The 115,343-nt window shown below is 69.1% G+C and carries 98 protein-coding genes, 1 pseudogene and 1 riboswitch (2 of these 100 only partly in view); of the genes and pseudogenes, 43 read left to right on the top strand and 56 right to left on the bottom strand.

The window, feature by feature from the left end:
• On the top strand, positions 1–256 hold the final stretch of the coding sequence (locus tag ACX1D0_RS13990; protein ID WP_459018609.1) for an ATP-binding cassette domain-containing protein. It extends 2,072 nt beyond the left edge of the window; the window shows 256 of its 2,328 coding nt (coding positions 2,073–2,328); its start codon lies off the left edge, out of view; the stop codon is at positions 254–256.
• Between the two features lie 550 nt (positions 257–806).
• On the top strand, positions 807–1,262 hold the full coding sequence (locus tag ACX1D0_RS13985; RefSeq protein WP_459018608.1) for a hypothetical protein: 456 nt from the start codon (positions 807–809) through the stop codon (positions 1,260–1,262).
• 107 nt (positions 1,263–1,369) lie between these two features.
• On the opposite strand, the gene ACX1D0_RS13980 is transcribed toward ACX1D0_RS13985, so the two are convergent.
• On the bottom strand, positions 1,370–2,395 hold the full coding sequence (locus tag ACX1D0_RS13980; RefSeq protein ID WP_459018607.1) for a Gfo/Idh/MocA family protein: 1,026 nt from the start codon (positions 2,393–2,395) through the stop codon (positions 1,370–1,372).
• A 105-nt stretch (positions 2,396–2,500) separates the two neighbouring features.
• Here ACX1D0_RS13980 and ACX1D0_RS13975 point away from each other — a divergent pair, with 105 nt between their 5' ends.
• Positions 2,501–3,532, top strand: a complete 1,032-nt coding sequence (locus ACX1D0_RS13975; RefSeq protein ID WP_459018606.1) for a hypothetical protein — start codon at positions 2,501–2,503, stop codon at positions 3,530–3,532.
• On the opposite strand, the gene ACX1D0_RS13970 is transcribed toward ACX1D0_RS13975, so the two are convergent.
• The 10 genes and pseudogenes from ACX1D0_RS13970 to ACX1D0_RS13925 all read right to left on the bottom strand — a co-directional run bounded on the left by ACX1D0_RS13970 (position 3,520) and on the right by ACX1D0_RS13925 (position 10,211).
• Positions 3,520–4,419 (bottom strand): oxygenase MpaB family protein, encoded by a 900-nt coding sequence (locus ACX1D0_RS13970; protein ID WP_459018605.1) that lies wholly within the window; start codon positions 4,417–4,419, stop codon positions 3,520–3,522. The genes ACX1D0_RS13975 and ACX1D0_RS13970 overlap by 13 nt on opposite strands.
• A 196-nt stretch (positions 4,420–4,615) precedes the next feature.
• Positions 4,616–4,801, bottom strand: a complete 186-nt coding sequence (locus ACX1D0_RS13965) for a hypothetical protein (protein ID WP_459018604.1) — start codon at positions 4,799–4,801, stop codon at positions 4,616–4,618.
• Between the two features lie 87 nt (positions 4,802–4,888).
• Positions 4,889–5,335, bottom strand: a complete 447-nt coding sequence (gene rplI / locus ACX1D0_RS13960) for a 50S ribosomal protein L9 (protein WP_459018603.1) — start codon at positions 5,333–5,335, stop codon at positions 4,889–4,891.
• A 17-nt stretch (positions 5,336–5,352) separates the two neighbouring features.
• On the bottom strand, positions 5,353–5,592 hold the full coding sequence (rpsR, locus tag ACX1D0_RS13955; protein ID WP_182781363.1) for a 30S ribosomal protein S18: 240 nt from the start codon (positions 5,590–5,592) through the stop codon (positions 5,353–5,355).
• 96 nt (positions 5,593–5,688) lie between these two features.
• Positions 5,689–6,240, bottom strand: coding sequence for a single-stranded DNA-binding protein (locus ACX1D0_RS13950; protein WP_459018602.1), 552 nt, complete (start codon positions 6,238–6,240; stop codon positions 5,689–5,691).
• A 152-nt stretch (positions 6,241–6,392) separates the two neighbouring features.
• A complete protein-coding gene (gene rpsF, locus ACX1D0_RS13945) occupies positions 6,393–6,680 on the bottom strand; it encodes a 30S ribosomal protein S6 (RefSeq protein ID WP_459018601.1) in 288 nt (95 codons plus the stop codon).
• Between the two features lie 157 nt (positions 6,681–6,837).
• Complete coding sequence (locus tag ACX1D0_RS13940) at positions 6,838–7,578, bottom strand: SGNH/GDSL hydrolase family protein (RefSeq protein ID WP_459018600.1); 741 nt, start codon at positions 7,576–7,578, stop codon at positions 6,838–6,840.
• A gap of 10 nt (positions 7,579–7,588) precedes the next feature.
• Positions 7,589–7,966, bottom strand: a complete 378-nt coding sequence (locus ACX1D0_RS13935) for a rhodanese-like domain-containing protein (protein ID WP_459018599.1) — start codon at positions 7,964–7,966, stop codon at positions 7,589–7,591.
• 58 nt (positions 7,967–8,024) lie between these two features.
• Entirely contained in the window at positions 8,025–8,354 is a 330-nt protein-coding gene (locus ACX1D0_RS13930; RefSeq protein ID WP_459018598.1) for a hypothetical protein, read from the bottom strand.
• A pseudogene (locus ACX1D0_RS13925) lies at positions 8,351–10,211 on the bottom strand (AMP-dependent synthetase/ligase). Before ACX1D0_RS13925 ends, ACX1D0_RS13930 begins: the two are co-directional and overlap by 4 nt.
• 32 nt (positions 10,212–10,243) lie before the next feature.
• Between ACX1D0_RS13925 and ACX1D0_RS13920 the strand changes: the two are divergent.
• From ACX1D0_RS13920 to mnhG, 7 genes are all read left to right on the top strand, one after another.
• A complete protein-coding gene (locus tag ACX1D0_RS13920) occupies positions 10,244–11,041 on the top strand; it encodes a deoxyribonuclease IV (RefSeq protein WP_459018597.1) in 798 nt (265 codons plus the stop codon).
• A gap of 161 nt (positions 11,042–11,202) precedes the next feature.
• Entirely contained in the window at positions 11,203–14,223 is a 3,021-nt protein-coding gene (locus ACX1D0_RS13915; protein WP_459018596.1) for a Na+/H+ antiporter subunit A, read from the top strand.
• Positions 14,220–14,648, top strand: a complete 429-nt coding sequence (locus tag ACX1D0_RS13910; RefSeq protein WP_459018595.1) for a Na(+)/H(+) antiporter subunit C — start codon at positions 14,220–14,222, stop codon at positions 14,646–14,648. The genes ACX1D0_RS13915 and ACX1D0_RS13910 overlap by 4 nt, the downstream gene beginning before the upstream one ends.
• Positions 14,645–16,198, top strand: coding sequence for a Na+/H+ antiporter subunit D (locus ACX1D0_RS13905; RefSeq protein WP_459018594.1), 1,554 nt, complete (start codon positions 14,645–14,647; stop codon positions 16,196–16,198). Before ACX1D0_RS13910 ends, ACX1D0_RS13905 begins: the two co-directional genes overlap by 4 nt.
• On the top strand, positions 16,195–16,788 hold the full coding sequence (locus ACX1D0_RS13900) for a Na+/H+ antiporter subunit E (RefSeq protein ID WP_459018593.1): 594 nt from the start codon (positions 16,195–16,197) through the stop codon (positions 16,786–16,788). The genes ACX1D0_RS13905 and ACX1D0_RS13900 overlap by 4 nt, the downstream gene beginning before the upstream one ends.
• A 1-nt stretch (position 16,789) precedes the next feature.
• Positions 16,790–17,113, top strand: a complete 324-nt coding sequence (locus tag ACX1D0_RS13895) for a monovalent cation/H+ antiporter complex subunit F (protein WP_459018592.1) — start codon at positions 16,790–16,792, stop codon at positions 17,111–17,113.
• Positions 17,110–17,484, top strand: coding sequence for a monovalent cation/H(+) antiporter subunit G (mnhG, locus tag ACX1D0_RS13890; RefSeq protein WP_459018591.1), 375 nt, complete (start codon positions 17,110–17,112; stop codon positions 17,482–17,484). The genes ACX1D0_RS13895 and mnhG overlap by 4 nt, the downstream gene beginning before the upstream one ends.
• A gap of 2 nt (positions 17,485–17,486) precedes the next feature.
• On the opposite strand, the gene ACX1D0_RS13885 is transcribed toward mnhG, so the two are convergent.
• On the bottom strand, positions 17,487–18,557 hold the full coding sequence (locus tag ACX1D0_RS13885) for an LLM class flavin-dependent oxidoreductase (RefSeq protein ID WP_459018590.1): 1,071 nt from the start codon (positions 18,555–18,557) through the stop codon (positions 17,487–17,489).
• 130 nt (positions 18,558–18,687) lie between these two features.
• Between ACX1D0_RS13885 and ACX1D0_RS13880 the strand changes: the two genes are divergently transcribed.
• The 9 genes from ACX1D0_RS13880 to ACX1D0_RS13840 all read left to right on the top strand — a co-directional run bounded on the left by ACX1D0_RS13880 (position 18,688) and on the right by ACX1D0_RS13840 (position 31,299).
• Complete coding sequence (locus ACX1D0_RS13880; RefSeq protein WP_459018589.1) at positions 18,688–21,774, top strand: S8 family peptidase; 3,087 nt, start codon at positions 18,688–18,690, stop codon at positions 21,772–21,774.
• Between the two features lie 139 nt (positions 21,775–21,913).
• Positions 21,914–23,971, top strand: coding sequence for a phosphate acetyltransferase (pta, locus tag ACX1D0_RS13875; protein WP_459018588.1), 2,058 nt, complete (start codon positions 21,914–21,916; stop codon positions 23,969–23,971).
• A gap of 15 nt (positions 23,972–23,986) precedes the next feature.
• The gene (locus ACX1D0_RS13870; protein ID WP_459018587.1) at positions 23,987–25,174 is read left to right on the top strand and encodes an acetate kinase; all 1,188 of its coding nucleotides are present in this window, start codon (positions 23,987–23,989) and stop codon (positions 25,172–25,174) included.
• A 166-nt stretch (positions 25,175–25,340) separates the two neighbouring features.
• Complete coding sequence (locus ACX1D0_RS13865) at positions 25,341–26,117, top strand: SDR family NAD(P)-dependent oxidoreductase (RefSeq protein WP_459018586.1); 777 nt, start codon at positions 25,341–25,343, stop codon at positions 26,115–26,117.
• Position 26,118: 1 nt separating this feature from the next.
• A complete protein-coding gene (locus tag ACX1D0_RS13860; protein ID WP_459018585.1) occupies positions 26,119–26,919 on the top strand; it encodes a lysophospholipid acyltransferase family protein in 801 nt (266 codons plus the stop codon).
• Positions 26,916–28,622, top strand: a complete 1,707-nt coding sequence (locus ACX1D0_RS13855) for an FAD-binding oxidoreductase (protein ID WP_459018584.1) — start codon at positions 26,916–26,918, stop codon at positions 28,620–28,622. Before ACX1D0_RS13860 ends, ACX1D0_RS13855 begins: the two co-directional genes overlap by 4 nt.
• A 92-nt stretch (positions 28,623–28,714) precedes the next feature.
• On the top strand, positions 28,715–29,485 hold the full coding sequence (yaaA, locus tag ACX1D0_RS13850; protein ID WP_459018583.1) for a peroxide stress protein YaaA: 771 nt from the start codon (positions 28,715–28,717) through the stop codon (positions 29,483–29,485).
• Positions 29,486–29,626: 141 nt separating this feature from the next.
• On the top strand, positions 29,627–31,180 hold the full coding sequence (locus ACX1D0_RS13845; protein WP_459018582.1) for a sodium-dependent transporter: 1,554 nt from the start codon (positions 29,627–29,629) through the stop codon (positions 31,178–31,180).
• A complete protein-coding gene (locus tag ACX1D0_RS13840; protein WP_459018581.1) occupies positions 31,177–31,299 on the top strand; it encodes a methionine/alanine import family NSS transporter small subunit in 123 nt (40 codons plus the stop codon). The genes ACX1D0_RS13845 and ACX1D0_RS13840 overlap by 4 nt, the downstream gene beginning before the upstream one ends.
• A 67-nt stretch (positions 31,300–31,366) precedes the next feature.
• Here the strand turns inward: ACX1D0_RS13840 and ACX1D0_RS13835 are convergent, their stop codons facing one another.
• From ACX1D0_RS13835 to ACX1D0_RS13815, 5 genes are all read right to left on the bottom strand, one after another.
• A complete protein-coding gene (locus ACX1D0_RS13835) occupies positions 31,367–32,020 on the bottom strand; it encodes a hypothetical protein (protein ID WP_459018580.1) in 654 nt (217 codons plus the stop codon).
• Positions 32,021–32,118: 98 nt separating this feature from the next.
• Entirely contained in the window at positions 32,119–33,108 is a 990-nt protein-coding gene (locus ACX1D0_RS13830) for a nucleoside hydrolase (RefSeq protein ID WP_459018579.1), read from the bottom strand.
• Positions 33,109–33,241: 133 nt separating this feature from the next.
• Positions 33,242–34,177, bottom strand: coding sequence for a transketolase family protein (locus ACX1D0_RS13825; protein ID WP_459018578.1), 936 nt, complete (start codon positions 34,175–34,177; stop codon positions 33,242–33,244).
• Entirely contained in the window at positions 34,174–35,061 is an 888-nt protein-coding gene (locus tag ACX1D0_RS13820) for a transketolase (RefSeq protein WP_459018577.1), read from the bottom strand. Before ACX1D0_RS13820 ends, ACX1D0_RS13825 begins: the two co-directional genes overlap by 4 nt.
• Positions 35,058–36,047, bottom strand: coding sequence for a TIM barrel protein (locus ACX1D0_RS13815; protein WP_459018576.1), 990 nt, complete (start codon positions 36,045–36,047; stop codon positions 35,058–35,060). Before ACX1D0_RS13815 ends, ACX1D0_RS13820 begins: the two co-directional genes overlap by 4 nt.
• A gap of 43 nt (positions 36,048–36,090) precedes the next feature.
• On the opposite strand from ACX1D0_RS13815, the gene ACX1D0_RS13810 reads away from it, so the two are divergent.
• The 5 genes from ACX1D0_RS13810 to rbsD all read left to right on the top strand — a co-directional run bounded on the left by ACX1D0_RS13810 (position 36,091) and on the right by rbsD (position 40,145).
• On the top strand, positions 36,091–36,510 hold the full coding sequence (locus tag ACX1D0_RS13810) for a PfkB family carbohydrate kinase (RefSeq protein ID WP_459018575.1): 420 nt from the start codon (positions 36,091–36,093) through the stop codon (positions 36,508–36,510).
• 164 nt (positions 36,511–36,674) lie between these two features.
• Positions 36,675–37,457 carry an IclR family transcriptional regulator gene (locus ACX1D0_RS13805; RefSeq protein ID WP_459018574.1) on the top strand — a complete coding sequence of 261 codons (783 nt, stop codon included), beginning with the start codon at positions 36,675–36,677 and terminating at the stop codon, positions 37,455–37,457.
• 95 nt (positions 37,458–37,552) lie between these two features.
• Positions 37,553–37,708 (top strand): hypothetical protein, encoded by a 156-nt coding sequence (locus tag ACX1D0_RS13800; protein WP_459018573.1) that lies wholly within the window; start codon positions 37,553–37,555, stop codon positions 37,706–37,708.
• Positions 37,709–38,862: 1,154 nt separating this feature from the next.
• A complete protein-coding gene (locus tag ACX1D0_RS13795; protein ID WP_459018572.1) occupies positions 38,863–39,762 on the top strand; it encodes a ribokinase in 900 nt (299 codons plus the stop codon).
• Positions 39,759–40,145 carry a D-ribose pyranase gene (rbsD, locus tag ACX1D0_RS13790; RefSeq protein ID WP_459018571.1) on the top strand — a complete coding sequence of 129 codons (387 nt, stop codon included), beginning with the start codon at positions 39,759–39,761 and terminating at the stop codon, positions 40,143–40,145. The genes ACX1D0_RS13795 and rbsD overlap by 4 nt, the downstream gene beginning before the upstream one ends.
• Positions 40,146–40,225: 80 nt before the next feature.
• Here rbsD and ACX1D0_RS13785 read toward each other — a convergent pair whose 3' ends face one another.
• From ACX1D0_RS13785 to ACX1D0_RS13730, 12 genes are all read right to left on the bottom strand, one after another.
• The gene (locus ACX1D0_RS13785; RefSeq protein ID WP_459018570.1) at positions 40,226–41,227 is read right to left on the bottom strand and encodes a sugar-binding transcriptional regulator; all 1,002 of its coding nucleotides are present in this window, start codon (positions 41,225–41,227) and stop codon (positions 40,226–40,228) included.
• Between the two features lie 5 nt (positions 41,228–41,232).
• Entirely contained in the window at positions 41,233–42,630 is a 1,398-nt protein-coding gene (locus ACX1D0_RS13780; RefSeq protein WP_459018569.1) for an FGGY-family carbohydrate kinase, read from the bottom strand.
• Positions 42,631–42,724: 94 nt separating this feature from the next.
• Positions 42,725–43,738: a D-ribose ABC transporter substrate-binding protein gene (locus ACX1D0_RS13775; RefSeq protein WP_459018568.1), complete on the bottom strand. Its 1,014-nt coding sequence runs from the start codon at positions 43,736–43,738 to the stop codon at positions 42,725–42,727.
• 63 nt (positions 43,739–43,801) lie between these two features.
• A complete protein-coding gene (locus ACX1D0_RS13770) occupies positions 43,802–44,929 on the bottom strand; it encodes an ABC transporter permease (protein ID WP_459018567.1) in 1,128 nt (375 codons plus the stop codon).
• Entirely contained in the window at positions 44,926–46,497 is a 1,572-nt protein-coding gene (locus ACX1D0_RS13765) for a sugar ABC transporter ATP-binding protein (RefSeq protein WP_459018566.1), read from the bottom strand. The genes ACX1D0_RS13770 and ACX1D0_RS13765 overlap by 4 nt, the downstream gene beginning before the upstream one ends.
• Positions 46,494–47,153, bottom strand: coding sequence for a DUF2291 family protein (locus tag ACX1D0_RS13760; RefSeq protein WP_459018565.1), 660 nt, complete (start codon positions 47,151–47,153; stop codon positions 46,494–46,496). Before ACX1D0_RS13760 ends, ACX1D0_RS13765 begins: the two co-directional genes overlap by 4 nt.
• 209 nt (positions 47,154–47,362) lie before the next feature.
• The gene (locus ACX1D0_RS13755; protein ID WP_459018564.1) at positions 47,363–48,850 is read right to left on the bottom strand and encodes a glycoside hydrolase family 43 protein; all 1,488 of its coding nucleotides are present in this window, start codon (positions 48,848–48,850) and stop codon (positions 47,363–47,365) included.
• Entirely contained in the window at positions 48,847–51,255 is a 2,409-nt protein-coding gene (locus ACX1D0_RS13750) for a glycoside hydrolase family 3 protein (RefSeq protein WP_459018563.1), read from the bottom strand. Before ACX1D0_RS13750 ends, ACX1D0_RS13755 begins: the two co-directional genes overlap by 4 nt.
• An 82-nt stretch (positions 51,256–51,337) precedes the next feature.
• Entirely contained in the window at positions 51,338–52,213 is an 876-nt protein-coding gene (locus ACX1D0_RS13745; protein WP_459018562.1) for an ATP-binding cassette domain-containing protein, read from the bottom strand.
• On the bottom strand, positions 52,210–54,006 hold the full coding sequence (locus tag ACX1D0_RS13740) for a dipeptide/oligopeptide/nickel ABC transporter permease/ATP-binding protein (RefSeq protein WP_459018561.1): 1,797 nt from the start codon (positions 54,004–54,006) through the stop codon (positions 52,210–52,212). Before ACX1D0_RS13740 ends, ACX1D0_RS13745 begins: the two co-directional genes overlap by 4 nt.
• Positions 54,003–54,944, bottom strand: coding sequence for an ABC transporter permease (locus ACX1D0_RS13735; RefSeq protein WP_459018560.1), 942 nt, complete (start codon positions 54,942–54,944; stop codon positions 54,003–54,005). Before ACX1D0_RS13735 ends, ACX1D0_RS13740 begins: the two co-directional genes overlap by 4 nt.
• A 15-nt stretch (positions 54,945–54,959) precedes the next feature.
• Positions 54,960–56,519, bottom strand: a complete 1,560-nt coding sequence (locus ACX1D0_RS13730; RefSeq protein ID WP_459018559.1) for an ABC transporter substrate-binding protein — start codon at positions 56,517–56,519, stop codon at positions 54,960–54,962.
• 138 nt (positions 56,520–56,657) lie between these two features.
• Here ACX1D0_RS13730 and ACX1D0_RS13725 point away from each other — a divergent pair, with 138 nt between their 5' ends.
• Complete coding sequence (locus tag ACX1D0_RS13725; RefSeq protein WP_459018558.1) at positions 56,658–57,317, top strand: TetR/AcrR family transcriptional regulator; 660 nt, start codon at positions 56,658–56,660, stop codon at positions 57,315–57,317.
• On the opposite strand, the gene ACX1D0_RS13720 is transcribed toward ACX1D0_RS13725, so the two are convergent.
• The 3 genes from ACX1D0_RS13720 to ACX1D0_RS13710 form a co-directional block, all read right to left on the bottom strand.
• A complete protein-coding gene (locus tag ACX1D0_RS13720; protein WP_459018557.1) occupies positions 57,271–57,675 on the bottom strand; it encodes a DUF222 domain-containing protein in 405 nt (134 codons plus the stop codon). The genes ACX1D0_RS13725 and ACX1D0_RS13720 overlap by 47 nt on opposite strands.
• A 192-nt stretch (positions 57,676–57,867) precedes the next feature.
• Entirely contained in the window at positions 57,868–60,516 is a 2,649-nt protein-coding gene (gene ppdK / locus ACX1D0_RS13715; RefSeq protein ID WP_459018556.1) for a pyruvate, phosphate dikinase, read from the bottom strand.
• A gap of 112 nt (positions 60,517–60,628) precedes the next feature.
• Positions 60,629–61,516 (bottom strand): pyruvate, water dikinase regulatory protein, encoded by an 888-nt coding sequence (locus ACX1D0_RS13710; RefSeq protein ID WP_459018555.1) that lies wholly within the window; start codon positions 61,514–61,516, stop codon positions 60,629–60,631.
• 129 nt (positions 61,517–61,645) lie between these two features.
• Here ACX1D0_RS13710 and ACX1D0_RS13705 point away from each other — a divergent pair, with 129 nt between their 5' ends.
• The 3 genes from ACX1D0_RS13705 (at position 61,646) to ACX1D0_RS13695 (ending at position 65,343) form a co-directional block, all read left to right on the top strand.
• Positions 61,646–62,044, top strand: coding sequence for an SRPBCC family protein (locus tag ACX1D0_RS13705; protein WP_459018554.1), 399 nt, complete (start codon positions 61,646–61,648; stop codon positions 62,042–62,044).
• A 268-nt stretch (positions 62,045–62,312) separates the two neighbouring features.
• Entirely contained in the window at positions 62,313–64,841 is a 2,529-nt protein-coding gene (locus ACX1D0_RS13700) for a sodium-translocating pyrophosphatase (RefSeq protein WP_459020457.1), read from the top strand.
• Positions 64,842–64,944: 103 nt separating this feature from the next.
• Positions 64,945–65,343, top strand: a complete 399-nt coding sequence (locus tag ACX1D0_RS13695; RefSeq protein ID WP_459018553.1) for a VOC family protein — start codon at positions 64,945–64,947, stop codon at positions 65,341–65,343.
• Positions 65,344–65,437: 94 nt separating this feature from the next.
• Here the strand turns inward: ACX1D0_RS13695 and ACX1D0_RS13690 are convergent, their stop codons facing one another.
• Entirely contained in the window at positions 65,438–65,809 is a 372-nt protein-coding gene (locus tag ACX1D0_RS13690; protein WP_459020456.1) for an FKBP-type peptidyl-prolyl cis-trans isomerase, read from the bottom strand.
• Positions 65,810–65,872: 63 nt separating this feature from the next.
• Here ACX1D0_RS13690 and ACX1D0_RS13685 point away from each other — a divergent pair, with 63 nt between their 5' ends.
• Both ACX1D0_RS13685 and ACX1D0_RS13680 read left to right on the top strand, forming a co-directional pair.
• Entirely contained in the window at positions 65,873–67,000 is a 1,128-nt protein-coding gene (locus ACX1D0_RS13685) for a lipid II:glycine glycyltransferase FemX (protein ID WP_459018552.1), read from the top strand.
• A 2-nt stretch (positions 67,001–67,002) separates the two neighbouring features.
• A complete protein-coding gene (locus ACX1D0_RS13680) occupies positions 67,003–68,028 on the top strand; it encodes an alanine racemase (protein WP_459018551.1) in 1,026 nt (341 codons plus the stop codon).
• Here ACX1D0_RS13680 and ACX1D0_RS13675 read toward each other — a convergent pair.
• The 6 genes from ACX1D0_RS13675 to ACX1D0_RS13650 all read right to left on the bottom strand — a co-directional run bounded on the left by ACX1D0_RS13675 (position 68,025) and on the right by ACX1D0_RS13650 (position 74,368).
• The gene (locus tag ACX1D0_RS13675; RefSeq protein ID WP_459018550.1) at positions 68,025–69,386 is read right to left on the bottom strand and encodes a glycosyltransferase family protein; all 1,362 of its coding nucleotides are present in this window, start codon (positions 69,384–69,386) and stop codon (positions 68,025–68,027) included. The genes ACX1D0_RS13680 and ACX1D0_RS13675 overlap by 4 nt on opposite strands.
• Positions 69,387–69,432: 46 nt before the next feature.
• Positions 69,433–71,718: a transglycosylase domain-containing protein gene (locus ACX1D0_RS13670; RefSeq protein ID WP_459018549.1), complete on the bottom strand. Its 2,286-nt coding sequence runs from the start codon at positions 71,716–71,718 to the stop codon at positions 69,433–69,435.
• An 89-nt stretch (positions 71,719–71,807) separates the two neighbouring features.
• Positions 71,808–72,215 (bottom strand): hypothetical protein, encoded by a 408-nt coding sequence (locus ACX1D0_RS13665; RefSeq protein ID WP_459018548.1) that lies wholly within the window; start codon positions 72,213–72,215, stop codon positions 71,808–71,810.
• A gap of 99 nt (positions 72,216–72,314) precedes the next feature.
• Positions 72,315–72,761: a hypothetical protein gene (locus ACX1D0_RS13660; RefSeq protein ID WP_459018547.1), complete on the bottom strand. Its 447-nt coding sequence runs from the start codon at positions 72,759–72,761 to the stop codon at positions 72,315–72,317.
• A gap of 226 nt (positions 72,762–72,987) precedes the next feature.
• Complete coding sequence (locus tag ACX1D0_RS13655) at positions 72,988–73,860, bottom strand: mechanosensitive ion channel family protein (RefSeq protein ID WP_459018546.1); 873 nt, start codon at positions 73,858–73,860, stop codon at positions 72,988–72,990.
• Between the two features lie 64 nt (positions 73,861–73,924).
• Entirely contained in the window at positions 73,925–74,368 is a 444-nt protein-coding gene (locus tag ACX1D0_RS13650; protein WP_459018545.1) for a CHRD domain-containing protein, read from the bottom strand.
• Between the two features lie 124 nt (positions 74,369–74,492).
• On the opposite strand from ACX1D0_RS13650, the gene ACX1D0_RS13645 reads away from it, so the two are divergent.
• The 3 genes from ACX1D0_RS13645 to murJ are packed head-to-tail and all read left to right on the top strand — an operon-like array spanning position 74,493 to position 81,632.
• Positions 74,493–75,971 carry a CCA tRNA nucleotidyltransferase gene (locus ACX1D0_RS13645; RefSeq protein ID WP_459020455.1) on the top strand — a complete coding sequence of 493 codons (1,479 nt, stop codon included), beginning with the start codon at positions 74,493–74,495 and terminating at the stop codon, positions 75,969–75,971.
• Between the two features lie 40 nt (positions 75,972–76,011).
• Positions 76,012–77,892, top strand: coding sequence for a DUF6049 family protein (locus ACX1D0_RS13640; protein WP_459020454.1), 1,881 nt, complete (start codon positions 76,012–76,014; stop codon positions 77,890–77,892).
• Complete coding sequence (gene murJ / locus ACX1D0_RS13635; protein ID WP_459018544.1) at positions 77,889–81,632, top strand: murein biosynthesis integral membrane protein MurJ; 3,744 nt, start codon at positions 77,889–77,891, stop codon at positions 81,630–81,632. Before ACX1D0_RS13640 ends, murJ begins: the two co-directional genes overlap by 4 nt.
• On the opposite strand, the gene ACX1D0_RS13630 is transcribed toward murJ, so the two are convergent.
• The 5 genes from ACX1D0_RS13630 to ACX1D0_RS13610 form a co-directional block, all read right to left on the bottom strand.
• On the bottom strand, positions 81,619–83,793 hold the full coding sequence (locus ACX1D0_RS13630; RefSeq protein ID WP_459018543.1) for an ATP-dependent DNA ligase: 2,175 nt from the start codon (positions 83,791–83,793) through the stop codon (positions 81,619–81,621). The genes murJ and ACX1D0_RS13630 overlap by 14 nt on opposite strands.
• 146 nt (positions 83,794–83,939) lie before the next feature.
• On the bottom strand, positions 83,940–85,460 hold the full coding sequence (glpK, locus tag ACX1D0_RS13625) for a glycerol kinase GlpK (RefSeq protein WP_459018542.1): 1,521 nt from the start codon (positions 85,458–85,460) through the stop codon (positions 83,940–83,942).
• Positions 85,461–85,483: 23 nt separating this feature from the next.
• Positions 85,484–86,257 carry an MIP/aquaporin family protein gene (locus ACX1D0_RS13620; protein ID WP_459018541.1) on the bottom strand — a complete coding sequence of 258 codons (774 nt, stop codon included), beginning with the start codon at positions 86,255–86,257 and terminating at the stop codon, positions 85,484–85,486.
• A gap of 475 nt (positions 86,258–86,732) precedes the next feature.
• The gene (locus ACX1D0_RS13615; RefSeq protein WP_459018540.1) at positions 86,733–89,222 is read right to left on the bottom strand and encodes a YhgE/Pip domain-containing protein; all 2,490 of its coding nucleotides are present in this window, start codon (positions 89,220–89,222) and stop codon (positions 86,733–86,735) included.
• On the bottom strand, positions 89,219–91,876 hold the full coding sequence (locus tag ACX1D0_RS13610) for an MMPL family transporter (RefSeq protein ID WP_459018539.1): 2,658 nt from the start codon (positions 91,874–91,876) through the stop codon (positions 89,219–89,221). The genes ACX1D0_RS13615 and ACX1D0_RS13610 overlap by 4 nt, the downstream gene beginning before the upstream one ends.
• Positions 91,877–91,984: 108 nt before the next feature.
• Here ACX1D0_RS13610 and ACX1D0_RS13605 point away from each other — a divergent pair, with 108 nt between their 5' ends.
• The 3 genes from ACX1D0_RS13605 to galE all read left to right on the top strand — a co-directional run bounded on the left by ACX1D0_RS13605 (position 91,985) and on the right by galE (position 94,428).
• A complete protein-coding gene (locus tag ACX1D0_RS13605) occupies positions 91,985–92,575 on the top strand; it encodes a TetR/AcrR family transcriptional regulator (protein WP_459018538.1) in 591 nt (196 codons plus the stop codon).
• Positions 92,572–93,195 carry an MBL fold metallo-hydrolase gene (locus tag ACX1D0_RS13600; RefSeq protein ID WP_459018537.1) on the top strand — a complete coding sequence of 208 codons (624 nt, stop codon included), beginning with the start codon at positions 92,572–92,574 and terminating at the stop codon, positions 93,193–93,195. Before ACX1D0_RS13605 ends, ACX1D0_RS13600 begins: the two co-directional genes overlap by 4 nt.
• 243 nt (positions 93,196–93,438) lie before the next feature.
• A complete protein-coding gene (galE, locus tag ACX1D0_RS13595; protein WP_459018536.1) occupies positions 93,439–94,428 on the top strand; it encodes a UDP-glucose 4-epimerase GalE in 990 nt (329 codons plus the stop codon).
• A gap of 70 nt (positions 94,429–94,498) precedes the next feature.
• Here galE and ACX1D0_RS13590 read toward each other — a convergent pair whose 3' ends face one another.
• The 3 genes from ACX1D0_RS13590 to ACX1D0_RS13580 all read right to left on the bottom strand — a co-directional run bounded on the left by ACX1D0_RS13590 (position 94,499) and on the right by ACX1D0_RS13580 (position 97,296).
• A complete protein-coding gene (locus ACX1D0_RS13590; protein ID WP_459018535.1) occupies positions 94,499–94,624 on the bottom strand; it encodes a DLW-39 family protein in 126 nt (41 codons plus the stop codon).
• A gap of 143 nt (positions 94,625–94,767) precedes the next feature.
• The gene (locus tag ACX1D0_RS13585) at positions 94,768–96,093 is read right to left on the bottom strand and encodes an MFS transporter (RefSeq protein ID WP_459018534.1); all 1,326 of its coding nucleotides are present in this window, start codon (positions 96,091–96,093) and stop codon (positions 94,768–94,770) included.
• A gap of 12 nt (positions 96,094–96,105) precedes the next feature.
• On the bottom strand, positions 96,106–97,296 hold the full coding sequence (locus tag ACX1D0_RS13580) for a TerC family protein (RefSeq protein WP_459018533.1): 1,191 nt from the start codon (positions 97,294–97,296) through the stop codon (positions 96,106–96,108).
• A gap of 166 nt (positions 97,297–97,462) precedes the next feature.
• Between ACX1D0_RS13580 and ACX1D0_RS13575 the strand changes: the two genes are divergently transcribed.
• From ACX1D0_RS13575 to ACX1D0_RS13555, 5 genes are all read left to right on the top strand, one after another.
• The gene (locus ACX1D0_RS13575) at positions 97,463–99,370 is read left to right on the top strand and encodes a penicillin-binding transpeptidase domain-containing protein (protein WP_459018532.1); all 1,908 of its coding nucleotides are present in this window, start codon (positions 97,463–97,465) and stop codon (positions 99,368–99,370) included.
• A 52-nt stretch (positions 99,371–99,422) separates the two neighbouring features.
• Positions 99,423–100,970, top strand: coding sequence for a choice-of-anchor I family protein (locus ACX1D0_RS13570; protein WP_459018531.1), 1,548 nt, complete (start codon positions 99,423–99,425; stop codon positions 100,968–100,970).
• 128 nt (positions 100,971–101,098) lie between these two features.
• Positions 101,099–101,159, bottom strand: a riboswitch (guanidine-III (ykkC-III) riboswitch).
• A 151-nt stretch (positions 101,160–101,310) separates the two neighbouring features.
• Positions 101,311–102,162, top strand: coding sequence for a DUF559 domain-containing protein (locus ACX1D0_RS13565; protein ID WP_459018530.1), 852 nt, complete (start codon positions 101,311–101,313; stop codon positions 102,160–102,162).
• A gap of 125 nt (positions 102,163–102,287) precedes the next feature.
• Positions 102,288–103,328: an LLM class flavin-dependent oxidoreductase gene (locus ACX1D0_RS13560; protein WP_459018529.1), complete on the top strand. Its 1,041-nt coding sequence runs from the start codon at positions 102,288–102,290 to the stop codon at positions 103,326–103,328.
• 25 nt (positions 103,329–103,353) lie between these two features.
• Positions 103,354–105,018 carry a DUF885 domain-containing protein gene (locus ACX1D0_RS13555; RefSeq protein WP_459018528.1) on the top strand — a complete coding sequence of 555 codons (1,665 nt, stop codon included), beginning with the start codon at positions 103,354–103,356 and terminating at the stop codon, positions 105,016–105,018.
• Here the strand turns inward: ACX1D0_RS13555 and ACX1D0_RS13550 are convergent.
• The 5 genes from ACX1D0_RS13550 to ACX1D0_RS13530 all read right to left on the bottom strand — a co-directional run bounded on the left by ACX1D0_RS13550 (position 105,009) and on the right by ACX1D0_RS13530 (position 109,362).
• Positions 105,009–105,761: an extensin family protein gene (locus ACX1D0_RS13550; protein WP_459018527.1), complete on the bottom strand. Its 753-nt coding sequence runs from the start codon at positions 105,759–105,761 to the stop codon at positions 105,009–105,011. The two genes, ACX1D0_RS13555 and ACX1D0_RS13550, sit on opposite strands and share 10 nt — an antisense overlap.
• Positions 105,762–105,867: 106 nt before the next feature.
• Positions 105,868–106,353 (bottom strand): flavodoxin domain-containing protein, encoded by a 486-nt coding sequence (locus ACX1D0_RS13545; protein ID WP_459018526.1) that lies wholly within the window; start codon positions 106,351–106,353, stop codon positions 105,868–105,870.
• Positions 106,354–106,467: 114 nt separating this feature from the next.
• On the bottom strand, positions 106,468–107,070 hold the full coding sequence (locus tag ACX1D0_RS13540; protein WP_459018525.1) for a DsbA family protein: 603 nt from the start codon (positions 107,068–107,070) through the stop codon (positions 106,468–106,470).
• 35 nt (positions 107,071–107,105) lie between these two features.
• Positions 107,106–108,338 (bottom strand): dicarboxylate/amino acid:cation symporter, encoded by a 1,233-nt coding sequence (locus ACX1D0_RS13535; RefSeq protein WP_459018524.1) that lies wholly within the window; start codon positions 108,336–108,338, stop codon positions 107,106–107,108.
• Between the two features lie 79 nt (positions 108,339–108,417).
• A complete protein-coding gene (locus ACX1D0_RS13530; protein WP_459018523.1) occupies positions 108,418–109,362 on the bottom strand; it encodes a Sir2 family NAD-dependent protein deacetylase in 945 nt (314 codons plus the stop codon).
• A gap of 170 nt (positions 109,363–109,532) precedes the next feature.
• Here ACX1D0_RS13530 and ACX1D0_RS13525 point away from each other — a divergent pair, with 170 nt between their 5' ends.
• Entirely contained in the window at positions 109,533–110,465 is a 933-nt protein-coding gene (locus ACX1D0_RS13525; protein WP_459018522.1) for a DUF808 domain-containing protein, read from the top strand.
• Complete coding sequence (locus ACX1D0_RS13520; protein WP_459018521.1) at positions 110,449–111,531, top strand: Gfo/Idh/MocA family protein; 1,083 nt, start codon at positions 110,449–110,451, stop codon at positions 111,529–111,531. The genes ACX1D0_RS13525 and ACX1D0_RS13520 overlap by 17 nt, the downstream gene beginning before the upstream one ends.
• 10 nt (positions 111,532–111,541) lie before the next feature.
• Here ACX1D0_RS13520 and ACX1D0_RS13515 read toward each other — a convergent pair whose 3' ends face one another.
• The 4 genes from ACX1D0_RS13515 to ACX1D0_RS13500 form a co-directional block, all read right to left on the bottom strand.
• Positions 111,542–113,149 (bottom strand): carbohydrate-binding domain-containing protein, encoded by a 1,608-nt coding sequence (locus ACX1D0_RS13515; RefSeq protein WP_459018520.1) that lies wholly within the window; start codon positions 113,147–113,149, stop codon positions 111,542–111,544.
• Between the two features lie 35 nt (positions 113,150–113,184).
• Positions 113,185–113,952 carry a polyphosphate polymerase domain-containing protein gene (locus tag ACX1D0_RS13510; RefSeq protein ID WP_459018519.1) on the bottom strand — a complete coding sequence of 256 codons (768 nt, stop codon included), beginning with the start codon at positions 113,950–113,952 and terminating at the stop codon, positions 113,185–113,187.
• Positions 113,949–114,533: a DUF4956 domain-containing protein gene (locus tag ACX1D0_RS13505; RefSeq protein ID WP_459018518.1), complete on the bottom strand. Its 585-nt coding sequence runs from the start codon at positions 114,531–114,533 to the stop codon at positions 113,949–113,951. Before ACX1D0_RS13505 ends, ACX1D0_RS13510 begins: the two co-directional genes overlap by 4 nt.
• A 108-nt stretch (positions 114,534–114,641) precedes the next feature.
• Positions 114,642–115,343: the 3' portion of an FAD-binding oxidoreductase gene (locus ACX1D0_RS13500; RefSeq protein WP_459018517.1), read on the bottom strand. Its footprint extends 669 nt past the window's final position; only the last 702 of its 1,371 coding nucleotides appear in the window; its start codon lies beyond the right edge, outside the window; the stop codon is at positions 114,642–114,644.

The following is a 115,343-nucleotide window of genomic DNA, read 5'->3' as shown; positions in this document are numbered from 1 at the left end:
GCCCACCACCGGCCTGCACCTGGCCGACGTCGCCCACCTGCTCGCCCTGTTGGACCGCCTGGTGGAGTCGGGCAAGTCCGTCATCGTGATCGAGCATCATCAGGCTGTGATGGCACACGCGGACTGGATCATCGACCTCGGCCCCGGCGCCGGTCACGACGGCGGACGGATCGTGTTCGAGGGCACGCCCTCGGAGCTGGTGGCCGGAAGGTCCACCCTGACGGGTCAGCACCTGGCGGCCTACGTCAGCGCCTGAGACACGCGCCGGTGGACCCAATTTGGGCTACCGCGCCACGTCTGCGCGCTCCTCGCAGGGCGATACACATCACGCCGAGAATAACCATTGCCCTTTGGTCAGACTCTACGTAGCGTGAATTCTGCGGTCGGCACCGGAATCCCGCCGGTCGATTCGCAAGGTTTCCGTCACGGACGCGGCGGCCCACAGGGGGCCGGCGTTCTGCATCATGGTCCGGACACGTCACGGCACGACGACTGAGCCGGATTCCACATGAGCACAGTCACCTCGGGGGGTGTGGCCGTGATCTGCTCGCCAGCGCGTGCCTCGCCTGTCATCCGTGCTCACCGGCGGGTGCGCAGTCCACCGCGCCTCCGCGCCGCGTCCCGTCCCTGAGTGTCCGCGCCGCGGCCTCCCATCGCGGGTCGCACACCTGCGATCCGACCCCAATCCGCCCGACCGTCGGCTGCTGTCCCGTGCCGACGCGCTCCCGGTCGCCCACGGATCCATGGGTGCCTGCCGGGCCAGCCCTGGCATGGGCACCCGCAACGGCATCCACCGAGGAATCCTCATGTCCCACAAGTCCCTCATCCGACTCATCTCCGTTCTGATCGTCGCGCTGGTCACGTCGTTCGGCTTCACCACGACGGCGCACGCGGGCCCGCACTACGTGAAGGGGCCCACCGCTTCGGTGGACGGCAACAGCCTGGTGATCACCTTCAAGGCCTCCGGCCTCGGCAACACCGTCACCAGCGCGGACTTCTCGCTCACCGGCACCGTGACGGTGACCGCCCAGTGCTTCACCAAGAGCGGCAATCCGGTCCAGGGCGTCCCGAAGACCGAGACGAACAACGTGAACACGACCCTAACGTTCCCCGTCCGCAACGGCCAGGTCACTGGGATGTTCGTCGTCGCGCCCCTCAGCACGCTCAAGTGCACCGGCAAGCAGGTGGTGCGCATCCTTGAGGTGAGCTACAACCTGGTCCTGAGCGGCGACAACCTTCCTGACGTCTACCTCAGCGCCTGAACTCGTGCTGCAGGCGCCGGGCGATTCCGAAAGCCCGGCCGTGCCGTTTCGGCGAATCCGACCCGTGGGACCAAGCCGCGGGTCGATCGCTGCCCACACCCGTCAGTTCAGCCGATGTCGACGGAGCGGCCCTCGACGGCGCTCTGCCGGGCAGCGTCCAGCACCTCCAGGGTTCGGATCGCGTCGGCTCCCGTGACCGGCATGGGGCCGTCACCGGCCGCGGCACGCGCGAACTGCGAGTAGAAGTCCTGGTAGGCGCCCCGCTCCGACGGCATCCGGCGCTCGCCCGCCGCGGTGCGCAGCACGCCCCACCGTTCCTCGGTCTCGTATCCCCACCGCTGCCCCTCATCGACGGGGCGGCGGCCGGCGAACACTGCCTGCGCCTGCACGTCGCTCATCTGGGACTCGTAGCTGCCTTCGCTTCCGTACACCCGAAGTTCCCGCGCCACGAGGTGGTTCGCCTTGCTGGCGCGCATCGTCGAGCTGACCCCCGACGCGTGCCGCAGCACCACGGAGAAGCCGGCGTCCGTGCGGCCCTCGGGCAGGTCGACCCAGTCGAGGTGCGCGTACACCTGACGCACCGGGCCGAAGAGCCACAGCAGTTGGTCCGCCAGGTGCGTGCCCAGGTCCCGCAGGAGCCCGCCTGACGGTCCTGGATCGAGCGTGCCCGGTTCGTCCAGGTCGAAGCGTGACTCCACCCGCCACGGCGCGCCGACTGCCCCGCGGTCGAGGACGGCCTTCAGCGTCCGGATGTCTGTATCCCAGCGCCGGTTGTGGAACACGGCCAGCGGGGACCCCAGGCGCTCGACCTCGGCGACGAGATCCCGGGCGTCCTGCGCCGACGGCGCGAACGGCTTGTCCGCCACGATCGCCACGCCCCGGCGGGCGGCCTCCAGGACCAGCTCACGACGGGTCTCGGGCGGGGTGGTGATGGTGACGGCGTCGACGCCTGAGTCGAGGAGCGCTGTCAGGGAGTCGAGGACCGGGACCCCTGGCAGGTCCGCCGCCGCCTCGGCTCGGCGCGTCGCCGACCGCGTCACGACTCCGGCCAGCTCGACCCCGTCCGCGGCCTGGATGAAAGGCGCGTGGAAGATCCTGCCGCCCATGCCGTAGCCGACCACACCGATCTTCATGGTCGAAGTATGCCCGGCACCGACAGGTCCGGGCGGCCACGATCCGGGTGCCCCGGCGTGTCCGCGGTCGCAGGCCCCGCCGGCACCGGAGGTTAGGCTACAAACATGAGACTGCACGCGACGCGGCCGGCTCTGCTGCTGGCCTTTGCTTTCCTCACCCCCGCCTGCGCGCCGGCACCGCAGGCTCCGGCACCCGAGCCCACCCCCACCTTCATCACGGCCCCGACAGGGGCTCCGGCACCCGAGCCCACCCCCACCTTCATCACGGCCCCGACAGGGGCTCCGTCGTCCGCCGCCGCCACCACCGCCCCGGCGCCGTCGCCGGCCCCCTCGATCGCCGTGTGGGCTCCGACTGCGACCGCACCTCACGGCAAACCGGACATCGCGCTGCCGCCTCCCAGCTTCCCGATGCTCCCCTATGCCGTCTTCGACCCGGACGGCGACCAGCCCGTCCTGGATTTCAGCCAGTACAGCGAGGCTGAGGTGGAGATCTACCTGCGGTTCAATGCCCTGGCGATCCCGGCCAACACCTGCACCGGGATGGCCGAGGAGTACGCGGACCCCACGGGGTTGCTGGCCGACGCCGATCGCTACGCGAATTGTCTGTTCGATTCGTGGCGGCCTTTCGCGCAGGCGCATTCGATGGATCTGCCTCGGATCGTGGTCTCGCACTGCGCAGTGTCGCCGGAGGTCGCGGAATGTGGACCGCCAGAGTCGCAGGCCTTCGCCGCCATGGCGGTCGACAATCGTGTCATCCTGTCCGTCTATTTCGGCGGAAGTGCCGACGCCGCCAGCCAGATGATCGCGCACGAGATCGGTCACGTGCTCCAGTTCCTCATTGCGGCTCCGGGCACCGTGGCCGGGCCGCAACTCGGTGCCTTCGAGCCCAGCGGGGTGGGAGACCGGCTTCTGCGGCGCATGGAACTGCAGGCCGAATGCCTGGGCACCGCCATGTTCCTGGCCGGCCATCCCCGGACGATGGAGCAGCTGGTCGATGTGGGGATCGTCGGGTCCTCCGACGAACGGCACTGGGACTTGGAGTCATCGCGGTTCTGGACCGCCCAGGCGTCGACGGGACAGGTGGGCGAGTGCAACGCCTGGGTGGCCGATCCCTCGCTGGTCGCCTATCGCGAGTGAGTAGAGGGCTCGTCGCCCGACGCTTCAGCACGGCGGCTCTCCGGGGTCAGCGCCCAGCGCACCACCGCCGTCGCCACCCTGCCCAGCGGGAGGCCGATGAGGACGTCGAACCACCGCCCGGTCGGCAGCCCCAGTTCCTTGCGTGCCCACCTGGGAAGGGTCGCGATCGCGCCCGCCGCGAGCATCCAGTAGCCGGGTCTGGCCACCCACGGCACGGGCGGCTCCTTGAGCAGGAACCGGACCGTGTCGAGCGCGGCGGGCGAGGCCCGCAGCTCAGGGCGGTACGCGTCCAGGGCCGAGAGAAGCTCCCCCTCGGTGAGGGGAAGGTCGACGGCGCCCAGCAGTGTCCCCACCGGCGCGGCCTCCGCGACGTACTCGTCGGCCTCCTCCTGAGTGAGCCGGCGGTCCCCGAAGTGCTGGAAGCTGGTGAGGAAGCTCTGCGTCTCGGCGATGTGGACCCACGCCAGCAGGTGCGGGTCCGACGCGTGGTAAGGCGTGCCGTCGTCGGTCCTGCCGCGGACACGTTCGTGGACGGCCTTCACCCGTTCGATGAGCGCGAGCGCCGACGGGATGGGGCCGTAGGTGGTCATGGCAATGAACTCCGAGGTCCGCTGGAGCCTCCCCCACGGATCCGAGCGGTAGCCCGAATGCCCAGCCACGCCGGCCATCGCCGCGGGGTGCAGGGCCTGCAGCAGGAGCGCCCGGATCCCACCGACGTACATGGCGGCATCGCCGTTGACGTGCCAGATGACGTCGTCGGGGCTGTGCCAGCGCTCGCCGTCGCCCCCCCAGATGAGGTGTGCCTTGGCGTCGGCATCATCGCCGGCGACTCGGCTGCGCAGGGTCCTCCCGATAAGGACGCGGAGGCGTTCGACGGGGTTGCGCATGCTTCCGAGGATACGTGGCAGCTCGGCTGGTCGCGTCAGCCGTCGACGGCGCGCTGCAACTCGGCCTTCGTCATCGTCGAGCGGCCCTTGACGCCCTTGGCCTTGGCCTCGTTGTAGAGCTGCGCCTTGGTGCGGCCACCTGGACCCTTCGTTACGCGGAAGGGGGCGGCGGACCAGCCCCGCGGAGGCGGCGGTTCTAGTGATGCTGCTGGCGGGCGCCGATCCGCTCGTCATCGACGGGCTCGGTGCGTTCGCCCAGTTCGATCCACGAACTGTCGCAGCCGGGGCACCGGTAGACCGGGGCCCCCTCCACGCGCTCGCCCGTCTCGACGGTGCCGCAGGCGTCCTGACAGGGCCAGGTGGTGAGGAAGCGAGCGCTCATCGCTCCAGCCTAGGGCCTCACCACGCTGGCCCCGAAACAGGCAAGAGCCCCGGCCGAGACCGGGGCTCTTGCTGGTAGTGCCTCAGATCACTGAGCGACGACCTCGAAAGGAACGTACGCGGTGACAGCCTGGTGCAGCTTGACGGCCGCAGTGTGCGTGCCTACCGACTTCACCGGCTTGGCGAACGACACGGAACGCTTGTCGATCGTGGGGCCACCGGCCTTCTTGACGGCGACGGCCACGTCGCTGGCGGTGATCGAGCCGAACAGGTGACCCTGGTCAGACACGCGGGCGCCGACCGAGACGGTCAGGCCCTCGAGCTGGGTGCGGAGTTCCTGGGCGTGCTCGACGCCGCGAACCTCGCGCGCGTCACGCGAACGCTTGATGCCGTCGATCTGCTTCTCCGTGCCCCGGGTCCAGCGAATGGCCTTGCCCTGGGTGAGGAGGAAGTTACGGCCGTAGCCGTCCTTCACGTCGACGATGTCTCCGGCGATGCCGAGCTTGTCGACGGTGCTGGTCAGAATGAGCTTCATGTTCTCTCTCCTCCGAATCAGCGCGCGGTCGACGCGTAGGGCAGCAGGGCCACCTCGCGCGCGTTCTTGACGGCGATGGCAACCTTGCGCTGGTCCTGGACCGACAGCCCGGTGACGCGACGCGCACGGATCTTCCCGCGCTCAGAAATGAACTTCTTGAGCAGGTTGACGTCCTTGTAATCGACGTTGGCGACCCGCGTCTTCTTGACTGGCAGGATCTTCTTCTTGTTCACAGGCTTGCGCTGTGGACCGGCCATTGTGGTGCTCTCCTTAACTCTCGGGCGTGCCGCCCGTGAAAGCCCGTCTCTCGACGGAATGTGCCAGCTAGCCCATGGGGGCTAGTTAAGCGTGGATCAGAACGGGGGCTCTTCAGGCTGCGGCTGCGCCCACGGGTCGTTTCCGCCGCGGTTGCCGCCCGGTGCGCTGGTGCTGGACCATGGGTCGGACTGCTGTCCGCCTCCACCGCCCTGGCCGCCAGCGGCCTGGCCACTGTTCTGGTTTCCCTGATTGCCCTGCCAGTTTCCGCCACCGCCGCCGCCACCCGGGGTTCGGGTGACCTTGGCCGTCGCGTAACGGAGGGCCGGACCGACTTCGTCGACATCGACCTCGAACACGGTTCGCTTCTCACCCTCGCGGGTTTCGTAGCTGCGTGACTTCAACCGCCCCGAGACGATGACGCGGGATCCCTTGGTGAGGGACTCGGCCACGTTCTCGGCGTATTGGCGCCACACCGAGCAGTTGAGGAACATGGCGTCGCCGTCCTTCCACTCGTTCGTCTGACGATCGAACGTGCGGGGGGTCGACGCGACCGTGAAGTTCGCGACAGCGGCCCCGTTGGGCGTGAAGCGAAGCTCAGGATCAGCAGTGAGATTGCCGATGATGGTGATAGGGGTTTCGCCTGCCATGTTGTTTCTGTGCCTTCCGATTCCGGACTTGGATAGCTTCTACGTCACCTTACGACGCAGCTCCGACAGGAACCGCCCCTCAGGTGTGACTGGCTCCACTCTCGGCCTAATGCCTCAGGATTTGCCGGTCTTCCGCAGCAGCTGTGGATAACTCAGTCCTCGCGACGCAACACCTTGGTGCGCACGATCTTCTCGTCGATGGTCATAAGACGATCCATCTCGGACACGACCGCCGGCTCTGCAGTGACATGCAGCACGGCGTAGATCGCTTCGGACTTCTTGTTGATGTCGTAAGCGAGACGACGACGACCCCAGTGGTCGGTGTTGTCGACGGTGCCACCACCCTTGGTGATGACCTCGAGATGCTTCTCGACGAGCGCGGGAACCTGGCGGTCATCAACTTCGGAATCGATGAGAACCATGATTTCGTACTTACGCATGCTCAGCCCCACCTCCTTCGGACTAACGGCCGCGGGGACGTCCCGCAGCAGGAGGGCATGGCTGACCGAGGTCAGCCGAGGGCCTAGGTTACCCGTCGCCGCGTCGCGGGGGAAATCCCCCCCCGGGACGCGTTGAGCCGATGCCTCGACGGCCCCGTCAGTCGACGCGGAGCCGGTCCAGGCGGCCGCTCGCGACGATGGTGCCCCAGAACGTCTCGGCCCAGCCCTCGTAGCCCTGGTCATTGGGGTGGAAGAAGTCCCCTGCCGTGTAGCGGTGGTAACGGAGAATGCCCGTCTCCCGCGACACGCGGTGCAGCGGCACCAGGTGATGACCGTGCCGCTCGGTCAGTGCGGCGGCCAGGACGGACATCCGCTGCGACTGCCGCCCGAGGCCGGGCACCATGAACCAGGGCACGTCCGCCACGAAACTGCCGGGCGGCAACGCGGCGAGGATCCGGTCCAGGCTGGCCTCGAACGTGGCCGCGTTGTGGCCCGGATAGACCACGTCGTTGCCGCCGATGTCCAGCGTCACGAGATCCGGCTCGAACCCCAGCGAGGACAGTTGAGGGAGTTGGTCGCGCACGACGTCGTCGCTCGTCGCCCCGGAGACCGAGAGGTTCCGGACCAGGACGTCGCGCCCCGTGGCCATCTGCAGCCGCTCGGCGATCCTCGGGACGTAGCCGCGCGACACCGCCGACGCTCCGACGCCCTGGGCGGCGGAGTCACCCAGGGCGAGGTAGCGCAACTCTCCCCCGCCGGCCGCGGGCAGCCGCTCCCAGTGGGCGGCGTAGTCGTCGATATGCCGGTTGATGGTCCGGCGGCCCTCGAGCCACCGTGTGGCGAGCGCCGACGCCGCCGCGCCGGCCACCATCCCCCCCACGAACGGCACCCCCCACATGGCCGTCACCTCAGCGCCGGCGACGGTACGGCCCCGGGAGCACCGGGTTGCCGTCCTTCGCCCAGGCGCGCAGCCCTCCTGCCAGCGATTCCGCCAGGAGCCCCTTGGAACGGAGTTCCGCGGCCGCGATGGAGGACCTCAGGCCGTTGTCGCACATCACGATGACCGCGCCGTCGCGCTCCGCCAGCGGATCGTCGCCGTGAATGGCGTCGAGCGGGTTCTCGTGCAGGTCCTTCGGATCCACGGGCCGAGCCCCCGGCGCATGGCCCGCCTCGTACTCCATCGGTGTCCGCACGTCGATGAGGACGGCACCCTTGCTCAACGCCATCAGCGTCTCGTCGACGGTGAGGCCGGGCGATCGTTTTCCCAGGAAGTCAAGCAGTCCCATGGCGGCAATAGTGCTCCCTCGCCGCGCCTCCGCCAAGTCGCCAGGTCGCGAACCACGGTCAGAGGATCCCGACCAGGAACAGCCCCACCACGCCCACCACGGCGCTGAGCCCCAACCCGAGCAGGACGTACCCCGCCCACTTCCGGCGGGCCCACCGGACCGTGAGCACGGGCAGCATGAGCGCCGCGACGGCCACGACGAGGGCCGGGACCCGCACCGGCCACCCCGGCCCACTGACGGCGAAGTCAACGCCGGCGGAGTCGTCCGCGGGCAGCACGGCTGTCGCTGTCAGCGCGACAATGCCCGGCCCACCCATCAGCAGCGCCAGCGCCCCGAGGCCCAAGGCCCCGGGCCACGTGGCCCACCGGACGCGACGCTGCCTGCTCACCGCTCCTTGAGCCGCTCCCTGCGCGCGTACATCTCGTCGACGAGGGCCTTGAACCTGGCCTCGACGGCACGGCGGCGCACCTTCAGCGTGGGCGTCAGCAGTCCGTTGTCCATCGTGAACTCCTCGTGGAGCACCGTGGTCTCCTTCGGCCGCTCCTGGCTGGGCAGCTTCGCCGTGATCTCGTCGACCCTCTTCTTGAGCTCCTCGAGCAGCTCGTTGCTGGCCAACCAGTCGTGCACCTCACCCGGCCAGGCACGCGCCTTGGCCAGCGCCTCGACCTGCGGCAGGGACGGCTTCACCAGCAGGGTGACGAAGGGGCGGTTGTCGCCCAGGAGGACGGCGTGTTCGAACAGCGGATCCGCCAGGATCAGGCCCTCGATGGGCTGCGGCGCCACGTTCTTCCCGCCGAGCGTCACGATGATGTCCTTGAGCCGGTCGGTGATGGTCAGGAAACCCTCGTTGTCCACGTAGCCGACGTCTCCGGTCCGCAGCCAACCGTCGTCGATGGTCTCCGCCGTGGCCACCGGGTCATTCCAGTAGCCCAGCATCACGTTGGGCCCCCTGTAGAGGATCTCGCCGAGCTCCCCGATCCTGAGCTCACCGCCCGGCAGCACCTTGCCGACAGTCCCGAGCTTGAAATCGTCCGGCGCGTTGAACGTGATCAGCGGCGACGCCTCGGTGAGCCCGTAGCCGGGCATGATGGGCAGGCCGACGGCGGCGAAGAACTCCTCGATCTCCGGCCGCAGCGGAGCCCCGCCGCAGGCCAGCACCTTCTTGCGCCCGCCCAGGGCCGCCCGGACGTTGCTCAGCACCAGCTTGTCCGCCAGCCCCAGCTGGGAGCGCAGCAGCGCGCTCGGCCGCCTGCCGGAGCGGTAGGCGTACTGGTTGTGGCGGCCCACCTTGAGCGCCCACGTGAAGATCTGCCGCTTCACCGCCGACGACTGCACCTTGGCGTGCGCCGTCGCGTACACCGTCTCGAACAGCTTCGGCACGCTCACCATCATGGTGGGTTCGGCGAGCACCATCTGCTCGGCCACCGTGCGCGCGTTCTCGACGTAGGTGTTCATGGAGCCGTGCAGCAGGACCACGTAGGTCCATGCCCGCTCCAGGGCGTGCGAGAGCGGGAGGAAGCTCAGGGAGTGGTCCTCCGGCGTGATGTGGAAGAAGCGGTCCAGCGCGTCGCTCTGCGTGACGAACGCGCTGTGCTGCAGCATCACCCCCTTCGGATTGCCCGTGGTGCCCGAGGTGTAGATGATCGATGCCAGGTCCTCCCCCGTCGCCTCCGCGAACCGCGCCTCGATGGCCGCGCGGTCCGGCTCGGCGAGGAAGTCCTGGTAGCTGGTCACGCGCTCCGGCATGCCCGGATACGGCTGGAGGATGACGATCCGCCCCAGGTCGGGCAGCTCGTCGGCCACGCTGAGCACCCGCTCGCACTCGCTCTGGTTGCCGACGAACATGACCGTGAGCCCGGAATCGGCCGCGATGTGGCTGATCTGCTCGGGTGTGGAGGTGGCGTACAGCGGCACCGGCACGGCGCGAACGGTGGCGGCTCCGAAGTCGATCTCGGACCACTCCGGACGGTTGGCCAGGAAGATGCCCACCCGGCCGCCCGTCTCCACGCCGAGGTTCAGCAAGCCCTGGGCGACGCGGTCGATCCGGTCCGCGAACTGGGCGTAGGTCTGGGTCACCCATCGGTCTCCTTCGCGGATCCGGGTCGCGGTGCGCGTCGCGTGCTGCGCGACGACCTCGCGGAGGCGGGTGACGACGTGATTGGTCTGCGGCATGGTGGCTCCCGTGGACGGCCTGTTCACCACAGGCTACCCACGCCGAACCCGGCGCACGGGTGCTGGCGACCATCTTCTCCCAGCACCGCGGATAGGGTTGGCGGCATGACTCTGCGAACGGGTGCCCACGTCGACTCCACGGACCCGCTGGCCGAAGCAGCCGCGCTCGGCATCGACGTCGTCCAGATCTTCCTGGGAGACCCGCAGAGCTGGAGGAAGCCGAGCACCCTCGTCGACGGTGGCTCCCCGGCGCTGAAGGCGGCCGCGGAGGCGGCGGGGGTCGGGATCGTCGTGCACGCCCCCTACGCCCTCAACGTGGCCTCCACGAACAACCGCATCCGGATCCCGTCGCGCAAGCTGCTGCAGCAGACGCTGACCGAGGCGGCCGCCGTCGGTGCCCTGGGCGTGGTGGTGCACGGCGGCCACGTCACCGCCGACGAGGACCCCGTCGTGGGCTTCACCAACTGGCGCAAGTGCGTCGACGGGCTGGACATGGAGGTACCGATCTTCATCGAGAACACGGCCGGGGGCGGCAACGCGATGGCGCGGCACCTGGAGGCCATCGACCGGTTGTGGGACGCGATCTCCGGCTCCCCGAACGCGGACCGGGTCGGCTTCTGCCTGGACACGTGCCACGCGCACGCCGGCGGGCTGGAGCTCGACGGGCTCCTCGGCCGGGTCACCGCCATCACGGGCCGCGTGGACGTGGTGCACTGCAACGACTCCCGCGACGAGGTGGGCAGCGGCGCGGACCGCCACGCCAACCTCGGTCGGGGACTCGTCGACGGCGACGCCCTCGCCGCACTGGTCCGCGCGGCGGACACCGTCACCATCCTCGAAACCCCTGGCGGTGTCCCTGAGCGGGCGGCCGACCTGACCTGGCTGCACGACCGTCTCTCGTAGGGGGCTCCCCTCTCCACTGCGTGGGAGATCTGGCGGCGTAGTCGCCATCAGATCCGCCCTCTTACGGCTGACGCGGGACGCGTCCCGGTCTTGAACGGTCGATAGACTGACCGCGCCACCACGAACCGACCGACCATGAACCGACCGACGGGAGTTCTGGCGTGCTTCTCGCCCTGATCGCCGCCCACGCGGTGCTCGGCGCGCTCACTCCACTCCTGGTCCGCTGGTTCGGCGCCCGCGCGTTCTTCGTTCTCGCGCTCGGCCCCCTGGCCGCAGCGGCGTGGCTGACATCCTTGGCCCCCGCCGTCGTGAGCGGTGGCGAGTATCTCGAGTCCTACCAGTGGATCCCCCTGCTGGGTGTGGACCTCTCGCTGCGCATCGGGCTGCTGCAGTGGGTCCTCGCCATGATCGTCACGTGGATCGGCGCCCTTGTCCTGCTCTACAGCCGCTGGTACTTCGACGGCATGACGGGGGCGCGGTCCGCCTCCATCCTCACGCTGTTCGCGGGCACGATGCTGGGCCTGGTCACGGCGGACAACCTCGTGGTGCTCTACATCTTCTGGGAGCTGACCACGATCTTCTCCTACCTCCTCATCGCGCACGACCCCACCCGTCGCGCCAACCGCGGCGCCGCGCAGACTGCGCTGATCGTCACCACCACGGGCGGCCTGGCGATGCTGGTGGGCATCGTCGCGGTCTGGCAGACCTCCGGCACCCTGTCGCTCCAGGAGATCCTCTCCGACCCGCCGACGGGGACGCTGGCCACCGTCGGCGCGCTGCTGATGCTGGTGGGGGCCATCAGCAAGTCGGCGCTCGTCCCGTTCCACTTCTGGCTCCCGGGCGCGATGGCCGCCCCCACGCCCATCTCCGCCTACCTCCACGCCGCGGCGATGGTCAAGGCCGGCGTCTACCTCGTCGCGGCCCTGGCGCCGGCGTTCGCGGACGTGCCCTGGTGGCGACCCACCGTCATGGTCCTGGGCACCACGACCATGATCCTGGGCGGCTGGCGGGCACTGCGGCAGACGGACCTCAAGCTGCTGCTCGCCTACGGCACGGTGAGCCAGCTCGGTTTCATGGTGCTGCTGGTGGGCCTGGGGACGGAGGCAGCCGCGTTGGCCGGCCTGGGCATGGTCGTCGCGCACGCCCTGTTCAAGTCCACCCTCTTCATGTGCGTGGGCATCATCGACCACTCAGCAGGTACCAGGGATCTGCGCGAGCTCAGCGGTGTCGGCTACCGCGTGCCGTGGCTGGCCGCGCTCGGCGGACTTGCCGTGTTGTCGATGGCCGGGATCCCGCCGCTGATGGGCTTCCTGACCAAGGAGGCCGCCTTCGAGTCCATCGAGTACCTCGTCTCGGGCGACGTCGAGTCCGTCACGCCGCTGGCCGCCGCCGCGCTCGCCGCGGCCCTGGTCTTCGGGTCTGCGCTCACCGCCGCGTACTCCCTGCGCTGGTGGTGGGGCGCGTTCGCGTCGAAGGACGGGGCCCCGGCGCTGTCCTGGCACCGGCCGGCGTTCGGCATCGTCGCGGTGCCGATGCTGCTGGGGGTGTTGTCGTTGGTGGGCGGGTTCCTCGGCCCCGAGCTGACGGACCTGCTGGACCCGTATGCCCGCACCGTCGCCACGGGCAAGGCCAGCCACGGTTTCGCGCTGTGGCACGGCTTCACGTGGCCCCTCATCATGTCCACCGTCGCGCTCGGTGCGGGTGTCGCGCTGTTCGTGTTCCGGCGGCGCATCGCGAGGATCCAGGCCACCTTCCCCCGGACCCGGTCCGCTGAGGAGATCTATCACCGCTCGTTGCTCAGCCTGGACCGCGTGGCCGTCGAGGTGACCGCCCGGTCCCAGCGGGGGTCGCTGTCGATCTATCTGGGCACCATCCTCGTGACCCTCGTGGTGCTGGCCACCTACGCCCTGCTGCGGATCCGCCACTGGCCGCAGTTCCGGGCGTTCGACCACTGGCCACAGGTGCTCGTCGCCGTCGTGATCGTCACCGCGGCGGTCCTGGCCGCCGGGTCGCGCGGCCGGATCCGTGCCGTCCTGCTCGTCGGAGTCACCGGATACGGCCTGGCGCTGCTGTTCGCCATGGCCGGCGCGCCGGACCTGGCGCTCACGCAGGTCCTGGTCGAGACCCTGACGTTGGTGGTGTTCGTGCTGGTGGTGCGCAAGCTCCCGCGGTACTTCACCAACCGCCCGCTCAGCTCGACGCGGTGGTGGCGCATCCTCGTGGCCGCCGCCGTCGGCACGACGGTGACGCTGGTGTCGCTCGTCGCCGTGGGCGCCCGAGTGGCCGACCCGGTCTCGGACGCCTGGTACGAGGCCGCCTACGAGATCGGCTACGGGCGCAACATCGTCAACGTGGCGCTGGTGGACACCCGCGCCTGGGACACGCTCGGCGAGATCGCGGTGCTGGTCATCGCCGCCACGGGCGTCGCATCCCTGATCTTCCTGCGCTCCAGGGTGTCGGCGGTCAAGCGCACCGAGGCCGCATTCGAGGACCGCGAGGACGCCCCCGTCGCGGACAGCGCCCCGGGCGTGTGGCTGCGTGCCGGGCAGACCCTCTCCCCCCTGGTTCGGTCCCTGGTGTTCGAGGTCATCACCCGCCTGCTGTTCGGCGTGATGATCATCGTGTCCATCTACCTGCTGCTGGCCGGCCACAATTCGCCCGGCGGCGGGTTCGCGGGCGGCATGGTGGCCGGGATGGCGTTGATGATCCGCTACCTCGCCGCAGGGCGCCACGAGCTCGACGAGGCGGCTCCGTTCGACGCCGGCCGCCTGCTGGGCGGCGGCCTCCTCCTGGTACTGGGAGCCGCCGTCGTGCCGGTGTTCTTCGGCGGCAAGGTGCTGGAGAGCTACCACTACTACTGGAACGTCCCCGGGCCCGATGCGCTGTCCACGCCCTGGGGCGTGTTGCCGCTTCTCGGCGAGGTGCACCTCGTGTCCTCGACGGTGTTCGACCTCGGCGTCTACCTCGTGGTGGTGGGCATGCTGCTCGACGTGGCCCGAAGCCTCGGCTCCGGCATCGACCAGCACGCCAGCGACGAGCTGGCCCCCATGCCCCTCCCGGACTCCACCATCGCGCTCCCCGCGCGCCACGCCGGCACCTCGAGGGACCGCGGGCGCGCCAACGCCCACGACGACGCCCCCCGCCCCACCCGTCGGACCAGGCCCGGGCAGGAGCTGCGATGACCGCCAACCTCGTCCTCGCCATCACCGCCGGGTTGCTCGTCGCGGCCGGGGTCTATCTGCTGCTCGAGCGTTCCCTGACGCGCATCCTTCTGGGGGTGCTGATGGCCAGCAACGGCGTGAACCTGCTGTTCATCGTCTCGGCCGGACGGCCGGGGGCAGCGCCCATCGTCGGCCTGGCCGACGCGGACCGGACGTCGGATCCCCTACCGCAGGCCATGGTGTTGACGGCCATCGTGATCACCATGGCGGTGGCGGCGTTCGTGCTCACGATGGCGTACCGCAGCTTCCAGCTGCACGGGCACGACGAGGTGGCCGACGACGTCGAGGACGCCCGGATCCGCCGGCTCGCCGAGGCCGACGTGGCCTCGGAGTCCTACGAGGACACCACCTTCTCCGACACCGGCGAGGACGTGGTCAGCGAATGATGGCCACCCTGCTCCCCGTTCCGGTGCTGCTGGCGATCTTCGGCGCCGCCGTCGCTCTCGCCCTGCCACGCCGCCCAGGGCTGCAGCGCCTCGTCTCCGTGCTGAGCCTGACGGGCATCGTCGTGGTGGCGGCCGTGCTGATCTGGCAGACGCACCAGGTGGGGCCCGTGGCACTGTGGCTGGCGAACTGGCCCGAGCCACTGGGCATCGCCCTCGTGGCGGACCGGTTGAGCGCGCTGATGCTGTTCGTGGCCTCAGTGGTGGCCCTGTGCGTCCTCCTGTTCGCCACCGGGCAGGACAGCGACGAGGTGCGCCGCGAGACGCCGGTGTCGATCTTCCACCCCACCTTCCTGCTGCTGATGGCGGGCGTCTCGAACGCGTTCCTTGCCGGGGACCTGTTCAACCTGTTCGTAGGCTTCGAGATCCTGTTGTTCGCCTCCTACGTGCTGCTCACCCTCGGCGGCACCGGTGATCGGATCCGGGCGGGCACCACCTATGTCATCGTCTCGCTGGTCAGCTCGTCACTGTTCCTCATCTCGATCTCCGCGGTGTACGCGGCCACCGGCACCGTCAACCTGGCCCATCTGGCGGTGCGGCTGCGCGACATCAGCGAGCCCGTCCAGCTGCTGCTCGAGGTGCTGCTGATCGTCACGTTCGCCATCAAGGCCGCGATGTTCCCCCTGTCCGCGTGGCTGCCCGACTCCTACCCCACCGCCCCCGCCCCCGTCACCGCCGTGTTCGCCGGGTTGCTGACGAAGGTGGGTGTCTACGCGATCATCCGCACCGAGACCCTGCTGTTCCCCACCTCCCCGGTCAACGACGTGCTGATGGTGGCGTCGCTGCTCACCATGGTGATCGGCATCCTGGGCGCGATCGCGCAGGTGGAGATCAAGCGGATGCTGTCGTTCACGTTGATCAGCCACATCGGCTACATGGTCTTCGGCATCTCACTGGGCAGCCAGGCCGGCATGGCGGCCACCATCTTCTACACCGCCCACCACATCACCATCCAGGCCACGCTGTTCCTGGTCACCGGGCTGATCGAGCGTCGCGGCGGCACGTCGTCGCTGGACGGGTTGGGAGGGCTGCTCAAGGTGGCCCCGCTGTTGGCGGTGCTGTTCTTCCTCCCCGCCATGAACCTCGCCGGGGTTCCGCCCTTCTCCGGCTTCATCGGCAAGCTCGGCCTGCTGCAGGCCGGCGCCGCCCAGGGCACGGCGCTGGCCTGGGCCGTGGTCGCGGCCGGCGTGACCACCAGCCTGCTGACGCTGATCGCCATGGCGAAGGTGTGGAACCGGGCGTTCTGGGGCGTGACGGCGGCCGAGGAGCGCCGCGCCGAGGCGGAGCGGCTCAACGAGGACATCGACGACCTCGTCGACGACGACACCAGGCCCATGCCGCCTCTCCAGGTTGGCGCCACCATGGCGCTGGTGGTCTTCGGCCTGGCGCTGAGCGTGTTCGCCGGCCCGCTGTACGAGTACACGCACGCCGCGGCCGCGGCCCTGCGCGACGGCTCCTACGTACGCGCCGTCCTTCCGGAGGGGTTGCGATGATGATGAAGTCCCCCATCCCCTGGAGGCAGCGGCTCCGCTTCCGGCCGCTGTCGGTCTTCGGCATGGCCGCCGTGTGGGTGCTCATGTGGGGCAGCGTCGCACCGCTGATCCTGATCTCCGGCGCGGCCCTCGGTTGGGTGATCGGCGTCGCCTTCCCACTCCCCCCGATCTTCTGGCAGGGCAGGTTCCGCCCCCTGGGGTTCACCTCGCTCACCTGGCACCTCCTGGCCGACCTGGTGGTCTCGTCGCTGCGGCTGGTCCGGCTCGCCTTCGAGAAGGAGGTCAACCTGCACGCCGGCATCGTGCGCGTCGACCTCCACACCGACGACGACCTCTACCAGGTGCAGGTGGCCGAGATCCTCTCGCTGGTGCCCGGGACGGTGGTGGTGGAGGTGGTCCGCGAGCCGCGACGGCTCTACGTGCACGCGCTCGAGCTCGTCGACGACGCATCGCTGGAACGGGTGCAGCGGATGACCACGGCCGTCGAATCACGGGTGGTGCGCTCGTTCGGCTCGGACCAGGAGATCGCCGCGTTCGACCGGTCCTGCCTCGCCAGCCCCCTGGCCCGGACCCCGCAGATGGAGGAATGACGTGATCAGCATCGTCACCGACGTGATCCTGAGTCTCGCCGCCGTGGTGTTGGCCGTGTCCGCGCTCATCGGTGCCAACCGCATCGCGGAGGGCCCCACCCAGCTGGACCGTTCGGTCGCGGCGGACCTGATCGTGGCCGTCATGGTGGCCTCGCTCGGGTTGTGGACCGTCTGGTCGGACAGCTCCACAGAGGTCCTCATCCTGGTGCTGCTGTCCATGCTGGGGTTCACCAGCGCCGTGTCGGTGGCCCGGATGGTCGCGGACCGGATGGCCACCCGACGTCAGTACAGCGCCAGCCACCGGGCCCGGAAGGAGACACCGTGATCCACGAGATCTTCGACCTCATGGCCGCCCTCCTGGTGCTGGCAGGGTCGCTGCTGTGCTTCGCGGCCGCGGTGTCGCTCGTGCGGTTCCCCGACGTGATGGGCAAGATGCACGCCATCACCAAACCCCAGGTGCTCGGGCTGATCACCGTGACTCTCGGCATCGCGCTGAGCCTGCGAACCTGGTGGGCGGCCGGCCTGTGCCTGGCCGTCATTGTGTTCCAGGTGCTCACGGCCCCCGTGGCGGCGAGCCTGGTGGCGAGGGGCGCCTACCGGGCTGGGCTGATCAAGGACGAGCTGCTGCTGGTGGACCACCTCACCGAGGACCTCGAGCGGGCGGGCTACACCCGTCCGCCCGAGAGCAGACGCTGAACTCAGCCCAGCAGCGCGTCGGCCAACAACTCCAGGCCGCGCAGCTTGGCGGGCCACGCGTCGGCCGGGTCCTCGGGCCGGGCGCCGGCCACCAGGTGCACCATGACCTCGTCCACCCCGAACTCGTCGGCGGTGGCCAGCAGCCGGCCGCGGACCCGCGCCACGTCGCCCACGGCCCACGAGGCCACCGCGGGGGCGACCACAGCCCTCAGGTCGTCGGTGAGCAGGCTGCGGGCCTCGTCGCCCACGCGGGGTTGCGGGTCCATGCTGCCGCGGGTGGTCAGTGAGGCCATCAGGTACTGGTGCGGCTCGGCGAGCTCCCAGGCCTCGTCGGCGGTCTCGGCCACGCTGACGTTGACGCTGACGAACGTGCGCGGGACCTCCCCGTGCGCTCCGGGCCGGAAACCGCCGCGGTACAGATCCAGCGCGCGCTGCGTGCCGCTGCCCGAGAAATGATGGGCGAACACATAGGGCAGGCCCAGCGCCGCGGCCATCTCTGCGGAGTAGTCGCTGGAGCCCAGCAGCCACACCTGAGGCGCATGCTCCATGACCGGGGTGGCGCGCAGCGAGTAGGTCTGCCCGTGCCGGAGGCGCACCTCCGCGCCCTGCGGCGTGAGGAGTGCGAGGATGTCGGCCACGTTCTGCGGGAACTCCTGCACCGGATCGACGGGACGGCCCGACGCGTCGACGAGGTGGCCGCCGCCGAGGTGCCCGCGGATGGCCGCCGACGTGATCGGGTCCGTCCCCGGCGCGCGGCCGATGCCGAGGTCGATCCGGTCCCCGAAGGCGGCGGACAGCAGGGCGAACTGTTCGGCCACGGCGAGCGGCGCGTGATTGGGCAGCATCACCCCACCGGAGCCCAGCCGGATCCGCGACGTGCCCTGCCCGAGGTACATGAGCTCGACGGCGGGTGACGTCGACGCCACAGCGGACGCGTTGTGGTGCTCGGCCACCCAGTAGCGGGTGTAGCCGAGGCGGTCCGCCGCGTCGATGAGGGCCTTGCTCCCCCGCAGCGCCTGAGCGGTGCTCTGGCCGCGGCGGACGGGGATGAGATCAAGAACGGAGAGGCGCATGACGGCGAGCCTAGGCGCGCCCCCGCACACCTCAACCACTACTTGAGCGGCATGTGCACAAACCATTGACTCCCGAGAGCGCGCTCAATAGTGTGGCGGGCAGTATCCCCCCTAGTGATCGGCAGAACATATGAAGCGAGCCGGCGCCGTAGCCCTCTCCGCTCTCCTGGCCATGACCGCGCCCGTCGCGGCCCACGCGGAACAGGCCCAGGATCCACTCGACCGCTTCGAACGCACCGACGGCGGCCGCATCTCCTCCAGCTTCGTGCCGGCGTCGGCCGACGGCGCCGCGAAGGTGACGGTCATGGTGGAGATGCAGACCGAGCCGGTGGCCGTCGTCGACGCCACCAACCGGGGGCAGCTCACCCGGACGCAGAAGGACTCGCTCAAGGCCGCCCGCAAGGCGGAACAGGACTCGCTCAAGCCCGCCATCGAGAGGCTCGGCGGGCAGGTGACCTCCCAGGTGCAGTCCGCGTACAACGGCATCAAGGTGAGGCTGGCCCGCAAGGACGTCGCGACGCTGGAGGGTCTCCCCGGCGTCAAGGCGGTGCACAGCGTGCAGGTCTACGAGCCCACCAACGCCACGTCGGTGCCGTACCTCGGCGTGGACCAGGTGTGGGAGGACAACGGCTTCACCGGCGAGGGCGTCAAGGTCGCGATCATCGACACCGGCATCGATTACACGCACGCCACCTTCGGCGGCCCGGGCACCAAGAAGGCGTTCTCCATCGCCTCGAAGTCCTCCGCAGGAACCGCGAACTACAAATTGTTCGGCCCCAAGGCCCCCCGGGTCAAGGGCGGCTGGGACTTCGTGGGCGACAACTACGACGCCAACGACGACAAGCCCGTCCTCAAGCCCGACAAGAACCCGCTGGACTGCCAGGGGCACGGCACCCACGTCGCCGGCACCACCGGCGGCGGCGGCGTCACTGCCGAGGGCAAGGCCTACACCGGCCCCTACGACTCCACCACCTCCGGGACGGACTTCCTCGTCGGCCCCGGCGTGGCGCCCCAGGTGGACCTCTACGCGCTGCGCGTCTTCGGCTGCGAGGGTTCCACCGACGTCACCGTCGAGGCCATCGACTGGGCCGTCGACAACGACATGGACGTCATCAACATGTCGCTCGGCGCCAGCTACGGCAGCAACGACGACCCCACCGCTGTCGCGTCCTCCAACGCGGCCGCCGCGGGCATCGTCGTGGTGGCCTCGGCAGGCAACTCCGGCCACAACCCCTACCTGACCGGATCACCGGGTGCGGCCGACGGCGTGATCAGCGTCGCCGCCAGCGACTCCACCGAGAGCTTCCCCGGCGCCACCCTCACCATCGGCGGTGACACGGAGGTGGAGGCGATCAATGCCAACGACGCCCCGCTCCCCGGCGATGACTTCGAGATCGTCGTCCTGAAGGACGATGCGGCGACGAAGGACTACAACGAGTCCCTGGGCTGCAGGCCCGAGGACTTCGTCGCGGCGCTCGCAGGGTCGACGGGCACCGGCCCCCAGGTCGCCGTGTCGTTCCGCGGCACCTGCGCTCGGGTGGCGCGCGCCATCCACGGGCAGGCCGCCGGCTTCGAGGCCGTGGTCATGGTCAACTCGGATGACTCGCTTCCGCCGTTCGAGGGCCCCATCACGGAAAACCCGGACGACGGCACGCCCGCGAACGTGACCATCCCCTTCCTCGGCGTCCGGAAGGCCGACGGCGCCAAGCTCGTGGACGGCGAGACGCTCACGATGGCCCCCAAGACCCTGGCCAACCCCGGTTACGAGCGCTACGCCTCCTTCACCTCCGGTGGCCCGCGTTCGAACGACTCGGCCCTGAAGCCCACCGTCACCGCTCCGGGTGTGTCCATCGCCTCCGCGGCCGTGGGTTCAGGCACCGGCTTCGCCATCATGTCCGGCACCTCGATGGCGGCACCGCATGTCGCGGGTGTCGCGGCGCTGGGCGTGCAGGCCCATCCGGACTGGACCGGTCAGGACGTCTCCGCGGCCCTCGTCACCACGGCCAGGCCGGCTGAGATCCTGAACTACCGCGTGACGACCGGCGGCGGTCTGGTGGACGCCAAGGCTTTGGTGGAGGCCGACGTGTTCGCCTACGGAGACGCCGTCGTCGACGGCGACGCACCTTACCGCGAGTCCACGCTGAGCTTCGGGTTCGCCGAGCTGGCCAGGGACTTCACCGCCACCAGGACGGTCACCGTGGTGAACACGGGAACCACTGAGCGCACCTACTCAGTGGCGTATCAGCCGTCGGCTCAGTCGCTGTCCGCGACCGTCACATTCGACCACTCCTCGATCACCGTGCCGGCCGGTGGACGCGCCACGGTCGATGTGACCCTCGACGTCAAGGCCGCCGCCATTCCGTCGAGCCTGACCGGCAGCGGCCAGCACAAGTTCCGCGAGGTGTCGGGCAATGTGGTGCTGACCAGCGACGACGACACCCTCACGGTCGGCACGCTGCTGGTGCCCCGGCCGTCGACGAACGTCACGGCAGAGCTCAAGCCCAGCCTCAAGGCCCCGAACACCTCCGCGAACGTGGTCCTGACCAATGCGGACGCTGTGATCGCGGGCGATGCCGACTTCTACACCTGGGGGCTCGAGGACGCCGATGACCAGGAGGTCCAGGGCGGGTTCGACCTGCAGGCCGCCGGCGTCCAGTCCTTCCCCTTGGAGGGCAACGACACGCTGCTCGTGTTCGCCGTGTCGACACACGACCGGTTCAGCAACGCCGCAAGCATCGAGTTCGACGTCCTGCTGGACACGAACGGCGACGGCATGGATGACATCGCCGTGTTCAGCTACGACTCCGGGGCGATCCGGGCGGGCGCCCACAACGGTGTGAACGAGGTCTTCGTCTACAACTTCACGACCAGCGCGCTCTCCGCCGCCGGCTTCTACGCCGGCTCACCGACCGACTCCAGCACGGTGCTGCTGCCGGTCAGGGCGGCCGCTCTCGGCCTCAAGGGGGCGTTCCGATACAGCGTGGCGTCCTTCTACGGTGACGCCGACTGGGACCAGTTCGCGGGCAGGGCGACGTACGACCCCGCCAAGAAGGCACTCACCGACGGCTCCTACACAGGGGTCGCACCGGACGCGACGGTCTCCGTTCCCGTCACACTCGACCGGGGAGTCTTCTCCTCGCACAAGCCGAAGGGCTTCATGGTGGTGTCCTACGACAACCCGGCCGGCAGCGAGGCCCTGTTGGTCCCCGTGAAGTAGTCCGGCCATGACCCACGAGGGGGTCCGTTCCATGAGGGCGCGGGCCCCCTCGTCGCATCCCCGTGAGCCGATGCCCAGGTCTGACCAGCGGCAGGGGACAGGACCGACGTCCCCGCGAAAGGGCGATAAGGTGGGCTTCGTGACGAAAAGCGTTTACATTGCCTCATCGGAGCGGCAGGTCAGTAAGTCGTCGATCGCCCTCGGCCTCATCGACCTGTTCGCGCGCCAGGTGCGCTCCATCGGCGTCTTCCGTCCACTCGTGCACTCCACGGAGTCGGACGCGGTCACCGAAGCCCTCCTCTCGCAGAAGGGCGTCTCCGGCACGTTCGACGACGCCGTCGGCGTCACCTACGCGGAGTACGCGGCCAACACCGGCGAGGCGATCGACACCATCGTGGCGAAGTACAGCGCGCTGGCCCGGACCCACGACGCCGTCGTGGTGCTCGGCTCGGACTACGAGGACATCGAAACCCCCTCCGAGCTGGGGCACAACGCCCTCATCGCCGCCAACCTCAACGCCCCCGTGCTCTACGTGTGCAAGGCCCTCGGCCGCACCGTCGAACAGGTGGCGCGAGCCGCCGAGTCCGCCATCGAGGCGTACGAGGCCAAGCACAACACGGTCATCGCCATCATGGTCACCCACGCGGAGGCGGCGGATGCCGAGGCCCTCCGCGAGGCGATGCGCGCCGTCCGCGATGTGGCCATCTCGGTGCTGCCTGAGGATCCGGTGCTCACCGCGCCGCTCGTGGGCGCCCAGTTCGACGCCGTCGACGCCACCCAGTGGCTGGGCAAGCCGGAGTTCCGTGCGCTCGAGTCACTGCACACGCTCGTCGCCGGTATGACGCTGCCGAACCTGTTGCCCCGTTTGAAGCGCGAGGCCACCGTCATCCTCCCCGCGGACCGGCTGGACCTGCTGCCCGGCCTGGTGATGGCGCACCGCTCGCCGGACTACGGTCCTCTCGCGGCGCTCATCCTCACCGGCGGGTTCGAGGTGCCGGAATCGGTGTCGAAGCTGTTCGCCGATTCGGAGATCGATCTGCCCATCGCCGTCACCAAGGGCGACACGTTCCCCACCGCCGTGCGGCTGCAGAGCGTGCAGGGCACCTCCACCAGCTCGCCGCGGAAGATCGAGGTCTCGCGCGCCCTGTTCTCACGCCATGTCGACGAGGCGGCGCTCCTGGCCGCCATCGACCTTCCGCGCACCGAGATCCGCACTCCCACCATGTTCGAGCACCAGATCATGCAGATGGCGCGCGCCCAGAAGCAGCGCATCGTGTTGCCCGAATCCGCAGACGACAGGGTCCTCACCGCGGCCGCCGTCGTGCTGCAACGCTCCGTGGCCGACATCATCCTCCTGGGCGACTCGGCGAAGATCAGCCGCCGCGCCTCCGAGCTCGGCCTCAACCTGGCCGAGGCCGCCGTCGTCAATCCGGATGATCCGGAGCTGGTGGAGAAGTTCGCCGAGGAGTACGCCCGCCTGCGCGCCCACAAGGGCGTCAGCATCGAGAAGGCCCGCGAGACGCTCAAGGACCTCTCCTACTTCGCCACCATGATGGTCCACTTCGGGATGGCCGACGGCATGGTCTCCGGCGCCATCAACACCACCGCCAACACCATCCGCCCGTCGCTGGAGTTCATCAAGACGGAGCCGGGCGTCGCGGTGGTCTCGGGCTCGTTCCTCATGTGCATGAGCGACCGTGTGCTCGTCTACGCGGACTGCGCCGTCAACCCGGACCCCACCGCGGACCAGTTGGCCGACATCGCCATCTCGTCGGCCAAGACCGCGGAGAGCTTCGGCATCGAGCCGCGCGTGGCGATGCTGTCGTACTCCACGGGAGACTCCGGCTCCGGCGCGGAAGTGGACAAGGTCCGCGAGGCCACCCGCCTGGTCCGCGAGCGGGCGCCCCACATCAAGGTGGAGGGCCCCATCCAGTTCGACGCGGCCGTCGACGAGGTGGTGGCGAAGAAGAAGATGCCGAACTCGGAGGTGGCCGGCCGCGCCACCGTGTTCATCTTCCCGGACCTCAACACCGGCAACAACACCTACAAGGCAGTGCAGCGCACCTCCGGCGCCGTCGCCATCGGCCCCATGCTCCAGGGGCTGCGCAAGCCCGTCAACGACCTGTCCCGCGGCGCGCTCGTCGACGACATCGTCTCCACCATCACCATCACAGCCATCCAGGCCCAAGCGGTCTGACCCAGAAAGGGCGTCATGTCCCAGCCGATCCTCCTGCTCAACTGCGGCTCGTCGTCCATCAAGTACCAGCTCCTGGATCCCGACGTCGGAGCGCCGCAGGCCCTCGGCATCGTGCAACGCATCGGGCAGCCGGTGTCCACCATCACGCACGAGGTCGGCGAGGCCGAGTACCACGACGAGCGGCCGTTCGCGAACCACACGGAGGCCGTCGCGGCCGTCGTGGCCATGTTCCGGGCCCACGGACCAGACCTGGCCGACGTGACGGCCGTGGGCCATCGCGTCGTGCACGGCGGCTCGAAGCTCGTGCACTCCACCCTCATCGACGACAACGTCGTGGCCCAGCTCGAGGAGCTGTCCGGCCTCGCGCCGCTGCACAACCCCCCGGCCGTCGCGGGCATCCGTGCCGCCCAGGAGGTCCTGCCGGACGTCCCCCACGTGGCCATCTTCGACACCGCGTTCTTCTCCACCCTCCCGGCCGCGGCCTACACCTACGCCATCGACTACGACACGGCGACGCGCTTCGGCGTGCGGAAGTACGGCTTCCACGGCACCTCACACAGCTTCGTGTCCAAGGAGGCCGCCACCTTCATGGGCCGCCCCATCGCGGAGACCAGGATCATCGTGTGCCACCTCGGCAACGGGGCGTCGATCTCCGCCGTCGACGGCGGCATCGCGGTGGACACCTCCATGGGGCTCACGCCGCTGCAGGGCCTCGTGATGGGCACGCGCTCCGGGGACGTGGATCCCGGTCTCCACACCTACCTCGCGCGCAACGGCATGACCCACGAGGAGATCGACGACCTCCTCAACAAGCGCTCCGGCATGGGCGGCATGTGCGGCTACACCGACATGCGCGACGTCGCGGCCCAGATCGAGGCCGGCGACGAGCGCTCCCGGCTCGCGCTGGACGTCTACGTCCACCGGCTCATCAGCTACATCGGGTCCTACATGGCGGTCCTCGGCGGGTGTGACGCCCTGGTGTTCACCGCCGGTGTGGGCGAGAACGCGGCTCACGTGCGCCGCCTCGTCGTCGACCGCCTAGCGGGGCTCGGGTTCGAGCTCGACGTGCAGGCCAACCTGGTGCGGTCCCGCGAGCCCCGCGAGATATCCACACCGGCATCGGCGGTCCGCGTGCTCGTCGTGCCGACCAACGAGGAGTTGGCGATGGCCCGCGAGACGGTCGCTGTGATCGCCTCGGCCTGAGGCCGCGCGCACCCCATGACGACGCCCCCAGCCATGCGCCGGGGGCGTCGTCGTTGTGACAGCACTACAAACGCCGGAGGTGTGGGCTGTGGAAACACCACTAACGGGGCTGCGTAGCCGCCGTCGACATCGCGGCGACCTCCTCCGGTGGCGTACCTTAATACCCATGGCTTCAGCACTGATCACGGGTGGAACCTCAGGCATCGGACTCGCGTTCGCGCGTGAACTCGCCGGCCGCGGAACCAACCTGATCCTCGTGGCCCGGGACGCCGACCGACTGGAGGCCGTCGCGGCGGAACTGCGGGCAGAGCACCGGGTGGAGGTGGAGGTCATCACGGCGGATCTGGCCGTCCGCGAGGACGTGCTCCGCGTGGCGGACCGTGTCGAGGATCCCGCCCGCCCCGTCGACATGCTGATCAACAACGCCGGGTTCGGCCTGCACACCACGCTGCTGGACAAGAACGACATCGACCTGCACGCCAAGGCCCTCGACGTGATGTGCCTGGCGGTGCTGATCCTCGGGGGCGCCGCTGCGCGCGCCATGCGGTCGCGTGGGCACGGGCGGATCATCAACGTGTCGTCCACGGCAGGCACCATCTTCACCGGCAACTACTCCGCCGTGAAGGCCTGGTGCACCACCTACTCGCAGGCCCTGGCGCTGGAGCTGACCGGCACCGGCGTGACCTCCACCGCACTGTGCCCTGGATGGGTGCGCACCGAGTTCCACGAGCGCGCCGGCATCAAGGCCAGTTCGCTGCCCAGCATCGTCTGGATCGACGCCGACACCCTGGTGCGGGGCGCCCTCAAGGACGCCGAGAAGGGGCGTTTCGTCTCCGTGCCCACCCTCATGTGGAAGATCGCCAACGCCCTGGCCGTGCACGGGCCGCGTTCCCTCACGCGCTGGTTCTCGCGCAAGCTGAGTGCGTCGCGGAAGAGGCACTGAGGTGGCCAAGGACCTCGACCCGAACACCAGGTACACCTCGCGGATCCAGGCCACGACGCGGCAGACCGCCCAGATACTGCTGCTCAAGCCCGCACTGCTGCGCCTGCTCCGGATCCACGTGCACGGCGTGGCCAACATGGACGGACTGGAGGGCGCGTTCGTCGTCTTCGGCAACCACTCCTCCCACCTCGACGCCCCACTGATCCTGAGCTCCATGCCGGCGCGCCTGTCCAAGTTCGTCGCCACCGGCGCCGCGGGTGACTTCTTCTTCGACAACTGGGTCAAGGCCGCCTCGATGTCGCTCTTCATGAACGCCTTTGCCATCGACCGCGGCAAGGGGGGCAAGGGCAAGCGCGGCATGTCGGCGCAGCTGCTCGACGAGGGCGTGCCCATCCTGCTGTTCCCCGAGGGCACACGCTCCCGCACGGGCGCCATGGCGCCCTTCCTCCCCGGTGTGGCATCGCTGTGCATCTCGCGCGGCGTCCCAGCGCTGCCTGTCGCCCTCGTCGGAGCGTACGACGCGTGGCCGTCCCGGCAGAAGCACCTGCCGAAGGGCCGGCCAGAGGTCCACATCGTGTTCGGACGCCCCATGGCTGCGTACCCCGGGGAGATCGCGCACGAGTTCAACGAGCGGATGCGCCGCCAGGTGCTGGAACTCCACGACACCACCGCGCGCGCCTACGGCAGGAAAACCCTCGCCGAGTACGCGCGGACCGAGGCCATCGAACTGGCCCAGAAGACCCAGATAGCCGCCTTGGTTGAAGACGCCAAGGAACAGGCAGATAAGCAGGAGGATCGATGATCGAGGGCGTCAAGCAGCAGAAGTGGTGGGGCTGGGGCGAAGAGGGCAAGGCATACCACCACGAGGACAAGCCCAAGTTCGCGCCGTTCGTGAAGAGGCTGGTGGGCGTGGACATCACAGCCCCCACGGAGCCCATTCCGCCGTTCTCCTCGCTCGAGGTTCCCGCCACCCGGCTGAGCGACTCCCTCCGGTCCGAGCTCGTCGCGATCCTCGGGGAGCGGTACGTCCAGACCGACGACGAGACCCGCGTCGTGCACGCCTTCGGCAAGGGGGTCCGTGACCTCATGCGCGTCCGTGCGGGCAAGCTGGAGCGGGTGCCGGACGTGGTGCTCTATCCGGGCACCCAGCGCGAGGTGGAGCGCCTCGTCGACGCGGTGGTCGCGGCAGACGGCGTCGTCATCCCCTTCGGCGGCGGCTCCAATATCGTCGCGGCGCTGGAGGCGGAGCCGGGCGAGCACCGTCAGGTGGTCTCGGTCAACCTCGGCCGGATGCGCAAGGTGCTGGAGATCGACGAGATCTCCGGGCTCGCCCACATCGAAGCCGGCGTGTTCGGCCCGGACATGGAGGACCAGCTCAAGGCCCGCGGCTGGACCATGGGCCACCACCCCGATTCGTTCGTGTGGTCCACCCTCGGCGGCTGGATCGCCACGCGGTCCTCAGGCATGCAGTCGGACAAGTACGGCGACATCGCCGACATCTGCCGCGGACTCACCATGGTGATGCCCGGCCAGGTCCTCACGCTGCGCCCGCTGCCCTCCACGTCATCGGGCCCGAGCGTTCGGGAGATGGTGCTCGGCTCCGAAGGCCGCCTCGGCATCATCACCTCGGCGTGGGTCAACGTGCACCGCATCCCGGAGATCCGCGAGCTGCAGGCCTACTTCTTCCCCACCTACGAGGACGGGCTGCGCGCCTGCCAGGAGATCGTGGAGTCCGACGCGGCGGTCATGATGGCGCGGGTGTCGGACGCGTTGGAGACGCAATACATCATGGCCAACGGCAAGAAGTCGAGCCGGCTCGGGTCGCTGAGCAGCAAGGCCATCCAGAAGATCATGCTCCAGAAGGGCTGGGACCTCGAGCAGATCGCCATGAGCTTCGTCGGCTTCGAGGGCTCTACCACGCACGTCAGGTACGAGAAGGGTCTCGTGGGCAAGATCGTGCGCAAGCACGGCGGCATGGGCGTGGGCAAGGGCCCGGGCTCGCTGTACGACCAGAAGAAGTACGACACCCCCTACATCCGCGACTTCATGCTGGACAGGGGGCTGGTGGCGGACGTCTCGGAGACGACGACGCCGTGGAAGTACGTCGAGCAGATCCACACCAACACGGTGGCCGCGTTCTACCGCGCGATGGACGAGATCGGCGTCCGGGGGGTGGTGTTCTGCCACCTGAGCCACTCGTACCACTCGGGTGCGTGCCAGTACTTCACGTTCGCGATCGCCGACAAGTCGGACAAGGCGATGGCCACCTACGATCACGCCAAGCGCGTCCTGCAGCAGTCGTTCATGGACAACCACGGCACCGTCTCGCACCATCACGGCGTGGGAGAGGAGCACAGCCCCTGGATGGACCAGGACATCTCCCCCGCCGGTGTGTCCATCCAACGGGCACTGTTCGACGGCGTGGACCCCGGCCGGAACCTCAACCCGGGCAAGATCATCCACGACGGCCGGCCCGGCATCTCGAGCAACTCCCAGGACGCCTGACACCCCGCAACCTCAGGCCCCCGGCGCGGCCCGACGGCTGTTGAGCTCGTCGACAAGGTGCTCCGGGGGCGCCCGCGACTACACTCGACGCCATGCTCACTGTGCTGTCACCGGCGAAGTCCCTGGATTTCGACACCCCGTTGCCCACGCGGAAGCACTCGGAGCCGCGCCTCCTCGACGACGCGGCTGACCTCATCGGCGTCATGCGGCAGAAGTCTCCGGCGGACATCGCGGCGCTCATGCACATCTCCGACGACCTGGCGCACCTCAACGCCACCAGGTACGTCGACTTCCAGCGCGAGCACACCACCCGGACGTCGCGGCCCGCGCTGCTCGCCTTCAACGGCGACGTCTACCAGGGCCTGGCCGCCAAGACCTTCGGCGAGCGGGACTTCACCGAGGCGCAGAAGAGCCTCCGCATCCTCTCCGGGCTCTACGGTCTGCTGCGCCCCCTCGACCTCGTCCAACCCCACCGCCTCGAGATGGGCACCCGGCTGCAGACCGAGCGGGGCCGCTCGCTGTACGACTGGTGGGGCGGCCAGGTCACGGACCTGCTGCGCCGGGACCTCGGCGAGTCCCCCGGCGCCCAGGTGCTCGTCAACCTGGCCTCGCAGGAGTACTTCGGTGTCGTCGACGCGGAGCGCCTCGGTGCCCGCGTGATCAGCCCCCGGTTCGAGGACAGGGACCCGCACGGTGAGCCGCGGGTGGTCAGCTTCCACGCCAAGCGCGCCCGCGGCACCATGGCCGCCTGGCTCGTCCGCGGCAGGGTGCGCACCCCGGGCCGGCTCGTCGACTTCGACGGTGACGGCTACGCCTACGACGAGGCGCGCTCCACGAAGGACCATCCGGTCTTCGTCCGCTGAGCGTGCGCAGAGCGGTGAGCGGACTATAGCCCTGCCGCACGCGCACGACACGGTGGCCCAAATGCCCGCCCGCCCGTTGCCGAGGGCACGTGTGGACTACGCTACGCGGGTCAGTTCCCCCACTCCCTGAAGGGAGGGCACATGTCCGAACCCACCCTCGTGAAACGTGAAGTGTTCAGTTCGCGCAATGTCTTCATCCTGGCCGCGATCGGCTCCGCCGTCGGCCTCGGCAACATCTGGCGATTTCCGTACGTGGCCTACACCAACGGCGGCGGCGCCTTCGTCATCCCCTACCTGGTCGCACTGCTGAGCGCCGGCATCCCGCTGCTGTTCTTCGACTACGCGCTCGGCCACCGCTACCGCTCCGCGCCCCCGCTGGCGCTGCGCCGCGCCGGCAAGAAGTGGACGGAGGCGTTGGGCTGGTGGCAGGTGCTCGTGTGCTTCGTCATCGCTGTGTACTACGCCGCGATCCTCGCGTGGGCGGCCATGTACTTCTTCTTCAGCTTCACCGAGGCCTGGGGCGACGACCCGGCCGGCTTCCTCATGGGCGAGTTCCTGCAGGTGGCCGAGACGCCGGGGGTGAGCTTCGACTTCGTGCCGCAGATCGCGATCCCGATGGCCGTGGTCTGGATCCTCACGATCGGCGTCATCGCGCTGGGCGTCAAGCGTGGCATCGCCCGCGCCAACGTCATCATGATCCCGCTCCTGCTGGTCATGTTCCTGGTGCTGGTCATCCAGGCCGTCACCCTGCCGGGTGCCATGGACGGGCTCAACGCCTTCTTCACGCCCAACTGGGAGGCGCTCCTGGAGCCTGGCGTGTGGGCCGCTGCCTACGGCCAGATCTTCTTCTCGCTCTCGGTGGGCTTCGGCATCATGATCACCTATTCGTCGTACCTGCGCCGCCGCACCAACCTGGCCGGGTCCGGCCTCGTCGTGGCGTTCGCGAACTCCGGCTTCGAACTGCTCGCCGGCATCGGCGTGTTCTCCGCGCTCGGCTTCCTCATGCAGGCCACGGGCCAGCCCATGGAGGACGTCGCCGCCGGCGGCATCGGCCTGGCGTTCATCGCGTTCCCGAGCATCGTGTCGTCGACGGGCATCGGCCCCATCCTGGGCGCCCTGTTCTTCGCCTCGTTGGTGTTCGCCGGCTTCACGTCGATGATCTCGATCGTCGAGGTGGTCGTGGCGGCCATCCAGGACAAGCTGGACCTCGGCCGGGTGCAGGCCACCCTGGCCGTCGGGGTGCCGATGGCGCTGGTGTCCATGCTGCTCCTGCCCACCACCACGGGCCTGTACTTCCTGGACATCACCGATGAGTTCATCAACAAGTTCGGCATCCTCATGGGCGCCTTCGCGATGGTGGTCGCCATCGCCTGGGTGTTGCGGAGGCTTCCGCTGCTGCAGCGCCATGTGGACCGCGTCTCGAGCGTCAGGTTCGGCAAGGTGTGGCTGGTTCTCATCGGCGTCGTGGTGCCGGTGGTGCTGGGCTACATCCTCATCAACGAGGTGGTCACGAAGCTGACGACCCCCTACGGTGGCTACCCGCTGGGCATGCTGGCCGTCTTCGGCTGGGGCATGGCGGCGCTGCTCATCGTGGCCGCGGTGGCCCTGGCCTTCACCCCGTGGAGGCGTTCCACCATCACCCATGTCGACGAGGACGCGCTCGACACCAAGTACGAGGAGATCATGGCAAAATGACCACCACCGCACTGATCATGATGATCGTCGCCATGCTGACGCTGTGGGGCGGGCTCGCCGCCTCCCTGGTGCACCTCCTCCGCTCGCCTGAGGTTGTCGTCGACGAGGGCGACGACTGAGCGGACCAACCGACGCAGAGGGCGGGGCGACCACTGGTCTCCCCGCCCTCTGCGCGCGTTGGGACTTTCAGTACATCGTGGCCGCGAAACCGAAGAGGAGGACGAACCAGAGGACGATCAGCACCACGGAGACGATCTGGATGATGCCCAGGATCTTGCCGATCAGGTAGCCGATCTTCAACTGGCCCTCCCACTGGTACGGGGCGCCCGCGTCGATCTGCCTCTTGATCTGTCCCCCCATGTACCAGGCGACGAACGGCACGACGGGCACGAAGAAACCGAGGATGCCCAGCACCAGGATGGTGGTGGCGCTGGGGTGCTCCGGCTGGCCGTAACCGTAGCCCGGCTGTCCGTACGGTTGTCCGTAGCCGACCGCGCCGTAGGGCTGGGGTGCGGGCTGGCCGTACGGCTCCTGACCGTAGGCGTTCCCGTACGGGTTCTGCTGCTGGCCGTACTCCGCACCGTAGGGCGACGGCTGCGCATAGCCGGTGCCGGTGCCGGTGCCGAAGCCGCCGTCGCGCGGCAGCTCACCGTAGCTGGGCTGCGCGTAGGCATCGTGGGCGCTCTGCGGGTACGTGGGCATGCGTTCGGTCTGACCATAGGTGGGCTCCGGCTCGTAGCCCGGCTGGCCCTGGCTCGGCTGGGTGTACGGATCCGGCGTGCCCTGGTAGTTGGGTGGCGGTTGGGACTCGGGCGGACGGAATCCGGGCTGGTCGGACATGATGCTCCTTGACGACGGTCTCTACTGCTCGATTGTCGACGATGGCGAGGTCACACGCCAGCCCTGCGGGTCCCGATCTGGCGGGCCACACCACCGCGTCAGTCGGATCCGGACGCCCGCCACGCCTCGAATTCCGTCAGGCACGCCACCAGGTCCTCGACGATCAGCCGCATGTCGGCCGTCGAGAAGACGCGGATGTCGCGGCCACCGAACCCGGTGGGGTAACCGTCGTCGCCCAACTGGACGGCGGGGCGGGTCTGGAACTGTGACGACGCCGGGGTGGTCTCGAACACGGTCTGCAGGGAGGTCAGGCTCACCAGGGGGCTGTCGCCGATGACGTAGGTCGCCCGGCGGACGCCGAAGATCTCGGAGACCCACCGCTCGGCGCGACGGAGCTCGTCGTAGAGGAACTGACCGAGGCGCCCGACGGGACGGATCCGCGTGCGGAGTTCCGCGTCGCTGATCAGGCACTGGCGGTACACGTCGCGCGGCACCTGCCACAGCTCGACCTCCGACGCGAACAGCGCCTGGGCGGCCGGGATGTCGATGCTCAGGTTGTACTCCACCGGGTTGCCGGGGACAGGTTCGGTGGTGTCCGGGTACTCCGGTCCGCCGATCCACACCACCGTGAGCCGTGACGCGATGCCCGGCTCGGCGACCAGCGCGCTGGCCACGTCCGTGAGCCCCCCACCGCACACCACGAACAGGGGCCGAGGGTCCTCGCGGCCCGCCTCGCGGATGATGAGGTCCACCCCGTCGCTCGTCACGGGCGTGCCGGGGTCGGGCATCGACACCTCGGACCCGGTGACCAGCCGGCCGTCGAGATCCAGGTCCATGACCGCAGCCATCCGCTCCACGTCCAGCCGCGCCTGCAGTGCGGTTTCCTTGGCGTCCGTGAAGGGATCCATCGGGCGCAGGTGGGAGGCGACGATGCCGACGATCTCCGCCCCCGGGTTGAGGATGTGGTGGGCGAGCTGCATGAAGTCGTCGGGATCCCCGGCGAAGTCGTTGTCGACGATCACGCGAATCGCCGGGGGTTCGGGGCTCAGGTCATCGAGCCAGGGGTATGTTCCGATCTTCCACGTCATGGTGGTCCTCACTGGTGTGTCTGTGTGTCAGGGCAGGAGTGCGGCGGCGGGATGGGACGGTCGACGCCCACCGGGGCGGGGACTCACCCAGTGGGCTCAGACGATCCCCCGACGATGAATCCCCGCATGGCTGCTACCTGCGAAGGCTGGCGGCAGTCCGCGCGATGCCTTCGGGATTGATGCCGAAGTGGTCCAGGATCCACTCAGCGGATCCGGTGGGGGCGAAGGTGTCGGGCAGGCCCAGCATCGCGACGCGCACGGGGTGGTTCCGCGCGACCGTCTCGGCGACGGCGCCGCCGAGACCGCCGCTGGCGAGACCCTCCTCGACCGTGACGATGCCACCGGTCTCCCTGGCCGCGGCAATGATCGCATCCTCGTCGAGCGGCTTGACGGACGCGACGGACAGGACCCGGGCCTGGATGCCCTGTGCGGCCAGCAGTTCGGCCGCAGCGAGAGCCCGATGGAGCACGGTGCCGTTGGCGGCGATCGTGACGTCTGACCCCTCACGCAGGACGACAGCCTTGCCGGGGGCGAAGGTGTAGTCGTCGGGATGGACGGCGGGCACCTTCATGCGGGAGACCCGGATGTAGACCGGGCCGTCGTGGCGGTAGGCCCAGCGAATTGCCTGCTCGGTCTCGATCGGGTCCGCCGGGACCAGCACGGTCATATGCGGCAGAACCCTCATCCACGCGACATCCTCGATGGAGTGGTGCGTGGCGCCGAGTGCGCCGTACGCGACGCCCGGGCTCTGGGCGCACAGCACGACGTGCCGCCGGCTGTAGGCGAGATCGGCCTTGATCTGTTCGGTCGCGCGGGCGCTCAGGAAGCACCCGGCCCCGGACACGAACGGCACCTTGCCGCCGTTCTCCAGGCCGGCGGCCGTTCCGACCATGTCCTGCTCAGCGATGCCGACGTTGATCATCTGAGCCGGCAGTTCCTTCTTGAACGTGTCCAGCTTCGAGGAGCCGACGGAGTCGTTGACGACGACGATCACGTTGCGGTCGTTCCTGGCGAGCTCGAGGAGTGTGCTCGAGTAGGCCTCGCGGCAATCGTAGGTCTGCGTGCTCACTTGGCTGCCTCCAGTTCGGCCAGGATGCCGTCGATCTCGGCCTCGGTGGGCACGTGGTGGTGCCAGGCGACGTTGTCGCTCATGAAGGAGATCGGATGACCCTTGTGGGAGTGGGAAATGATGAAGGTCGGCTTGCCAGGCTCAGGGGCCTGCCCGAACGCGTCGAGGATCTCGTCGAAGTTGTGCGCGTCCATCTCCCGGACCGTGAACCCGAACGCGCGGAGCTTGTCGGCCAGCGGTTCGAGGTCCATGGTGTCGGCGACCGTGGCGCCCTGCTGGAGGTGGTTGCGGTCCACGACCGCGACGAGGTTCTCCAACTTGTAGTGCGACGCCGTCATCATGGCCTCCCAGTTGGAGCCCTCCTGCAACTCGCCGTCGCCCAGCAGCACCACCGTGCGACGGGGAGAGCCGTCGAGCTTCGCGGCCAGCGCGGTCCCCACCGCGATCGGTAACCCGTGCCCCAGCGGCCCGGTGTTGGCCTCGATCCCGGGGATGTAGTTGCGGTTCGGGTGACCGTTGAGCCGGGACTCCGGGTCCATGAACGTCATCAGCTCATCGACGGGGAAGTACCCCGCCAGCGCCATCGCGATGTACAACGCGCCGGCGGTGTGCCCCTTGGACAACACCAGGCGGTCCCGCTCCGGCGCGAGCGGCTCCGTCGGGTCCAGGTTCAGCTCGTGCAGCATGAGGGTGACCAGCACGTCCGCGATCGAGAAGTCGCCGCCGATGTGCCCGTTGCCCGAATGGGCGATCATGATCGGGTCCCTGCGCCGCAGTTCGTACGCCGCGGCCTTCAGGTGCGCGACGACGTCCTCACGGGCGGCGTCCTTCGCGATCCGTCCGAGCACTGGCGTGGCGAAGTCCCACTTGCTCCTGTCACTCACAGATCGACCGCCATCGACTTCAGCAGCGCGTTCTGGATGATCCGCTGCGCACCGAGCGCGTCCTGCTTGGCCTGAGCCGCGGCCAGCCCCTCCTCGTCGAGCGTCTCAAGGGCGCGGTGAATGGCCTTCAAAAATCGGATGGACAGCTGGGCGTTCTCGACGGCGTCCTCACGGAACGGGAACTGGTCCAGGTTCCACACGCCCTCCCAGTTGTTGACCTTGAGGACGTGGAAGAACTCGAAGATCTCGACCATGTGGATGGACCCGACCATCATGTCGTCGTCCCAGCCGCGGTAGTTGTCGTTGACGTCCATTCCCCACAGTAGGCCGTGGTCGATGAGCATCTGAGCGGCCTCGGCCGGCGGCTCGCCGCCGAACATCGCGTGGCCGAAGTCGAGTAGGACGCCGACGTTGTCCACCCCCATCTGCTGGATGCCGAGGATGGTCTTGGGCGCGGAGCTCCAGAACATGTGGGTCCTGGGCTCGCGGGGCTTGTACTCGATGACGAACTTCAGATCCGGGTGCCCGGAGGCCAGCTCACGCATGCCCTCGACCGCCAGGCGGTTCAGCTCGCGGTAGTCGACCTGGAACGGGTAGTCGAAGCCGTCCTGGCCCGGCCAGATCTTCACGTACTTCGCGCCGAGCTCACGCACCGCGTCGGCCGCGCCGTTCATGATCGCCATCGCCGAGGCGCGTTTCGCGGGATCGGGGTTGGTGAACGCGCCCTTGCAGTGCTCACGGAGGTAGATGTCCGGCGTGAGGCCGATGGCCTTGATGCCGTGCTCTCCCAGCTTGGCCTTCACGTCGGCGACGGACACCCCGGGCGAGAAGGGGAAGTTCAGGTCGACCCACGTGATGTCGCCGACCTGCGCGGCCAGGTCGATCTGGTCGAGCGTGCCGCGCGGTTCGCCATAGCCGTCCGTGGCGTACCGGTCGACGTAGGTGGCGAAGTTCCAGAGGCCTGCTCCGAACTCGGGTGTCGTCATGTTGCGTCTCCTTCGATGAGGTCCCGGCGGGCGTTCCGCCAATATGCATATTCATTCATTCCTGAGTTTACATTCAAGTATACGCCAGGGCCCATCCATGTCAACGCTTAGGTCGGCGCTCGCCTCGGTAAGGGCGCCAATCAGGCCGGGGCCGCACTCGCGCGCGCCGACAACCATGCTCGGCGCCGTCGGCTCCGACGAATCCCGGCACACGGCGCTGCGACTACTGAACGAGGCGGGGGTTGACATCAAACACGTCCTTAAGCCGCCAGACCCCACCGGTCTCGCCGTGGTGTCGGTGTCGAGCGACGGCGAGAACACGGTCGTGGTGGTGTCGGGGCAAGCGCGCAGGTGTCCGTGCAGCACGTGGAACAGTGGGCTGCGCTCATCAGGGACGCCGACATCGCCGTTTCCCAGGGAGACATTCCGGCCGAGGCCAACGCGGCGGTGGCGACCCGAGTGATGTCAGCGCGAAGTTGCGCTGAACGCAACGCTCTGGAAACTGTGCGACGGGGAGGGTGCCGCGTTGCATTGTGCGCAACGCATCCACGTGTTCCGGTTGTGCGGACGCTTCGCGATGTCTAGCCTCGAGTCATCGGAACAAGGGGCCTTGGAGGGAGGTTGGAGGTGAGTCAGCAGGGCATCGAACGCAGCGGCCTTGAGCGCGGCCTGCGTGTCATCCGTCTTCTCATCGAGTTGGAGAGTGACCCCGCCCTGCAACACCGTGGCCTTTCTGTTCAGCAGGTCTCCTACGAGCTTGGGGTCCACAAGAGCACTGCCTCGCGCATCCTGCGGACGCTCGCCCAGGAAGGATTCGCCGTCGCGCCCGCGCGTTCCCGGCGAGGCTACCGGCTCGGGCCGGCGCTGCGTTCACGGTTCGGCCTCACCACCGCCCAGCGGCGTTTTCGCCATCTCGCTTCGCCGTTCCTGCAGGAACTCGTCGGCCTGACCGGGGAATGCGCACACGGGGCGGTGGCCGCGGACGGCGAGGCTCTGGTCGTGGACGCCATCGAGACGGCCCAGTCGCTGCGTGTCGTGCTGGAGAAGGGCCGGTTGCTGCCCCTCCACTCCACGTCGGTCGGCAAGTGCCTGCTCGCCTGGGAGCTGGCCCCGCTACCCGTCCAGCTACCCGCCCGCACCGGTCACACCATCACCGATCCAGACCTGCTTCGAGATCACCTGGCGACGGTCCGCTCTCTCGGCTACGCCGTCGACAGCGAGGAGAACCACACCGGGGGCTGCGGGATCTCGGCGCCGGTGTTCGAAGGTCAGGACGGACCGCCGGTGGGTTGTATCGGGATAGGCGGCCCCGTCCAACGCATCAACCCAGCAACCATCGAGGACCTGGCAAGGCAAGTCACCCTCGTGGCGAACCAACTCACCCAGGCGATCGTCGACACCCCCGCCTGATCGCCGCCCCACACGTCCCCGGTTGCCTCCGGGGCAGCAAGACCACCCACAACCCGGCCTGGCCCCGCCATGCCCGCACATCGGAGGAACACATCATGAAGGACTCACCATTCGCCGCCGTCAACGCCCAGGCCGCCGCTGCCGTCATCGCAGTCTTCCTGGTCTTTGCCGTGCTGTTCGGCAACCCCGACGCCACGCCCGTGACCGGCCAGGGCACCGTGGAAGTCTCCCAACAGCAGAGCCTCGGGTAACACCGGAAGAGGTACCAGACGATCACAACCCCCGGATCCATCCTGCGTGAAACAGGGTGCGGGGCCGACGTCGGCGGCCCCCCGCCCCGCCTGCAGAACGATGCCCCTCCCCGGCCTGACGAGTCCCGACGCGCCCCGTCGCCAGCGGAGGGCGGCGGGAGTCCCGAACCGCATGCCCCCGACGCGACTCGCAGCGCGCGTCCGAGTTGACCCCCGACTGGGTCAAGAAGGACCTGTACCCCCTTCTGCAAGGCCCGATTCGAGCCGCGGGGCTTACCCTCCTCCACGACAGCGGCATCGCGATCCCTCTAGGGAACACAAGAGACGAGTTCATCAACGGATCAAACACCGCTCGCGAGTGGCTTCAACCGTCAAGCGGCGGTCTAGACGACGCCGCTTGACCTGTTTCCCGGACCCACGGGCTCGCGTGGCAGCTCTGCCCCCCGCGCGGCAGTTTCGGGCGTTCAGGCGGTTCGTGACCCGACAGTGTCAGCCCGTTCGTTGTGGGGACATGTCCCGTCGAGCTAGAGGGCCGCTCCACCTCAGACGCGGGATCCAACCCGAGCCTCCAGCGCGGAGACGGTCCCCCAGTGCCGCCCCCCACGCTCAACCCGGTCCTAGGCCACCACCACTACCGGCACTCCTCCGCGGACAAGGCCACCGCCCACCTCCAGGTGATGAACCTTCCAGACGCGGAAACGCGCCCCCAGTGGCACCCCGTGCTCCACCCGCTGAGCGTGGACTCCCGCACTGGCGTCCCACCACCGCGGACACCCTCGATGACAGCGGCCGTCACCACCGCGGCGCCGATGCAGAACCCGACGACTTATCCGTCCGCGCGGCGGCATGACCGTGACGTCAGCGATGGGTCTTGATGACATTCGATGGCGCAGCGTGGGCCGGTGGATCTTGAGAGGCGCCTGTCGCCGGTGACCAGGGGCGCTTGGAGTGCTACGGAGAGGGCAACGTAGGCGGCGTCGTAGATAGTGAGGTTGTCACGCAGTTCCCCAGCGGGCGGCCCGGCCCGCTTCCCCGAAGGAACGTGTTGAGGCGCGGGGGGGACCACTAGGCTCTCCAGAGCGAGTGATCTCTCGAATCGCCGCCACAGGGTCGCGGGACCTGCGATCACTGACGAGAAATGGGGCTTGAGGAGCATGAACGTTGTTGTCGTCGGTTCGCTCAACGTCGACCTTCACCTGCGGCTGGCCCGACACCCGATCCCGGGGGAAACGCTCCTGGCCGAGGGTGGCAACCTCTCCCCCGGCGGCAAGGGCGCCAACCAGGCCTGCGCCGCCGCCTTGGCCGGTGCGCAAACGACACTGTTGGGGGCGGTGGGCTCCGACGACTCCCGCCACACAGCGCTCCGCCTCCTGAGCGAGGCCGGGGTCGACCTCAGCCACATCGTCGGCGTGGACGGGCCTACTGGCCTCGCCGTGGTTTCAGTCTCCGCCGACGGGGAGAACACCGTGGTCGTGGTGTCTGGAGCCAATGCCCAGGTTGATCCGGCGATGATCCGGCGATGGGCGCCGCTCATCGCAGAGGCCGGCCTGGTGGTTTCCCAGGGCGAGATCTCGGCCGACGCATTGCGTGCGGTCTCGGATGTGGTGTCCGGGCGTTGGCTCCTCAACCTTGCCCCCGTCATCGAACTCGACCCAGCGGTCATCCGTCGAGCCGACCCGTTGGTGGTCAACGAACACGAAGCAGAAGCTGTCCTGGCTCAGCTGGGCGGATCCTACACAGGCGGGCCCCAGGACCTGGTTCTGGCTCTCCGCGCACAGGGAGTGGCCTCGGTCGTGCTGACGCTGGGCGCCCAAGGTGCGCTCATAGCCGGCAAGGAGGGCGTCGACCGCATCACCAGTCCCCGTGTCGATGCGGTCGACACAGTTGGCGCGGGGGACGCATTCACCGGCGCCCTCGCAGCACGCCTGGCCGAGGGCGCCGGGCTGGTTGAGGCCGCGCGCTACGCCGCACGGTTCGCCGCCTACTCAGTTCAGTTCGAGGGCGCCCAGTCCTCCTATCCCCGCCCAGATACCCAACTCCCGGAGATCCCATGAAACGTGCCGGCCTGCTCAACCCCGACCTGGCCTCGGCAATTGCGAGGCTCGGCCACACGGACACCTTCGTCATCGCCGACTGCGGACTGCCCATCCCGGGCGGCGTCCGCGTGATCGACCTGAGCCTGGTCTTCGGGATCCCGCGGTTCGCCGACGTGCTCGGAGCGGTTCTCTCCGAGGTGGTGGTGGAAGGTGCTGTCGCCGCCGAGGAAGCGCGGGCCGGCGAGGTGGGGGCGCTCCTCGCGAGCACCCTGGAGGTCGATGTCGAGTGGGTACCGCACGAGGAGCTCAAGCGGCTGGTGCGGGAGGCGTCATTCGTGATCCGCACCGGCGAGTGCACCCCGTACGCCAACCTGATACTGCGCTCAGGGGTTCCCTTCTAGACGACCCCGGGGAATTGGGAACGCGCTGACGTCGCACCCGTTCACCTCCCGTCGGGAGACCGGCGGCTCAGCCCTACTGCCTAGCCGGGCGTTGATCCGGAGGAGATCAGCGCCCGCGCCGTATTGACGTCGGTGATCAGCACATCGCACCAACCACCGAGGAGCGCCCCGCGGATCGCCGCGAACTTGCTGTGCCCCCCGGCCACGCCTATCCGGCGGGGGATCTTCTTCAGGGTCGCGGCATCGATCCCGAGGGTCCTGTCGTGCAGGTCGTTGTCGACTTGTTGGCCGGCAGCGTCGTAGAAGTTCAGGCACACGTCCCCCACAGCTCCCTGAGCGCTGAGGCCGGCGAGATCCGTGGCGGAGAGGGTGTTGCCGGATGAGACGAGCAGAGGCGAGGGCTGCACGTTTCCGATCCCCACGAGAGCCATCGTCAGATGGGCCCACGAGTCACGGACCGCAGCGATATGCGGGTCCGCCATCAGTGAGTCCCGGACCTGGGGGGAGGACACGACTCCAGGGGCCGGGAAGTAGTTCACCTCACCGCCCGTCACCTGCGCCAGTCGTTCGGCCAGGCGGGTTGCCGACACCTGCGCCCGGGGGTCACCGACACCTCCCAGGAGCTGCACGATCGACTTCGCCGAGCGGGTGGTCCGAGGCGACATCGCGTCGACGACTGCCAAGAGCGAAGTGGACCATGAACTCAACCCCACGCGGTCCGTCGGCAGCATCGTCGACTCGAGGTATCGGGCACCTGCCGCACCGAGCGCGGACAGCAGTCCCGACTCGTCGTCGTCGACACCGGTGACCACGACGTCACGGAGACCGTACGTGTCGCGGACGCGTTCCTCCACCTCGGTGAAGGAGCCGGGAGGGTCCACAACGACCGTACGAACCACTCCCACCTGCGTTGCCTCCTTCAGGAGGCGCGAGACCCGCGACTGGCTCATATTGAGCCGGGTGGCGATTTCGGGCTGGCGTAGCCCTCCCTCGTGATAGAGGCGGGCCACCTTCACGATGAGTTGAAGGCGATCGTTCTGCAGCAGTGACGGAGCCACGACGCCGTCGTCATCCCTTGACATGTCGATCAGTGCTCCTGACGGGTAAGCGACAGTGCTGAGGCCCATTCGGCGCGAGCAGCAGCATTGTCGCGCTGAGGCGTGAAACGCGCGGACGGGACGCTGTCGAACTCTACTCCCAGTGTGTCGGCCGCCAGCTGGGCAGCGCCACGGGCAGACAACCCGGCATGGCTCGGCCGCTGGACGGCGCGGCCTCCGAGATCCGCCTGCAGCTGCATGAGGAAGTCGTCGGCGCTCGGTGCGCCGTCGGCGAGGATGACATCGATGGGCCCCGCGGACTCGGCAGCGTCGACCACATCCGTGATCTGGTGGGCGATGGCCTCCATAGCGGCCCGTGCCAGGATCGCCGGATCTGTGCCGAGGTCGAAGCCCACCAGCACGGCGCGGGCATGGGGATCCCAATGGGGGGCGCCGAGCCCCGCGACCGCGGGTACGAGCACCACGCCGTGGTCTTCGGGAGCTGTTCGCGCGAGCGTCGCGAGTTCCTGGACGCTGCGCCCCAGCAGACGAGACAGCCACGCGACGGTGGCGCCACTGGCCAGGATGTTTCCTTCGACGGCGACGGCGGACCGGTTCCCCAGTCGCCACGCGACCGTCCCCACCAGGCCCGGTGGGACGCTCGCCGCATCGTCGACCAGGCCCATGACCGACGAGCCGGTCCCGTAGGTGGCCTTCAGTGCACCGGGGCCCCGAACCCCGTGCCCGTACAGCGCGGCGTGGGAGTCCCCGAGGACGGCCTGGATCCTGCTGCCGGGCAGCACATCCAGCGCGCGGCTCGGTTCGTCCGACGCGGCCACCCGGGGCAGGAGTTCCTGCGGAATGTTGAACAGGCCACACAGCTCCTCGCTCCACTGGCCCGTGGCCAGGTCCAGAAGCTGGGTCCGCGACGCGTTGCCCGCTTCGATCCGGTGTTCACCCGTCAGCCGGGTGACGAGCCAGGAGTCGACGGTGCCGATCGCCAGTTCACCGCGTCGTGACCGGCTGCGATCCGGGTCCACGGCTTCGAGAAGCCACTGCAGTTTGAGTGCCGAGAACATGGGATCCAAGGGCAGGCCACTGATGGCGCGGACTCTGTCCGCATGCTCGGCCAGCTCGGTGACACGGTGCGCAGTGCGCCGGTCCTGCCATCCAAGCATGGGCCCGACAGGTTCGCCCGTGGCCCGGTCCCACACCAGAGCCGACTCGCGTTGCGTACTCAACGCCACCGCCGCCACCTCATGGGCGGACGCGATCTCCGTGATGACCTGCCGCACTCCGTCCAGGATCTCAGTCGCATCCTGCTCGACCCAGCCGGGTCGCGGATGGGCCTGCCCCAAGGGGACCGAAGCGGACGCGAGCGCCGCGCCCGTCGCGTCGAAGAGGGTGGCTTTGGTGCTGCTGGTTCCTTGATCGACCGCGAGGATCACAGGTGTGCCTTTCCGGTGGTGTGGTTGGCGCTCAGCCAGAAGCGGTGACGGGGTGGCGATGATCACCGATCACCACCACCCCGTCAGTGTGTCGTCACTCGAGGGCGAACACCGTGTAGCGGTCTGCGTTCGACGCGTCGATCAGGACGCAGTCGATCGACTGCTTCTCCGGCTGGCCGGTCTCGCCGGTACGGATGAAGGCGTCCGCCTGCTCCACAGCGAGCTCCGAGATCGCGACAGCAGGCTGCAGGCCGGTGGCCAGGAGCTTGCCGTCCTTGATCGCCTGCACCGCATCCGGGGCGCCGTCGAACCCGGCGATCGTGATCTGATCAGCCTTACCCGCCGCATCCACAGCGGCCACTGCGCCCAGAGCCATGGTGTCGTTGGCTGCGATGATCCCGGTCAGGTCGGGGTAGCGCTGCAGGAGTGTCTCGACCTTCGAGAAGGCCTCCTGCTGATCCCAGTTGGCGGTCTCCTGCGCGACCATCTCCATGTCCGTGTACTGGTCGAGCACGCTGTGGAAGGCCTCGGACCGGACGGCCGCGTTGGTATCCGTCTCGCGGCCCTTCAGTTCGACGTACGTGCCCTTGCCCTCGAGCGCAGCGCCGAAGGCCTCTGCCACCAAGGCCGCACCCTGGGAGTTGTTTGCCACGATCTGCGAGGTCGCGAGCCCGGTCTGGTTGATCTCGCGGTCGATGAGGAAGACCGGAATGCCCGCATCCACGGCCTTCTGCACCGCGCCGATCGTGACGTCGGCTCCGGCGTTGTCGAGGATGATCGCGACGGCCCCGTTCGAGATCGCGGAGTCGATCAGCTCGGACTGCTTGTTCGGGTCGTCATCGTGGGAGTCGGACGTGGTCTCGTAGCCGAGTTCCTCGGCCTTGGCGACGGCAGCGTCCGCCTCCGCCTTGAAGAAGGCGTTGGAGTGGGAAGGGGTGATGACGGCGATCGTGCCACCCGCTTCAGCCGCGGGCTGAGTGGACTCGGCGGCCGAGGTCGAGGGTGCGGCGGTTGTGCTCGTCGGCGATTCTGAGGTGCCGGCGCAGCCGGCCAGAGCGAAGGAGGCCGCGATGAGGGTTGCGGCCAGGGAAAGAAGGGGTGTGCGCATTGTTTTCTCCATCGTGAACGTGCGCGGATATCGGAGTGGACTTGCTGACCGGCGGTCAGATGACTAGGCGGAGACGGACGGGGCTGCCACCTCCTTCTCTCGACGGACGCTCGCTGCCGCTGCGGCCGCCGCTCGCGCGGTCTGCAGTCGCTGTTGGACCTGGTCGAGCATGACCGCCAGGACGATGACGGCGCCCTTGATGAACACCTGCCAGAAGCTCGAGACTCCCACCAGCACCAGGCCGTCGGAGAGGAACCCGATGACGAACGCGCCGATCAAGGTGCCCTTGACGCTGCCTCGTCCGCCCGCGAGCGAGGCGCCGCCGATCACGACCGCGGCGATGGCGTTGAGTTCGAAGGACGTGCCGGCTTGGGGCGCGGCGGAGGTGAGCTCGGATGCGATGATCAACCCCGCCATCGCCGCACAGGCACCGGAGATCATGTAGACCGTCGTCGTGACACGCTTCACGGGCACGCCGGACAGTTCGGCCGCCCGGGGGTTGCCGCCAGTGGCGTAGAGCCAACGCCCGAAGGGGGTCTTGGCGATGAGCAGCCACACCGCGATCGCGATGACGATCATGAGCCAGACCTGCGTGGGTACGCCCAGCGGCCGGCCGGTCCCGATGAACCAGAAGCCCGTGTTGCCGATGGCGGGATCGCCCTTGAGGTTAGGGAAGGTCGAGCCGTTGGAGATCAGCAGTGCGGCACCGCGCGCCATGTACAGCGTGCCGAGCGTGGCGATGAATGGAGCGACGTTCAGCCTGGTCACCAGAGTGCCGTTGAGCCATCCGACCACCGTGCCCACCAACAGGGCCACGAGAACGACGACCAGGACCGACGGGTAGGCGTTGACGTTGAACAAGTCACCGATGCCGAGGCCGACCCCGTCCAGCATCACACCCGCGACGATTCCGGAGAGGCCGACGATGGAGCCCACCGACAGGTCGATACCTCCGGTGAGGATGACCAGGAGCATTCCCAGAGCCAGGATGGCGTTGTACGCCACATGCCGCGTCATCGTGAGCAGGTTCGAGCCCGACAAGAATGCGTCCGACAGGCTGGCGAAGACGACTATCAGGATCAGCAGGGCGATGAACGCTCGTTGGTCGAGGATGAACTCCCCGATCGAACGGTCGCCGAGGATCGATCGGGTGAGACCCCTTTGCGGATTCCCGGTTGCGGCTGAGCTCATCGGGCTTGTCCTTCCATCGTGTGTTCAAGGGCGACGAGCTCTGAGTCGTCGGCCGCGGCGAGCACGTGCTCGCGCGTGGCGTGGGCGGGCGACATCTCGGCGACGATCCGGCCTCGCGACATGATGAGGAGGCGGGAGGTCGAGTTCAGCGCCTCCGCTACTTCCGATGTGGCGAAGAGAACGGCGACGCCTTCGGCGGCAAGTTCAGCCATGAACGCGAAGATGTCCGCCTTGGCCCCCACGTCGACCCCGCGGGTCGGTTCATCCAACAGGATGACTTTGGGCTTGGTCAGGAGGGCCTTGCCCACGACGACCTTCTGCTGGTTGCCGCCGGACAACGAGCCGATGGGCGCCCCCTGGCTTGACGCCTTGACCCTCACGGAGGCGATCACCTCGTCATTGCGCACGCGTTCTCGCGCGCTGTTGGTGATGAAGCGGCGGGTGAATGCAGCAACAGAGGCCAGCGACAGGTTGACGCCCACCGACTGGCCCTGGATCAGGCCGTCCTTCTGACGGTCCTCCGGCACGAGGAACATCCCACGGTCGATCCGCTGACGAATGCTCGTCGCTGTGATGTCTTCACCGAACAGCATGATCGCCCCTGCTTGAGGCTTGTTGCGTCCGATGAGGGTTTCGAACAGTTCCGTTCTACCGGCCCCCATGAGTCCGTAGACGCCTACCACCTCACCGGCACGGACTTCCAGGGACAGGTCATCGACGGCGAGACGCCCGGGCTGGCTGGGGTCGGCCAGAGTCAGCCCCTCGACCTCCAGCGCCACGTCGCCGATCTCGGCGTCGATCGCTGTGAACAGGTCGTCGTGCGCGCGTCCCACCATCGCGGAGACGATCCACCCGATGTCGATGTTGGCGATCTCCTCGGTGGCCACGACCGAACCGTCCCGAAGGACCACGGCGTGGTCTCCGATCTCCAGCGTCTCGTCCAGGTGGTGGGAGATGTAGACGATCGCCACCCCCTTCGACGTCAGATCACGGATGACACCGAACAACACCTCGACCTCGGTGGCCGACAGTGCCGACGTCGGCTCGTCCATGATCAGGACCCTCGCCTCCTGATCCAGGGCGCGGGCGATCTCCACCAACTGCTGCTGACCCAGCCGAAGGTCGCCGACGATCGACCGGGGGCTGATCGGTTCCTTCAAGCGGGCGAGGGCGGCCTCGGCACGCCTACGCTGAGCCTGCGTATCCACCAGACCCCCGCGGGTGAGTTCGCGCCCGAGGAAGATGGACTCGGCCACCGTCAGGTTGGGGCTGAGATTCAGTTCCTGGTGGATGATCGCCACGCCGCGCGCAACCGCAGCGGTCGGGCTGGAAAAGGTGACACCCTCCCCATCCAAGGTGAGGGTCCCGTCGGTAGGTGGCTCGATGCCCGACATGACGCGCATCAGGGTGGACTTGCCTGCGCCGTTCTCGCCGAACAGGACCGTGACCTTGCCCGCCCGGATGTCGAAGTCGACATTGCGAAGCGCGCGTGTTCCGCCGTAGACCTTGGAGACGTTTCGCGCAGACATGACCACCTGGTCGACCGCAGCGGCATGGGTGGGACTCATGACACCGTCTCGATGGAGATGGGCGTGATCTTGACGTGCGTCTCGTTGTCGTGGGTGAAGGCGCCGAGCACGGTCACCTCCTGGCCCAGGAGCGAATCGAAGTCGGTCTCGCTGAGGACGGTCTCCTTGACCCTGTTGTTGAGTTCGGTGGCGACCGAAGCGAAGTCGATCTGGTTGAGGAACATCTCGAAGGTCATGAGGCCCGTGGCATCCCGGATCGCGGTCCCCGTGACCGCGGGCCCGGTCTGCACTCCGACGGTGACGTCCGAGACTCCCTCGACCTCGAGGCCCACCTCGCCGAACGATCCCTCCACGACGGTGCCCGTCACACGAACCGGGAACGAGTACGGGGATCCACCATTGCGGAACCCATAGTCCTCTGCCGAACCCTCGTCCGCCGCCAACGCGTCGAGCAACGTGGGCAACTCGACTGCCTTCGCCTCGATGGCGGGGACGACCTCGGCATCGTAGGACGCCTGCGCGTACGCCACCGGATCGGAGACGACGTCGCTGTCGACGACAGCATCGGTGAAGGGTTCGGTGCCAGGAGCGTAGAACCTTGTCCCAGCGAGAATGGCCACCAGGATGACCGCCATGATCGCCATCCGCGACAGCGCCGGCCGCTTCCACAATGGAATGGTTCCTGATGATTGCATGTGTCACTTCCCTGTGAGGGTGAATACATACTCACCGTTGCACTGATGCCAGTCTTCCACGGGTCGGGTATCCTGTCAATGACGAATAGGCTAGCGCGCCACGCAATGCAGGCATGTGGCATCGAAAGTCACGCACTCAGGCGCCGACACAGAAGCGGCCCGCCCACCCGTGAGGGTGTGGGCGGGCCGCTGTGGGTGCGTGGTCCAGATCAGGAATTGTCGCCGCGGTAGTCGATCCGGTCGACGGCCACCGTCCCCTGCGTCGCGTAGACGCCGAACACGCGCCCCGTGAACGAGGCGGCCACCTCGTTGGACAGGTAGCGGCCGTCCACCTCCTCCATCACCGCGACGGAGCCGTCAGCGCCCAGGAAACCGAGGGAGACCATGTCCGACGACTGGTGGCCCATTCCCTCCGCCCGCGCCGGCGCGGAGGACAGGACGAGCGTGACCACCTCGTCCGGCACCTCCACGGACGACTCGCGGACGAAGCCCGGGACGACTGCCCTCGCAGTCATCCTCCCGTTGCCCGCTTCGACCTCGTAGTGGAAGCCCTCGTCGTAGCGCACCGCGAGGCCGCCGACGCCCTGGGAAGCATCCACGACGGCGCGGATCTCGCACGTCTGGTGTTCCTGGCGGTGACCGACGAAGACCGGGCGGAAGGCGCCCATCCCGTCGCCTTCGCCGCTGAGCGTGAGCCAGCCTGGCCGGGAGGTGAGTTCCGCCACCTGATCCGGGCGACGGCGCACGCCCATCCACTCCGGCCCGAGCGGTCCGTCGAAGTCCTCGGACCACCCGAAGCCGGCGCGCGGGTTGAGCTCCACCGGATCGATCTCGAGCCAGTCGTCGCCGTTCCAGCGGGCCGGGGAGATGAACGTCTCTCGACCCAGCGCGGAGAAGGAGCGCACCATGCCGCGCGGGCGGGTGCCGAGCATCACGACGTACCACTGGCCGTCCGGCCCCTCGACGAGGTCGCCGTGGCCGGTGCACTGGACCGGCCTGGCGGTGCCGCGGGCGGTGACCAACGGGTTTGCCGGGCACGACGTGAACGGCCCCTCGGGGGCGGTGGCGCGTGCGATCGAGATCGAGTGCCCCCGCTCGGTACCGCCCTCGGCCACCATCAGGTACCAGTAGCTGCCGATGTGGTAGAGGTGCGGCGCCTCCGGGAACATCCCCCCGTCACCGGACCACAGGGACCGCTTCTCCCCCAGCACCTCGCCGGTGGCGACGTCCACGCGGATCTGCTCGATGCCGCGGTGGGCGCCGATGTCGGGGCCGGAGAGCACCAGGCCGGAGTAGGTGACGTAGGCGTTGCCCTCGTCGTCCCAGGCGAGGTCGGGGTCGATCCCCTCCAGGTCCACCACGACGCCGTCGCTCCACTCGCCGGCCGGATCGGTGGCGGTGAAGATGCACGTGCCGCGGCCGGCGGTGTCGGTGACGATGAGGTGGAACAGCCCGTCGTGGTGCCGGATGGTGGGCGCCCACACGCCGAGGTTGGTGGGCGCGTTCGGCACCCCCAGCTGCACGTCCCGCACCGCCACGTTGGCCACATGGGCCCAGGTGACGAGGTCCCGGGAATGGTAGATGGGCAGGCCCGGGAGGTACTCGAACGTGGAGGTGGCGAGGTAGTAGTCGTCGCCGACGCGCACGATGCTCGGGTCGGGGTTGAAGCCGGGGAGGAGGGGGTTGGGCAGGGTCACGACAGTTCAACTTCCATGGTGAGGGGGGTGTCGGTCACGCTCGCACCGACGTGGAGCGCGAAGACGCCGGGCTCCAGTTGCCATCCGCCGTCGAAGTGCTGGAACCGACGACGCGCGACTGTGACCTCGACGGTGGCGCTCTGGCCTGCGTCGAGGCGGACGGGGGCGAACCCGGCCAGCCACCTGACCGGGCGGTCCACGGCGGTGTCCGCGCGGGAGGCGTAGACCTGCACCACGTGCTTGCCGGCGCGGGTTCCCGTGTTGGTGACCTCCACCTTCACGACGACGTCCTCGGCCACCTCGGCGGTGGCGTCGGCGAGCTCCCATGACGTGTAGCCGAGGCCGTGACCGAACTCGAAGGCCGGGCTGACGCCGGCCTTGAGCCAGGCACGGTGGCCGATATGGATCCCCTCGTCGTACCGCAGGGCGCCCCCTTCGGGGGTGCAGTTGAGCACCGGCACGTCCGCGAGGCTGGCGGGCCAGGTGGTGGGCAGCCGGCCGCCCGGCTCGGCCAGGCCGAGGAGAACGTCGGCGATGGCGTTGCCGAACTCCTGGCCGCCGAAGTAGCCCAGCAGGACTGCGGCGACATCGTCGCGCCAGGGCATGAGCACAGGAGAGCCCGAGTTGACGATGACGATGGTGCGCGGGTTGGCGGCCGCGACGGCGCGGACCAGGTCGTCCTGGTGGCCGGGCAGGTCGAGGTTCTCCCGGTCGTAGCCCTCTGACTCGACCTTGGAGTTGGTGCCGACCACCACGACGGCGGCGTCGGCCGCCGCCGCGGCCTCGGCGGCCTCGCGGATCAGGTCCTCCGGGTTGTGGTTGGACGGCGCCGTGCCGAAGGTGAGGCCGATGGCGCCGGCCACGGCGAACTGGGTGGACCCGAGGTCGAACTCGACGCGCAGGTCGACGGCCTGACCGGCGGTGAACTGCACCGGGCGGGTCTCCGACGGGGGCGCCAGCAGCGCCGCCCCCAGGTCGGTGCCCGTGACGATGGGCTGGTCCTCGAAGAGGAGCTCGCCGTCGACGAAGACGCGGCCGCGCATCGACGTGGCGAAGCCGAGCTCCCGCTCCTCGGTGACGTCAGGCGTGAACCGGGTGTCGAGGGCCAGGACAGAGGACCGCTGGATGACGTCCACGCCGCCGCCGAACCAGGTCAGCGAGGTGGCGAAGCGGTCCTCGGTCATCAACTCGTTGCCGTCGGCGTCGAGGAAGCTCGCCACCAGGCCGGGCCCGCCCGTGCGCGGGTTGGTCAGCTGGTCCGGGTTGAGGGCCGCGACACCTTCCTGCACCACCGCCCCGAGGCTGTAGGTGACCTGGGCGCCCGGCAGCGCGGCGCGAAGCCCGTCGAGCGGATTGACCACACGCTCCGGGATGACGGTGGCGCTGCCGCCGCCTTGCGTGCGGGCCTCGTCGGCGTTGTGGCCGATGAGCGCCACCGTGGCCAGCGAGCCGCCGTCCAGCGGGAGGATGCCGTCGTTGGAGAGGAGCACCATGCCTTCGGCCGCGGCGCGGCGCACGAAGGCGATCCCGTCCACGTCGGCCGGGGCCTTCGACCGCGCGTCACCCAGGGCGCCGACACGCTCCGCCAGCATCAGCAGCCGCGCCACGTGTCGGTCGATGGCCTCCTCGGACACCTCTCCGGCCTCGACGGCCTTCAGCAGCGCCGCTCCCCACACGCCGGGGGCCGGCATCTCGAGGTCCTGCTCCGCGTCGGCGGCGGCGGTGCTGCGCACCGCGGTCCAGTCGCTGACCACCACGCCGTCCCAGCCCCACTCGCTGCGCAGGGGGTCCCGCAGCAGGGCGTTCTCGGTCATGGTGGCACCGTTGACGGAGTTGTAGGCGCTCATGATCGACCAGGTGCCGGCTTCGACTGCCCGCTCGAACGGGGCGAGGTACAGCTCACGGAGCGTCCGCTCGTCAGCGACGACGTCCACGGTGAAGCGGTCGGTCTCGAAGTCGTTGGCCACGTAGTGCTTCGGGGTGGCGGCCACACCGTTGTCCTGCAGGCCGGCCACGTAGGAGGCGGCCAGTTCTCCGGTGAGCACCGGGTCCTCGCTGAAGCACTCGAAGTGACGGCCGCCCAGGGGCGAGCGGTGCAGGTTGATGGTGGGGCCGAGAACCCAGTCCACGCCCTTGCGACGCGCCTCTGCCGCCGCCGCCGCCCCGTACTCACCGGCAAGCCCGGTGTCCCAGGAGGAGGCCAGCGCCGTCGCCGACGGCATGTTCAGTGACGGGGACCGCTCGTCCCAGACCGGCCCGCGGACGCCGGAGGGGCCGTCGGACAGCGTCATCTTCCGGAGCCCGATCTCGGGAACCTCGATGGTGGTCCAGAAGTCCTCACCGGTGAGGAGCCGGATCTTGGTGGGCAGGTCGAGCGTTGCCACGAGGGCGTTGATGTCTGACATTGGTTCTCTCTCATCGTGGAGTCGAGGGGTGTGGGTGCCAGGGAGGCCGCAGCCCGCGCCCTCCATGGCAATGTCGTGCGGTTCAGAGCGCGTCGAGCTCCAGCCCTGCGCCGGCCTGTTCCTTCATGGCCGCCTGCTCGGCGAGCATCCGCAGCCGCTGGGCGCGCCGCTGCTCCTGGCGGTCGGGGTCAGGGACGGGGGCCGCCATGAACAACCGCTGCGTGTAGGGGTGCTCGGGGTGCTTGGTCACGGCGTCGACGAGGCCGGACTCGACGATCTCGCCCCGGTACAACACGGCCACCCGGTGGCTGACGTGCCGCACGACGGCGAGGTCGTGGGTGACGAAGAGCAGTGCCACGCCGGTGGCCTCCTGGATCTCGACGAACAGGTCCAGCACGCGGGCCTGCGTCGACAGGTCCAGCGCCGAGACCGCCTCGTCAGCGACGATCAGCTTCGGATCCAGGGCCAACGCACGGGCGATGGCGATGCGCTGCCGCTGGCCGCCGGAGAACTCCTTGGGGAGCCGGCTGCCGGCATCGGTGGGCATGTGGACCTTGTCCAGTAGGTCCTTCACCCGTGCCCGCGCCGCCTTGCCCTCCACACCGTTGGCTGTGAGGGGCTCGGCGAGGATCTGCTCGATCGTCATCGACGGGTTGAGCGACGAGTAGGGATCCTGGAAGACCACCTGGATGTCCTTGGCCAGCTTCCGGCGCTCCCGACGGTGCAGATGCGAGATGTCCTGGCCGTCGAAGGTGATGGACCCGCCGCTGACCGGGGCAAGCCCGAGGACGGCCCGGCCCAGCGTGGTCTTGCCGGATCCGGACTCGCCCACCAGCCCCACCGTCTCGCCCGGCTGGATGTCCAGGGAGACGGACTTGAGGGCGTGGAAGGGCTTGCGTCCGCCGCCACCTGGGTAGATGACGTCGAGGTTCTTGACCTCAAGCAGTGAGCGGCTCATGCGACGCCTCCTTGGACGAGTGGGGGGCGGACGGGTCCGTCCTCGTCGAGCATGGCGTCGAGGAGGGAGCGGGTGTAGTCGTGCTTCGGGGACGTGAAGATCGAGCGGACGGGCCCGGTCTCCACGATCAGCCCCTCCTTCATCACCGAGACGCGGTCGCAGAGGTCCGCGACGACACCGAAGTTGTGCGTGACCAGGAGCACGGCCATGTGGAACTCGCTCTGCAGGTCCCGGATGAGGTCCAGCACCTCGGCCTGGATGGTGACGTCGAGGGCCGTGGTGGGCTCGTCGGCGATGAGCAGGTCCGGGTCCGAGGACACGGCGCCGGCGATGAGGACGCGTTGCGCCATGCCGCCGGAGACCTGGTGGGGGTACGCGTTGAACGTGCGCTCAGGCTCGGGGATTCCCACCCGCTCCAAGAGAGCGAGCGCCCGGGCCTTGGCGGCCTGCTTGTCCAGCCCCATCGTCGTGCGGAGGGGCTCGACGAGCTGGCTGCCGATGGTGAACATCGGATCCAGGTTGCTCATCGGCTCCTGCGGAATGTAGGCGATCTTCTTGCCCCGCACGGCCGCGTGGCCGCGGGCGCTGCCGGAGACCAGGTCGGTGCCCTCGAACACGATGGACCCGCCGAGGACCCGCCCACCCGTCGGGAGGAGCCCCAGCACAGCGAAAGACGTCTGGGTCTTTCCGGAGCCGGACTCACCGATCAGTCCGTGGACCTCGCCGCGCCTGATCGTGAGGTCCACGCCGTGCACCACCTCGATGACGCTGCCGTCGGGCTGGTCGTAGCCCACCCGCAGGTCCTTGACTTCGAGCAGCACCTCGCCGGTGCGCTCCGCGATGCGGGCGTCGTCGTCGTGGCGGAGGGAGGCCGGGGCCGCCTTCTGCCGAGGGTCGGACCGCTTCTTCTTCCGGCCCGCGGTCGCGGTGCGCTCCAGGGCGTCGCGCATGGCGTTGGCCAGCAGCGTCAGGGAGATCGTGGTCAGGCCGATGGCCAGCGACGGCCACAGCATGTTGATCGGCTGGCGGTACATGACCTCGAACCCGTCCTTGAGCATCGAACCCCAGGTGGGGGTCTGCGGATCACCGATGCCGAGGAACTCGAGGCCGGACTGGATGGCGATGGCGATAGCCATGATCATCGAGGCCTGGATGATGTTCGGAGCCCGGACGACGCCGAGGATGTGCCGGCTCATGATGCGCGCGTCGGACAGGCCGGCCACGCGGGCCGCGTCGACGTAGAGCTCCTCGCGCACCGCACTGACCGAGGCGTAGACGAGCCGGTAGAACGACGGGCTCATGAGGAGGCCGAAGATCACCATGGACCAGTACACCGACGGACCGACCACCGCTCGTGCGGCCAGCAGGACGATGATGCCGGGGAGAGCCATGGTGAGCGAGGTCACCCACGTGAAGGTGGTGTCCAGCCAGCCCTTGTAGTAGCCGGCCAGGAGGCCGGCGGTGACGCCGATGACGAGGGCGACGACGAGGGCGACGAGCGCCGCCCCGATGGAGATCTGGGTGGCGGAGAGCAGCCGCGAGAAAATGTCGCGGCCGGCACCGTCGTACCCGAGCAGGGACCCGTCCCCGGCGGGGGCGAGGATCTTGTACGCGTCGGCGCGGTTGCCGTCGAGGGGGGCGAGCATCGGGCCGAAGACCGCGGCCACACCGATGATGCCGAGGAAGGCGATCGCGGCCACGGCCACCGGGTTGCGGAACACGCGGCGCAGGACGCCTGACCGCTTGGCGGCGCGGGGCGCGACCGGTATCTGGAGCGGGGCTTCTTGGCTCATCCGAGTCTCACCTTAGGGTTCAGCAGGCCTTGTGCGATGTCGATCAGGAGGTTGACGATGATGACGATGACCGCCGTGGCCACCACCAATCCCATCACCATGGGGATGTCGCCCTGCGTCGTGGCGCCGACCGAGAGCTGGCCGAGGCCGGGCATCTGGAAGACCTGCTCGACGATGACGGCGCCGCCGAGCATGCCGATGAACTGGACGTTCAACACCGCGAGTGCGGGGCTGAGGGAGTTACGGAGGACGTGCTTGAAGACCACGCTCCGGGTACCCAGACCCCGCGAGCGGAGAGTGCGGACGTAGTCCTTCTGCAGCGCGTCGACCACGGATCCCCGGATCTGTTGCGCGACCGAGGACGAGCCGCCGATGGCGAGCGCCGTGATCGGCAGCGCCACCGAACGGGCCCAGCCCCCGAAGCCGTCCCTCAGCGGGGTGAAGCCGGTGGCGTTGAACCAGCCGAGTTCGATGGCGAACACGAAGACCAGGCCCACCGCGATGAGGAAGCCGGGAACGGCCATGCCGAGCACGGTCAGGAACTGGATGCCGCGATCCACCCAGCCACCGGACAGCGCCGCCAGGACTCCGAGGATCACCGCCACCAAGGCGGTGATGAGCGTGGCACCGACGACCAGCGAGAGCGTCACCATGAGGCGGCTGGTCACGCCGTCGATGACGAGCTGCCCGGAGAACCAGGACCGGCCGAAGTCCCCGATGAGGGCGTTACCGAACCAGGCTCCGTACTGCTCCCAGATGGGGCGGTCCAGACCGAGTTGTGCCGCCTTGGCCGCCACCTGTTCCTGGGTGGCGGTCTGTCCGACGAGGCGACGGGCGATGTCGCCACCGCCGAGATACAGCAGGAGGAACGCCAGGGTGGTGATGGCGAAGACCAGCACCACCCCGGCGAGCAACCTGCGTCCGATGAAACGCAGCATGTGTCCCAGTTCCGATCAGGCCGGCTTGGTGTCGTAGAGGTTGGGGATGGTGTTCGTGGGGAGCATCGTCACCGTGGTCTCGGGATCGGTGGCGATCACGCCGTTGACCCGGTAGAAGGGGGCGAACCATGCCTCCTCGACGATGTGGGTGTTGAGTTCCTTGATCAGCTCGTCACGACGGGAGTCATCCGCGGTCCGGTACTCGTCCAGGATCTCGGCGACCTTGGGGTCGGCGTACTTGAACGGGTTGAACACGGCGGTCTCGGCGATCATGAACTGCGTCAACTGCCAGTCGGGGTTCTGCTCAAGCGCCATGAAAGCCGCGGAGAACTTCGGGGCAAGCAGGTCTGCAATGAAGTTCTGGCCGGGCTGGACGTCGTTGACGGTGATGTTGATCTCCGACAGGGCCTGGGCGACGAGCGCGTACACCGTGCTGCCCAGGATGGGGGAGCTGGGCATGTCCATGGAGAACCCGGCCTCGTAGCCGGCCTCAGCCATCAGGGACTTGGCCTTCTCGATGTCGTAGGGGTAACGCTCGTCGAGCGCCTCGTCGTAGGCGGCCGAGGTGGGCGGGAACACCTGGCCCGTGACCGTGCCGTAGCCGAGCGCCACGGCCTGGAGCATCGCAGGGCGGTCGAAGACATGGTTGATGGCCTGGCGGACCCGGACGTCGCCCAGCTCGGGGGTCTGCACGCCGCCGCGGTCGAGCAGCAGCAGGCCCTGGAAGTCGAGCTCGTTCTTGTTGAGCGTCCAGCCGGCACCCTCGGCCTCCGGGAAGGTCTCTGCGGAGGAGAGCTTGGCGTAGTTGACCTCACCGGCGCGCAACGCGTTGAGCATCGCGGTGGTGTCCTGGAACACGCGCATGACGATGGTGTCGTAGTGCTGCACGTCGGGGTTCCAGTAGCCGTCGCGCTTGACGAAGGTGTAGCTGGTGTTGGTGACGGTGTTGGCCAAGTCGAGCGTGTAGGGGCCGGAGCCGACGGGGTTGGTGGCCAGATCCGCGTTGGAGAGCGCGGCGGGGCTCGCCACGAGGCCGGCGGTGCGCGTCAGGTAGTTCAGGAAGGCCGGGTCGGGGGCCGTGAACGTCACGACGACCGTGGACTCGCCGTCGGCCGTGATGGTGTCGACGTTGGTCATGTAGCCGGCGTCGGGGCCGGTGCCGTCCTTGAACCGGTTCATGCTCAGGGCCGCGGCCTCGGCGGTCAGCTTCTCGCCGTCGGAGAACGTGACATCGTCGCGCAGGGTCAGGGTGAGGGTGGTCTGCGCCTCGTCGTACTCGAACTTGGTGGCGAGCCAGGGCTCGATGGTGTTCTCCGGCGTGGCCACCAGCATCGTGTCGTATGCCGCCTGGTAGAAGGGCAGGCGGTTGCCCCATTCGGCGATGGCCGGGTCGAAGGACATGGGGGCGGCGATGAGGCCCATCACGAGCTGGCCCCCTCCGGTGCCGCTGCCGCTGGGAGTGGCCCCACCGCTCTGCGTGCCGGTCCCTGCGTCGTCGGAGCAGGCGGTGGTGATTCCCAACGCGGCCACTGCGACAGATGCGGCGCCGATCTTGAGGAAGTCCCTACGGATCATCTTTGGTCCCTTCACACTGTGGCCGCCGCACCCTTGCTGCGACCTGTGGAGGAACCCTAGCAAGAAAACCGAGCGAGTGGTAGGTTTTGATATGAAGTCGTTACAATCGTTCCGACGCGAGGACCAAAGGAGGTTGCCATGACGCTGTCGCCGATCGTCTCGGAGGAGGCCGCCACAGGCCCGCGCGGCGCCTACCGCAAGACGGCGGTCACACGTGCCCGGATCCTCGATGCCGCCCTGGAGGTATTCGGGGAGAAGGGATACGAGAGCGGATCATTGCGGGAGGTCGCAGCGCTCGCCGACATCAGTCAGGCCGGTCTACTCCACCACTTTCCGAACAAGGTGGCCCTGCTGTCGGCCGTACTGGAACGCCGGGACGAAGGAGCGAGCGAGGAGACCGCCGCGACACCACCCGGGATCCACAGCCTGGGCGCACTGGTGGACTATGCACGGCAGAGCGCGTTCAAGCCTGGCGAGATCGAACTCTTCGCGGTCCTGTCCGCCGAGGCGACCCGCCCCGAGCACCCGGCCAACGCCTACATGCGGCGCCGCTACGAGTGGGTCACCGACATCGCGGTGGAGTCGCTGACCGCCGCACGCGACCAGGGCCACCTGAAGCCCGACGCTGACCCGCTGAGGGTTGCGTCGCAGATGTTCGCCCTCTGGGACGGGCTCCAGATCCAGTGGCTACTGAAGGTCAACGACGTCAATATCGCCGAGGGGATCGAGCACTTCCTCGACCTGCACCTCGTCAAGCCCCTCCGCGAACTCCTCCGCGAGGCCGCGGCCGAACGCTGAGGCTCGGGCCCCCCCGGGGGGGCGGTGCAGCCGGGGAACACACATCCCCCCGGTCCCGCTGCAGCAGCGCCCCACGGATGGCGGGGGTGAACAGGCGATGGGCCCGGCCCACATCCAACGGCCGAGACGCCGTGCCGAGCACGACGGGGATCAGCCCGGCATCGCAGGCCAGGCGCCGCGCTTCCCCCGCCGACAGGCCTTCCGCCCCGCCCGCCCCGCCGGTGTCGAGGAGGGCGACCGTCCCGAGACCAGTGGTCAGCGTCTCCAGGTCCAGGGTGATGTGGACCTGGGGCCGGTCCATCCGACCCCAACGACCCCGCGACACCCCACAGCGCAGCGATGTACCGCTGCCCCACATCCCGCACCGAATCGCTTATGCGTACTATTCTAGCACGAGCGCTCGGGGCTTGAAAGAGCCACGGCATGAAATTTCCGGGGCGTTGGGAACCCACGGCTCCATCGCCTCCACCTGGTCGAGCCGTGCACGCTCTTGGCCGGGGCACAGAGAGAGGGGCCGCAACGCTCACGTCACGGCCCCCTCTTCACTGCATCAGCGCTGCTTCAGTACCGCCTTCGCCGCCGCGAAACGGGCGATCGGTACCCGGAACGGCGAGCAGCTCACGTAGTCCAGGCCCACCGAGTTGAAGAACTCGATGGAGTCCGGATCCCCGCCGTGCTCACCACAGACGCCCGTCTTGAGCGTCGGCTTGACCGAGCGACCCCGCTCCACGCCCATCTGCACCAGCTGCCCCACGCCCTCGACGTCGATCGTCTCGAAGGGGTTGCGCTCCAGCACGCGCTCCATCACGTAGGTGGTGAGGAAGCCGTTCTCGGCGTCGTCGCGGGAGATGCCGATGGCCGTCTGGGTCAGGTCGTTGGTACCGAAGGAGAAGAAGTCCGCGAACTCGGCGATCTTGTCCGCCACCAGCGCGGCGCGTGGCAGCTCGATCATGGTGCCGACGGTGTAGTCCAACTCGCGGCCGGCCTTGGCCAACTCGTCCTCGACAGCCGCCACGACGATGCCGCGCTGGGTCTGCAACTCCTGGGTCAGGGCCACGAGCGGGATCATGATCTCGACCCCCACCGTCTCACCCTCGCGGTCCAGGACGGCGAGCGCGGCCCGGACGATGGCGCGGGCCTGCATGTCCGGGATCTCCGGGTACAGCATCGCCAGGCGGCAGCCGCGGGTGCCCAGCATGGGGTTCACCTCGTTGAGCCGCTTCACCTGCGCCAGCGTGGCCCTGGCCTCACCCAGCCTCTCCTCGTCGCCGCCCTCGAACTCGAGGCGCTGCACCAGCAGAGACTGTTCGACGAGGTTGGGGAGGAACTCGTGCAGCGGCGGGTCCAGCAGCCGCACCGTGACCGGCAGGCCCTTCATGGCGGTGAAGATGCCCTCGAAATCCGCCTGTTGCATGGGGAGAATCTCCGCCAGCGCAGCGGAGCGCTGCTCGGGGCCCTCGGCCAGGATCATCTTGCGCACCGCCGGGAGGCGGTCCTGCGCCATGAACATGTGCTCCGTGCGGCACAGGCCGATGCCCTCGGCGCCCAACTCGCGGGCCTTCGTCGCATCCTCGAAGTTGTCCGCGTTGGCGCGCACGCCCAGCCGCCGCACCTCGTCGGCCCATTCCACCACGCGGGAGAAGTCCTCGTTGATCTGCGGCGGGATGAGCTCCAGCCCCTCGCCGTAGACGAGGCCCTCGGTGCCGTCGAGGGTGATGACGTCGCCCTCCCGGATGACCTTGTCGCCGATGGTCAGTGTCTTGCCGGCCGTGTCGATCCGGATGCCCTGCGCACCGGCCACGCACGGCTTGCCCATGCCGCGTGCCACGACAGCCGCGTGCGACGTCATGCCGCCGTGGGCGGTGAGGATGCCCTGGCACACGATGACGCCGTGGATGTCGTCCGGGGTGGTCTCGAAGCGGACGAGGACCACGGGCTCGCCGCGACCCCCGCGCTCCGCGGCCGTGTCCGCATCGAAGACGACCTCGCCGACGGCGGCACCGGGCGAGGCCGGCAGACCCTGCGCGATGGGGGTCTTGCCGTGCTGCGGGTCGATGGCGGGGTGCAGCAGCTGATCGAGCTGGCTGGGCTCGATGCGCATCAGCGCCTCCTCGTGCGTGAGGAGGCCCTCGTCCACCAGGTCCGAGGCCACCTTCAACGCCGCTGCGGCGGTGCGCTTCCCGTTGCGGGTCTGCAGGAGGTAGAGCTTGCCGTTCTCGACGGTGAACTCCATGTCCTGCATGTCCTTGTAGTGCTGCTCCATCTTGTGCATGGTCGCGATGAGCTCGTCGTACGCCTCGGGCAGCACCTCCCTCATCTCCTCGAGCGGCCGCGGGGTGCGGATACCGGCGACGACGTCCTCACCCTGGGCGTTGACGAGGAACTCGCCGTAGAGCGACTTCTCACCCGTCGACGGGTTGCGCGTGAAGCAGACGCCGGTGGCGGAGGTGTCTCCGCGGTTGCCGAAGACCATCTGCATGATGTTGACGGCGGTGCCGAGATCGGCCGGAATGTTGTGGGCGCGGCGGTACACCTCGGCGCGCGGGTTGAGCCAGGACTTGAACACCGCGTTGATCGCGCGGTTGAGCTGCTCGACGGGGTCCGAGGTCCATTCGCCGCCCAGGTGGTCGTTGGAGATGTCCTTGAAGGACTGCACGAGCTCCTTGAGGTCCTCAGCGGTCAGGTCCGTGTCCTGCTCCACGCCCCGCTTGTGCTTGAGTGCCGACAGCGCGTCCTCGTAGGCGTGCCCGGGGACGTCCTCGACCACCTCGCCGTACATCTGGATGAAGCGCCGGTAGCAGTCCCACGCGAAGCGCTCGTTGCCGGATTCCTCAGCGACGGCCGTGACCGACTCGTCGGAGATGCCGAGGTTGAGGATGGTGTCCATCATTCCCGGCATGGAGTGCACGGCCCCGGAGCGCACGGAGACCAGCAACGGCTTCTCGCGCCCGCCGAGCTTGCGTCCCGTGCGCTCCTCGAGGCGGGCCAGCCCGGCCGCGATCTGGTCCGCGAGGCCCTCGGGCCATTCGCCGCCCAGCTTGGTGGTCTCGACGCACGCCGTCGTGGTGACAGTGAACGCGTCGGGCACGGGTACGCCCACGCGGTTCATCTCTGCGACGCCGGCGCCCTTACCGCCGAGAAGGTTACGCATGGTGGCGTCGCCCTCCGACAGGTCATAGATGTAACGATCCTCGCTCATACTGGGGGAATCTCCTTTGACAACCCTGGGGACCTCGATGTCCCCATCCGTCGCCCAGCCTAGACCCGACGCCCACCTCAGGCGGGCTAGGGGTGAAGTTCCGCCAGGAGGGTCATGGAGACCAGTGGCTGCCGGTGCGGATCACTCCCGGGGGGCGACGCAGACGCGCGCCAAGCGTCTTCGCCCGGTCGTCCACCATCTCGATGATCCGTGACGCCGCCTCCTCGATCGCAACCCCCGTCGTGTCGATGATCGGGCACCCGAGCCTGCGTTGGGTCCTGCCGATCTCGTCGAGTTCGTCGTAGATCTTCGCCAGGTCGGCGTAGCCGTCCTTCGTGCCGAATCCGCCCATGCCGCGGACGCGCTGCCCGCGGATCATCAGCAGCCGCTCGGCGTTCATCGTCAAGCCGACGATGCGCCAGCGGTCCAGCTCCCAGAGATCTTTCGGCGGCTCGATCCCCGGTACCAGCGGCACGTTGACGGCCTTGTAGCCGAGGTAACCGAGGTAGATCGACAGGGGGGTCTTGCCGGAGCGCGACGGGCCGACGAGGCAGATGTCGCACTCGCGCAGCGCGGCTGGGAGGGCCCCGTCGTCCATCCGGACCGCGAAGTCGATGGCCGCCATCCGCACGAAGTACTCCGCCTCGACGCCCACGGCGCGCATCGCCACCTGATCGGCCTCGAGGCCGGTGACCTTCTCCAGCGCGTGCATGGCCTCGGTCATGAGGTCCGCGAACGGGATGTCTGCGTCACGGCAATAGTTCTTCACCAGTTCGGCGCTCTCCTCACTGACGAGCGTGAAGAAGACCACGGCGGGTGCGGCGCTGTCGCGGACGGCCTCCAGGGCGCGCATGAGCGCGGCCGGCGAGGTGATCCTGCGGTGGCGCACGATGGAGAACTCACGGCTCGGGAACTGCGTGATCGCGGCTCGGGCGATACGCGCTGCGGTCTCCCCCGTCGAGTCGGCGAGGATGTGGATTTCCAGCGGCTCTGCTGACATGCTCCACACTTTAGGGGCAGGCCGTATCCGGTGTTTCTCGCCATCCCCCTGTCGGCGCCTCGCGGGCGGTACTACGCTTGGTCGAACCAGGGCACCGCAGTTGTTGCCCGGTTGAGCAGGAGGTGCGTCATGGACACCATGGAGGAAACCACCGAGCCAAGAAGCGTGAAGGTGACCCGGGTGGTCGCCCGTCCGCTGGAGAGCGTGTGGGCTGTCCTCATGAAACCCCACGGAGCAGAGGCGCTCCTGGGCGCCGGAGGACAACTCGGAAACAAGGGTGAGGACTGGCGAGCAGCGGACGGCACCTACGGGGTCACGCGCAGCTTCCACCCCAAGGAGCAGATCAGATTCTCGTGGCATGCCAGCGACGGGGCACCGCGCACCGTCGTCGACCTCCACATGCGCCCGAGCGGAGACCAGACCGAACTGGAGTTGATCCACGATCACCTCCCTGAGGACGTGGACGCCGACGCTCTGGAGCATCGGTGGGAGTCCGCACTGGAGCGGATCGAGGGCGCTGCCTCGTGACGCGGACACTGGCCCGGGAGTGATCCCGGGCCAGTGTCGTGTTGAGGGACGGCGCACGCCCGGACGCGCCCGACGACGGGGAAATGTACTAACTAACCCCGCCTCATTGTCATTACTACCGGGCGTAGGATGTTCGCGACGGCATGGACGCCGTGACCTGTTTCGAAGGACATGAGATGGACATGGAAGCTCAAGCAACCACAAGGAAGACATCGTGACGACTCCCTCGCTCGCCACCCGACCAGCCACCGGAAGGCCGCGCGGTGTCGTGCGTGCCGCCTTGTACGGCGTGTTCGGGTTCCTGGCTCTGACCCTGTCCGCGTGTGCCGGTGAGCCCGCCGAGACGGGCTCCCACACTTCTGAGTTCGACCTGCCGCTGCCGGATCTGCACGCGGTGACCTTCTTCGGCGGCGCCATCAGCGGCTGGTGGCTCCTGATGGTCGGCATGCTGATCTGCGTGGCCGGGTTCGTGTTCGGCATCTTCAGCTACCTGAAGCTGAAGAACCTCCCCGTGCACGCATCCATGCGCGACGTGTCCGAGCTGATCTACGCCACCTGCAAGGCCTACCTGGTACAGCAGGGCAAGTTCCTGATGTTGCTGTTCGCGTTCATCGGCACCGTGATCTTCGTCTACTTCGGCTTCCTCAACACCACCGGCGGCTGGGGCCGTGTGGTGATCGTGCTCGGGTTCGCGATCATCGGCATGGCGGGCTCCTACGCCATCGCCTGGTACGGCATCCGGCTCAACACGTTCGCCAACTCGCGGACCTCCTTCGCCGCCCTCGAGGGCAAGCCGTTCAAGGTCTACGACATCCCGATGCGCTCCGGTATGAGCGTGGGCATGGTGCTGATCTCCACCGAACTGATCATGATGCTGGCCATCCTCATGTTCGTGCCCGGCGACATCGCCACCGCCTGCTTCCTCGGCTTCGCGATCGGCGAGTCCCTGGGCGCCTCCGCGCTGCGTATCGCCGGCGGCATCTTCACCAAGATCGCCGACATCGGCTCGGACCTGATGAAGATCGTGTTCAAGATCGGCGAGGACGACCCGCGTAACCCCGGCACGATCGCCGACTGCGTCGGCGACAACGCGGGAGACTCCGTGGGCCCGTCGGCCGACGGCTTCGAGACCTACGGCGTCACCGGTGTCGCGCTGATCACCTTCATCCTGCTGGGTGTCCAGTCGGACCTGCAGGCCCACTTCCTGATCTGGATCTTCTTCATCCGCGCCATCATGCTGGTGGCCTCCGCGCTGTCCTACTTCGGCAACGCCATGTGGGCCAAGTCCAAGTTCGGCAACGCCGACCACATGGAGTTCGAGACCCCGTTGACCTCACTGGTGTGGGTCACCTCGATCGTCTCTATTGTCCTGACATTTATCATGTCGGCCATCCTGATCCCCGACGTCGGCGGCGACACCACCCTGTGGTGGAAGCTGTCCCTGATCATCTCCTTCGGCACCCTGGCCGGCGCCGTGATCCCCGAACTGGTCAAGGTCTTCACCGGCGTCCGCGCCAAGCACGTCCAGGAAGTCGTCAAGTCCGCCAAGGAGGGCGGCGCCTCCCTCGACATCCTCTCCGGACTCGTCGCCGGCAACTTCTCCGCCTATTGGCTCGGCAGCGCGATCGTGGCCCTGATGGCCGGCGCCTACGGCGTCTCCACCCTGATCACGCCCGGCTCCATGGTCGACGGCGTGGTCACGGGCGGCGTCATGCTCGTCCCCGGCGTGTTCGCCCTCGGCCTGGTGGCCTTCGGGTTCCTCGGCATGGGCCCGGTCACCATCGCCGTGGACTCCTACGGCCCCGTCACCGACAACGCCCAGAGCGTCTACGAACTGTCCCAGATCGAATCCGTGCCCGGCATCCGTGAGGAACTCGAGCGCGACTTCGGCATCACACCCAACTTCGAACGGGCCAAGTACCTCCTCGAAGCCAACGACGGCGCCGGCAACACCTTCAAGGCCACCGCCAAGCCCGTCCTGATCGGCACCGCGGCCGTCGGCGCCACCACCATGATCTTCTCCATCATCATGGGGCTGACCTCCGGCCTGACCACCAACGTCGAGAACCTGTCCCTGCTCCACGTGCCGTTCCTGCTCGGCCTGATCACCGGCGGCGCGATCATCTACTGGTTCACCGGCGCCTCCATGCAGGCCGTCACCACCGGAGCGTTCCGCGCCGTCGAGTTCATCAAGGCCAACATCGACCTCGAAGGCACCACCAAGGCCTCCGTCGAAACCTCCCGCAAGGTCGTCGAGATCTGCACCCAGTACGCCCAGAAGGGCATGTTCAACATCTTCCTGGGCATCTTCTTCGCCACCCTCGCGTTCGCGTTCGTCGAGCCGTACTTCTTCATCGGCTACCTGATCTCGATCGCCATCTTCGGGCTCTACCAGGCCATCTTCATGGCCAACGCCGGCGGCGCCTGGGACAACGCCAAGAAGATCGTCGAAGTCGACCTTCAGGCCAAGGGCACCGAACTCCACGACGCCAGCATCGTGGGCGACACCGTCGGCGACCCCTTCAAGGACACCTCCTCCGTGGCGCTGAACCCGGTGATCAAGTTCACCACCCTGTTCGGCATGCTCGCCATCGAACTGTCCATCATCATCGGCAACCCGCTGGTCAACGGCATCCTCGCCGTCACCTTCGGCCTCGCCAGCGCCTACATGGTGTGGCGCTCCTTCTACCAGATGCGCATCGACGCCCCCATGCTCACCTCCGCCGACTTCGCCTACCTCAAGGAAGACGCGGCAGCATCAAGGGCCGAGACCGCAGAGAAGGTCACCATCGCCTGATCACACGCTCACCACGACGAGGGCCGGGGGCAGTTGCTGCCTCTGGCCCTCGCCGCGTCCCGGTGTAAGACTGGGATGAGGAGCCCCACGAAAGGTGCAGAAGATGAGCAGCGTCGTCCATTTCGAAATCCACGCCGAGGACGTGCAACGGGCCGTCGACTTCTATGTGGCCGCCTTCGGGTGGAAGACAGAGGATTGGACCGCATTCACCGGCTCGCCCTACATCGGGGTCACCACCCACGATGAGGGCGCGCCAGGCATCCACGGAGCCATCATGCAGCGCGAAGGCGCCAACCCCGAGCAGGGAAGCGCGGTGGTGGGCGCGGTGATCACCATCCAGGTGGACGACTTCGATGTCACCGCGGACCGGATCGAGGCGGCGGGCGGCACCGTCGCGATGCCGAAGTTCCCGCTGACGGGCATGGCCTGGCAGGGGTACTACATGGACACCGAGGGCAACGTGTTCGGCATTCACCAGCCCGACGAGAACGCCGGCAAGTAGACCCCCCGGCTCCTGTGTGGCCCCTCTTGTCCGGGGAGCCGCTGTCAGGTGCGAGGGTCGGGGTGCGCTGAAAGCTCGGGTTCGGGGCTGTCGATCAGTTGAGGGCGACGAGGTCGCAGACGAAGACCAGCGTCTCTCCGGGAGCGATGACGCCGCCGGCGCCGCGGTCGCCGTAGGCGAGGTGCGACGGGATCACCAGCTGGCGGCGACCGCCCACCTTCATGCCCTGGATGCCCTGGTCCCAACCCTGGATGACGCGCCCCGCGCCCAACGGAAACGACAACGGCGCGCCGCGACCCCAGGAGGAGTCGAACTCCTCGCCGGAGCTGAACGCGACACCGACGTAGTGCACGTGGGCGAGATCGCCGGCTTTGGCCTCAGCGCCGTCGCCCTCCACGATCTCGGTGATCTCAAGGTCCTCGGGGGCCTCGCCACCGGGGAAGTCGACTTCGGGCTTCTCGTTCATGTTCGTCATGCCGCCGAGCCTAGCGACCTGCGCCTCCCGCAGGCCAGAAGGTAGCCTGAGCAGGTGAGCATCACCTGTCGACCCATCTCCGCCGAGCAGCATCTGGCGTTCATCGAGCAGCGCGGGGCCGCGTCGTTCCTGCAGACCCCCGCCTGGGCGACGGTGAAGCCGGAGTGGCGTGGGGAGTCGGTGGGCTTCTTCTCCGACGGCACCCTCACCGGCGCCGCGCTCATCCTCTACCGGCAGCTGCCCAGGCTCAAGCGCTACCTGGCCTATCTACCCGAGGGCCCGGTGCTCGACTGGTCCCGTGCGGACGTCGCGGATCACCTGGCCGCCCTCGTCGCCCACGCCAGACGCAGCAGGGCGTTCGCCGTGCGCATCGGCCCCGCCGTGGTGCACCGGCGGTGGAAGGCGGACACCATCAAGTCCGCCATCGCCGACGAAGCCGTCACCCGGCTCTCGGACGTCACCCCGGATGAGACCACCCTCGTCGGCACCCGCGTGATCAACACGCTCATCCACGCTGGGTGGCACACCGACGAATCGGGCCACGGCTTCGCGGCCGGCCAGCCCATGTTCAACTTCCAGCTTCCGTTGCGCCACGACGACGGCACGCAGAAGACTGACGACGAGCTGCTCAAGGGCATGAACCAGCTGTGGCGGCGCAACATCAAGAAGGCGGACAAGGAGGGGGTCGAAGTGCGCCGAGGCGGCCGCGGCGACCTCGCAGCCTTCCACCGCATCTACCTCGAGACCGCCCAGCGCGACGGCTTCACCGGGCGCTCGCTGTCCTATTTCCAGACCATGTGGGACGCCCTCAACGCCGAGGACGCCGACCGCATGCGCGTGTACCTCGCCGAACACGACGGGGATCTGGTGGCGGGCACCACCTTCGTCCGTGTCGGTGAGCACGCCTGGTACTCCTACGGCGCCTCCACCAACGCCAAGCGGGAGGTCCGTGGCTCCAACGCGGTGCAGTGGCGGATGATCCGCGACGCCAGCGCCGCCGGCTGCGCCGTCTACGACCTGCGCGGCATCGTCGAAGGTGTCGGCGCCGACGACCCGGAGATCGGGCTGATCCAGTTCAAGGTGGGCACGGGCGGGGAAGCGGTGGCGTACCTCGGGGAATGGGACTTCCCCATCAACAAGCCCCTGTACTGGGCGTTCGACCTCTACCTGAAGAAGCGCTGACGATGCCCCTGACCCTCACGATCGATCGCCAGCTCTGGCACGCCCATCACCGCGGGCTCCTCGACGACGCGCCCGGCCTGGTCCCGGTGGCGAAGGGCAACGGGTACGGGTTCGGTCTGAGGCTGCTCGCCGCCGAGTCTGCGCGGCTCGGCGTGAAGACCATCGCGGTCGGCATCGCCCAGGAGGTCCCCGCCGTGCGCGACGGGGGCTTCACCGGAGACGTCGTGGTCCTCAACCCCTGGCGCCCGTTCGACGATGCCGCGACCGCCCTGCTCGACGATCCCGGCGTCATCACGACCGTGTCGCGCGCGGAGGACCTCCGGGCGCTGGCCGCCTCGCATCCGCGCACCCGGGTGATCGTCGAGATCGAGACCTCGATGCACCGGCACGGCCTGGCTCCCGGCGAGCTCACGGAGCGTGATCTGGGTGCCATGACGTTCGAGGGGTGGGCCATCCATCTCCCTGCCCAGGGATCGCTCGACGAGGCCAGGCGTCTCGCCGGAGCTGCCCTTGCGGTGCGCCGTGCGCCGGTATGGGTGTCGCACCTGAGCGTGACGGACTACCGAGTCCTCCGCACCGCCCTCGGCGTCCGGACCCACCTGCGGGTGGGCACTCGGCTCTGGCTGGGTGAGAAGCGCGCCTACCGCACCACCGCCACAGTGCTCGACGTACACCGCATCAGGGCGGGCGCGACGCTCGGCTACCACGGGGTCAAGGCCCCCAGGGACGGCTGGCTCGTGATCGTCTCCGGCGGCACGGCCCACGGCGTCGCGATGACGGCACCCACACCGCAGCGCTCGCTCCGCCAGCGGGGGGTCACGGTGGCGCAAGGCCTGCTCGACGCAGTGGGCAGGACCCTGTCGCCCTTCTCGATCGCCGGCCGGAAGCGCGCCTTCGCCGAGCCGCCGCACATGCATTCGTCGATGGTCTTCGTGCCTGGAGCCGACGCGCCCGCCAGGATCGGCGACGAGGTGCCGGTCACCACCCGCATGACCACGGTGACCGTCGACGAGACGCATCTGGTCTAGCCGACGGCGTGCGCGGGGCGTGGCTGAAGCTCGCCGGCGTTGAGCTCGCCCCCGAGCGGGTCCGGTTCGTCGGGCGTGCGGAGTGGATCGCGGCCAGGCTCGACGATGTCCGCCAAGGACGCCGCCAGCACCCACGCCTCCACGGCGGCACGCGCCACGATGGCCCCCCAGTACACGCCGTAGGGGCCGAACTGGCTGGTGGTGAGGCTGCCCGCCAGCCAGCCCCAGATGGCGAGGCAGTGCACGACGTGGGCGACGGTCACTGCGATCAGTTCGGGACGCAGCGGCCGCGACACCACCACGGCGAACAGCACCCACAACGACGTCTGCGGCGGGAACGACGGCCCGAGGACAGTGGTGGTCAGGATCATCACCGCCACAAGCGATCCGACGCGGGGCCGCTTCCGCGTCACGTACAGGTACGCCACCAGGATTCCGAGGGCCAGCACGAGGATGATGAATCCGAGGGATCCGGCGTGCCGCAGCGGCCGTCCCAGCAGTGACAGGAGGTAAAAGAGCGAACCGTAGCCGGCCTCCTTGTGGACCTCCCGGTGGTAGAAGCCGTACACCGCGCCGGCATTCGTCAGCAGGAGAGGCAGGTGCACCACGGCGAAGGTGACGGCCGCCGGGGCTGCGAACCTCACCGCGGGCCACACCCCACCCCGGAGCCCGGCCGCGACGGTCACGGCCAGCACCACGGCCAGCGGCATCGTCCCGGCGGACGCGGCGAGACCGAGCGCGATGCCGGCCTCCATCGCGCGTCCCCGCGCGTACTGCGCCAGGCCCACCGCCGTGATGGCCAGTGGCAGCAGGTCCCAGCTGATCAACCCCGAGGCGAGCACGATGGGCGAGGCCGCCACCAGCATCACGTCCCAGGACGCGAATCGGCCGTCGGCCCGCCGCCCCAGGGCCGCCGTCGCCAGGATCAGCACCATGAAGCAGACGAAGAGACCGACGGCCGTGACGCCGAAGAACGCGACACTCGCGTCCACCTGATCCTGCATCTCCGCGCCAGGCGCCCCGGCGCCTGCGATGAACGTGGCAAGGCGGGACGCGAGCAGGACGGCCACCGCCGCCAGCGGGGCGAACATCAGGGCGTCGGCAGAGAAGGGGGTGCCGCCCAGTCCGTAGCCCTGGCCGAGGAAGGTGGCCTGGATGTCGGAGTAGCAGAGCAACGCGTAGCTGTTGGCCTGGGCCGTGGCGTCGGTCTGCACGCAGGGCGTGTGCCGGAGGAACAGGACGAGGTAGAGGACGGTGCCCGCCCCGAGCGCCCACGGCAGCGGCGTGAACCAAGCCCCGCGGCTCGCGGCGTGGCGACCCATCGGCCCGCCGAGGCCGGGCACCAGAGCGTTCGTCACGCCCGTCACTCTAGCCCCGCCCTCAGCCGTCGGACGGCCTCGGCAGCTAGGCGGTCGCGGTCGCCGTCGGCGTGGGGCGGCTCTGTCCGGGCGGGATCTCGACGCCGGCGCCGGCCCCGGCTGACCCGGCAGTCTCGCTCACGCTGGGGTCCGGCTCGGGGGGACCTGGCTCCTTGCTGGGCTTCGGATCCGGGGTGGGTTCCGGCGACGGCTCCTGGGTCGGTTCCTCGGTCGGCGGCTCGGTGGTGGGCTCCTCCGACGGGGCCTCGGTGGTGGGTTCCTCGGACGGCTCCTCCGACGGGGTGGGCGACGGTGTCTCCGAGGGAGTGGGCGACGGGCTATGGCTCCGGGTCGCCGTGGGGGACGCGCTCTCGGAGCCCGTCGTCGCCCGGATCTCGCGGGGCTCGTCGAACTCCTCCACCGGCATGCCCTCGCTGGCCTGCGCCATGTATTCCACCCACGTCATGAGCGGGTAGCTGGACCCGAAGAAGGTGCGGTCCTGGGGGCGCTTGTACTCCTCCAGATCTTCACTGCCCGAGTCACCCGCCACGTACATGACGGCGGTGGAGATCTGCCGGGTGTAGCCGACGAACCACGCCGAGGTGATGGTGTCCTCGACGCCGTTGGTGCCGGTCTTGCCCGCGACGGGGCGGCCGAGCTCGGCGGCGCGGCGCCCGGTGCCCTCCTTGACGACGGACGTCAGCGCGTCGGTCACGTTGGCCGCGATATTCCGGTCGATGGTCCGCTCGCCTTCTTGTTGCGCCTCGTAGAGCACCGCGCCGCCGCGGCCCTCCACCTTGGCCACGACGTGCGGCGTGTTGCGGGTGCCGCCGTTGGCCAGCGTCGCGTAGGCGTTGGCCATGTTGAGCGGGCTCACCTCCGCCGCGCCCAGCGCGATGCGGTTGTTGGCGTCCCAGCCGCGGCTCGAGGGGGCGCCCGCGTCGTTCGCGGCGGTGATGACCTGGTTGGCGCCGTCGGGGATCTGCTCGGTCATGTCCACGAAGGCGGTGTTGATCGACTCCGCCGTCGCCTGCCGCAGGGTCACGGGTCCGTACTGGTTGCTGAACTCGTTGCGGATGGTCTGGGTGTCGCCGCGGGGGGTGAAGGTGTCGCCGTTGAACAGCGACTTGAGGGAGAACCCGTTGCGCAGCCCGGCGATCGTGGCGAACGTCTTGAACGTCGACGCCGCGGGGCGGTCCGTCGTCGCCCAGTTGCGGGAACTCTGCACGTAATCGGGGCCGCCGTACATCGAGAGCACTGCCCCGGTGGCGGTGTCCACGGAACTGATCGCCACGTGCAGCTTCGACGGATCCGGGTCACCCTCAGCGTCCTCGGCCGCCTGCGCCGTGTACTTCTGCGCGGTGGCGACGGCCGCGGTCTGCATCGCCTGGTTGAGCGTGGTGGTGACCTTCAACCCGCCGCCCTGGATCTCGGCCTCGGTGAACCCCTGCGCCAGGAGCTCGTCCTCGACGCTCTTGATGAGGAAGCCCTTGGGGCCGCCGTAGCGGTCGTTGACCGGCACATCCGGGAACACCGGCAACTGAGGGCGCGCCGCGGCGTGTTCGGCCTGGGAGATGGCGCCCATGTCGAGCATGCCGTCGAGGACGTACTGGTACCGGCCGAGGAGGCGGTCCAGCTTCTCCTGACCACCCGACGGGTTGAACCCCGCCGGGTTGTTCAGGATCGCGGCCAGCGCCGCCGTCTCGTCGACCGTCAGGTCCTTGGCGTCCTTGAGGAAGAACGACTTAGCCGCCGCCTGGATGCCGTAGGCACCGCGGCCGAAGTAGATGGTGTTGAGGTAACCCTCGAGGATCTCCTCCTTGGGCAGTTCGCGGCCCATCTTGATGGCCAGGAAGAGTTCCTTGACCTTGCGGGAGAGCCGCTGCCCGGAGTCCAGGTAGAGGATCTTGATGTACTGCTGCGTGATGGTGGAGCCACCCTGAAGCTCTCCACCGGTGGCGATCGACGCCACGCTGCGGGCAATGCCGGTGGCCGAGAAGCCCGGGTCTTCCCAGAAGGAACGGTTCTCCGCAGCGACGACGGCGTCCTTCATCAGCTGGGGCATCTCGGCGTAGTCCAGCGTGACGCGGTTCTGCACCGCCAGCGAGCCGAGCTGCGTCGTGCCGTCGTCGTAGTAGAGGAAGGTGGTGTTGGTCTGGAAGTCCGCGTTGGGGTCCGGTAGATCCGTGCTGGAGTAGAGGTAGGCGAAGGCACCGAGCCCGCTCAGTCCGGCGATGATGAACAGCACGAGGGCACCGAGACCGATGCGCTTCCACACCGTCCGTGCCGTCGACTTCTTCGCAGCTGCGCGCCTCGCGTTCGTCTGAGCCATAGAGGTCCTCTACCCGTCTTCCCTTGACACCACTTCCGTTCAAGGGTAAATGGCGCGCGGCGGAGCACCAAAGAACAGCACCTGCGGGCTCAGTACGGATTGAACATGACGTAGACGATCACGTACACCCAGGCACCGATCACCGCCGCCCCGATCAGCAGCCCTACCCACGTCGGCCAACGGCGATCGCCCCGCTTGAGAGCCATGGCCGCAGTGACCGCGGCAGCTATGCCGGTGGCCGTGCCCACCAGGTAGAGGCCCTGTGAGTCGAACTGCCCCGACGCTGCCTCGGCCTCAGCTTCGGATGCGAACTCGGGGGCGAAGGCATAGCCGGCTGCCGCCAGCAGCAGCGTCAGGACGCCGAGCGCGAACGACGCCCAGCCCAGGCCGGTGCTCGCGCCCGGTGCCGAGGCCCCCCTGGCGGCGCGCAGGATCAGGACGACGACGAGCGCCGCCACCGCAAGACCGACGAGCACCGAGACGATCATCTGGGTCATGACGCACCACCTCTCTTCGGTCGGCGCGCACCTGCACGCCGAGACATTGGGAGACACCGTCCGGCCACTCCACGTGGGCCGACCGCGCCGCCACTCAGGTCAGGCAGCGACCGGGGCGTCGTGCCTGCGGCGGGAGCCGAGGAGGCCCGCCAGCACCGGGCCCGCGAACACGGCCACCAGGTAGGCCCACGTGCCGAGCAGACCGAACACCGGAACCATGCCGTTGCCCAGGCTCAACAGGAACTGGCTGAGGCCGACGACAGCCACCCACACGGCCCCCCGCCGCAGTCCGTCGGACACTGCACGGGTCTTCAGCAGCATGGCCACAAGGAAGCTGAGGACGATCATGCCGGCCGCGGCGAGCCAGAACATCGCGTTGATCTGGTCCAGCAACGCCGCGGGGATGGTCCCGTCCTCAGGTGCACTCTCGTAAGGCATCGGGAGCCCCAGCAGGGGCCCGGCCAGGCTGGCCGCGAACTGGAGAAATTGGCCCGCGATCGCCAGACCCAATCCGGCGGCGACGTCAACGAAAACCCGCTTGATCATGGGGTCCTCCGACCACAAGTAGTACTTCAACGGTACTCCGAACCCGTGCCTCGGGCGTCGAATCGGAGCACGAATCCTCGCGCACGAAAGCACGCAGTTCTCACATACGGAGGGCTCATGCGGGGCCCATCATGAACGTGCACGGCGAGTCGTGCACGGAGGAGCGGGAGCGCGAGGGTCGGGGAGCGCGAAGGTCGGGGAGCGCGAGGGTCGAGGAGCGCGAGGGTCAGGGGGCGGGGCGGTTGAGGCCGGGGAGGATGGGGCCCCGGATCCCTTCGGCCGCCAGCGCCCGCTGGGCTCGCGCGCGCGCCTCGCGCATCGGGCCCCACTGCTGGTCCGGGCCGGTCTTGAGGAGGATCTTCAGCACCATCGTGCCCTCGTTCATCGACTCGACGCCGAGCACCATCGGGTTCTCCAGCAGCACCTGGGACCACTCGGGCTCCTCGCCCATGGTCCCGACGGCGCCGCGCAGTACCTGCTGCACCCGTTCGGCGTCCTCGTCGATGGCCACCGGCACCTCCACCGTCGCCGTCGAGTAGCCCTGAGAGACGTTTCCCAACGTCAGCACCTCGCCGTTGCGGACGTACCAGACCGTGCCCGACGGGTCCCGCAACTTGGTCACCCGCAGCGTCACCTCCTGCACCGTGCCACGCAGATCCCCCACCTGGATCAGGTCCCCGACGCCGAACTGGTCCTCGGCGAGCATGAAGATGCCGGACAGGTAGTCCTTGACCAGGGACTGGGCCCCGAACCCGAGGGCCACGCCCCCGACGCCGGCGGAGGCCAGCAGGGGGGCCATGGGCACCCCGAACGTGGCAAGGACGGTGAGCGTCACCACGACGATCAGCACCACGTCCACCACGCTGCGCAGCAGGGACCCGAGCGTGGCCACCCGCTGCCGTTGCCGCTCATCGCCCAGGCCGCCCGCCCTGGTGAGGATCGCGCGCGCCTTGGCGCCGAGGTCGTCGTTGCGGTCCTGGGGCCTGCTCGCCAAAGCCGACACCACACGCTTGATCACGTGCCTCAGCACGGCGCGAAGCACCAGCGCCACGACGATCACGATGCCGCTCAGCAGCAGCTTCTCCCACACATCAGCCATGGCGCCATCATTACACCGCCGGTCGGAGCGGTTGGGGACGCGCCGTCGAGCTGGGCCCTGACGGTCAGCCGAGCTGCGCCCGTATCTCGCCCGACGGGATCGCTGAAGAGTGCACGTTGACGTAATACTGCTCAGGCGTGCGACGGATCGACTTGATCAGGGCCTTGTCGACGTCGACGCAGGCGTCGGTCTCGAATGCGGTCTCCCCCATCTCGACCGTCAGGGGGATCACGATGTCGCCGTTCGACCCGGCCGGCGCAGCGTGAACGTGGGCGCCGGTGACCCCCGCCGACAGATCCGCGACCGCGAGGTTGTAGCACAGGCGCTGGCCCTTGAGTTGGTAGGTGAAGTGGCCGGTGCCGGGGCTCGCGTTCGGAGGAAACTCGTTGGCGCCGGCGAGGTGCACCGTGGTTCCCGGCGCGGCCTGCGCGGTGGCGGGGGCTCCGACGAGGAGCGCGGCGGAGAAGCCGATGACGGCGAGCGTCCGGAGGCGGCGATGAATGGACATGTGTTTCCTTTCGACGACCCTCCGTCCACGGTAGGCGGCGGCGGTCACGCCGGGAAGGTCGCGCTCCGGGCACCACCCACAGCGCGCTCAGCAGGCTCAGTGGTTTAGGAGCGTGACGCGAGTAATGCGCCGGGACCCGCACGACGTAGACTCGTTCCTCGTGCCGAGCCTCACCCAAGCGCAGACCAACGCGATGCATGAACTGCTGCGCATCGCGCCCGTCATCGACGACCTGGGCAGCTTGTTCCGGACCGAGGGGCACCAGCTGTACCTGGTGGGCGGGTCCGTCCGCGACGCGTTGCTCGGCTCGCTCGGGCACGACCTGGACTTCACCACCTCCGCCAGCCCCGATCAGACGCACGAGCTGCTCAAGCGCTTCACCCACTCCACGTGGGACATCGGCAAGGAATTCGGCACCATCGGCGCGCTCAAGCGGGCCGATGAGCAGGACTGGCAGATCGAGGTCACCACGTTCCGCGCCGACATCTACCGCAGCGAGTCACGCAAGCCCGAGGTGTCGTTCGGCGACACGATCGACGGCGACCTCCTCCGCCGGGACTTCACCGTCAACGCCATGGCGGTGGACATCTCCACGCGCTCCTTCGTCGACCCGTACGGCGGCCTCGCGGACCTGGCCGACGGGCTGTTGCGCACGCCGTCGACGCCCGAGCACTCGTTCTCCGACGACCCGTTGCGGATGATGCGGGCCGCCAGGTTCGCGTCGCGGCTCGGGTTCCGGGTGGCCCCCGAGGTGGTGCAGGCCATGACGGACATGGCCGAGCGGATCACCATCGTGTCCGCCGAGCGCGTCCAGGGTGAGCTCACGGGGCTGCTGTTGACCGACAACCCCCGCGTGGGCCTGGACCTCCTGGTCAGGACCGGCATCGCCGAGCACATCCTGCCGGAGCTGCCGGCGCTGCAGCTGGAGGTGGACGAACACGCCCGCCACAAGGATGTCTACCAGCACTCTCTGACCGTGGTGGATCAGGCCATCGAGTTGGAGAAGGCCCGGGGGCACGAGCCGGACATCGTCAACCGCCTCGCCGCGCTGCTGCACGACATCGGCAAGCCCGCCACGCGGAAGTTCGAGGGCCCCAAGGTCACGTTCCACCACCATGACATCGTCGGCGCCAAGCAGGCCACGCGCAGGCTCAAGGCGCTCAACTACCCCACGCACGTGGTGAAGTCGGTGGCCAAGCTGATCGAGCTGCACCTGCGCTTCCACGGGTACTCCGAGGGCGACTGGACCGACGCGGCGGTGCGCCGCTACGTCCGCGACGCCGGTGACGAGCTGGAACGCCTGCACATGCTCACCCGCGCGGACTGCACCACCCGCAACCGGCAGCGCGCCACGAAGCTGCGCCGCGCCTACGAGGAGCTGGAATGGCGCATCGACGAGTTGAGCGCGCAGGAGGAGCTCGCCTCCCTGCGGCCGCACCTGGACGGGACGCAGATCATGGAGATCCTCGCCATCCCGCCGGGCCGCGCCGTCGGGGAGGCCTACGCCTTCCTGTTGGAGCACCGCACCGAGCACGGCCCCGTCCCCCACGACGAGGCCGTGGCGCTGTTGACGCGGTGGTGGGCCGATCGCGCCGAGCGGTGACCCCGGGCGCGCGGCCTCCGGCAACTACCATGGGACGGTGATGGTCGGTCGGTTCGCGCGCGCGCTGCTGGTGGGAGCGCTGCTCGCACTGGCGATGGCGCTGACCCCGCGGCCGGCGGAAGCAGCCTCGGGATACCTCGATGTACAGCTCACCAGCGTCTCGACACCCACTCTCGATCTGGCTGACGACGCCCAGGTGGTCGAGGTCACCGGGACCCTCACCAACGTCTCCACCGTCCCCATCCGCTACGTCAACGTGCACTTCTGGCGGCTCAGCACGCCCATCACCTCACCTGGTCAGCTCGCGCAGGTCACCGAGGACGTGCCCGTCGGCGCTCGCCTCTACGACGAGGAACTGGGCAACCTGGACATCCTCACCCGTGACGACGAGTTCGCCCCCGGGCAGCGGGCCGATTTCACCGTCAGGACCACGGTCGGGCAGCTCACCGCCGGCCAGTACGCCCTCACCACAGACGATGCGGGCTACCTGCTGGGCGTCCAGGTGCGCGGCATCCCCGCGGACGGCGGTAACCAGGTGGTGGGCGAGGACCACGTGGTGGTCGCGGCCACGACGCGCGCCGTCGAGTCCAGCGCCCTCGTCCTGCTCACCGCCCCGCCCACCTGGCTGCCGGAGGGCGACTTCGTCGACGGCGCCCTGTCCTCGGACCTGTCGGGGCGCCTCGACACGCTGCTGTCCAGCGCGGAGCGCGACGGGGTGACCGCTGCCGTCGACCCGGCGTTGCTCGAGGCGGTGCAGCGGATGACGGAGGAACACGTCGTCGGCGGGGTGCCCACGCCGGGCAGCGGCGTCGCCCTCCGCTGGCTGGCGCGCCTCGACGCCCTGGCAGCGCAGGACCGCGTCTGGCGCCTCCCCTACGGGAACCCGGACCTGGCCAGGGCAGACGCCACCGGCTCCCTGGACGCCGTCCTCGGCTGGTCCGGCGCGGCCACCCCGGAGGAGGTGCTGGAGCTCCCGAGTGTCGCGGTGATGGACGCCGCTGCCGGTGAGGCGCTCGCCGATCGGCTCGGCAGCCTCGACACCGTCGTGGTCCTCGGCACCACCGGCAGCGAGACCGGCACCCCACGGCTCCTCGGGGCCGCGCCACCGTCGTCGCTGACCGCTCTGCCCCCGGGCGTGCGCACCGGCCGGCTCATCGCCGAGGAACTGCTGGCCGAGCGTCCCCCCCTGTACGTGATCGCGACGGTCGAGGCAGCGGAAGCTGACGCCGCGCCCGGGACCGGGCGGAGGCACATAGCCCCGGCCGCAACGCCGCGCTCACCCATCGTGTGGCCGGATACGGTCGCGGTGGCCCCGTGGCCGGACCTGTCCGCCACGCTGGACGACGCGGCGGGCAACGCCGAGTTCCTCCGCCGGCTGCTCGGCGTCGAGGGGCCGGCGGACCTGGCTGCCCTGGGCGCCACGGCGTTCTCGAAGGACTTCCCTGTCGAGTCGGCCGCCGTGGCCTACGTCGAGTCCGCCTCCCCGGCCCGCGTGGACAGCTCCCTCATCACGATCAGGGCCGCCCAGTCGTTCGTCATGGGGTCCCGCACCAACACGTTCCCCGCGACCGTCAGCAACGGACTGGGCGTGCCCATCCAGGTGCTGGTGCGGTTCACGTCGGACTCGCCGCAGCGCATCCGGGTGCCGGAGGTGGGCCCCGTCACCGTGGGCCCCGGGGAGTCCGCCACGGTGGACATCTCCCCGGAAGCCACCGCCAACGGGGTCGCGATCGTGCGCGCGACCGTGACCACCCTGGACGGCGAACCGCTGGGGGCCGCGGTGCCGATCGAAATCACGGCCACCGACTTCGGGCGCGTCGGCTGGATCATCATCCTCGTATCGGGTGCAGTGGTGGTGGGCGGCACCGCCCTGCGCATCCGCGCCGTGCAACGCGAACGGGCGGCCAAAGGAGAACAGTGAGCCAAGTCAGTAGCACCAGGAAACTTGTGGGGGCCGGGGCCATCATGGCCTCCGGCACCATGATCTCGCGCGTGCTGGGCGTCATCCGGGTGATGCTCGTGGCGTTCATCCTCGGCAACGGCACGCGGCAGGCGGACATGCTGGGGCTGGCCACCATGGTGCCGAACTCGCTGTACATCCTTTTCGCCGGCGGGGCCCTCAACACGGTGCTCGTCCCGCAGATCGTGCGCGCCATCAAGAACGACGACGACGGCGGCGAGGCCTACACCAACCGGATCATGACCGCCTTCATGCTCATCGTGACGTCGGTCGCGGTGCTCATCACGATTGCCGCCCCCCTGGTCACGGCCATCTACACCTCCGACGACTGGCGCCAGGCGAACCTCGCCGCGCAGTACGGGTCCATGGTGGCCCTCACCTATCTCACCCTGCCGCAGATCTTCTTCTACGGCGCGTTCTTCCTGCTCGGGCAGGTGCTCAACGCCCGGGACAAGTTCGGCCCGATGATGTGGGCCCCGATCGCCAACAACGTGATCGCCATCGCCGTGATGGCCCTCTACTTCGTGGTGTGGGGCAATCAGGAGAACCACGGCGGCCCGTTCACCACGCCACAGATCCTGCTGCTCGGCCTAGGTTCCACGCTCGGCATCGCCGCCCAGACCCTGGTGATGCTGCCCTACATCCGACAGCTCGGGTTCAAGATCCGTCCCCGCTTCGATCTCAAGGGCACAGGGCTCGGGCACACCTTCTCGCTGACGAAGTGGACCATCGGGTTCGTCGCGGTCAATCAGCTGGGCCTGATGGTCGTCAACCGCCTCGCCACCTCCGCCACGGCCGGCGGCGAGGGCGCCGGCGTAGCCGTCTACGCCAACGCCCACCTGCTGTGGATCCTCCCGCACTCCCTCATCACCGTGTCGCTGGCCACCGCCATGCTGCCCAATGCCTCGCGGCTGGCCGCGCAGGGCGACCTCGACGCAGTGGCCGCCGAATTCACCACGACCATCCGGTTGGCGCTCGTGGCCATCGTGCCTGCCGCCGTCGCCTTCCTGGCCCTGGCCGGGCCGATGGCGGGCCTCCTCTTCGGCCACGGCACGGGCGCGGGCGACGCCATCTGGGTGGCATGGGCGCTCATGGCGTTCGCCCTCGGCCTCATCCCCTTCACCGTCCAGTTCGTGTGCCTGCGCACGTTCTACGCCCTCGAGAACACAAGGATCCCGTTCTTCCTGCAGGGCCTCATCGCCGCGCTCAACATCGGCGGCGCGATCGCCCTGGTCTGGTGGGTGAACTCCTCCGCGTGGGTGGCCGCGGCGCTGGCGCTGGCCTACTCCCTGGCATACACCGTCGGCGTGTTCGTGACCTGGCAGGCGCTACGCCGGCGGGTCCCGGGGATCGACGGCCGGGCGCTGGGCATGCACCTCGTGCGCCTGGTCCTGGGGGCAGCGGTGGGTGGGGCCGCGGCCTACTACCTCTCCGGGTGGCTGATGACGGCGGTACCGGGCAGGATCCTCGGGCACATCGTGGCCCTGCTGGTCGGCGGGCTGCTGATCCTCGCGGCCTTCCTGATCGTGGGGAAACTCCTGCACGTCAAGGAGCTCGGCAGCCTCTCCGGGCTGGTGGCCAGCCGTCTCGGCAGGCGTCGCCCCGCCGTCGAGGGCTCAGGCGGGACCGCCTCACAGGAAGGGGGCTCGCAGGCCGAGGACCTCACCGCCGTGGTCCCGGCAATTCGCGACGACATGATCGACTCGTTCGACACCGGCCCCGCCACCGTGGTGCGCAACCGCCCCGCCGTCACGGAGCACAGCTTCCATCGCCCCCCCGAGCCGGCGCCCGGTGACGGGAACCCGGCGGCAGACGAGCCGCCTCACTACGCCGACGAGGCCACCGGTCCCATGGGCGCGCTGTCGCCGCTCGCCCCCCCGACCGAGCCCGACGAGGAGACCACCGGACGGCTGCTGCACCCCCCGGTGGCGGATGAGCCCACCGGCCCCTTCGACCTTCCCGGACTGTTCCGGGGCGAGCAGGGCAGCAGGATCGCCGCCGTCGGCACCCTGCTCAGCACCCGCTACGAGCTCCTCGAACGGCTCGCCGACAGGCTGGGCACGGAGACCTGGCGGGCGCACGATCAGGTGCTCTCGCGCGACGTCGTCGTCCACGTCGTCGCGCCGGGCGACCCGCGGATCTCCGAGCTGATGGTGGCCGCCCGCAAGGGTGCCGTGGCCACCGACTCCCGCTTCCTGCGGGTGCTGGACGCAGACGAGGTGCTGGACCCCACCCAGGGCATCGGCGCCTACGTGGTGCGCGAGTACGCACCAGGCAGGTCGCTGACGGACATCCTGGCGGCCGGGCCTCTCAGCGCACTGGAGGCGGCGCACATCGTGCGCGACCTCGCGGACGCCCTCGTCGTGGTGCACGCCCAAGGGCTGTTCCACGAGCAGCTCAGCCCGGACACGGTCATCATCACCACCTCCGGAGCGGTGCGGCTCGCCGGCTTCGGGGTGGAGGCCGCGTTGGCCGGCCGCGAGGACGACCGGCACGCCTGGTCCGCGCGGGAGCGCTCCGACGTCGTCGGCCTGGGCATGCTGCTGTACGCCGCACTGGTGCGCCGGTGGCCCGGACGGGCCGCGTTCGGCATGCCCGCGGCCCCGGTCGTCGCGGGCGAGACGGCCCCGCCGCACCAGGTCCAGGCCGGGGTCTCCCCCGCGCTGGACCGGATCTGCACCGTCACGCTCACCCAGCGTGGGGCGATGAGCGAGCCACGGATCACCTCGGCGGCGCAGCTCACCGAGGCGCTGTCCGCCGTGCTGGGCAGCGCGGACGCGTCAGCCGACCTGGAGGAGCGCGTGCGCGCCATCGAGGGCGCGGACACGTTCAGCACGGGCACGCAGCACGAGCTGTACCGCCGCCCCGACGCGCCCACCCGGGTCGGGGCGTGGGCCCCGGTGCCCCGCGTCGCCGTCGGAACAGACCATGATCCGGAGGCCTCCACCCTGGCCCGCACCGCAGGGCTGCCCCGCGGTCGAGACCTGCCGGGTGAGTCGGCCGACCCCACCGTCGGCCCCCGCCGCGGTGGTGCCGATGCCGCGCCCTGGGCCGCCGCGACCACCGAGTCGGACAGGCCGCGCACGCGTCGCGCGCTCTGGGCGCTGCTGGCTCTGGTGGCGCTCATCACCGTCGCCTCGCTCATCGCGTTGTGGACGGCGGATCCGGACCGGGTGGCGACGACGCCCTCCGGGTCGGGATCCGGCTCGCCGACGGCAGGGTCGCAGTCACCGTCGGAGACGGGGGCCGCGCCCACGATTGTCGCGGTGAGTGACTTCGACCCGGAGGTCGACGGCGGCAACGGCGAGGAGAACGGGGACCGCGCGGCCGGCGTGATCGACGGCGACGCCGCGACCACCTGGGTGACCATGCGCTACCTGCGTCGCGCGGACATGGGCGGCCAGAAGCCGGGCGTCGGCCTGATCCTTGACCTCGGCGCGCCCACGACCGTGACGAGCGCGACGGTGACGTTGGTGGGCGGGGATACCGCCCTGGAGCTGAGGGTTCCCTCCGGCGAGCAGCCGTCGGAACGGACGGAAGCGGACTGGGAGGTCGTAGGCGCGGACGCCGCGGCCACCGGTGAGGCGACGATCACCCTGAGCTCCCCCACCGAGACGCAGTACCTGATGGTCTACATCACCAACCTGCCGCCGGTGGAAGGTGGCTTCCGCGCCGAGATCGCGGAGATCACGGTCCGGTAGCGCCCAGCACCCTGGCCAGGTCGTAGCTGACCGGCTCGTCGAGCTGGTCGTACGTGCACGATGCCGGGTCGCGATCCTCGCGCCACCGGACGAACTGCGCCGTGTGCCGGAACCGCTCACCCTCCATGTGGTCGTAGCGCACCTCGACGACGCGCTCAGGCCGCAGCGGGGTGAAGGACAGGTCCTTCTTGGCATTCCAGCGCGAATGGGCGGCGGCCGTCGGGGTGCGCGGGAACGACTGATCGCGGTTGTCGGGCGTCGCCTCCTCCGGCTCCGCCCACGCCCACGGGTGGTCCTGGAACGTCGTGACCAGAGGTTGCAGCTCCAGGAACAGTTCCCGGCGGCGCTCCATGGGCAGGGCGCCGATGACGCCCACCGAGTTGAGCACCCCGTCGTCGGTGTAGAGCCCGAGCAGCAGTGAGCCGACGGCGTCGTCGGAGTCCTTGTACGTGCGGTATCCAGCCACGACGCAGTCCGCGGTCCGCTCATGCTTGTACTTGAACATCACCCGCTTGTCCTCGACGTAGGGCTCCCCGAGCGGCTTGGCCATCACGCCGTCGAGTCCAGCGCCCTCGAACTGCTCGAACCATTCCTCCGCGACGCTCGGGTCCTCCGTCGCCCGCGTCAGGAAGATGGGCGCGGTCGCGGCCGACAGCGCCTTCTCGAGCGCCGCCCGTCGCTCACGGAACGGCCGCTCGACGTAGTTGTCCTGGCCCAGCGCCAGCAGATCGAACGCGACGAAACTGGCGGGGGTGGCCAGGCTCAACTTCCTGATCCGCGACGCCGCGGGGTGGATCCGCTGTTGCAGCAGATCGAAGTTGAGCCGGTCACCGGAATCCGGATCGATCATGACGATCTCGCCGTCGATGACGGAGTGGTCCGGGAAGTTCTCGACGATGGCCTCCACCAACTCGGGGAAGTAGCGGGTCATCGGGCGGGTATTGCGCGAACCGATCTCCACCTGGTTCCCCGAGCGCCACACGATGGCACGGAACCCGTCCCACTTTGGCTCGTAGAGGAACTCTCCCTCTGGCAGCTTCTTCACCGGCTTGGCCAGCATGGGGCCGTAGGGCGGGGCGATCGCGGTGCCCCACTCTGCGTCACGCTCGGCCTTCGGCGCCAGGTACTCGTCGTCGTCCCGGTCCGCGCGACGCTTGCTCGGCGGCACGCGCGGCGGCTCATCCGGCATCTTCGGGTAGTCGGGCGGGAAGTTGAGCTCGCCCAGGCCCCGCTCGAGGTCCGCCTCCCACATCGCGAGCGCACCGGTGGCGTCACCCGGCTCCTCGTCGATGTCCGCCCACGCGCATCCCCTGCGCTCCAGCAGCGCCGGAAGGGTGCGGAGGGTGAACTCCCGCGGATCCGCGTCGGGAAGCTCCTCCCACGTGAGCGGTGTCGACACCGGCGCGCCGGGCAGCGGGCGGGGCGAGTAGGCGGCGGCGATGGTGCGGTCGCGGTTGGCCTGGTTGAAGTCGACGAAGACCCGCTCGCCGCGCTCCTCCTTCCACCACGACGTGGTGACCAGGTCCGGCATCCGGCGCTCCAGCTCGCGCGCGATCCCGATCACCCCGTGCCGCACGTCCTGGAACTCGTGCGTGGGTCGGATGCGTGCATAGACGTGCACGCCGCGGTTGCCGGAGGTTTTCGCGTAGGCCTTCAATCCGGCCTCGGCCATCACGTCGCGCAGCGCGACGGCGGCCGTGACGGCGTCACGGAACCCGCGCCCCGGTTGGGGGTCCAGGTCGATGCGCAGTTCGTCCGGGTTGTCGAGGTCCGCCGTGCGGACAGGCCACGGGTGGAACGTGATGGTGCCCATCTGGGCCGCCCACGCGAGCGCCGCCGGCTCGTCGAAGGTCAGCTGCTCGTGGCGTCGGCGCGACGGGTAGGTGCAGGTCACCCGGCGCAGGAACGACGGCGCGCCCTGCGGGGGTCGCTTGGAGAAGAATTCCTCGCCGTCGATGCCCTCGGGGAACCGCTGCAGGGTCATGGGTCGGTCCCCGTTGAGGTGGAGGAACTCGCCCGCGACGGCGATCAGGTACTCGGCGAGGCCGCGCTTCGTGACGGGCACGCCGTCGGCCATGCCCGCGCCGGGCCACAGCACCTTGTCCGGCGAGGTCAGCTTGATCTCGCGTCCGCCCACCGACAAGACCTCGTGCTCCGCCATGCGCCTAGGCTAACCCGCATTCGGCGGCGCGAACCCGACCCGCGCATCGCCGGCAGCAGCGAGATACCTGATGACGGTCAGGGCACGCGAAAGGGGGCGCCGGTCTCCCGGCGCCCCCCGTCGTGGCAACGTTCAGCCTCGGAGTGTCACTCCTTGACGTCCTCGTCGACCCAGTCGAAGGTCCGCGTGACGGCCTTCTTCCAGTTGCGGAACAGGCGCTCGCGCTCGGCCTCGTCGACCACAGGCGTCCAGCGCTTTGCCTCTGCCCAGTTGTCGATGACGTCCTGCTCGCCCTCCCAGTAGCCGGTGGCGATGCCGGCGGCGTACGCGGCACCCAGGGCCGTGGTCTCCGCGACGACGGGGCGAACCACGTCGACGCCGAGCTGATCGGCCTGGAACTGCATGAGGGTCTCGTTCATCGTCATGCCGCCGTCGACCTTGAGTTCGGCGAGCTTGACGCCCGAGTCCGCCTCCATGGCTTCCAGCACCTCACGCGTCTGGTAGGCCGTGGCCTCCAGTGCTGCGCGGGCGATGTGACCACGGTTGACGTAGCGGGTGAGGCCCACCAGGGCGCCACGCGCGCTGGACTTCCAGTACGGGGCGAAGAGGCCCGAGAACGCGGGCACGAAGTACGCGCCGCCGTTGTCCTCGACCGTGCTGGCCAGCTCCTCGACCTCAGGCGCGGAGGTGAACATCTGCAGGTTGTCGCGCAGCCACTGCACCAGCGAGCCGGTGACGGCGATCGAACCCTCGAGTGCGTAGATGGCGGGCTTGTCGCCGATCTTGTAGCACACCGTCGTCAGCAGGCCGTTCGTCGACGGGACGATGGCCTCGCCCGTATTGAGCAGCATGAAGTTGCCGGTGCCGTAGGTGTTCTTCGCCATGCCGGGCTCGAAGCAGGCCTGGCCGAAGGTGGCCGCCTGCTGGTCGCCCAGGATGCCCGCGATCGGGACGTCCGGAAGCAGACCCCCCGCTCGACCGACGCCGTAGACCTCGGCCGAGCTGCGGATCTCCGGCAGCATCGACATCGGGATGGTCATGTCCGCCGCGATGTCGGCGTCCCAGCTGAGGGTTTTGAGATCCATCAGCATGGTGCGCGAGGCGTTGGTCACGTCGGTGACGTGCACGCCGCCCTCAACGCCGCCGGTCATGTTCCACAGCACCCAGGTGTCCATGGTGCCCATGACGAGGTCGCCCGCTTCGGCGCGCTCGCGGGCGCCCTCGACGTTGTCGAGGATCCACTTCACCTTGGGGCCACAGAAGTAGGTGGCCAGAGGCAGGCCCACGCGGGCCTTGTACTTGTCCTGGCCCTCGTCGCCGCCCAGATCGTCGACGATCTTGGCGGTGCGGGTGTCCTGCCACACGATGGCGTTGTAGACCGGCTCACCGGTGTTCTTGTCCCACACGACGGTGGTCTCGCGCTGGTTTGTGATGCCGACGGCCGCGATCTGCTGGTGGTTCACCGACGCGCCGCTGAGCGCCTCGGCGACGACGGCGCGGACGTTGTCCCATACTTCGACGGGGTTGTGCTCGACCCATCCCGCACGCGGGAAGATCTGCTCGTGTTCCTTCTGACCCGAGGACACGATCTGTCCGCTGTGGTCGAAGATGATGGCTCGGGAGCTGGTGGTTCCCTGGTCGATTGCGAGTACGTACTTGTCAGCCATTGCTGTATTCGATTCCTTTCAGATCAGACTGCGGGAAGGAGAACGCCGGCGAGAAGGCCGGCCAGGACGCCACCGATGATGGGGCCGACGATCGGGACCCAGGAGTAGGCCCAGTCGGAGTTGCCCTTGCCCTTGATGGGGAGGATGGCGTGCACGATGCGGGGACCGAGGTCACGCGTCGGGTTGATGGCGTACCCGGTGGGGCCGCCGAGGCTCGCGCCGATGCCGACGATGAGGATGCCGACGCCGAGTGCGCCGAGCCAGCCCATGTTGACCGGGTCAGCGCCGCCCGCGCCGGTGAACTTGCCTGCGCCGAGGATCACGAACACGAGCACGAAGGTGGCGATGGCCTCAGTGACGACGTTCATCGCGTAGTTGCGGATGCCAGGACCTGTGGAGAACACGGCGAGCTTGAGGGCCGGATCCGGCTCTGCGTCGAAGTGATCCTTGTAGGCCAGCCAGCAGAGGACCGCACCGATCATGGCTCCGACGAGCTCACCGGCGAAGTACACGACGGTGGAAGCGGCGGTGATCGGCACACCCGCGGCGTAGGTCTCCGAACCGGAGGAGAGGACGCCGAGCGTGACGGCGGGGTTGAGGTGGCCGCCTGACTTGTACGAGACGAGGACGCCGGCGAAGACCGCGATACCCCAGCCCCAGTTGATGAATAGGAATCCTTGACCGTTGCCCTTGGTCTTGGTGAGGATCGCGTTAGCGACGACACCACCACCGAGTAGCAGCAGCATTGCTGATCCCACGACTTCCGAGAGGAAGACAACACCCAGAGAGGTTTCCATCCCTCACTCCGTTCCTGACAGCCTTGTCAGATTGGCGTCAACATCGACGCATGCTCATGACGGACCTGGTCGGCCGCCTCTGACAAGCCAACTCTCTGGTGCACGTCGTTGCAACAACCATGCACGTTCGTGCACGGGAGCGCGCTCACAGTGCACTTTGGGGAAGTCGACAGCTCGGTGGCCCCGCAATCCCCCCAGTCAGCGGCTGGTCGGGTATGGAATTGAGCCGGACACGGCTCTCCGTGCCCCCCGTCGAGCCTGAAACTGCTCTCGCGGGCTGAAATTGTGCATTCTAACGTTTCACGGCCCACGAGTGTCGGCTCTGGCTCAAGTTAACTCCGCGAGAGCCGTGTCCGGCTCAAGTTAACTCCGCGAGAGCCGTGTCCGGCTCAAGTGATTCCGCGAGAGCCGTGTCCGGCTCAACCCCCGTCGAGACCACACGCTCAGGGAGACCCCGCTCAGGGAGACCACCCGTTCAGGCGGCGCGACGGAACTGGTCCACCGTGAGCCGACGGCGGCTCGAGATGGCCAGGACGGACAACGCCAGCCCCACGGCCGCCATGAGCACCGCCATCGCCGCCAGGCCGATCTCCCCGCTGCCACCGGCCAGCCACGTCCGCACCAGCAGTAGACCGTTCTGCAACGGAGACACCGCCGCGACCGGCGACAGCCACGACGCCGCCGACGACAGCCCGAGGGCCACCGTCGCCACCAGCAGAAGCAGCGCGACGGCGCGGCCCGCGTTGCCCCACCATGCGGACAGGGCGTGGTTGGCGACCACGAAGGACGCTCCGAGCACCACCAGGAGGGCAGCCAGGGCCACGGTCTTCGCGAACCCGGCCTCCAGTACCACGCCTCCGACGACGCCGAGCACCAGCGCCTGCGCCGCGACCACCGCCAGCGGCAGCCACACCGTCCTGGCCCACAGCGCCAGGCTGGAGGCGCGGGACGTCACCACGTCGCGCGGGACCGGACGCGCCACGACGAAGCTCGCCATCGCCCCCAGCCACAGCGCCGCCACCAACAGCAGCGACACGAGCGGCACGCGCCCGGACTGCATCACGTCGTCGGGCTTGTCCACCGGGGCCGCGACCACCGAGGCCAGCGTCGCACGCTCATCCGCGGAGTAGGTGGGCACCTGGTCCGCGCCCTTGGCGAGCTCTGTCGCGAAGGTGGCCACACCGTCGTCGAGCAGCCCCGCGCCGTCCGAGAGCTGGGCGAGCCCGGTGGCGAGCATGCTCGTCCCGTCCGCGGCCGACGACACCCCCTCGGTGTACTGCGTCACGCCGTCGACGAAGGTGGCCGCGCCCGTCTCGAGCTGCCCGACGCCCCCGTCGAGCTGCGCGGTTCCTGAAGCGAGCTCAGCCGTGCCCGACGCCAGCCGGCGCGCCCCGCTCGAGAGCTGATCCACGCCGGCCGGCAGTGCGCCGAGCTGCTCGTCGAGCTGCTGGATGCCGTCGTTGAGCCGGGTGGCGCCCGACGAGATGGCGGGCGCGTTGTCGACGATGGGCTTGGCCTGCGTGGCCAGCTGGTCGGCGCCGTCGCGGATCTGAGTCAGGCCGCTCTTGAGCTCCGCGAGCTGGGCCTGGGTCTCCGCCGGCAGCTCCGTGACGAGCCGGTCGACGCCGTCGGCCAGTTGGTCCGCGCCGCCCGCGACCCCCTCGGCTCCCGTCAGGAGCGACATCCCGGTCGCGGGGTCGGGGGTGGTCAGCGCCGCGGAGGCCGTGCCCGTGCCGGCCCGGAAGCCCGCGGTCACGCCGGCCGACGCACCCGCCGCGAAGGTGTCGCGGAGCATGTCGCACGTGGTGGAGTCCGCCACCGGGCACTCGAAGGCCGCCGCGACCTGCCCACCGAGCGCCGCCACCTGGTCGGGCGCGGGGATCGCGCCCGTGCTGAAGCCCTGCATCGCCTCGTGGACCTGGCCGAGCCCGCCCGACACCCCGGCCGCGCCGACGGCGGTCTGCCGTGCGCCGCCCGCCAGCAGCTCCAGGTCCGAGAAGTCCTGTGGCTGGTCCAGGCCCACGATCACCTGATCCAGCCCGTCGCGCAGCTGCCCGACTCCACCGACCGCCTGGGCGGCGCCGTCGGCGAACGCGGGCAACCCACCGAGCAGCTGGTCCGCGCCGTCGGCCAGCCGGCCCACACCGTCGACGAGGCCGGGAGTCTGGGCGGCGAACCGGTCCACCCCGTCGGCGTACTGCTCCATGCCGTCCGCCAGCTGACCCGCCCCCTCGGACAGCTGGGAGCTACCCGAGCGCAGTTCGCCGATGCCGATCACGAGCTGGTCCCCGCCGTCGGCCAGCCTGGGGCCGTTCTCCGAGAGCAGGGCCATACCGTCGTCGAGCTGGTTGGCGCCCTGCGAGGACTGCAGTACCCCGTCGGCCAGTTGCGCGGACCCGTCGTTCAGCTGCTCGGCACCCTCGACGATGGTGGTGAACTGCTCGCCGACGGTGTTGAACCCCACGTAGATGCCGTCCAGGTATCCCTCGGTGAGGGTGGAGTTGACGGTGTCGGTGGCCAGGCGGGCGATCTCCTGGGCCACCTGCGCGTCCGTGACCGGTGCGTTGTCGCTGACCTGGACCTGCAGGGTGGCCTGCACCGCGGTCGCGGCCTCGTTCGCGGAGAACGAGGTGGCGGAGGCGGAGAAGCTGGACGGGATGGTCACCACGGCCGAGAACCTCCCCGAGCGCAGCCCCGCGGAGGCGCTGGGCGCGTCCGCCAGAGTCCAGGTGACGTTGTCGCCGTCGCGCTCGATCATGGCGGCCGCAAGCTGGCGTCCCATCGGGACGATCTGGCCGTTGACGGTGACCGCCTCGTCGAGGTTCACGACGGCGGCATCGATCTGCTCGTCGGCGCCGGGCCGGCCCAGTCCGATGAGCGAGGCCACGGCCAGCAGCGGAACCAGCGCCAGCGCGACGACGGCCGGCCAGGTGAGGCGACGTCCGGACAGAGTCTCGGGTGTCATGCCCTGCTCCCTTCGAGAGCGGTTGCCGGGGCGGCGTAGATGCCGTCCAGCATGAAGTGGGTGAGGTGCTCCTCGACGGCGGCGCACAGCACGACGGCGCCGTCGCCGCGGACGCGGTCGATCAGGCCGCCCAGGGCCTCCTCGGCGTCTGGAGAGGTGACGAGGTCCACCGAGTCGATGAACACCAGGCGCCCCGGCCTGACCTGCGCGAGCGCGCGGGCCGGGTGATCCACGTGGGCCAGGTCGAGATAGGTGACGCGACGGCGGGCGTTCCCCGCGGCCTGGGGCAGGAGGGCCCCGGCCACCCTGGCGCGGCCGGCGGTGGTCTCCAGGCGCCCGCTCAGCGCGAGCGCGGCACCCGTGCGCGCGCCGACCGGCCCGACCAGCCCCACCAAGTTTCCGGGGACCAGGCGAAGGTCCATGGGGCCCACCACGCCGTCGACGGCGAGGCCATCGGCGTACAGCAGCGAGCCGTCCCCGGGCCAGCCCTTGAGCGCCATCTCCGTGGACAGGACCTCACCCTCCACGTCGAACGTGGGGAGGATCCGGTCCATCCAGGCGGGCAGCCACCAGGCGCGCTCACCGAGCAGCGCCAGCACGGCCGGCACCAGGGTCATCCGGACCAGGAACGCGTCCACCGCGACACCGACGGCCAGCGCGAAGGCGATGGGCTTGATGGCGCTCATGCCCTGCGGCACGAAGAACGCGAACACGGCGATCATGATGACCGCGGCCGCCATGACGACGGGGCCCGAGGCGACGAAGCCGCCGCGGATGGCCTCCAGCGGGGTCTTGCCGTGCACGTACTCCTCGCGCATGCGGCTGACGAGGAACACCTCGTAGTCCATGGCGAGGCCGAACAGGATGCCCATGAGGAGGATCGGAAGGAAGGAGATGATCGGCATGCCGCGCTCGAGGTTGACCACCTCCTTGAGGAAGCCGTGATTGAACACCAGGGTCGTGGCGCCGAACGCGGCCGCGACGCTGAGCAGGTAGCCCACCGTCGCCTTGACGGGCACCCACACGGACCGGAAGACGGCGGCCAGCAGGATGAGGGACAGCCCCACCACGAGGATCCCGAACGGCAGCAGGGCGGCGGTGAGCTTCTCGCTGATGTCGATCTGGACGGCGGTGATGCCCGTCACGTTGGTGGTGACGCCGTACTCGGCCTCCCAGTCGTCCTGGCGGTCCTGGAGAGCGCGCACCAGGTCGGCGGTGGCCGGGTCGTCGGGGCCGGTGGTGGGGACGATCTGGATGAGGCCGGTGTCGGCGTTGGGGTTGGGCGTGGCGAGCGGGACGTCGGCCACGCCGTCGATGGTCTCGATGTCCGCCTTGAGGCTTGCCATGAGGCCCAACGGGTCCGTCGAGCCGATGATGTCCGCCGTGACGATGAGCGGGCCGTTGACGCCGGGACCGAAGTGCTGGCTGAGGAGGTCGTAGGCGATCCGCGCGGGCTGCTCCTGACGCTGCTGGCCGGCGTTGGGCAGCGACACCTGCAGCCCCAACGCGGGCAGCGCCAGCGCCATCAGGCTGCTCACCACGAGCACGATGGTGACCACCGGGTGCGAGGTGGTGAGGGTCACCCACCACGCGAACGCCCCGCCGCCCCTCTTCGGGGCTGCCGCCGTCCTGCTCGGCCTGGGGCGCATCCGCTCACCCATGAGGCCCATCAGGGCAGGCAGGAACGTCAGCGCGATGGCCACCGAGAACGCGACGGTGACCGCCGCGAAGATGCCCATGACGGTGAGGAAGGGGATGTTCGCCACACCGAGGCCCAGCAGCGCGATGAACACCGTGAGTCCGGCGAACACCACTGCCGACCCGGAGGTGCCGACGGCGCGGCCGGCAGACTCCTCGGGGTCCAGGCCGTCGCGCAACTGGTCACGGTGGCGGGAGAGGATGAACAGGGCGTAGTCGATGCCGACGGCCAGGCCGAGCATCACCGAGAGCAGGGGGGTCGTGGAGTTGATGTCGAAGATGCGGGTGAGCAGGAACATCAGCGCCATCGCGATGCCCACCCCCGTGATGGCGGTGAGCAGGGGGAGGCCTGCGGCGACGATGGAACCGAGGACCACCGTCAGCGCCACGAGCGCCACGGCGAGACCGATGGCCTCGATGACGCTGAGGTGCGGCAGTTCGATGTTGTACGCCTCGCCGCCCATGCTGACCTGCGTGCCCTCCGGCATCGCGGCTTCGAGCGAGTCGGCCACCTCGGTGATCGGTTCCAGCTGTTCCTCGGTCGGGGTCTGGCCGTCGAAGTTCAGGCTGAGCTGGATGATGGCGGCGCGCCCCGAGTCCGAGACCAGTCCGTCGACGAATTCGTTCCACGGCGAGGTGGCCGCCTCCACCATGGACAGCTCCCCGAACTCCGCGACGGCGTCCTCGATCTCCGCCCGCGAGTCGGTCACTTCGTGACCCTCCGGGGCGACGACCACCGCCAGGGCGGACAGCGCCGCACCTTGTGGGAACGTCATCCGCAGCTTGTCCAGGGCCTCCTGGGACTTCGAGGACGGGATCTCGAAGGCGTTGTTGAACGACCCCATGAAAACCCCCGCCGCGCCCCCGAGGATCAGCAGCGCGGCGAGCCACAGTCCTCCGACGGTGAGCCGACGCCGATAACACCAGCGGCCGACGGCGTACAGCACAGCAGACATGCGGGGGGCCCTATCCGTAGAGTGAGCGGAGCGCGTGAGGCTCCGATACAACTATGCATCGGTTCGCCTACATCTCTGAATCCACGCCCGTTGGAGGCACCTGTGACCATGACGACCGATACCACGCCCCGGCGCGAGGACACGCGGCGACGGCTGGTGCAGGCGGCCATCGAGGAGTTCAGCCGGCGCGGGATCGATGCCACCAGCGTCGAGCACCTCTGCCAGGCTGCCGGTTTCAGCCGCGGCGCGTTCTACTCCAACTTCGGCACGAAGGACGACCTCTGCGTCGAGGTGATGCGGCACGTGGCGGAGGACCAGGTCGAGATGTACCGGGGGGCGCTGGCGCGGCTGCCCGAGGAGATGAACACCGAGCAGATCGTCAGCGGCATCCTCGACGTCAACCGCGGCAACCCCGCCGTGCTGCGCACGCTCATGGAGATCGAGTTGCGCGCCTACCGGGATCCGGAGTTCGGCCACCGCGTGGAGGAAGTCCGCAAGGACGTCCTCCCCCTCTACGTGGACCTCGTCACGTCGGCCGCCGCCCGCGCGGGGCTGGAGTTCACCATCCCTGTGGAGGACGTCCTGCTCATCTTCGAGGCCATCTGGCACTACCCGCGCACCGCGGCCAGCGCGGACCCGGAGCTACGCAACCGCCTCGTCGCCACCGTCGCCCACCAGGTCACCCGGGGGACGTCATGACCGCGCGGGTCGAGCACCTGGTCACCGCCGGCAACAGCGACCCCGCCGGCCCGCCGGTGCACGAGAACAACGTGTGGATCGTCGGCGACGCCTCCGAGGTGGTACTGATCGACCCGGCCCACGACGCGGCGGCCGTGGACCGCGCCGTCGCGGGGCGGATCGTCACCGCGATCCTGCTGACCCACGGTCACTGGGACCACATCCGGGCGGCCCTCGACGTCGCCGCCCTGGCCGGCGCGCCCGTGCACCTGCACGACGCGGACCGGTTCCTGTGGGAGGCCGAGCACGGCAGGGCACGGTTCGAGCCGCTGCGTGACGGCGACACCTTCGCGGCCGGCGGCGTGGTCCTGGAGACGAGGCACACACCGGGCCACACTCCGGGATCGACGTCGTTCGTCGCGGCTGCGCTCGGTTGCGTGTTCTCCGGCGACACCCTCTTCGAGGGCGGCCCCGGCGCGACGAGGTGGCACTACTCGAGCTTCGAGCGGATCATCGGGTCCATCGAGACCCGGCTGTTCACCCTCCCCGTCGAGACGGTGGTGCACACCGGCCACGGCCCGTCGACGACGATCGGCGCCGAGCGTCCGGCCCTCCCGGAGTGGATCCGCCGGGGCTGGTGATCCCCGCCCCCGGGAACTTGAGCCGGACACGGCTCTGGCGGCGAGGGCTTGAGCCGGACACGGCTCTCGCGATGAGGGCTTGAGCCGGATCTGGATCTCAACTCCCAAATCCCTCCTTTTGAACGATCCAAGCCGATTGACATCCAGATCCGGCTCAAACCCCCCAAGAGCCCAGGGGACGCCCCCCGAGCAGCCGCAGCGCCGCGGCAATAGGATGGGCGCAGGCTCCAGGGAAGGCAACGAATGAAGGTCTTGATCACCGGCGGCGCCGGCTACATCGGCAGCACCGTCGCATCGGCGTGCGAGGACTCCGGACACGAGGTGGTCATCCTCGACGACTTCTCCACCGGCCGCCGCGAGTTCATCGGCGACCGCGTCCTCTACGAGGGCGACATCGCCGACGACACGTTGCTGGACCGGATCTTCACCGAGCACTCCATCGACGCCGTGGTGCACTGCGCCGCGAAGATCGTGGTGCCGGAGTCGGTCGAGCAGCCCCTGGGTTACTACGAGAACAACGTGTCCAAGACCGTGACCCTGCTCGAGGCGCTGCAGCGCAACGGCGTGCACCGGTTCCTGTTCTCGTCGTCGGCCTCCATCTACGCCCCCGACGAGAACTTCGTCGTCACCGAGGACTCGCCGCTGTCCCCCGGCTCGCCGTATGCGCGGACCAAGTACATCGTCGAGATGATCCTGGAGGACTTCACGAAGGCCTCCGACGTCAAGGTGCTCTCGCTGCGGTACTTCAACCCCATCGGCACGGACCCGAAGCTGCGCTCCGGCCAGCAGCTGGAGAAGCCCAGCCACGTGCTCGCCAAGCTGCTCGAGGCCTGGTCCAAGGGCGAGACCTTCACGGTCACCGGGGTCGAGTGGCCCACCCGCGACGGGTCCGGCATCCGCGACTTCATCCACGTCTGGGACCTGGCTCAGGCACACGTCGCCGCGCTGGAAGGCTTTGACAAGGCCACGGCCAGTTCGTCGTACGAGGTGTTCAACATCGGCACCGGCAGCGGCGTCACGGTCAAGGAGCTGGCGGCCTCCTTCGAGGCCATCTCCGGTGACCCGCTCAAGGTCGCCTACGGCCCCTCGCGCCCCGGTGACGTCGCCGGTGTCTACACCGTCTCGTCGAAGGCCAAGGACATCCTCGGCTGGGAGGCCAAGCTCACGGAACAGGAGGCGGTGCGCGACGCCATCGCCTGGCTGCCCGTGCGCAAGGAGATGCTGGGCTACTGACCCCGCGACGCACTGCGCAGAGCGCGGCGTGCGTGCATGCGCACGCCACGTTCTGCGGGAGGCCTGCGGGTCAGGCCGGGTCGGTCGCCTCCGCCCAGAGTTCACGACGGCGGGCCGCCTCCCGGCGGTCCACGACGGTTGACACTGCCGAGACGACGACCAGGATGGCCATCATCCACAAGAGCTTGCGCATCATGAGCCCCACTGTAAGCCGAGCCAGGGCCGCGACGCGACGCAAGCTCGTGGCCCTCCGCTTCACCGCTGGATGTGGCCGCGTAGTCGCGGCCAGAACCGCCACCAGACTCGTCCCCGCACGGATGCGATCGTCGGCCTGACCCCTCAGGCCAGCAGGTCCTCGGTGCCGCGCTCAAGCACTCCGCGGCCCAGCCGCGCACTCACCGCCAGCAGGACGACCGCGCACGCGGCGTAGGCCAGAGCGATGCCCAGGAGGGCCGCCGTCGACAGCCCCGTCGGCGGCAGCACCACGATGGCGGCCCCGCCCGCGAGGACGAAGGCGGCGTTGAAGCCCACGTCGTAGAACGTGAACGCGCGACCCTTGTACTCCTCGTCGACGTGGGCCTGCACCACGGTGTCCGCGCAGATCTTGTACGACTGCACCATCAGCCCGATGAGGAAGCCAGCCGCGATGAGGAGCGGCTTATCGGTGGTGAACGCCATGGCCAGCGATACTACGGCGGCCCCCGCCAGCTGCAGCGCCGCGCTCCGGCGCAGTCCGAAGTGCCGCACCATGGCCGGCACCAGCGGGGCGGCCAGCACGAAACCCGCGCCCGTGAAGAGCCCCCAGACAGTGAGATCAGCCAGAGCGTCTCCCGGCCGGTCGACGGGGTGCCACAGGCGCCGCGACGCCAGGATCACCGCGACACTCCACACCCCGAACAGCAGCCGGGTCGCGGCCATGAGACCCAGCGCGAGCAGCGACGCGGGCCGTGTGCGCAGGTGCCGCGCCGCCTCCGCCAACCCCCCGAGGACCGCGCCGACGCCGACCCGATCAGCCGCGACATCCGGGCCCAGCGCCCCGCGTCCGAACCCCCGGCACACCAGCACCGAGCCGACGAACATCATGGCGGCCAGCGCGAACACGACGGCGTCCGCCTGGTGCGCCGGCAACACGTCGCCGAGCAGTGCGCGCGCCAGGAAGCCCAGGATGCCGCCGATCACCAGGCCCAGCGGCCCCACCGTCGGCAGGATCGACGACGCAGTCAGGTACTCGTCCTGATCGACGGTGTGCTGCAGCCCGGCGGACAGGCCGGCCAGCATGAACCGGTTGATGCTCATCGCCGCAAGCAGGGCCGCGTAGAGAACCACCGCCCAGGCGCCCGTCGTCGCGCCCGAGGCGATCACCAGGCCGATGACGGCGGCGAGACCGGCCCGCGCGATGTCCGAATACAAGGCCACATTCCGGCGCGGCCAGCGGTCCAGCAGCGGGGACACGAACGGTCCGATCACGGTGAACGGCAGCAGCGTGAGGGCCAGCACCCCCGCGATCGCGGCCGCGTCCGGCTGGGACTGGGGGGAAAAGAGGATGTAGGAGGCCATCCCCACCTGCAGGGTGCCGTCGGCCGCCTGGCTCAGCGTGCGCATGGCCATGAGCCTGCGGAACGACGCGTGGCGCCAGAGCCGCCGGAGGGCGGCGATCACCTGCATGGGGCGACGAGGTCAGCGGCGCGTCATGTCGGCGTGGAGGCGGTGCGCCTTGTCCACGGCCCAGGCCGCGCCGGAATCATCCATGAGCTCGATGACCTTCTCCTGGTCGAAGCGGGTGAGCAGGGCCTCAGCCTCCAGCATGCGCTGGTAGTCGGCCTCGCGGTCCGCCTCGTTGCCGTGGTATTCGGTGTGCAGGTAGCCGTGGGCCAGGCGGTGGATGGTGCCCACCGTCGTCTTCAGCTTGCCGGTGGGGCTGAGCAGCGACGCGAGCACGGTGACCACGAGGATGCCGAGGATCACCGACAGCGACAGCCCGATCTCGATCTCGTAGACGTTGACGTTCTCACCGTCGTTGATGAACGGGAGGTTGTTCTCGTGGAGCGCGTGCAGGATCAGCTTGACGCCGATGAAGCCGAGGATGAGCGACAGGCCGTACTTGAGGTACACGAGCCGGTCCAGGAGGCCGTCGATGAGGAAGTACAGCTGACGCAGGCCCATCAGCGAGAAGGCGGTGGCCGTGAACACGATGAACACGTTGGTGGTGAGGCCGTAGATAGCCGGGATCGAATCCAGCGCGAACAGGATGTCCGTGCCGCCGATGGCCACCATCACCAGCAGCATCGGCGTGAGGACGCGGCGCCCGTTCTCGACGGTGAAGAGCTTGTCGCCGTCGTAGTGGTCCGTGGTGCGCAGGTACTTCTTGGCCAGCCTGATGACGAAGTTGTCCGCACCCTCCTCCTCACCCTCCTTCTCCGGAGCGAGCAGTTTGCCGGCCGTGACGATGAGGATGAGCCCGAACAGGTAGAACGTCCAGGAGAACGTCTCGATCATGGCCTTGCCGGCGAAGATGAACGCCGTGCGGGCGATCAGAGCGAAGACGATGCCGAACAGCAACACCTTCTGCTGGTCCTCGCGCGGCACGGCGAAGCTGGACATGATGATGAGGAACACGAACAGGTTGTCGACGCTGAGGGCCTTCTCGGTGATGTAGCCGCCGAAGTACTCGGCGCCCATCGTCGACCCACCGAACACCCACACCATGATCCCGAAGAGCACGGCCAGCCCCACGTAGATGGCCGACCAGACGGCGGCCTCCCTCAGGGTGGGGGTGTGCGCCTTGCGGACGTGGAAGAAGAAGTCGAAGGCCAGGAGGCCGAGGATGACCACGATGGTGAGGGCCCACACCCAGAGGGGTACGTTCAACTGAGATCTGCTCCTGAATAGAGGTCATGGCGCGCCGAGACCGGGTCCGCGGAGCACTGTTCCAGGGTACCGGCGCCACGCTCGGCGACAAACACCGTGGTGGGGGCGTGGTTTCCGGGTTCTGTCAGGGGTTCGCGGGTACCCTGGTGCGCGAACAGGAGGTCCGATGCGACGACCACTTCTGGCCCTGGCCATGGCGCTGAGTGTGCTCCTGGGGGCGTGTGCCCCGGGGCCGGACACCCCGTCGCCCAGCCCCAGTGGGTCGTCACAGGTCCGCGACGACCTGCCGCCCGCGGACGACGCGGTCGCGGCGGTGGTCGCCGCCCTCAACGCCCGGGACGTCTCGGCGTTGCCCATGGTGGAGCCCGCGGCCGAGGCTCAGGCGGATTTCGAGACCATCTTCGCCGGCATGGATGAGATCTACCCTGAGGTGACCGCCGGACCCGTCACCTACGAGGCCACCGAGGACGTGGCTGTCGCCACGCTCACCATGAGCTACCCCCTCGGCAACGAGGGGTGGACCTACCCCACCAAGGCCAGGCTCCGGTACGCCGGCGGGCAGTGGCGGCTGGACTGGGCGCCGTCGATCATCCACCCCGAGCTCACCGGGGCAACCCGGCTCCGGCACACGAAGCGCGAGGGCCGCCGGTCCCCCATCAACGACAGCGACGGCGTGGCCATCGTCGAAGAGGGCGCCATGTACGAGGTGGGCCTGGACAAGGCCTCCGTCACGCCGGCGGAGTGGGGCACCGCCGCGGCGGACCTGGCTGCCATCCTGGAGGTGGACCCGGCCGCGTTCACCAGGAAGGTTCTCGCCAACGGTCCCAAGGCGTTCGTGGTCGCGGCCACGATGGTGCAGGCGGAGATCCCGCCCACGATCACGCAGGTGCCCGGCTCCCACGTGCGGGAGATCTCGGCCATCGTCGGGCCCGGCGGCTCGTTCGCCGCCCCGCTGCTGGGCACCGTCGGCGCCCCCACCAAGGAGATGATCGACGAGTCGGGCGGCACGCTGACCGTCACGGACCGGGTGGGCCTGAGCGGGCTGCAGGCGCGCTACGACGATCAGCTGAGCGGGGTGCCGCTGGTGCGGGTGGACCTGGTGCCGCGCGCGAACGCCTCGTCGGAAGGACCGTCGCCGGCGCCGGAGAAGGCGTTGTTCCAGCAGGATGAGAGTGTGGGCTCGGGGATCGACCTCAGCCTCGACCGGGACCTGCAGTCCAAGGCCGAGGAGGTGCTGAGCGCCCAGACCGGCATGGCGGCCCTGGTGGTCCTGGACATCAAGACCGGCGGCGTACTCGCCGCGGCGCAGTCACCTGCCGGGGGCACGTACCCGCATGTCACGTTCGGGAAGTACGCCCCGGGCTCCACCTTCAAGGTCGTCTCGGCGCTCGCCATGCTGCGCGCGGGGCTGACGCCGTCGTCGACGGTGGAGTGCCCCACCTCGCTAAAGGTGGGCACCTACACATTCGGCAACTACTCGGGTTACCCGTCCGGCGCCACCGGTCGGATCCCGCTCACCACGGCGTTCGCGCAGTCGTGCAACACGGCATTCGCCGGCGCGGCTGAGTCCATCACGACAGAGCAGCTCAACGCGGCCGCGGGCTCGCTGGGCGTGGGAACGGACTACGACGTGGGCTTCCCGGCCAACTTCGGCACCGTCGCGCCGAGCAACTCCATCGACCGCGCGGCCTCGATGATCGGACAGGGGCAGGTCACCATGTCGCCGTTGGGGATGGCCACGGTCGCGGCGTCGGTCGCGGCCGGCCGCACCGTCGTTCCGTGGCTGGTCAAGGGCGAGGAGACCTCCCCCACCGCCACCCCGCTCTCCGCCGCCGAGGCGCAGCAGTTGCAGGGCCTGATGAAGGCGACGGTGGATTCGGGCACGGGCCGCTCGCTCCAGGGGCTGATGACGGGCGCGAAGACGGGCACCGCGCAATGGGGGCAGGCCGGCGCCCTGCAGACGAGCGCGTGGATGATCGCCTACAACTCCACCCATGCCGTGGCGTCGTTCGTGGAGGTGGGAGATTCGGGCGGCACCACTGCGGCGCCGTTGATCGTCTCGCTGTTCCGCTGACGGTCACGCGCCGTTCACCTGGCGTTCTCGCTGGGCGCTTAGCGTCGCCGGCATGACTGCATCTTCATCCCGCCCTGCGCTGCGCGGCTCGCTCGCCGCCCTCGCCGCCGGCGCCTTTTTCCTGGTTCCCGCAACCGCCCCCGCAGCCCCGCCATCCGGCATCACCCTCGACGTGCTCGGCACCTACGTCGGGGGTGGGTGGGACGAATCGGCGGCGGAGATCGTGGCGTTCGACAAGACGACCACCCGCCTGTTCGTCGTCAATGCGGAGGCAGGCACCGTCGACGTGCTGGACGCGTCGGATCCGTCGAATCCGGTGAAGGTCGGGGAACTGGCCACACCGGGGGCGAACAGTGTCGCGGTGAGCCACGGGTTGGTCGCGGTGGCCGAGGCCGCCGGAAACAAGCAGCTGCCGGGCGCGGTGGTCTTCTTCGACGCCCGCACGCTGTCGCAGACCGGCACGGTTCCTGCGGGCGCGCTGCCCGACATGGTGACGTTCACGCCCAACGGCAAGACCGTGCTGGTGGCCAACGAGGGCGAGCCTGAGGGCTACCTGGACGGACAGGTGGACCCGGAGGGGTCGGTGTCGGTGATCGACGTGACGCGCGGCGCCGCCCGCGCGACCGTCCGTACCGCGGACTTCTCGTCGTTCACGGCTGAGGCGCTGCGCGCCGAGGGGGTTCGGGTCAGCGGGCCGGGCGCCACCGCCGCTCAGGACCTGGAGCCGGAGTACATCGCCGTCGACAAGTCGGGGCGGACCGCCTTCGTCACGCTGCAGGAGAACAACGCCGTGGCGATCGTGGACATCCGGACCGCCACCGTGACCGACATCGTCGCGCTGGGGCTCAAGGACCACTCGCTTCCCGGCTTCGGGCTGGACGCGTCGGACAAGGACGGCGAAATCAACATCGCGGAGTGGCCGGTCAAGGGCCTCTACATGCCCGACGCGATCGCCACGTTCGACGCCCTGGGCAAGACCTTCACCGTCACCGCCAACGAGGGCGACGCCCGCGAGTATGACGGGTGGGTGGACGAGTCCCGCGTCAAGGACCTGACGCTCGACACCGGGGCCTTCACCAACGCCGACGACCTGCAGGAGAACTCGGCGATCGGTCGGCTCAACGTCGTCATCGACTCGCCGCAGGGCGAGGACGGCTACACCGAACTGTGGAGCTACGGCGCACGCTCTATCACCATCCGTGACGCTTCCGGTGTGCTCGTGTGGGACTCGGGCGACCAGTTGGAGCAGATGATGGCCGAGGACTACCCGGCGATCTTCAACGGCGAGGCGGATGCGGCCGACGACTTCACGTTCGACACCCGCTCCGACAACAAGGGCCCCGAGCCGGAGGGCGTGACCACCGGAAAGATCGGCGGGCGCACGTACGTGTTCGCAGGCCTGGAGCGGGCGAGCGCGATCGCGGTGTTCGACGTCACCGACCCCGCCGCCCCCGTCGCGCAGGGCATCTTCCGCAACGAGGGTGACTTCGGCCCCGAGGGCCTGTTGTTCATCCCCGCCTCGGACAGCCCGAACCGCACCCCGCTGCTCGTCGTCGGCAACGAGGTGAGCGGCACGACCACCGTGTGGCAGGTCTCCTGACCCGGCGATGGAGGGCGGGGAGGGGGCGGCGCAACCCGTCGGAGCGGCCGATCGCTGTTACCCAGACCGCCTCGAGGACGCCGTAGGCCAGCAGAATGGCCCAATCGTTGGACGAAATCCTTTCAAGAGTGGACCAGTCTTGTCGTCACCAGGTACTGATCCGTCGTCCGGGGCGGGTCACCGCAGCCCATGCGGGCACCCGGCGCGGAGACGGTCCCCCCGTGCGGCTCCCCACGCTCAGACACCCGGGGGGTGACCGCCGCTACGGGTACGTTTCCGCGTTGTCCACAGGGCAACCCCGAGGGGGAAACCGGGCCGTCCGCTTCCGAACAAGGGAGGCATGCATAGCGACATCACAACCATCCTCACCGACGACGGGATCATCTGCCCTAGGCAGCATCCCCATCTGGCGGACCGGATCGATCGCGCCGTGAAGTCGGGCCACTTGGCGCCGGTCCTGCGTGGCGCCTACGCACTGCCGGACTGGGCGCCCACCGTGAAGGCGCGCGTGGCGGCAATCAGCGCGCTCCACCCCAACGCCACCTTCGTCCGGGAGACCGCCGCCCACCTCACCTGGTGGCCCGAATTGCAGCTCGAAGCCGTGCAGGTCGCGGGGCCGCGGGTGCGCCGTGCTGCCGGGTTCAGCTTCGAACGACGCACGGTCGGGACCGATCTCCGGGATTGGGACGGGGACAAGTTCGTCACCACTCCCGCCCAGACCGTCCTCGACCTGACCGATTCGATGGGCGGGGCGGCCATCGACGAGGCGTTGCGGCGCAGGGCGACCACGCTGGAAGACCTCTGGACCGCGCTTCGTCTCGGCAAGGACCGCGCGGGCAACGGCGATCGGGCGCGTCTGCTCCGCGAATCCCGCGACCTTCCCTGGTCCGAACTGGAGCGCGCAGCCCACATTGCGCTGCGTAAGGCGCACATCACGGGGTGGGTGACCAATCATCGGGTGACAGTGAAGGACAGGGACTATCTTCTCGACGTCGCCTTTCCACTGTTGAGGCTGGCGCTCGAGTTCGACGGATGGGAGTTCCACCGATCGCTGGAGTCCTTCATCGCCGACCGCGCCCGTGACGTGCAGCTCACGCTCGCCGGTTGGACCGTCCTTCGCTTCACCCACTCCGCCCTGACGACCATGCCGTCATCCGTGTCGGCCATGGTCAAGCAGCTCGAGGCGCGGTAGCGAGTCGGCAGTGGCGGTCACCCTGCACCACCTTGAGCGCAGGGACCGCCACTGGGGTCCCGCCCCCGCGGTTGACCTGTGGGCTAGGCTGAGGGTAGTTGACTTCTCAATCTTTGCGAGGACCCATGGACATCGACCGGCTCGAATTCGGCATCGACACCTTCGGCGACGTCACCGCCGGAGCCGACGGCGCGCTCCTCCCCCACGACCAGGTGATTCGCAACGTCGTCGCTGAGGCCGTGCTGGCGGACGAGGTGGGCCTCAACGCCATCGGCGTCGGGGAGCACCACCGCGAGGACTTCGCCATCTCCGCGCCCGAGATGGTGCTCGCCGCCATCGCCTCCGTCACCTCGAGCATCAAACTCGCAACCGCGGTCACTGTCCTTTCGTCCGAGGATCCGGTCCGGGTGTTCGAGCGGTTCTCCACTCTCGACGCGCTCAGCAACGGACGCGCCGAGCTCATCGCCGGCCGCGGGTCCTTCACCGAATCCTTCCCCCTGTTCGGCTACGACCTCCACGACTACGAGGCCCTCTTCGAGGAGAAGCTCGCCATGATGGCGCAGCTCATCCACGGCGGCCGCCAGACCTGGGACGGCACCCTGGCGCAGAGCCTCGACGACGTGGAACTCTTCCCGCGCCTCGCCGCGACACCGCTGACCACGTGGGTCGCCGTCGGCGGCAGCCCGCAGTCCGTGCTCCGCGCAGCCAACTACGGGCTTCCGTTGATGCTCGCCATCATCGGGGGACCGGTGGATCGCTTCGCCCCGTTCGCAGACCTCCACCGTCGCGCCCTCGACGAACTCGGCAAGGACCCGCAGCCCGTCGGCTGGCACTCCTACGGACACATCGCGCGCGGCGACGACGAGGCCCGCGACCGCATGTTCCAGCCCTGGCTGAGGCAGATGTCGACGATCGGGCGCGAGCGCGGCTGGGGCCGCATGAACCGCGCGCACTTCGAGGAGGAGGCGGACCACGGCGCGATGGCGGTCGGGTCACCCGAAACCGTGGCGCGCAAGGTCGCCCACGGCTTCCGGACGCTCGGCGCGCAGCGATTCCAGCTCAAGGTGTCCACCGGCCGCCTCTCGCACGAGGCGATCATGGACACCATCGGCCTCTACGGCACCGAGGTGGTTCCGCTGGTCAAGGACATGCTGGCCGACGCCTGACAAGCCCGCTGGTAGCGTCGGGGTCATGACCGAACGCGTGACCAGCCGGCTCGACCAGGTCGCCGACGCCTACGTCGACACCCTCGTCAGACTCAGCCCCATCACCGCCACCGAAATCGGCGCGCCGGGCCACGATCACGAGCTCGACGACTTCTCCCCCGCCGGCCTGGCCGAGCGGGCCGAGACCGCCCGGGAGGCGCTGCGCCTGGTGGAGGCCACGAAGGCCGTCGACGACGTCGACACCGTGACCGCCGCCGCGATGCGCGAACGCCTCGGGCTGGATCTCGAGCTGTTCGAGGCCGGCGAGGACTACGCCCAGCTCAACAACATCGCTTCGCCGCTCCAGTACATCCGCGACGTCTTCGACCTCATGCCCACCGCCACCACCGACGACTGGGAGATCATCGCCGCGCGCATGGGCGCCGTACCCGCAGCCGTCGACGGGTACATCGAGTCGCTGCGCCACGCCGTCGCCCATGGCCCCGCGCCGGCGCTCCGCCAGATGGAGATGGGCATCAGGCAGGCCGACGAGCTCGCTGGGGGTGGCTCCTTCTGGACCTCCCTGGCGGCCTCCCCGGACGTGTCCGGGTCGCTCGCCGACGCGTTGAGCCACAACGCCGACCTGGCTCGCGGCGCCTACGCCCGGCTGGCCGGGAGCCTGCGCGAGCTCGCTCCCCGTGCGCCGCGGGCCGACGCCGTCGGCCGGGAACGCTACGGGCGGCTGTCGCGGCTGTTCCTCGGCGCCACCATCGACCTGGACGAGACCTACGAGTGGGGTCGCGAGGAGCTGTCCCGCATCGCCGCGGAGCAGGACGAGGTGGCGCACCAGCTCTACGGTGACGGCACCACCGCCGACGAGGCCATGCGCCTCCTCGACGAGGACGTCACCCGCCAACTCCACGGCACCGACGCGTTGCAGCAGTGGATGCAGGAGACCTCGGACGCGGCCGTCGAGGCCCTGGCCGGCACGCACTTCGACATCGCGGACCCCATCCGTCGGCTCGAGTGCTGCATCGCGCCCACCCAGAACGGCGGCATCTACTACACCCGCCCCACCGACGACTTCTCGCGGCCGGGGCGCATGTGGTGGTCGGTTCCCCCGGGCGTCGAGAGCTTCGGCACCTGGCGCGAGAAGACGACGGTGTACCACGAGGGCGTCCCGGGGCATCACCTGCAGATCGCGCAGGCCGCCTACCGCGCCGGCGAGCTCAACAGGTGGCGCAGGTTGATCTGCTGGGTGTCCGGGCACGGCGAGGGCTGGGCCCTGTACGCCGAACGCCTCATGGAGCAGCTCGGCTTCCTCGACGATCCAGGCGACCGGATGGGCATGCTCGACGCGCAGCGGATGCGGGCCGCCCGCGTCGTCCTCGACATCGGCGTGCACCTCGGCAAGCCGGCCCCCGAGGAGTGGGGCGGCGGCACGTGGGACGCGGACAAGGCTTGGCCGTTCCTCAAGGCCAACGTCAACATGGCCGAGGAGTTCGTGCGCTTCGAGCTGGAGAGGTACCTGGGCTGGCCCGGCCAGGCGCCCGCCTACAAGGTGGGGCAGCGACTGTGGGAGCGGGCGCGAGATGAGGCGGCGGCCCGCGATGGGGCCGCGTTCGACCTGCGCGAGTTCCACCGGCGCGCCTTGGACCTCGGCTCGGTCGGCCTGGACGTGCTGCGGGAGGCGCTGAAAGCTCAGCGCTGACCCGCGGCACCCGTGAGGAACTCCCGCCAACCGTCGGGATCTGCCAGCGGGACGCCGATTCCCAGCTCCCGCTGCACCGCCCGCACCGCGGACTTCGTCTGCTCGTCGTAGCTTCCCGACGCCTCGACGTTGCGGCCGAACACATGCCGCAGCACCCCCTGCACCAGGTCGACCTGAGCGCCCGACCGCTCCCGGAACGACGCCCGCTCGTAGCCGTTGACGCCGTTGTCGACGTGGATGTGATTGTGGTGCTGCGCGTTATAGCGGTAGGTCAGCGTGTAGGTGAACCGCGCGGCGACGGAGGCCGCGAGCCGCCAGTAGCCGGGAAGCTGGGCCGGGTCCTCGCCCCAGACGTCGTAGCGGCAGGACACGGAGCCGCCCTCGTGCACCAGCTCGGCGAAGTCGAACGCGCGGCCGGCGGCGTGCCAGGAGTCGCACTTGTCGACGAAGGCACCGTAGGTGGACACGCGCGTCAGGGGCCCCAGCCCACTGACCGCGACCCAGTCCGCAACCCACTCCTCGAGGAGGTCGATGAACCGCGGGTCCGCTCTGAAGGACTGCGGCGAGCCGGTGATCTCGTAGCGGAGCGGCGCCCCACCGAGCGTGGAGAACGACGCCAGGGAATCCGGGGTGCGGCAGCCGCCGAGGTCGGCATCGAGGTCCGGCACCGGTAGCGACACCGGGCCGCCGCACGCGGCCGCGGGCAGTGCCGCCGCGCCGAGGAGGAAGACACGACGTCGCATACGTCGATGGTATGCGGGTGCGGAGGTCACGTGGCGGGGGTCGTTCGGCGCCCGCGTCGGATGCTTCGAGACCCGGACGCGCTGACAGCGGACCCGGGCCGCACCCTCAGCGGACCGACAGGGTCGACGCCCAGGCCCGCACCGCGTCGAGGTCGAGGTGGTCCTGCACGGGCTTCTGCATGGTGTGCAGGAACCACCGCCGCCACCAGCTCACATGCTGCGGAACGAATCGGCCGGCGAAGGACTCACTGGCCTCGGCGCCCAACCGCTCCGCCATCGCGGCGTTGTAGGCCAGCGACTCGGCCCGCTTGGCGGGCTCCGCGGCGTTGAGGCAGGCGTTGAACACCGCGACCCTGGTGGCGCGCAGCGCGCCCTGCTCCGCCGTGGCCCACCCCGTCGCCTCGGAATACCAGCTGCCCGCGTTGACGCCGCTGCCGACAACCACCAGATCAGCTCCGTCGACCGGTGGCATCGTCTTCAGATCCGCCACCCTGACCTCCTGCCCGATCCCTCGGAGCTCAGCACCGACTGCCTCGGCGATGTCGCGGGCCGTGCCCCCGCGGGTGGCGTACGCGACCAGAACCTTGCCCATGCCAGACACGGTATCCGGGCGCCTCTGGCGTCCTCACACCGGGGTGTGTCATTTGATCCAATTGTCTGGTGCTAATGAGGTGGAGCGCCCCCGCCTGGCGGGGGCGGCGACATCTCAGTCGAAGATGGGCCCGACGGTGCGGGTGCGCTTGAGTTCGTAGAAGCCGGGGTAGGCCGTCACCTTGACGAACCCGTCGAACAGATCACCGGCCGCCTCCCCCTTCGGAGCAGGTGAGATGACGGGGCCGAACAGGCTCATGCCGTTGACCCGCAGCACCGGCGTGCCCACCTCGTCGCCCACGGGGTCCATGCCCTCATGGTGCGAACGGCGAAGGTCGTCGTCGACGGCGTCGGTCTGGGCGATGTCCACGATGTCGGCATCCGCACCGACGGCCGCGAGGGCGGCCGCGACGGGCTCCGGCCCGATCTCCTCCTCGCCCGGGTGGAAGCGGGTGCCCAGATCCGTGTAGAACTCGAGGAGCTTGTCCGAGCCGTGTCGCTGCTCGACCAACAGCGCGGCGCGGGCCGGCAGCCAGGCGCGGTCCATGAGGTCGCGGTAGCCGTCGGGGAGGTCGCGGCCGTCGTTGAGGACGGACAGGCTCATGACGTGGAAGGTGACCTTCACGTCGCGGACCTTCTCCACCTCGAGCATCCAGCGGGAGGTCATCCAGGCCCAGGGGCAGATCGGGTCGAACCAGAAGTCAACGTCTGTCGTCATGGATCCATCTCACCACACGCGAGGCTGAGGCGCGTTCAGACGAGGGCCCCGATGCCCGGCTCGTCGGCCAGTTCGTCCCGGTGCTTGGACCGCGACACCCACTTGTCGACGATGGCCGCCAGCGCCCCGTCGCCGGTCACGTTGGTGGCGGTACCGAAGGAGTCGATGGCGATGTAGGCCGCGATCATCAGGCCCACCTGCGCCTCGTTGAACCCCAGCATCGTCGACAACAGCCCGGCCGCCGTCATGATGGCGCCGCCGGGAACCCCCGGAGCCGCGACCATCATGACCCCCAGCATCATGACGAAGCCGATCATCACCCCGACGTTGATCTCGATGCCCGCCAGCATCATCACGGCCAGAGAGAAGCAGGTGATCTTGATGGTGGAGCCGGCCAGGTGGATCGTGGCGTTGAGCGGGATGGCGAACGCCGCCACGGGCTGCGACACGCCCATCTTGATCGCCTGGCGCAGCGTCACCGGGATGGTGGCCGCCGACGACGACGTGCCCAGCGCCGTGGCGTAGGCCGGCAGCATGGTGACGAGCATCGTGATGGGGTTGCGGCCGGTGATGGCGCCGGCGACCGTGTACTGCAGCAGCAGCATCAGCCACGTGAGGATGAACACGAACACCACGACGCCGAGGAACGTGGCGATGATGGTGACCACCTGGCCGCCCTGCGTCATGTTGAGGAAGATGCCGAAGATGTAGACGGGCAGGAGCGGGATGAGGATCTTCTGGATGACCATGTTGATCACCTCGCGGAACTCCTCGAACCCGCGCTGCAGCGCCCCGCCCTCGATGACGGTGAGCGCCACGCCGACGATGAACGCAAGCACCAGCGCGGACATGACACCGAACAGCGGCGGGATCTGCAGCGCGAAGTAGGGAGCCAGCAGCGCCTCGTCGGGGTTGGTGAGCGACGGCGCGCCGCCTTCCGGCAGCACCCTCGGCAGCACCAGCAGCGACGCGCCGAGCCCGATGAATCCCGCTGTCAGCGTCGATCCGTAGGCCAGCGCCGCGGTGACGGCGAGCCAGCGGCCGGCCCCCCGGCCCAGCTGGGCGATGGCGGGCGCGATGAGGCCCAGGATGATGAGCGGAATGGCGAAGCCGAGGAACTGCCCGAAGACTCCGTTGAACGTGACGAACACGCGGGTCAGCCAGTCTGGGAAGAAGTTCCCGAACAGCACGCCGAGAGTGATGGCGACGACGATCTGGGGCAGAAGTCCGAACGTGAACTTCTTCTTCTGGAAGGCGGCTGTGCTCATGCGCGCTAACTTAACCCAGCCGTCGGGGATCCTCCCAGTCGCCTCCGGCTAACCCGGCTGGGCTCAGCGTCGGATGCGTTCAGCGGAGGAGCTGGACCCAGCGGGCGAGCACGTCTTCGAGGCGGCCGTGGATGCGCAGTGTGGCGAGGTCGTCGCCGCGCGTGGCGCCGTCGTTGGCGATGATCACGTCCACGCCCGCCTGGGCGGCGCGCCGGACGAAACGCAGGCCGCTCATCACCGACAGACTCGACCCCAGCACCAGTAGGGCCGAGGACTCCTGCAGCATGGCATGGGCCCGATCGACGACGGAGCGGTCCGCGTTCTCCCCGAAGAACACGACGTCCGGCTTGAGCATCCCCCCGCAGCGGAGACAGTCCGGGTAGCGGAAGGACTCGGTGCGGTCCACCTCGGCGTCGCCGTCGGGCGCGGTGCGGCTGTTCTCCGCGAGAGCGTCGAGCCGCTCGGCGAAGCCGGGATTCAGCGCCAGCAACTGCTCCTGCAGGGCTTCGCGGCGCGTCATCGCCCGACACCCCAGGCACACGACGCGGGCCAGGTTGCCGTGCAGGTCCACCACCGGCCGCGACCCCGCCTCCCCGTGCAGCCCGTCCACGTTCTGCGTCACCACGCCCGTCAAGGGCGTGAGCTCGCCCAGCTCCGCGAGCGCGAGGTGCGTGCGATGGGGACGGGCACGGGCGAACCAGCGCCACCCGACGGTGCTTCGCGCCCAATACCGCCGACGGCTGACGTCCGAGCCCACGAACTCCTGGTAGGTCATGGGCGAGCGCGGCACGGCGTCGCGGCCGCGGTAGTCCGGCAGGCCCGCGCCCGTCGACATCCCCGCGCCGGTGAGCACCATGGTGGCGCGGCCGCGGAAGAGATCTGCTGCCGCGGCTAGATCGTCGTCGTGGGACCGCAGGCCGAACTCGCCCGTTCCGGGTCCCCAGGAGGGCGACGACGGCAGCGCGACAGCATCCGTGGCGGTGCGGAACCAGCCGCCCACGTCCGGAACAGGTGCGCTGCCCATGTGCCCTCCTTCGGGGCCAAGCCTAGGTGGATTTACAGTGGTGATTCACGGACGGTCTACCGTCCGTGAATCACCACTGGCGAGGGCCACTCCCGTCTCCTGTCACTGGCGCAACGGCGCGAGCGACCGTGGCCCGTAGAATCGGGCCGACACCTGTGAGAGGGGACCCCATGGCCGGTGGCCTTGCAGCACTACTCGACGACGTGGCGGCCATCGCCCGCGCGGCGGCGGCCTCCGTGGACGACATCGCGGCCGCGGCGGGGAAGGCCTCGACGAAGGCTGTCGGCGTGGTCGTCGACGACACCGCCGTCACCCCGCGCTACGTGCACGGCTTCACCCCGGACCGCGAGTTGCCGGTGATCTGGAAGATCGCCAAGGGCTCCATCCGCAACAAGTTGCTGTTCATCCTCCCGGCCATCCTGCTGCTCAGCCAGTTCCTGCCGTGGGCGCTCACGCCGCTGCTCATGGTGGGCGGCCTCTACCTCTCCTACGAAGGCACGGAGAAGATCTGGGAGGCCGTCAGCGGCCATTCCAAGGCCAAGGAGGCGCCGGCCGTCATCAAGGGGGACAACCAGGAGGACAAGATGGTCAGCGGCGCCATCCGCACGGACTTCATCCTCTCCGCCGAGATCATGGTGATCTCCCTCAACGAGATCGCCGATGTCGGTTTCTGGATGCGCGCCATCACGCTGGTGGTCGTCGCGTTCGGCATCACCGCCCTGGTCTATGGCGCGGTGGCGCTGATCGTGAAGATGGACGACGCCGGCCTGCACATGGCGCAACGGCCGGCCACGAGGGCGCTGGGCGAGGGCTTGGTCAAGGCGATGCCGATCGTGATGGCGGTGCTCTCGACGGTGGGCATCGCCGCCATGTTGTGGGTGGGTGGCCACATCCTGCTGGTCGGAATCAACGATCTCGGCTGGCCCGTCATCTACGACTTCGTGCACCACTGGGAGGTGCTCGCCGCTGAGGCGGCCGGCGGCTTCGCCGGCTGGTTGGTCAACACGTTCGCGTCCGCGGTGCTGGGCATCGTGGCCGGCGCTGTCGTCGTGGTGATCATGCACCTCATCCCGCGGAAGGACAAGCATGCCGACGCCCACTGAGCCGGTCCGGTTCGCCGTCGTCGGCTCAGGCCGGCGCACGGACTTCATGCTGCGGCTCGCCCACGCCGCTCCCGAACGTCTCCAGGTGACGGCGATCCTCGCCCACTCCGACGCCTCCGCGGAGCGCATGTCCCGGGCATGGGACGTGCCGGTGGTGCGGACCTTTGACGACGCCCTCGCCTCGGGGCCGGAGTTCGTGGCCGCGGCGGTGACGTGGGAGGCCATGCCGGGCGTCATCGCGGATCTGGTCGACCGCGGGGCGCGGGTCCTCGCGGAAACGCCACCGGCACCCACTGTCCAGGGCCTGAGGGAACTCTGGTCCGCCGTGGGCCAATCGGGCCTGGTGCAGGTGGCCGAGCAGTACATGCTCATGCCCGGGCACGCGGCCCGCCTGGCGGTGCTGGAGTCGGGGGCCATCGGCACCCCGACGTCGGTGGAGGTCTCGTCCACGCACCTCTACCACGCCACCTCGATGATGCGGTCCTTCCTCGGCGCCGGCATGGCCGCGGCGACGGTGAACGCCCGCTCCTTCGTCGCACCGCTGCTCGATCCGCTGACCCCGAAGGGATGGGTGGAGAATCCGCAGCCGGAGCCTCGGTCCACGGCTATCGCGACGCTCGACTTCGGCGACGGTCGCACCGGGCTGTACAACTTCGTCGACAACCAGTGGTGGAACCCGCTCCGGGCCCGGCGCATCGTAGTCCGGGGTACGCACGGCGAGATCGTCGACAACCAGGTGACCAGGTGGGTCGACGGCGACGTCGTCACCTCGCCGCTGTCCTCCCGACGTACCGGCGTCGACCTGAACCTGGAGGGCAACGACGTGGTGTCGGTGTCGTTCGAGGGACGGATCGTCTACCGCAACGGGTGGGCCGGGACCCGGTTGTCGGAGGACGACATCGCGGTGGCCCAGATGCTGGCAGACACCGGGGCCTGGGCCCGAGGCGAGGGTCCCGCGCCGTATCCGCTGGCGGAGGCGTGTCAGGACCACGCGCTGGGGATGGCCATCGTCGAGTCTGCCGAGACGGGCCGCGACGTCCGGGTTGCCCCGGACGTCTGGGCCTGACCCCCGGAGGTCAGCGGTTGGGGCGGCCGCCGGCACCGCCCATGCCTCCCATGCCGCCTCCGGTCGACGTGCCCGCCGTCGCCGTCGTGGACTGGCCGTCGACCGTGACGGTGTACTCATGGCCACTGGTGATCGCCTCGCTCGAGTAGACCAGGTTGGCGAAGTCCTTGGTAGCGGTGAACTCGGCCACGACGTCGGACCCGGACAGGATCTGTAACGTCGAGCCGGACGAGCCGGAGGTCTGCGCCTGCACCCAGCCCTGCGCCGACTCGGCGTCGGGCGCCTCCGCCATCCCCGAGGACCCGACCGCGAGCAGCGTGCCGCCGCTGATGGTGAAGGTGCCGTTGACGTCGAGCGCGCCGTTGCCATCGTTCAGCGGCCCGTTGACGATGACCGTGCCGCCGGTGATCTCGGCGTTGCCGTTGGAGTCGAATCCGTCGCCGCCGCTGTCGATGGTCAGCGTGCCGCCAGTGACCAGCGCCAGTCCGTCGACCACGCCACCGCCACCGCCGGGGCCGCGCATCTGCTGCTGCGTGGTGTCCGTGGTGCCGGTGGATGCGGCCGAGACGTTGAGACCGTCGTCGTCGGCGGTCACGTCGACGATGCCACCGGCGATGGCGATGTACTGCGCCTCGAGGCCCTCGTAGGAGCGGGTGACGGTGACCTCGCCGTCACCGATCACCAGCGTGCATTCGGCGTGGAGGCCGTCATCGGCCGCGTCCACCGTGATCGACCCCCCCGAGACGATCACGTCGGTGGCCGCGTCGACGCCGTCCACCCCGGCGGTGAGGGAGACCGTCCCGCCTGAGATGTCGATGAATCCGGACCCGGCCTCGGTGTCGTTGGTGGACTTGAGCGCGTCACCTGCCGCGTCGACGGTGACCGTCCCGCCGGTGATGGCGAGGTGGTCCTTGCCGCGGATGCCGTCGTCGGCCGCGGTGACCTCGATGGTTCCTCCGCTGATGCCAAGGCCGTCGGCGCTTGCGATGCCGTCGAGGTATCGACCCGTGACGGTGAGGGAGCCGGCGCCGCCGATGGTCAGATCCGCCTTCGAGTACAGGACAGCGTCGGCGGCCTCCTCGGACGTGTCCGCGTAGGTGGCGGCGTCGGTGAGCGCGTTGCTCGTGCCGTCGGCCAGCACCACCACCGCCTCCCCCGCGTCGGCGAACGTGACGGCGGGTCCGGTGTCGGACGTGATCTCCGCACCCGAGAGGACGAGCTTCACCTCGTCGTCGGAGGCGGATTTCACCACCACCTGGCCGTTCAGCGAGCCCCTGAGCACGTAGGTGCCTCCGCCGGTGATGGTGACGGTGGTGCCGTCCACCGTGGCGCCTTCGCCGTCGACGGTCGCGGTGCTGCCGCTCAGCGTGACGGTGGTGGCGGACGCCTCGTCCCAGGAGGTGTCGGCCGCATCAGGGGTGGCGTTCGCGGCCCGGGCGGTCTCGACGGTCAAGGCAGTCCCGTCGACGGTGGTCGTCGCGGTAGGCGTCGTCGAGGCGGCCGCGACCGTCCCGGCCGCCGCCGTGCTCTCGACTCCGGTGGCGCCACAGCCCACCAGCAGCGCGCCGACAGCGAGCGAGGACAGCGTGGCGAGGATCTTCTTGGGGTTCATGGTCATATCTCCGGGTTATGGGTGTGGTGGTGTTCGAGCCGTCAGGCGGCGAGTTCGGTCCGGGTCAACAGGCGGTGCCAGCGGTTGTGCGGGAGGTCTGGGCGGAGCGTGGCCAGCCCAGTGGCGTACTTGGACATGGCCACGGGCCGGTGGCCGCGACCCCAGAGCACCCGGTCCGCCGCCGACGGACCCGAGCCGGACTTGGTCTCCACGATCACCAGCCCGTCCGCCGACCGCTCGTCGCCCGTCTGCCGGTCGAACCACTCCAGGTGGGTGTCGACGGTGGCGCGGGCGGCGCCGTCGGGCATGAGGAACGTGGAGCGGGTGTAGGTGACGTCGAGGACGGGTGCGAGGTCGCCGTCGAGCCGGAGCTGCTCCTCACCCAGAGCCTCGACGACGTACCGGCGCGCGTCGCCGTCGAGGCGGCGGATCGGCTCCTCCCACGGGACGCGGTGCTTGACGGTGGCGCCAGCGCGGCGGGTCTTGACCTCGAGGAACTGGAGGTCGGTGTCCAGGTAGCGGCGGGTGCGCACCTTGTAGCGACGGCGGCGCCGGTGAGCGGTGCCGAGGTAGCAGGTGAGGGCCGGGGTGTCGAAGTAGGTGGAGTGGTAGCCGAAGCGGCGGCGGCCCTCGATCTCGAGGACCCTGGCGTCACGGGGCAGCCCGAGGACGAACGCATCCGCCTCGGCGGAGGTCAGCACGTACTTGCGGTCCACCCGGGTGAGCAGCGCGGCGCTCCGGTTGAGCTCGTCCAGGGTGACCGGCTCACGGGCGGCGATCCCGCGGTGCGGGAGGCTCGCGGCGGTCATCGTGCCTCCGCCATGGCGACGCGGCGGGTGCGGGCCGGCGCGGTGGAGCGGTAGCGCACGTCGACGGTGGTGGTGTCGTTGACCAGGTCCAGCCGTTGGACGGCGTGGTGCTTGACGGTGCCGCCGAGCCGGTCCTGGAGGTAGCCGATGAGCATGGCCTCGTCGGTGATGGCGCGGTCCACCACCACCACCTCGCGCTTGTAGCCCCGCAGCAGCAACTGGTGATCAGCGACGAACATGCCGCCGAGAACCACGGCCATGAGGCTGAGCGCCATGACGGGCTCGGCGCCGAGGCCGCTGAGCAGGCCGAGCGCCAGGGCGCTGAAGTAGTACGCGATCTCGTGTTGGGCCAACTCGTCCGAACGCAGCCGGATGATGGACAGTACGCCGAAGAGCCCGAGGCCGAGGCCTGCCCCCACCGCGGTGGAGAGGAGGACGGAGCTGACCGCCATGATGCCGATGTTGACGCCGAGGTAGGCGACCACGAGGTCGCGGCGCCCGTGCCTGGGGAAGTAGAGCCCCAGGGTCAGGATGGCGATGGCGACGATGTTGGCCAGGTACAGCAGGGCGGTGGTGGACACGGGGGACTCCTCGGTGTGACGGTGCGGGTGCAGTCCCTATTCCGCCAGCCGAGTCTGTGGGGGTCCTGTGGGCGCCCTGCGCCGCCGCTACGAGTCCTCGCGTCCGGGTCAGCGCGCCGTGGTCCTCGACCGGAACAGCCCGGACGGGTCGTAGAGCTCCTTGACGCCGGCCAGTCGCTCGGCGTTGTCTCCGTGGGCCCGCCGGGACGCCTCGGGGTCGGACATGTCGTCGAAGTTGAGGTAGGTGCCGCCGGTGCCGTAGGGCGCCAACGCCTTCGCCGTCGACCGTGCCCACTCGACGTTGGGTTCGTCCCGGGCAGGGTCGTCCCAGTTCGACTCGATGCCGATCATGTAGGGGGCGGTCCGGTCCGCGATCGGGGTCTCGTCGCCCGGCACGTCCGCGATCGCTCCGCCGTTGACCCAGACGTCGAGCGACGTCAGCGCTGAGGGCCGCCGCGCCGCGAAGTCCACCAGGGTGTCCGCGACGTCGCCGTCGAGGTAGCGGATGTGAGCCGACTTCCAGTGGTAGCGGCGCCCGCGCGGGTAGTCCTCGTCGAAGAAGCGCTGCGCGTCCACCCAGGGCACCACCGACCCCATGTCCGTGAGCACCGTGCCGAGCCCGCGCAGCTCGGCGCAGACGCGCTCCCCCTCGACAGGATCGCCGACGTAGGGCCCGGCGACACCGATGAAGTCGCGCCCCCACAGCTCCTTCGGGAAGGGGTCCGCCTCGGGGAAGCTCCAGCACACCGCGATCGAGCCGAACTCGCGGGGGGCGGAGCGGGCGAACTCGTCCAGGCCCGTCAGGACGCT

It is taken from the genome of Tessaracoccus pujii (assembly GCF_054483895.1).
The sequence above is the reverse complement of the archived record's forward strand: the minus strand, read 5'-3'. Positions and strand labels throughout refer to the sequence as shown.

Coding starts and splice junctions, on each gene's coding strand:
- ACX1D0_RS13545 (WP_459018526.1), bottom strand. CDS start 106,353: ATGGGCAAGGTTCTGGTCGCGTACGCCACCCGCGGGGGCACGGCCCGC.
- ACX1D0_RS13855 (WP_459018584.1), top strand. CDS start 26,916: ATGATCGAGGGCGTCAAGCAGCAGAAGTGGTGGGGCTGGGGCGAAGAG.
- ACX1D0_RS13555 (WP_459018528.1), top strand. CDS start 103,354: ATGACCGAACGCGTGACCAGCCGGCTCGACCAGGTCGCCGACGCCTAC.
- ACX1D0_RS13510 (WP_459018519.1), bottom strand. CDS start 113,952: ATGACCGCCGCGAGCCTCCCGCACCGCGGGATCGCCGCCCGTGAGCCG.
- ACX1D0_RS13795 (WP_459018572.1), top strand. CDS start 38,863: ATGAACGTTGTTGTCGTCGGTTCGCTCAACGTCGACCTTCACCTGCGG.
- ACX1D0_RS13645 (WP_459020455.1), top strand. CDS start 74,493: ATGCGCCGGGACCCGCACGACGTAGACTCGTTCCTCGTGCCGAGCCTC.
- ACX1D0_RS13540 (WP_459018525.1), bottom strand. CDS start 107,070: ATGACGACAGACGTTGACTTCTGGTTCGACCCGATCTGCCCCTGGGCC.
- ACX1D0_RS13985 (WP_459018608.1), top strand. CDS start 807: ATGTCCCACAAGTCCCTCATCCGACTCATCTCCGTTCTGATCGTCGCG.
- ACX1D0_RS13550 (WP_459018527.1), bottom strand. CDS start 105,761: ATGCGACGTCGTGTCTTCCTCCTCGGCGCGGCGGCACTGCCCGCGGCC.
- ACX1D0_RS13710 (WP_459018555.1), bottom strand. CDS start 61,516: ATGTCAGCAGAGCCGCTGGAAATCCACATCCTCGCCGACTCGACGGGG.
- ACX1D0_RS13760 (WP_459018565.1), bottom strand. CDS start 47,153: ATGCAATCATCAGGAACCATTCCATTGTGGAAGCGGCCGGCGCTGTCG.
- ACX1D0_RS13975 (WP_459018606.1), top strand. CDS start 2,501: ATGAGACTGCACGCGACGCGGCCGGCTCTGCTGCTGGCCTTTGCTTTC.
- ACX1D0_RS13920 (WP_459018597.1), top strand. CDS start 10,244: ATGACTCTGCGAACGGGTGCCCACGTCGACTCCACGGACCCGCTGGCC.
- ACX1D0_RS13865 (WP_459018586.1), top strand. CDS start 25,341: ATGGCTTCAGCACTGATCACGGGTGGAACCTCAGGCATCGGACTCGCG.
- ACX1D0_RS13900 (WP_459018593.1), top strand. CDS start 16,195: ATGATGATGAAGTCCCCCATCCCCTGGAGGCAGCGGCTCCGCTTCCGG.
- ACX1D0_RS13570 (WP_459018531.1), top strand. CDS start 99,423: ATGACTGCATCTTCATCCCGCCCTGCGCTGCGCGGCTCGCTCGCCGCC.
- ACX1D0_RS13845 (WP_459018582.1), top strand. CDS start 29,627: ATGTCCGAACCCACCCTCGTGAAACGTGAAGTGTTCAGTTCGCGCAAT.
- ACX1D0_RS13785 (WP_459018570.1), bottom strand. CDS start 41,227: ATGTCAAGGGATGACGACGGCGTCGTGGCTCCGTCACTGCTGCAGAAC.
- ACX1D0_RS13590 (WP_459018535.1), bottom strand. CDS start 94,624: ATGATGCGCAAGCTCTTGTGGATGATGGCCATCCTGGTCGTCGTCTCG.
- ACX1D0_RS13620 (WP_459018541.1), bottom strand. CDS start 86,257: ATGGAAACCTCTCTGGGTGTTGTCTTCCTCTCGGAAGTCGTGGGATCA.
- ACX1D0_RS13745 (WP_459018562.1), bottom strand. CDS start 52,213: ATGAGCCGCTCACTGCTTGAGGTCAAGAACCTCGACGTCATCTACCCA.
- ACX1D0_RS13655 (WP_459018546.1), bottom strand. CDS start 73,860: ATGGCTGATGTGTGGGAGAAGCTGCTGCTGAGCGGCATCGTGATCGTC.
- rplI (WP_459018603.1), bottom strand. CDS start 5,335: ATGAAGCTCATTCTGACCAGCACCGTCGACAAGCTCGGCATCGCCGGA.
- ACX1D0_RS13525 (WP_459018522.1), top strand. CDS start 109,533: ATGGCCGGTGGCCTTGCAGCACTACTCGACGACGTGGCGGCCATCGCC.
- ACX1D0_RS13935 (WP_459018599.1), bottom strand. CDS start 7,966: ATGGGACTGCTTGACTTCCTGGGAAAACGATCGCCCGGCCTCACCGTC.
- ACX1D0_RS13680 (WP_459018551.1), top strand. CDS start 67,003: ATGCCCCTGACCCTCACGATCGATCGCCAGCTCTGGCACGCCCATCAC.
- ACX1D0_RS13775 (WP_459018568.1), bottom strand. CDS start 43,738: ATGCGCACACCCCTTCTTTCCCTGGCCGCAACCCTCATCGCGGCCTCC.
- ACX1D0_RS13770 (WP_459018567.1), bottom strand. CDS start 44,929: ATGAGCTCAGCCGCAACCGGGAATCCGCAAAGGGGTCTCACCCGATCG.
- ACX1D0_RS13605 (WP_459018538.1), top strand. CDS start 91,985: ATGACGACCGATACCACGCCCCGGCGCGAGGACACGCGGCGACGGCTG.
- ACX1D0_RS13560 (WP_459018529.1), top strand. CDS start 102,288: ATGGACATCGACCGGCTCGAATTCGGCATCGACACCTTCGGCGACGTC.
- ACX1D0_RS13600 (WP_459018537.1), top strand. CDS start 92,572: ATGACCGCGCGGGTCGAGCACCTGGTCACCGCCGGCAACAGCGACCCC.
- ACX1D0_RS13880 (WP_459018589.1), top strand. CDS start 18,688: ATGAAGCGAGCCGGCGCCGTAGCCCTCTCCGCTCTCCTGGCCATGACC.
- ACX1D0_RS13670 (WP_459018549.1), bottom strand. CDS start 71,718: ATGGCTCAGACGAACGCGAGGCGCGCAGCTGCGAAGAAGTCGACGGCA.
- ACX1D0_RS13740 (WP_459018561.1), bottom strand. CDS start 54,006: ATGAGCCAAGAAGCCCCGCTCCAGATACCGGTCGCGCCCCGCGCCGCC.
- ACX1D0_RS13565 (WP_459018530.1), top strand. CDS start 101,311: ATGCATAGCGACATCACAACCATCCTCACCGACGACGGGATCATCTGC.
- ACX1D0_RS13575 (WP_459018532.1), top strand. CDS start 97,463: ATGCGACGACCACTTCTGGCCCTGGCCATGGCGCTGAGTGTGCTCCTG.
- ACX1D0_RS13885 (WP_459018590.1), bottom strand. CDS start 18,557: ATGCGCCTCTCCGTTCTTGATCTCATCCCCGTCCGCCGCGGCCAGAGC.
- ACX1D0_RS13810 (WP_459018575.1), top strand. CDS start 36,091: ATGCATATTCATTCATTCCTGAGTTTACATTCAAGTATACGCCAGGGC.
- ACX1D0_RS13530 (WP_459018523.1), bottom strand. CDS start 109,362: ATGGGCAGCGCACCTGTTCCGGACGTGGGCGGCTGGTTCCGCACCGCC.
- ACX1D0_RS13535 (WP_459018524.1), bottom strand. CDS start 108,338: ATGAGCACAGCCGCCTTCCAGAAGAAGAAGTTCACGTTCGGACTTCTG.
- ppdK (WP_459018556.1), bottom strand. CDS start 60,516: ATGAGCGAGGATCGTTACATCTATGACCTGTCGGAGGGCGACGCCACC.
- ACX1D0_RS13910 (WP_459018595.1), top strand. CDS start 14,220: ATGACCGCCAACCTCGTCCTCGCCATCACCGCCGGGTTGCTCGTCGCG.
- ACX1D0_RS13905 (WP_459018594.1), top strand. CDS start 14,645: ATGATGGCCACCCTGCTCCCCGTTCCGGTGCTGCTGGCGATCTTCGGC.
- ACX1D0_RS13970 (WP_459018605.1), bottom strand. CDS start 4,419: ATGCGCAACCCCGTCGAACGCCTCCGCGTCCTTATCGGGAGGACCCTG.
- ACX1D0_RS13720 (WP_459018557.1), bottom strand. CDS start 57,675: ATGTGGGGCAGCGGTACATCGCTGCGCTGTGGGGTGTCGCGGGGTCGT.
- glpK (WP_459018542.1), bottom strand. CDS start 85,460: ATGGCTGACAAGTACGTACTCGCAATCGACCAGGGAACCACCAGCTCC.
- ACX1D0_RS13665 (WP_459018548.1), bottom strand. CDS start 72,215: ATGACCCAGATGATCGTCTCGGTGCTCGTCGGTCTTGCGGTGGCGGCG.
- ACX1D0_RS13870 (WP_459018587.1), top strand. CDS start 23,987: ATGTCCCAGCCGATCCTCCTGCTCAACTGCGGCTCGTCGTCCATCAAG.
- ACX1D0_RS13660 (WP_459018547.1), bottom strand. CDS start 72,761: ATGATCAAGCGGGTTTTCGTTGACGTCGCCGCCGGATTGGGTCTGGCG.
- ACX1D0_RS13835 (WP_459018580.1), bottom strand. CDS start 32,020: ATGTCCGACCAGCCCGGATTCCGTCCGCCCGAGTCCCAACCGCCACCC.
- rpsR (WP_182781363.1), bottom strand. CDS start 5,592: ATGGCCGGTCCACAGCGCAAGCCTGTGAACAAGAAGAAGATCCTGCCA.
- ACX1D0_RS13940 (WP_459018600.1), bottom strand. CDS start 7,578: ATGTGGGGGGTGCCGTTCGTGGGGGGGATGGTGGCCGGCGCGGCGGCG.
- ACX1D0_RS13690 (WP_459020456.1), bottom strand. CDS start 65,809: ATGAACGAGAAGCCCGAAGTCGACTTCCCCGGTGGCGAGGCCCCCGAG.
- galE (WP_459018536.1), top strand. CDS start 93,439: ATGAAGGTCTTGATCACCGGCGGCGCCGGCTACATCGGCAGCACCGTC.
- ACX1D0_RS13950 (WP_459018602.1), bottom strand. CDS start 6,240: ATGGCAGGCGAAACCCCTATCACCATCATCGGCAATCTCACTGCTGAT.
- ACX1D0_RS13650 (WP_459018545.1), bottom strand. CDS start 74,368: ATGTCCATTCATCGCCGCCTCCGGACGCTCGCCGTCATCGGCTTCTCC.
- ACX1D0_RS13750 (WP_459018563.1), bottom strand. CDS start 51,255: ATGTCAGACATCAACGCCCTCGTGGCAACGCTCGACCTGCCCACCAAG.
- ACX1D0_RS13630 (WP_459018543.1), bottom strand. CDS start 83,793: ATGGCGGAGCACGAGGTCTTGTCGGTGGGCGGACGCGAGATCAAGCTG.
- ACX1D0_RS13830 (WP_459018579.1), bottom strand. CDS start 33,108: ATGACGTGGAAGATCGGAACATACCCCTGGCTCGATGACCTGAGCCCC.
- ACX1D0_RS13730 (WP_459018559.1), bottom strand. CDS start 56,519: ATGATCCGTAGGGACTTCCTCAAGATCGGCGCCGCATCTGTCGCAGTG.
- ACX1D0_RS13695 (WP_459018553.1), top strand. CDS start 64,945: ATGAGCAGCGTCGTCCATTTCGAAATCCACGCCGAGGACGTGCAACGG.
- ACX1D0_RS13520 (WP_459018521.1), top strand. CDS start 110,449: ATGCCGACGCCCACTGAGCCGGTCCGGTTCGCCGTCGTCGGCTCAGGC.
- ACX1D0_RS13765 (WP_459018566.1), bottom strand. CDS start 46,497: ATGAGTCCCACCCATGCCGCTGCGGTCGACCAGGTGGTCATGTCTGCG.
- ACX1D0_RS13815 (WP_459018576.1), bottom strand. CDS start 36,047: ATGACGACACCCGAGTTCGGAGCAGGCCTCTGGAACTTCGCCACCTAC.
- ACX1D0_RS13725 (WP_459018558.1), top strand. CDS start 56,658: ATGACGCTGTCGCCGATCGTCTCGGAGGAGGCCGCCACAGGCCCGCGC.
- ACX1D0_RS13800 (WP_459018573.1), top strand. CDS start 37,553: ATGAAGGACTCACCATTCGCCGCCGTCAACGCCCAGGCCGCCGCTGCC.
- ACX1D0_RS13965 (WP_459018604.1), bottom strand. CDS start 4,801: ATGAGCGCTCGCTTCCTCACCACCTGGCCCTGTCAGGACGCCTGCGGC.
- ACX1D0_RS13585 (WP_459018534.1), bottom strand. CDS start 96,093: ATGCAGGTGATCGCCGCCCTCCGGCGGCTCTGGCGCCACGCGTCGTTC.
- ACX1D0_RS13735 (WP_459018560.1), bottom strand. CDS start 54,944: ATGCTGCGTTTCATCGGACGCAGGTTGCTCGCCGGGGTGGTGCTGGTC.
- rpsF (WP_459018601.1), bottom strand. CDS start 6,680: ATGCGTAAGTACGAAATCATGGTTCTCATCGATTCCGAAGTTGATGAC.
- ACX1D0_RS13640 (WP_459020454.1), top strand. CDS start 76,012: ATGGTCGGTCGGTTCGCGCGCGCGCTGCTGGTGGGAGCGCTGCTCGCA.
- ACX1D0_RS13705 (WP_459018554.1), top strand. CDS start 61,646: ATGGACACCATGGAGGAAACCACCGAGCCAAGAAGCGTGAAGGTGACC.
- ACX1D0_RS13980 (WP_459018607.1), bottom strand. CDS start 2,395: ATGAAGATCGGTGTGGTCGGCTACGGCATGGGCGGCAGGATCTTCCAC.
- yaaA (WP_459018583.1), top strand. CDS start 28,715: ATGCTCACTGTGCTGTCACCGGCGAAGTCCCTGGATTTCGACACCCCG.
- ACX1D0_RS13615 (WP_459018540.1), bottom strand. CDS start 89,222: ATGACACCCGAGACTCTGTCCGGACGTCGCCTCACCTGGCCGGCCGTC.
- ACX1D0_RS13515 (WP_459018520.1), bottom strand. CDS start 113,149: ATGACCATGAACCCCAAGAAGATCCTCGCCACGCTGTCCTCGCTCGCT.
- ACX1D0_RS13840 (WP_459018581.1), top strand. CDS start 31,177: ATGACCACCACCGCACTGATCATGATGATCGTCGCCATGCTGACGCTG.
- ACX1D0_RS13610 (WP_459018539.1), bottom strand. CDS start 91,876: ATGTCTGCTGTGCTGTACGCCGTCGGCCGCTGGTGTTATCGGCGTCGG.
- rbsD (WP_459018571.1), top strand. CDS start 39,759: ATGAAACGTGCCGGCCTGCTCAACCCCGACCTGGCCTCGGCAATTGCG.